Here is a 115,343-nt window from a genome sequence, read left to right on the forward strand (position 1 = left end):
CCCTAAAGCTTTGTAATGGCTATCTGTTGTCTTGTCTACCGGAGCAACATTTTTAAAAAAATCATTTACAGCAGTTTCAAAATGCTGCGTCAAAACCCCGAAAGTATCATACGCCCGCAACGGATCGATGTGCCAGTGATGCTCAGGTTTATATTTCCTCAGGAAAGCCTTGATGCGTTTTGAAACCACCATACCACCAAATGTAATCAGCAAATCAGGTTTGAAGGTCTCAAAATCATCGGTTGTAAATGGCGTAATGATGGTGTCGATGTTGTTGATAAAAGACGGATGGTGCAGGTTTGACGTCGTTTCGGTCATGACCACCACAGAAGGGTCTTCGGCAAAAAACCGAATTGCGTTTTCATTGATAATTCCGGGGTCGTTTACCCCAACAAGCACCAGTTTTTTCGAAGCATTGTTCCATATTTCAGCAAATTGACCTGAGATACCAATTACAGGAGTTGTTGCTTCTATTTCAGAAACAATCGGGTTTACGGAAATTCCTGAAACGGTTTCATACAAAGGTTCTTCAAACGGCGCATTGATATGCACAGGTCCTCTCTTAACGATGCTGATATCAATCGCTGTATTGATAGCCGCATCATTTTCTGCGGAAGCGTCTGCTACAAGATTGGCATTGTAAAGCGAATGGTTCGCATATACATTTTGCTGCCGGATCGTTTGCCCATCGCCAATGTCAATTTTATCGAGCGGCCTGTCGGCAGAAATCACAACAAGCGGGATCTGGCTGTAAAATGCCTCCGCAAACGCCGGGTAATAATTGAGCAAAGCCGACCCCGAAGTACACACTAAAGCTGCCGGCTGGTGCAATTGCTGCGCCATTCCCAACGCAAAAAAAGCCGCGCAGCGCTCATCGGCGATACTATAACATTTGAATCGTGGCTGGCTTGCGAAACCGATCGTAAGCGGCGCGTTCCTCGATCCTGGTGAAATAACGATGTGGCGGATTCCTTTCAATGCGCAAATTTCGATTATGCTTTGCGCCAAAGGGATTTTAGGGAAGGTCATCTGGGAATTTTTGTATCGCAAATTTACGAATTATTTAGCGTTAAAGCACTCATGGCAGCCATCATTCTGCAAACTTTTTGATTAAATTTGTTTTCCTAAAAATGCAATATGAATCATTTTTTTAAGTGCCTTTTGGTTTTATTTTTTATGAATAGCTCTGTCGCGCAAAACGGGGTGCAGTTTGAGGAAATCCCTTATAAAGAGGCCATCGCTAAAGCAAAAGCCACGCACAAACCTTTGTTTTACATGATTTATGCCACATGGTGCCCGCATTGTGAGAAAATGAGGCATGAGGTTTTTACTGACGATAAAATTGGAGATTATTTCAACTCAACTTTCATTAATGTAATGATTGACGGTGAAAAAGGCGAAGGCCCCGAATTGCGGAAAAAATTTGGCTTAAAGGCCTTTCCCGGATTGCTTTTCATCGACGGGAATGAGACGCTGCTTTACAGCCTTACTGGTGAATTTAAAGCAGATGATTTATTGGCTGAAGCCAAAAACGCGCTGATTCCTGAAAAGCAGCTTCCTTATTTAAAAGATGCTTTTTATGCCGACCCAACGAATGCTGATAAATGCCTTGCTTACCTTATTACACTCAGAAAAGGCAGCGACAGGAAGGCACTTTCCCCCGCAGCTCATGTTTATCTGGCGACGCAGACTGAGGAAAAACTTCCGAGCGCCATAAACTGGCGTATCATTGCAAACGCTGTCACAGATGTTGATTCGCGCGAGTTTCGATACGTATTAAAACATCAGGATCAGTTTGCAGCAGTAGCATCGCCCTTGCGTGTACAGCGGAAAATCGAAAATATCGTAACGGAAATGCTGGATCCATTTGTGGCAAATATGGACAGCATAGGCTATAAATCCCAGCGCATAAAGGTAAAATCAATCCAGTTGCGTAAAGTCGATTCGCTGGTCTTCTCCTATGATATGATGCTGGCTGAGCGTACCGGTGACTGGAAAAATTATAAGAAAGCCACTATTGACGGTGTGGAAAAGTACGTTTGGACAAACCAGAAAATCCTTAAGGAGATTGCGAATGTTTACCTGCAGCACCTGGCCGATCCGGAAAGCCTGACTGATGCCATAAAATGGACAAAACATGCCTTGGAACTCATGGATTCTTATGATGGAAATATCATTTTGGCAAAATTATACCTCAAAGCCAACGACAGGAAACAAGCGGCCATCTATGCCCGGAAAGCCAAAGAGCTCACCAAAAATCTCGGCTGGAATTCGCAGGAAGCAGATGCCCTTTTTAAAGAATTAAACATCAACTGATATGGCTGTTACCATCCGAAATGCCGCTACAGAAGATATTCCTGCGATATTGGAAATCGTAAACCATTCCATCTTATTTTCTACTGCCATATATGATTATGAGGCGCGCACGCTGCAGCAACAGCAGGATTGGTTTGCCGAGAAAAAAGCCGATGGCTATCCTGTAATCGTAGCGGAAATCGATGGTGAAATTGCAGGGTTTGGCACGTATGGAAGTTTCCGCGTGAAGGTGGCTTATCAGCACACCATCGAACATTCAGTGTATGTTTCAGAGGAATTCAAGGGCCGTGGTGTGGGAAAATTATTGCTGGCCGAATTGATCCAGCTCGCAAAACTAGGCAATTACCATGTTATGATTGGCTGCATCGATGCTGAAAATGCAGACAGTATCGGGTTTCATGAAAAATTTGGTTTTGAAATCACGGGAACCCTGAGTGAAGTCGGATTTAAATTCGGGCGCTGGCTCGATCTGGTACTGATGCAACTGATCATAAAATAAAAAGAGCCCGAAGGCTCCTAATTTATTCTTTCTTTGGCGCTGAATCTGCAGGCGGGTCAATCCATGAAGTGATTGCGGGATCGAGCGGACTTACTTTGGATTCAAGCACCTTTATCAGATTGCCATTTTCATCAATCAGGAATTTCTGGAAGTTCCATTTTACTTCGAAATTCCGCAGGCCGTTGAGCTTTTCTTCCGTAAGGAATTGATATACCTTGTTTTTATTATTGCCAGTTACAGATACTTTTGCCATCATAGGAAAAGTTACACCGTAGTTCTTTTTACAGAAAGCGGCAATATCCTTGTTGGTCCCGGGTTCCTGTTCGCCGAAATCATTCGACGGAAATCCGATAATCACGAAATTCTTGTCCTTATAGCGTTGGTACAGCTCTTCCAGTTCCTTATATTGTGGTGTAAAACCGCATTCAGATGCCGTGTTGACGATCATGACTTTCTTGCCTTTCAGCGTGGAGAAATTGAATTGCTTGTCTTCAATATCCCTGGCGTTAAAATCATGGAGTTTTTTGGGCTGGGCTTTCGGGGTATCATCCATAGGTTGGGAACTTATATTTGTCTGCTGCGCAAAATTAAAATGTGTACTGAAGCATAACAGGCATGTGGCTAAAAAAGTGATTTTTTTCATCTTAAAAATTTTAGCTAAAAGTAATTAAAAGTTGTGGAATATAAAATTTCAAATTCCATTCTTTCATTTTTGTTTAGCCAAATTCCGATTTGTTAAGACAATGCTTCCTTTTTTACTTAAGAATTTATATGTTTGTATGGAACATAAATCCATACGAAATGACCCAGGAAGAATTATTGCCGCTTGTTTTGAAGAAAGATGACCGTGCATTTACGCTATTGTATGACATGTATTCCAAGAATCTATATGGTGTGATTTACAATCTCGTACGCGATCGTGAAGAAGCTGAAGACGTGCTTCAGGAAGTATTTGTAAAGATTTGGAAGAACATCGAAACGTACAATGAAAGCAAAGGAAGATTTTTCACGTGGATACTGAATATTGCACGGAATACCACCATTGATAAACTGCGTTCGAAAGGATTTAACAACAGCCGTAAAAACCTGAGTGCAGATAATTTCGTACATCTGCTTGATGACAGCAATAAACTGACCAACCGTATCGACACGATCGGGATCAGGGAATTTGTCAAGAAATTAAAGCCAAAGTGCATCCAGATTATTGATTTGTTGTTTTTTAAAGGCTACACGCAACAGGAAGCATCGGAAGAACTTGAAATCCCTCTGGGCACGGTAAAAACGCAGAACAGGAATTGTATGAATGATTTGAGAAACTTTTTACAGGTATAAATGGAAATTACAACATATATAGAATCAGGGATTTTAGAACTTTACGTTTTCGGGAATCTGACCGATGATGAAATGAAGGAAGTCGGTGAAATGGCCCAAAACCACCAGGAAATAAGGGATGAGATTTTATCTATTGAAAAAGCTGTCATCAGCCTCTCTTTCAGTATGTCGCCTTACTTGTCTGCAGCTAATTTTGACCGCATCCGCAGACAGCTCATCGAAAAGCATCAGGGTGTTGTTGACATCAAAAAACGAAGCAATGCCGGATCTTACATCGGTTGGGCGGCGGCAATATTGTTGCTTGCCGGCACTTATTATTTCTATGACCAAAATGAATCGGCCAAAAACCAGGTCGTAACCGTAGAAGCTGAAAAAACTAAAATGAAGGGCGATATGGATGCCATGCAGGCCAAAAGCAAAAACACGGAAAACATGCTTGCCTTCATACGTGATGAAAATAATGTAATCATACCGCTCGGAGGGCAAACCGTAGCGCCCGAAGCCAAAGCCAGGATCTATTGGAATAAATCCACACAGGCGGTTTATGTCGATGCCAGCGGATTGCCGGAGCCACCGGAAGGAAAAGTGTACCAGATATGGTCATTGCAGCTGAGTCCGCAACTGGTACCTACAAGCATTGGTTTGTTAGCCGACTTTAAAACCAATGACCACAAGATGTTTGCCGTTGACAGCACCGCTTCGCCACAGGGATTCGGGATTACGCTCGAGCCTGCCGGCGGAAGTGCCACGCCAACGATGGAGCAGCTGTATACTTTAGGCGTGGTGAAAGTTTAAATTACCAACTACTATAAATAAAAAAGGTTCCATTATTGGAGCCTTTTTTATTTCTCAAACTGTTAGCGTAAAATTTCTGAAACTTTTTAAATCCTAATGCCATGCCAAACTTTAACAAATGCTGTGGATTTTGCGCAATGCAAAAAGATTTTAATTTCTTAGGGATTGTATCTTCCCTTCCCCTAAGGTAAAAATACTCATTTTTCAGAACATGTTATTACGTAAAATCCACAACAATTCTTAAAATCAATACCAATTGCATTTACAGTGGAATTACTTTTAACAACGTGGGGAATTTTTACAGCATTTATTTTTATTTGCTGCTCAAACATCCTGCCACTTTGGTATAAAGTTGCTGATAACATTTTACTTTTTATAAAACTTCCGTTGCTTGCTGTAAGTAATCAATCCCAAAACAGCAATAAAAATCATGCTGTACCACATCCAATCAAGTGATTTGGCTTCACCACTTGCATAGGAATGCAGGCCGGTAAGGTGGAAATTCACACCATAATAAGTAAACAAAATCGAAAGAAACCCGAACATACTCATCAGGTTGAAGATCCATTTACCGCGAAGTGCGGGTACGAACCTGGCATGAATGACAAACGCATACACCATAATACTGATCAATGCCCAGGTTTCCTTCGGGTCCCAGCCCCAATACCTGCCCCAGCTTTCATTGGCCCATTGCCCGCCGAGGAAATTCCCAATCGTCAGCATCACCAAACCAATCGTAAGCGACATTTCATTGATGTATGTGATCTCCTGAATGTTGAGTTTCATCTTCTCCTTGTTCTTCTCGGTGGTGAATAGAATCAGCAACAATGAAACGAAGCCCAATACCATCCCGAGCGCAAACGGGCCATAACTCGCCACAATTACCGCCACGTGGATCATCAGCCAATACGAATTCAGTACAGGCTGCAGGTTGGCAATTTCAGGATCGACCCAATTCGCATAAGCTGCCATTAAAATGATAGAGGTTACAAATGCAGATGCGGCCACGGTCAGTTTCGATTTCCTGTCGAATGCCAGTCCGAAGAACATCGTGGCCCAGGCTACATAAACAATGGCTTCGTATGCGTTGCTCCACGGTGCGTGCCCGGAAATATACCAACGCGCAATCAATCCAACGGTGTGTGTTACGAAAAGCAGGCCGACAATAACATGCATCATATTGACCAGGATTCGCATAAACTTATTTTCCTTGAAAATCCGGATAATTACGAAAATCATCATCAGGATTCCCGCGGTCATGTACATGAAAAACAGGTTCCGGAAGATGTTGATTTTGTTATATAATATTTCGGATGAGATTTTATCCTCGCTTGGCATCACTCTCGCGCCGTATTTCTTCTGGTATTTCGAAATGCCGTCAAGGTAAAAATCCGGTTCCTTATATTTTTTATTGATTGCGGCCGTTGCCAATGAATTCAGGTAAATCGGTACAATTTGTTTTGTAAAAACAGAATCCATCCCGGTGATGTGTGCCATCCCCAATTCTGCGGAAGCGATCCATTTGTTGTTCTTATCGCCGGGAACAGGGAAAATCCTGAGAATGGTCCCAGACAAAGCCGAATTCATCAGGTTCATTTTTTTGTCCGTTTCTACAAAATCCTTTTCAAACTGCGTCGGATTCACCGCACCATAAGCTTTGTCAAGGTATGGCGAGAGTTTGTAATTCAGGTTTTTGTCAAAAAAGTTGATGAAACGCGCAAACTTCTGTTCCGCCGGAATGCCGATGATTTTACGGATGCTGTCGTTTCCGGGTTTGATGTAAATGATCGGTACCTCATACCAAAGTTTAGGGAACTGTGTCATCGACAGGAACACCTGATCTGCATTCATGCAATTATAAGTATCGGAATGGCTCACTTTACGCAGCAATTCGGAAGAAAAAGTATTCACAGGTTTCATCCTTCCGCCTACATCCTGCACGACGATACGCCCGAATTTCGAAGCATGCGCTTCACTTACCTTGTATTTGGTCAGGATCGCATTCACTTCATCCTGCGTTGGCGGACGCTGCTCGTGCTGTGCATTGACGGTTAATCCAAAAAATAAAACCAATAGCATCAATAGCCTGGCTTTCTTGTCCTTGACTTTTTCGAGTTTGCGCTTCAGGTCCGCAAAGCGTGAATGTTTCGTAAACATAATCGCCATCAGCCCGAAAAAAAGCATAAAGTATCCAATGTAAGTAATCGTCGTACCCCAAAAATCGTGGTTTACCGACAATCTGGTGCCCATTTCATCGGGATCATAAGAAGCCTGAAAGAAACGGAATCCTTTATAATCCAATACATTATTCATGAAAATACGTGCGTCGAATTTCTCTTTACTGCCATCCAAAGTGTCTAAAACCGTCACCTTGCTTTCAAATGAAGAATAACTTTTTTCCGTTCCCGGGTACTTTTCAGCAATGAAATCGTTGAGTTTTACAAAAAACGGCGTGTTGTAAATTTTATTCCCGAAAGACAAAGTGAATTCCAGATTCCCGGAATTGAAGGTTTTAGTCTTCCCGGGATCGGTAATGCCGCTCATTAAGGCGACTTCTTTTTCTTTCCCTTCAGCGATGACTTTTACGACCAGGACATCATCGGTTTCCTTATCCTTATAATCGTTATTTGAAACATAATCCTCGATGCCTTTAATCGCAGGCTCAGGAAAAACGAACTGGCCGCCACCCACATTGTAGAGTGAGCGCAGCATCAGGTTTTGTGCAGAATCCCTGACTACTTTACCCTGCATCTTATCCGCCATGCGCATAAAATTCCCCTCAAAAGGCGTGCGTATGGTGAGATCGGAAGCATCACCGGTAATGTTGATTGCGCCCTGTGTGGGCTTGTTGAATGCAAAAAGCAGGTTGTGAATTTCCTCCACCTGCCCTTCCTTCAGGAAATGTTCATGGCGCGTGCCGCCACCGGCTTCAACCATCTTCAGGTATAAAACGCCATTTTTATCGGCCTTGATTTCAGGCTTGGCGTTCATGATGTATTTTACATATTTTACTTCATATGGTATATCTGCAAATTTGTCGCTGATGGAAAAATCGTTGTTCGTTACCGGCGACATCAGCAATTCCTTTTCCTTGATTTTGCGTTTCAATCCGCCTTTATATTGGCCGTCGATGCTTACGGTAAGGTAATTTTTCTCGGAATAAAACTCGTTCGTTTTTGCACCTTCACGTATCAGCATCATGCCTTCATAACTGATGTACCGGGTTATTCCGGCGCCAATTAAGATAAAAATAAACGCCAGGTGCAAGATCAGCGTGGCCCATTTTTCCTTTTTGTAAAGCTGGTACCGTTTGATATTTCCAAGAAAATTTACCAGAAACAGCAAATGGATCAACTCAAACCACCAGGTGTTGTAAATCCAGATTCGCGCTGTCGCGGTATTATAGTCATTTTCGATGAATGTCCCGGCTCCCATGGCTATGGCATAAGACAGGAAAAGTACCGCCATTAAACGTGTCGAAAAGAAAAAAGAAGCCAGGCGGGAGAGTATTTTATGATCCATTTATTTGGAAAATTTATTGCGTAAAAAAGTCGGACAAAAGTACGCAAAAATCTTACGTAAGTAATTTTGATTACTGTATTATTCTGTTAAAATCGGGATTGAAAATCTTCTTTTCTCCGAATCCGTTTATTAAAGCTTTTATTGTATTTTTATTAAAATCAACACAAACAATTATGGTCAGGATTTCAGCCAGGATCGGCACAACGAATTATACTACCCACATTAAGGGTTCCCATCAAATCATCGCCGACGAACCAGCGGAAAAAGGAGGCTCGAACCAAGGCCTTAATCCTGGCGAACTGCTCGCAGCTTCCCTTGCTTCCTGCAGCCTTATTACCATCCGGATGTATGCGCAGCGGAAGGAGTGGGATTTAACAAGCGCTTACGTTGAGATTTCCTATGACCATGATATTAAGGAAAATACCGCTAATATGATCAAGCATATTACACTGTCAGGAAACCTGGATGAAGAACAGCGCCAACGCCTCAAATATATTGCCGGGAAATGCCCTGTGCATCGCATCCTTGAAAAGTCGGTCACAATCGAAAGTTTCCTTACTGATGCGGTGTAATCACGAACTTTTCAATAATTTTGCGGCATGATAAAAGTCAGTATTATTGGCTCCGGAAATGTCGCCGGGCATTTGGTTCAGGCTTTCGCCAAAAGCGACTCGGTAGAATTGATACAACTTTTTTCAAGAAAGAAAGACGCTGGTATTACATTACCTGAAAATATTTCATTGGTTCATGATTTTGCTGCACTGGAAGAAGCGGATTTGTACATCATTGCCGTCACCGATGGCGTTATAGCTGAAATTTCAGGTGAACTGCCTTTTAAAAACCGTTTGATAGCGCATACATCAGGTACCATGCCACTGGAAACGATAGGCGATGATAACCGCAAAGCCGTTTTTTATCCGCTGCAGACCTTCAGTAAAAACAAGGCAGTTGATTTCCGGGAAATCCCGATTTGTATAGAAGCGCAGTTTGCAGCTGATTTTCAGCTTTTGGAAAGAACTGCAAGGGCCATTTCGGATAAAACTTATGCGATCAATTCAGACCAAAGGAAAGCACTGCATGTTGCAGCTGTTTTTGCAAACAATTTCACCAATCATTTGTACCAGATTGCAGATGAAATCTGCCGCGAAAACCAAATGCCGTTTGATATCCTTAAACCGCTGATTGTCGAAACGGCTTCAAAAATACTGCAACTCTCCCCTTCCGAAGCGCAAACAGGGCCTGCAAAACGCAACGACAGTAAGACCATTGCCGCCCACGAAGCCTTTTTATCAGATTATAAAAAAGACATTTACCATATTTTAACCGAATCGATCCAACAACATGGCAAAAAGTTATAAAGAAATCATGAACGGCATCACGACATTCATTTTTGATGTCGATGGCGTATTGACCGACAGTACCGTACACGTGACACAAAGCGGCGAAATGCTGCGTACGATGAACATCCGCGACGGATTTGCAATGAAGGCTGCCGTGGAATCCGGTTATCACGTAGGCATTATTTCCGGCGGCAGCAGCGAAGGCGTTCGCATCAGGCTGCGCAATCTGGGGATCACCGATATTTACCTGGCCTGTCCCAGCAAGACCGATACCTTTAAGGAATATACCGAATTATACGCCATCAAGCCTGAGCAGGTACTGTATATGGGTGATGACATCCCGGACTACCATGTAATGAAATTAGTCGGGTTACCGACCTGCCCGAAGGATTCCAGTCCGGAAATCAGGGAGATCTCCAAATACATTTCGCATAAGGATGGCGGGAAAGGTGCCGTCCGAGACGTGATTGAACAAGTGATGAAAGTGCAGGGAAAATGGCATGTGTATTATGACGGAAAGCATGATTAGCAGGCAATCGCAGCGAACAGTTTGCAGATTACTGTCGACTGAGACCGCCAACTGAGACTAAAAGATTACCTTTGCACCCTTTTAAATACAACAATGAGATTACACAGAAACTTAGTTTATACCACGATTGATTCACTGAACGCTATTTTCAATGAGGGGGAATATGCAGATAAAGTCGTTGCAAGGGCTTTGAAGAAAGACAAGCGCTGGGGAAGCCATGACCGAAAGTTTGTGGCCGAAACGATTTATGAAATCGTGCGCTGGAAACGGTTATATGCTGAAATCGCAGGCGTAAAAGAACCTTTCGACCGTGATGATATATGGAGGGTATTCGCGGTTTGGGCCGTGTTGAGGGGTTACCCGATCCCGGATTGGAGGCAATTGGAAGGCACGCCGGAGCGTAAAATCAAGGGGCGTTTCGATGAATTGTCGAAAATCCGCACTTTCCGTGAATCCATTCCCGATTGGATGGATGAAATTGGTGTAAAAGAATTGGGCGAAAAGAAATGGACACAGGAAATTGCCGCTCAAAACCAGCCTGCAAAAGTGATTTTGCGTGTCAATACCTTAAAAACCACAAAAGAAAAGCTGCACGCCATCCTGATGGATCTGAATATTGAAACCGAATTCCTTAAAGACCAGCCTGATGCTTTGGTATTAAAGGAGCGTGCTAATGTTTTCCTGACAGATGCTTTTAAAGAAGGATTGTTTGAAGTCCAGGATGCCAGTTCGCAACTTGTAGCGGCATACCTCGATGTAAAACCGGGAATGCGCGTTGTGGATACCTGCGCTGGTGCTGGCGGAAAAACGCTGCACCTTGCCTCGCTCATGGAAAATAAGGGGCAGCTGATTGCGATGGACTTATACGAAAGCAAACTGAAACAATTGAAGCTGCGTGCCAAAAGAAACGGTGCCTTCAACATCGAATATAAAATTATCGATTCGACTAAAGTCATCAAGAAATTACAGGAAAAAGCTGACCGTGTCCTGATTGACGCGCCCTGCAGCGGATTGGGTGTTTTGAAAAGGAACCCTGATGCCAAGTGGAAATTACAGCCGGAATTTATCGATAACATCCGTAAGGTACAAGCGGAGGTTTTGGAAAGCTACAGCCGTATCGTGAAGCCCGGAGGGAAATTGGTTTACGCTACCTGTTCGGTCTTACCTTCTGAAAATCAGGAACAAATCAAGCATTTCCTTACGACAGAAAACGGTAAAAACTTTACCTTTGTAAAAGATGAAAAAATCCTCGCCAGTGAATCCGGTTTTGACGGTTTCTACATGGCATTGCTCGAAAGAAAAGCTTAATCCTGAAATTATGAAAAGAATATATACCTTAATCCTTATTTTTTGTATTACTGTCGGATTTTCCCAACCACCGGCAGGATATTACAATTCGGCTACCGGAACCGGACTTACACTAAAGACCCAGCTTTACAATATCATCAAGAATCATAACGATCAGGGGTATAATGCCATCGATAATTTTTTCACGTCACATGATATCGATATTTATTATGAGGATGATAACACTATTTTAGATCCGTATTCGGAAAAGCCTGCTGGAGCTGATGCCTACAATTACCAGCCGGATCAGGCTAATGACATTTGCGGGAATTATAATAGTGAAGGGGATTGCTATAACCCGGAGCACGTCATTCCGCAATCTGTTTTCAGCCAGTCAGCACCCATGCGCGGTGATGCCCATCATTTGCTACCGACGGACGGAAGGGTGAATAATTTCCGCAGCAATTATCCATTTGGTGTAGCAAATACATTGGTCTCACAAAGCGGGATCACCAATCCTACTACTAATGGATCAAAACTTGGAAGCAATTTAAACAGTGGTTATTCAGCAGGATATAGCGGAACGGTATTTGAGCCGATTGATGAATTTAAGGGCGACATCGCGAGAATCTATTTTTATTTTACAACCCGATACCAGAACATCATTGCAAACTGGAACAGCTATGCGATGTTTACACCGAATAATTCCGGAACGGTCATTGCACAGCCTTTCCTGAACATCCTCCTGACATGGAATATCATGGATCCTGTCAGCCAGAAGGAAATTGACAGGAACAATGATGTTTACCAATACCAGGGGAACAGGAATCCGTTTGTGGACAATAACAATTACGTCAGCATGATCTGGGGAGCGCCGCTGGATATGGAAGACCTTGATCTGGAAAGTGTATCGGTTTATCCGAATCCTGCAGAAAACCATCAGGTAAATATCAGTTCAGGGTTCCATTTAACCCAGCTTCAGCTGATGAACATCAACGGGCAGATTATCCGACGCATCGAAAATCCTGTATCAAAAAGCAGCGTATACACCCTGGATAATTTGCCTCAGGGATTTTATCTTCTTAAAATCACATCTGACAATAAATCGACGGTTAAGAAAATTATCGTAAATTAATTTGTAAGCAACCGAGAGGCTATGTTGGTATATTCCGCAACATTTTTACAATCAGCCGTTAAAATTTTAAATAATTCAAATAAAGCATATACATTTGCGGGCTGAAATTTTTAAATATGAAAAAAATACTATCGCTTACCGCCTTGCTTATCACGGCTTTAAGCATCGCTCAGGCGGGTGCTCCTGCAACTTATTATAACGGTTTTAACTGGACGCTTACGGGAACGGCTATGAAAAATGCCCTGGCGACAAAAATCATCACGACACACACAGAGCAATTGTCCTATACACCAGGGATTTGGAACGCTTTGAAAATAACTGACAAAGATCCTAATAATTCTTCAAACGTACTTTTGGTTTATGGCTGGGAAAACGGCAGCGACGGGGATGTGACCAATGATCTCTCCAGGGATAAAAATTCGAACGGCGGTGCTGTTGGCGAATGGAACCGCGAACATACTTACGCACAATCTATAGGAACTCCTGACCTTGGCACTTCAGGCCCGGGCTCTGATGCACACCATTTAAGGGCAGCCGATGTACAACGCAACGGAAGCCGTGCCAGTAAAAAATTTGCTGCCGGCAGCGGAAATTCAGGTGCCGTAACAGGAGGCTGGTATCCCGGAGACAACTGGAAAGGAGACATTGCAAGGATGATGATGTACATGTACCTGCGTTACGATGACCGGTGCCTGCCAAAAAATGTAGGTGTGGGAACCGTATTGACTAATGATTCCAACATGATTCAACTGTTCCTGCAATGGAATGCTGAAGATCCGGTTTCGGCGGTTGAAGACCAAAGAAATACTTATCTTGGAAATGCAAATAATACGTATGGGCAGGGAAACCGTAACCCATTTATTGATAATCCATACCTTGCCACTGTAATCTGGGGCGGCCCTGCTGCGGAAAACCGTTGGCCTGCCGTTTTCCTTGGCATGGAAAACTATACGCTGGATCAGGCTGCAGTGTATCCAAATCCGTCAAAAGACCATAAGATCAACATCCAGGCTAAGGTCGCTTTGGATGAAATCGAACTGATCAACCTGAATGGCCAACTGGTGCAGAAAATCGTAAAACCAGTTATGGACAACAACAATTACACACTCAGTAATCTTCCTACCGGGTTTTATTTATTGAAAATGACTTCGGACAACCAATCAACGACGAAGAAAGTAATTGTGAACTAGTTACTGAGTTACTGAATGCAAAAATAAAAAAACCTGATAGCGCTTATGCTGTCAGGTTTTTTATTTTATATTTTTTAAATCTGTCGGAAAAGCTCAGCAGCTCAGTAGCTTCTAATCATTCATAGAAATCAAAAATTCCTCGTTATTTCTCGTTTTCTTAAAACGATCGTTGATGAAATCCATGGCTTCCACAGGATTCATATCAGAAAGGTATTTGCGCATGATCCACATACGCTGCAATGTTTTTTCGTCCAACAGCAAATCGTCACGACGCGTACTTGAAGACGTAAGATCGATGGCCGGAAAGATACGCTTGTTTGCAATTTTTCGGTCGAGCTGCAATTCCATGTTGCCGGTTCCTTTGAATTCCTCAAAAATCACTTCATCCATTTTGGAACCCGTTTCGGTCAATGCTGTAGCAATGATGCTTAAGGAACCTCCATTTTCTACATTACGGGCTGCACCGAAGAAACGTTTCGGTTTTTGCAGGGCATTCGCATCAACACCTCCCGAAAGTACTTTCCCTGAAGCAGGCTGAACAGTGTTATAAGCCCTTGCGAGACGCGTAATCGAATCCAAAAGGATCACCACATCGTGCCCACATTCCACCAGTCTTTTTGCTTTTTCCAAAACGATGTTTGCAATTTTCACGTGTTCCTGCGGCTCACGGTCAAAAGTCGAGGCGATCACCTCTCCCCTGACGTTGCGCTGCATGTCTGTAACCTCCTCGGGGCGTTCGTCAATCAACAGCACCAATAAATACGCTTCGGGATGGTTGGATGCAATGGCATTGGCAATATCCTTGAGCAGCATTGTCTTACCGGTTTTTGGCTGTGCTACAATCATGCCTCGCTGTCCTTTACCGATTGGCGAAAACAAATCGATGATACGCGTTGAAATGGAGCTTCCTTTTTCGGCCAGCCTGAATTTTTCCTGTGGAAATATTGGGGTAAGGTGCTCAAAAGACACACGGTCACGGACTACCTGAGGATCATGCCCGTTGATTTTCAACACTTTTACCAATGGAAAAAACTTCTCCCCTTCTTTTGGCGGACGCACTACGCCTTTTACGGTGTCTCCGGTTTTTAAACCAAACAGGCGGACTTGTGAAGTCGACAGATAAATATCATCCGGTGAAGCCAGGTAATTATAATCAGACGAACGCAGGAAACCGTAGCCATCTGGCATCATTTCCAGTACGCCTTCGCTTTCAATGATTCCGTCGAACTCATAATCTGAATCCCGGAAATTGTTTTTCTTGCCCTTAAAATTCGGGTTGGTTTCGTTCCTTTCGGTTCCGCCACGGGACTGGTTGCCATTCGGAGCATTATTTCCGTTCTGGTTTCCATTAGCATTTTGGGCGGAATTGTTGTTGTTTTGTTGATTCGGGTTTTGCTGATGCTGTTGCTTCTGATTTGGCTGCGCACGGCTCGGCTGCGAATCGGGTTGGTTCGGATGCTGACTTTTACCAACAATCTTCGGCTTGTTCCCCTGAACCGGTTCTGTTTCCGGCTGTGGCTCAGAAACTACAGATTCATTTTCTGTAACGGGAGCCGGCTGGTCATTGGTGCGGTTCTTTTTTTCGAACTTGTTTTTCTCGAATTTATTTTTACGGTCTTTCTGCTGTGGTATGGCAGGAACGGTTTCGTTTGCCATTACTGGATTTTCGTCAAATAACGTAGCATTTTCCTGTGCCTTGTGCTGTATTTCCGGAGTTGGCCCGTCGACAGCTTCTTTATCGTTCTTTGTAATCCTGATTCGTTTAGACTTTGTCTCTTCGGCTGCAGGTGCCGTATTGGGCTGAGACGTTTCTGCGGAAGCGGACTGACTTGCGAGGATTTTCTCGATCAATGCTTCTTTTTTTACGCCTGCAGTTTTGATGTTTTTAACCAATTTGGCAATTTCCTGAAGCTCAGTAAGCTTCATTTCTTTTAATGCAGAAATATCAAACATGAATGTTATTTGAATTAATTAAGTAGAGTAATTCGGAATGGATGGTGGTGAATTTTTTTTGAAAATGAATATACCGAAGAATGAAGTACTTACGGTTCTATACTGCAATAATACGAATAATATTTCAGCATACAATAGTAATTATTAAAAAGAAAATATATTTTTGTGCCTGAAATTACAACAGCATGCTGCAAAGAATCCAAACTGTTTATATGGCTATCGCACTGATCGTGACGGGCGCGTTGCCATTTGTTTTTCCTTTATGGAAAGTCGACGGGAAGGACGTATTCTTTATGTCAGAGGGAATTTATGTGCCCCTTTTCGGGTTAAGCACGGCACTTTCCGTCATGGCAATTATTTCTTATGCAAAAAGACAAAACCAGTTTGTGATGAACAGGCTGAATATCATATTGAATTTAATTTTATTAGGATTATTTGTTTACCGCTCGCTAACTGTATCCGGAGTAACCCAAAAGGTTCCTGAGAAGGGTATTGGGATGTTCCTCCCTATTGTTGCTATCGTTTTTTTGGTCTTAGCCAATAAAGCCATCAAGAAGGATGAAGATCTCGTAAAATCTGCCGACCGGTTGAGGTAAACCTATAAACTTAGTTTATTAGTGCGAAGGAAAGCCTGGATGAAAGTCCGGGCTTTTTTTGTAGTTGGCAGCTACTGAAAACTGTGACTGCGACTGTAAACTATCTCTTCCCTAATTCAATCACCTCCAGATCGCTAATCTTTTCCCCATCAATCACAAACCTTAACATCGTCCTGACCTGATGGAAACCGCTGATTCCGCAGGCTCCGGGGTTCATATGCAAAAGACTGAGTTTCTTATCAAACATCACTTTAAGGATATGCGAATGCCCGCAAATGAAAAGTTTCGGAGGATACAATGTGATTTCATTGCGGATTTCCTGGTTGTATTTCCCCGGATAACCACCGATATGCGTGATCCACACATCAACACCTTCACAGAAAAAACGGTTGTGCAGCGGAAATTCCATGCGCGCCTTGTCGCCATCAATGTTGCCATAAACTGCACGAAGCGGCTTGATTTTCTTTAAAGTATCCGTGACAATCAAATCACCGATATCGCCGGCATGCCATATTTCATCAGCCTGCGCGGCATATTTCAGTATCTTTTCATCGATATGGCTGTGGGTGTCGGATAAAAGCAGTATTTTTTTCATGAGTGCCAAAGTTACAAATTCCCACAGCACACTACTTTGACTTTCTGCACTAAATTCCTAATCCATAATTCATAATTCTTAATTACCTTTGTCTTTCGGTCCGATATGGCGAACTAACTGCCTGCTGAGGCTGCGACTGCAAACTTAACATGCGCTACTTTATTGAATTTTCCTATAACGGCACTCATTACCACGGCTGGCAATCCCAACCCAATGCTATGTCCGTACAGGAGGTTTTAGAAAAAGCCATGTCAGTCATTTTTAGCCAAAAGATCTATTTGGTTGCTGCCGGACGTACTGATACCGGAGTTCATGCTAAAAAAATGTACGCGCATTTCGACATGGGGCCTTTGGAATCGATTCCGGTTTTGGTGCAAAAGCTCAATTCCTATCTTCCGAAAGATATTGCCATTGCTGATATTACCAAAGTTCACGATGATGCCCATGCGCGTTTTGATGCGATAAAGCGCACTTATGAGTATCATATTTTCACCAAAAAAAATGTTTTCGGGAATGAAACGGGCTGGCACTACGAGCTTCCGCTGGATGTCGAAGCGATGAACATGGCAGCGGCGATGCTTCTGGATTACACCGATTTCCAGTGTTTTTCAAAAGTGAATACAGACGTAAATACATTCAATTGCAAAATCACAGAAGCCTATTGGCACACTGAAAATAATGCTTTAATCTTCAGGATTTCAGCAGATCGGTTTTTGCGCAATATGGTACGTGCGATTGTAGGCACTTTAGTCAATATCGGCAGGAATAAGATTTCGGTGGACAGCCTCAAAAGCATTATTGAAAGCAAAGACCGGAGCAAAGCAGGGTTTTCAGTCCCCGCACAAGGGTTGTTTTTAACTGAAATAGATTATCCGTATATCGCAGATAATAATAGTCAAATCCCAAATTCCATCATCTAAAAATGAGCGGCGCAAAAGCATTCGATTCCCGCGTATTCAAACGCATCATGGTGTATACAAAACCATATCGCGGCAGGTTTAACGGTGTCATTGTATGGGCCGTCTTACTGGCGGTATTTGCAGCGCTGAGGCCGGCATTGCTTAAGGGAACCATCGACGATTACATCAGCAAGAAGGACGAACTCGGATTATTGTATTACATCCTTGCCATGGGCGGCGCGCTGATTATGGAGGTGCTTTCGCAATTTTATTTCGTGTATTGGGCGAATTGGCTCGGACAGGATATTATTCGTGACATCCGGAACAAATTGTTCCGCCACATGTTTACATTCCGCATGAAATATTTCGACATGGCTCCCGTGGGGCAGCTTGTGACAAGGACCGTTTCGGACATCGAAGCCATTGCCAAAATCTTCAGCCAGGGACTTTTCATGATCCTGAGTGATTTGGCTAAAATGGTGGCGCTCTTATTCCTCATGTTTTACCTGAACTGGAAACTGAGCTGGATTGTCATTATCGCGATGCCTATCCTGGTATACATCACCCGGATATTCCAAAAGAAGATGCAGCTTGCGTTCGAGCAGGTCCGCAACGAGTTATCAAACCTGAACACCTTTGTACAGGAGCGCGTTACGGGTATGAAGATCGTGCAGCTTTTCCACCGAGAGGAAATTGAATATGAGAAATTCCGCTACATCAACAACCGCCACCGCAAAGCGTGGATCAAGACCGTGTGGTATAACTCGATCTTTTTTCCTATAGCCGATATGATTTCGGCATTGACACTGGGTTGTGTGGTATGGTATGGCGGTTTGCGGATTTTGGGTGGTGATACGACCACCACATTCGGGGATTTGTTTTCCTATACGATGTTCATTACGATGCTTTTCAATCCGTTGCGGCAGATTGCTGACAAATTCAACGAAATGCAAATGGGGATGATTGCTGCCAACCGCGTCTTCGACATCCTTGACAGCGAAGACCAGGTGCAGGATGATGGTGTGACGGAAGCCCCATCATTTACCGGAAATATTGAATTTAAAGACGTACACTTTGGATATATTGAAAACGAGGAAGTCATTAAAGGCATTAATCTTAAAGTAAAAGCTGGTGAAACCATCGCTATTGTCGGTTCTACGGGTGCCGGAAAATCGACCATCATCAACCTGATGAACCGGTTTTATGAAATCAACAGCGGGGAAATCTGTATTGATGGAAGCAACATTCGTGACTATCGACTGGAATCGCTTCGAAACCAAATTGGTGTGGTATTGCAGGACGTTTTCCTTTTTGCGGATACTATTCTGAACAACATTACGCTGAACAACCCAGCCATCAGCCGGGAACAGGTCATTGAAGCGGCGAGGAAGATCGGTGTGCATGGTTTTATCATGAGCCTTCCCGGAAACTATGATTACAACGTTAAGGAACGCGGCGCGATGCTCTCATCAGGGCAAAGGCAATTGATTGCGTTCTTACGCGCATACGTCAGTAATCCCGCCATCCTGGTGCTTGACGAAGCGACATCTTCCATCGATACCTATTCGGAGGAACTGATACAGCGCGCCACGGAAACCATCACCAAAGGCCGTACATCGATCGTGATTGCGCACCGTCTCGCCACCATTGTCAATGCTGATAAGATCGTCGTGATGGACAAAGGACTGATCGTTGAGCACGGTACACACCAGCAATTGCTTGCGATTGAAGGCGGCCACTACCGGAATTTGTATGATTCCCAATTTTTAACCGAAGTAAAAAACTAAATTATGCCATTTACCATTGCCATTTCCCGGGAAAGAAAAATGCTGAAACAAAACCGATGGCTACAGGCGTTCATTGTCGTATTTGTCATTTGTTGGATAAATTCTTATATAGGAAATACGGACACTTCGAACTGGTTGCTGGAAAACACGCTCGTATTCCTATTCCTCGGCTTCCTTATTTTTACGTACAAAAAATACCAGTTCAGCGACCTGAGTTATTTATTGATTTGCATTTACCTGTGCCTTCATGTCTATGGTTCGAAATACACTTACGCAGAAAATCCTTTCGGATATTGGCTGAAAGATGCGCTTGATTTACCCCGAAACCATTATGACCGTATCGTGCATTTCAGCTTCGGGTTCCTGCTCGCCTACCCCATGCGTGAAATGTTCCTCAAATGGCTGAAATTCCCTGCATGGGTCGCCTGGACATTGCCCATCGAGATCACTTTATCCATCAGCGCATTTTATGAATTGATTGAGTGGGCCGTTGCCGACATATTGTTTAAGGAACAAGGCGCTGCCTATCTCGGCACGCAAGGCGACATCTGGGATGCGCAGAAGGATATTTTCCTGGCATTTTCCGGGGCGATTATTGCTACGACAATTGTATCTGTCATTAAGAAAGTGGGTAATATTAATGAAGCACAGTGATTTTCCACTATACGGTCCAACGGTCTTTTATCTTTCCTCTTTAAAAATAAATCCTTATTTTCGCTAACTCAAATTCATTAGAAAAACACTTAAAAATGAAATACGATATTATAGTTTTAGGAAGTGGCCCGGGCGGATATGTAACTGCCATCAGGGCATCGCAACTTGGTTTCAAGGTTGCTGTAATCGAAAAGGAAAACCTCGGCGGTATCTGCCTGAACTGGGGTTGTATCCCTACAAAAGCATTGCTGAAGTCGGCACAGGTTTTTGATTACTTAAAACACGCTTCCGACTATGGACTCACGATCAAAGAATATGACAAAGATTTCAACGCAGTGATTTCACGTTCGCGCGGTGTGGCAGATGGCATGAGCAAAGGCGTGCAGTTCCTGATGAAAAAAAATAAAATCGATGTGATTGAAGGTGCCGGAAAAATCAAGCCGGGCAAGAAAGTCGACGTAGATAACAATGGTACCGTTACCGAATTTACCGCAGATCACATCATTATCGCTACAGGCGCACGCTCACGAGAATTGCCGAACCTGCCACAGGACGGTAAGAAAGTCATCGGGTACCGCCAGGCCATGTCATTGCCTGACCAGCCGAAATCGATGATTGTTGTGGGTTCAGGTGCTATCGGTGTCGAATTTGCACATTTCTACAATTCCATGGGAACTGATGTTACCATCGTAGAATTCCTTCCCAATATTGTGCCTCTTGAGGATGAAGAAGTTTCCAAGCAAATGGAACGCTCCATGAAAAAAGCCGGTGTAAAGATCATGACCAATGCATCAGTAGAGAAAGTCGACACTTCCGGCAACGGCGTAAAAGCTACCGTAAAAACTGCCAAAGGTGAAGAAATCCTTGAAGCCGACATCCTGCTTTCCGCTGTCGGAATCAAATCGAATATTGAAAATATCGGTTTGGAAGAAGTGGGTATCGCCACCGACCGCGATAAGATTTTGGTAAACGATTTCTACCAGACGAACATTCCGGGTTACTATGCCATCGGTGATGTTGTTCCTGGTCCTGCGCTTGCTCATGTCGCTTCCGCAGAAGGGATTACCTGTGTCGAAAAAATCGCAGGCCTGCATGTCGATAAGATCGATTACGGAAATATCCCGGGATGTACTTATGCTACGCCGGAAATCGCCTCTGTAGGCTTAACCGAAAAACAGGCCAAAGAAAAAGGGTACGAACTGAAAATCGGGAAATTCCCATTCTCCGCTTCCGGAAAAGCAAAAGCTTCCGGTGCCGCTGATGGTTTTGTAAAAGTGATTTTTGATGCCAAATATGGCGAATGGCTGGGCTGCCACATGATCGGCGCAGGCGTTACCGACATGATTGCTGAAGCTGTTGTCGCCAGGAAACTGGAAACTACGGGCCACGAAATCATCAAATCTATCCACCCCCACCCAACCATGAGCGAGGCAATTATGGAAGCGGCGGCTGCAGCGTATGATGAAGTGATTCATTTGTAGTTGCTTAGTGCCTTAGTGCCTTAGTGCCTTAGTGCCTTAGTGCCTTAGTGCCTTAGTGCCTTAGTGCAAACTTCGATTTTGAAATATTGAACCGTCCTTTTGGGCGGTTTTTTTTTGTTATTATTACAGTGCCTTCAAAACTCAGGCACTCAGGCACTTTTTGACAAAACCACCACATTTGAAGCAAAAGTCCTCAGTTTCTGAAGGGTTTCCCATCAAAATCAACATAAACTAACGATGTTGCGTTAATCCCTGAAATCTTCTAAACAATTTCTTAAATCCTTAGTAATTTTACACTACAAAAATTCAACCAAAAATGACAACAATTCTTGCTTCTTACTGGTGGGTGCTCCTCGTCCTGCTGGGTATTCTTATGTACAAATTCGTACTTCGTGTGTTCTTCGGTATGGTGATCGTACCTGAAGATAAGATTGGTCTCGTGACCAAAAAATTCGTGCTTTTCGGCACTGAAAAATCATTGCCCGATGGTCGTATCATCGCCACTAAAGGCGAAGCGGGTTTTCAGGCAAAAACATTGGCTCCGGGTTTATACTGGGGCATGTGGATTTGGCAATACAGCGTCGATATGACTGCATTTACGATCATTCCTGAAGGCAAAATCGGTCTGATATTGAGTAAGGACGGCAGGGAAATCCCAACAGGTCGTATCCTCGCGCGTAAAGTGGACTGTGACAATTATCAGGATGCCACGGCATTCCTTAACAATGGAGGGCAAAAGGGAAGGCAGACAGCGTTTATCACTACCGGTTCTTATCGTATAAACACTTTCTTATTTGAAATCGTGATTGCAGACCAGATCAAGATTTTCGAAAATATGATCGGTGTGGTTACGGCACTTGACGGCGACCCGATTCCGCAGGGACAAATTGCAGGTAAGAACGTAGAAGGCCATAATAATTTCCAGGATGTCGATTTCTTCCTGAATAATGGCGGAAACCGCGGACTGCAGCCACAGGTAATGTTGGCAGGTTCTTATTACATCAATACCTGGGCCATCCAAATCGAGCAAAACCCTATGACCGATGTACCGATCGGGTATGTAGGCGTCGTAATATCGTATATCGGTGAAGATGGGCTGGACGTTACCGGTGAGCATTTCAAACACGGAAATATCGTATCCAAAGGCCAGCGCGGCGTATGGATGGAGCCACTGGGTCCCGGAAAATATGCCCTTAATAAATATACGACCAAACTTGAACCTGTACCTACGACCAATTTAGTACTGAACTGGGCGGATGCACGCAGCGAAGCGCATAACCTCGACCACAACCTTTCTACCATTACGGTGCGTTCCAAAGACGGTTTCCCGTTCAACCTTGATGTTTCGCAGATCATCCATGTACCGGCGAATGAAGCCCCGAAAGTCATAGCCCGTTTTGGAAGTATGACCAATCTGGTCTCACAGGTTTTAGAGCCTACAATCGGGAATTACTTCAGGAACTCGGCTCAGGAAAGCGACGTAATTTCTTTCTTAAGCACACGTAAAGAACGTCAGGAGTCTGCTAAAAACCACATCAAGGTGGTGCTCGACGAATACAATGTGAATGCAGTCGATACGTTGATCGGCGACATCGTTCCGCCGGATTCATTGATGAAAACCCTCACAGACAGGAAACTCGCCGAAGAAGAACAGAAAACATACCAAACCCAGAAAATGGCCCAGGAGCAACGCCAGGGAATGGAAAAGGAAACCGCCATTGCCGACATGCAGAAGGAAATCGTACGTGCATCCCAAAGCGTCGAAATCGCACAAAGGACTGCCGATGCTACGGTAAAAAAAGCGGAAGGTGATGCCACAAGTTTGAAATTAAACGTCAATGCGGAAGCGGAAGCCACTAAAATGCGCGCCAATGCAGAGGCAGAAGCCACGAAAGCCCGTGCCGGTGCACAAGCGGAAGCGACCAAACTCAACGCCAGTGCCGAAGCTGAAAAGATTTCAAAAACCGGTCTTGCCGAAGCCGAAAAAATCATGGCCATCGGTAAATCGACTGCGGAAGCCTACCAATTACAGGTTTCTGCTATGGGCGGTGACAATTTCACCAAGTATAAAATTACCGAGGAAATCGGCAAAGGTAAAATCAAGGTCATTCCGGACGTATTGATTTCAGGGAACAATGGCACAGATGGCTCTATCAGTGGCTTATTGGGCATGAAACTGATGGAAATGATGGATGCTAAAGACGAGGCTAAAAAGCCTGCAACGAAATCAAACCCACCGAAAGAAGCATAATCATTCATATCATACGGAAGCAATAAAGACCGTTCCTTCACAGGAGCGGTTTTTTTTTTGCGTGCAATCCTGAAAAACAATCTTGTAAAGCTGTAAAAAACTACTTTTCAGTCTCGTTTAATTTTACATGCAAATTGCCTTTAAAATGAAAAGACGGATCAAGCGTTCCAGGAAAAACAGCAAACGGAAAAACCGGCTCGGTGTGAAAAATTCACTTGTAAATAATATCAACGCACGGCGCAGAAAAGGTGTTGCAAGGAGCAAACGGAAATCGCATATTTCCAAAAAAGCTTACAAAGCCATGAGGGAAAATTGGAAAAAATAAGAAAAAATGACCGCTGCACAATACTGTCGGCGGATTTTTATATCTTTAAATACCTTAACCCCAAAGACATGAAACAGCTATTCGCTTTTATGATCCCTGCTGCCCTGCTGCTTGTTTCAGGCTGCAATTCATCAACCAAAGACGGAGCTACAAATTCAAACGACCGTTATAAACCAAAAGAATATGTCGAAATAAAGCATCCCGATTGGACCAAAAATGCGACGATTTATGAAGTGAATATCCGCCAGTATACCCGTGAAGGAACATTTAAGGCCTTCGAATCACACCTGCCAAGGCTGAAAGCTATGGGAATCGATATTATCTGGCTGATGCCAATCCATCCTATTGGTGTTGAAAAAAGGAAGGGTACTTTGGGAAGCGAATATTCTGTCAGGGATTATTTTGGGGTGAATCCTGAATTCGGTACCGAAGCCGATTTTAAGCATCTTGTTGATAAAATTCATGCCATGGGGATGCACATTATTATTGACTGGGTCGCAAATCATTCTGCGTGGGACAATCCGCTGGCCAAAGAACATCCTGATTGGTATTCGAAAACCCCGGAAGGACATTTTCAGCCGACACCTTGGTATGACTGGGATGATGTGATCGATTTTGATTACGAAAAGCCGGAACTCCGCAAATACATGACTGGTGCTTTGGTATATTGGGTTAAGAATTTCAATATTGATGGGTACCGCTGCGACACGGCAGGTTTTGTCCCGACCGACTTCTGGGACAATGCCCGCGCTGAACTTGATGCAGTCAAGCCTGTTTTTATGCTTGCCGAATGGGAATCGCGCGACCTCCATAAAAAAGCATTTGACATGACTTATTCGTGGACCTTATTTGAAAAAATGACTGCCGTAACCAAAGACAAAAAAAGTATGGCCGGTCTTGTAGAATATATGGCGCATGATGTGAGCACTTTCCCGCGCAACGGCTACCGCATGCTGTTCACAGACAACCATGACATGAATTCGTGGAATGGGAATATGGTTGCCAACTTTGGTGCGGGACTTAAAGCATCAATGGTATTGTGTACCCTCATTAACGGCATGCCGCTGGTATATGGAGGGCAGGAAGCGGGACTGGCACGTTCCCTGAAATTCTTTGACAAAGATGAGATTGACTGGTCGGAATTTCCGTATGCTCCACTATATACCACACTTTTTGGCCTCAAACACCAGAACCATGCGTTATGGAACGGAAACAGCGGCGGCGTAATGGTACGCATCTTTAATGACAAACCGGATCAGGTCATTTCATTTTCAAGGGCAAACGATGGGGACCAGGTTATCGCAATAGTCAATTACAGCGATAAACCGGCAACGGTAACACTGGATTCGAAATACCAGAAAGGGAATTATACCGAGCTTTTTACAAACAAGGAAACATCGATTCAGGGCGACGATATATTTGAGCTGGACCCTTGGACTTATCAGGTGTTGGTAAAAAGGAAATAAAAAAAGTCCCGTTGCATACGGGACTCTTTTTTTGTTATTTGAACTGTTACTTCAGTAGGAAATTCAATCCGATATTAAAGGCACCCCTGTCGTTGCTGATACCATTACCAAAATCATCTTGAAGGATTTCACTGAAACCTGCCTGTTCGTCATATTCTATAAAAAACTTCAGTTTGTCTGATACCGGAATTTTCACCCCAATGCCCAAGGCCAAACCAAAATCATTACTCTTGTAATAATCTTTCACATCCAAATCATAATTCGTTGCTTCCGCCTTAAGCAGGAATCCGGCATACGGCCCAAAATTCAGGTACCAGTTCCTTTTTTTACCAAAATGCCAGTTGGCCATGACAGGTACGGTCAGGTAATTCAACCTGAAATCAGTGATTAAATAATTGCTCCCATCAGTAATATAGCCGTTGTTCCATCCTTTTTGGTCATAATATAATTTTGCCTTAATACTCCATCGGTCGGAAAAATAAAAATCGGCTCCTGCACTGACATTAAATCCTGTTTTGGTGTCCGCCTGGTTTTCAGAAGTGCGCGCAGTAGAGAAGTTTACTCCCGTTCCGAAAGCAAGCTCGATATCACCTTTAGCCTGAGCCAATACGCCAAGTGTACATCCGCAAAATACGATTGCGGTAATCAATAGTTTTTTCATATGTGTTTTAATTTGTTTGTGGCAAACATAATGCTTTTTTACTGATATCGATTTATCAAATCATCATCAGCGCCTTCACCAATTCATCGATGTCGTCCTGTGAATTATAATGGCTGAAGGATATCCGCAGGCTGGGTTTCTCAAGATCACTACCACCCAGCATTTCCGCTAGCACATGCGACGGTTTTGGGCTTCCGGACTGGCAGGCGCTGCCGCGTGATACTGCGATACCTTTCATATCGAGGTTAAACAGGATCATGGATGTTTTTTCAGGTGAAAAGGGCAACAGCACATTCAATATGTTGTATAAAGTAAAGTCTGCATTTCCATTCACTTTCATTTCTGGAAACCGGCCTGACAATTGATCAAAGGCATATTGCTTAACCGACCTGATGTGGCTTTCATCAGATTCAAGTTGCGCATAAGAAAGTTCGAGCGCTTTTGCCATCCCCGCAATATTATGCACTGATTCCGTACCAGGTCGCAATCCTTTTTCCTGCTCACCTCCGAAAAAAACAGGATTTATGGCGAGCCCTTTCCTGATGTAGGCAAATCCGATACCCTTAGGGCCGTGGAATTTATGCGCACTCGCCACCAGGAAATCTATTGGAAATTGCTGGACATCAATCCTGAGTTTCCCGACAGACTGCACCGTATCGGAATGGAAATAGGCTCCATAAAGTTTGGCCATTTTAGCAACAGCTTCAATATCTGTAATGACTCCGGTTTCATTGTTGACATGCATCAATGATACTAAAGTAGGTTTATCCTGCGAAAGCAAAGACTCCAAATGCGCCATATCAATGCCGCCATCAGGAAGTATTTTTACATAATCTACAATCACCCCGTACTCTTGCCCCATCCTTTCCACAGCATGAAGCACCGCATGATGCTCGATTTTTGAAGTGATGATGCGCTCAACTTTAAGGTTTACAACTGCATTACGTATAATCCAGTTGTTTGCCTCAGTCGCGCCTGACGTGAATATGATCTCACCGGCATGGGCATGAAGCTGGGCGGCAATCGCTTTGCGGGACAATTCTATGGTATTACGGGAAATCCTCCCAAAACTGTGTGACGACGACGGGTTTCCAAAATCATCTGCCAGTATCCTCATCATTTCTGCTATGACTTCAGCGCGGACCTGGGTTGTGGCAGCGTTATCTAAATATATTTTTTTCATCGGTGCAAAGCTAAGGAATTTGTGATTTCATTGTGAAGTGCGGCCCGCGAATTCCTTTTTTTTTACTTATTTTTGCTCAAAATAGAAAAAGGACATGAAGAAATTTCTGGTTTTATTATGTTGCAGTATCCTGCTTAACAGCTGTAATGACGGGGATATTAAAGTAGAATCATTCGATTTTGAATCAGCACAGACGCGAACCTGCGGAGAAGACACCAACGACTTTTTCTTATACAAATACAATGGAAATGAAGCGCTCATTATCCAGGTCCCGCAAACAAGGTTCATCAATAAGGAAACGCCGGCGGATACGCCTATCCAGATTCCGATTACAGGTACTGTACAAGTAATTTACAGGGTATATGACGGACCAATAACAGCTTCTACGCTTTGCAGCAACATTCCGCCATCGACTCCAAAAGTAATCGACGAATGGAATGCAGAAGGCGGTACCATTGAAATCACAACAAGAGCTGTCAATACTGAAGTGGCAGCAACCGGTGAGAGCCTCATTACGTCGTTCAGCCACAACATCATCTTTAAAAATATCACTTTTAACCGCGGGAACGACGAACATCAGACGACAGAGCAAATTAATTTTGGCACCTATACCACGCTGAACCGCAACAAGCCGGTAGATTTTACGAATATCGAAAATGTACAGACCTGTACTACAAACAACCTGCTTTATAAATTATCAGGAAACCAGATACTCGCTTTAAATCTGGATCAGGCCACTTTAGATACACTCTTTGCCAATGAGGCTACTACTATAGGAAACCCGAGACAGTTTTACATCAATGGCGAAGGACAGCTTTTATTTGTGGTGTATAGCAATGTCATCACCCAGGATATTCTTTGCAGCGGCAATGTAGGTGCCATTTCAGAAATATGGAATGCCCAAAACGGAGTGGATGGCATCAGTGGGCTCGTTGAGGTGGAAACTACTACCAGTGGCAGCAATTTCATCCATACCATCCATTTTAGGAATGTAAAATTCAAAAATACTGACGGATTGGAATTCACATTTGGCACGAATTATCTTTTCGGGGAATACGTTACGAATTAAGATATGGGGTTTTAAGACCGCTGCGCTTTAGATAATCAGATTTTCTGGTTACGGACAATCATTCTTATAATCTTACAGTCTTAAAATCCTACAATCCTAATTCCTCTTGGCATTCTGCCTGAAATAAATCTCCGTAGCGCCGGCGCCGTACTTTTGGAAATTGGCATCATGGAAATCAAGGTTGTCATACCGGCCTAAAAGGAAATCCAGTTCCGCTTTGAGCACTCCCTCTCCCACCCCATGTATGAATACGATTTTAGGGATGCGGTTGCTGATCGCAAAATCAATATGGCGTCTGGCCGTTTCAACCTGCAGGTTCAGGATGTCAAAATTATTCATTCCGCGATGGTTCTTCACTAATTTTTCAATGTGCAGGTCAAATTCGGGTACCGGAAGTTCTTTTGTCTTTTTCTCTTTGACAAAACTCCGTGGTTTCGGAATTTCTTTTTCCTTCAGGATTTGGTTCATATTCCCGGGCGAAAAATTAATTTCGGACCCACTTACCTTCAGCAATTCCTTTTGACGGAACGTAAGTTCAAAGCCATCCGTAGTTTCCACCTTCACCTGGTCGCCCTGCATGCCGATTACGATGCCCTCGATATCATCATCCAGTACCATTATTTTATCGCCTTTACTGAACATCATCATCATCTTTATCCTGGTTTTTACTTGGGATCTTAGCGCTTAGCCGCATCATGCAAAACATAAAAACGGCAACCGCCCCAATCATCACGTACACATTCGGCTGCGCTTTGCTCTGTTCATAAAGTGCCAGAAATATTGAAACGAATATCAGTGGAATCAGTATTTTTTTCATGTGGTGCATTTTGGCCTAAAAGTACGGACTTTCCAAACAAAGAAAAAATCCGTTCCGGTAGCCGAAACGGATATAAAAATATTCGTGGAGCATTAAGCACCGGCTCCCGAGATAAACGCCACAATCATCAGTAAAAAGGCCAATACATAAATGGATAGGAAGATAATCGTAAATATCCCTACGAATTTATAATGTGATTTCAGGTATTCTAACGAATTTGTGAGGTACTCCGAGCTGTTCTCGCGAAACGCTTTCTTCAGGTTTACGGCAAACTTGTTCAGGTAAAAAATCGGGAAAAACATGATTGCGATGGCAATGATCATTATAACCGATAAAATTCCGACACTGATTTCCTGCACACCTTCATTGGCACCGGCGGGATTGATCAGCGATGAATTTCCGGTGATTATAATGGCCAGCGTCAAAAGCACCATAAGTCCCAGGTATACAAAACCGATGATACTTAAAAAATTGGCCCATTTTCCTACTTCCCTAAGGAACTCCTTACCGGAATCGGTTAATTGCATTTCAAATTTTTCAAACGAAGAATTGCCTTCCATAATGTTCAGTTTTAAAAGTTAATTCTCAAATTTAACAAAATAGCGTCGATAACGCTTTTCAGGCCTAAAAAGTTTTAAACAAAAGCAAATCCTTGAATCAACTAAAAATTTTAATAAAGTAAAATATGTAACTTTAACAATTGCTGTGGATTTTGCACACCTAAAGAAGAATTTAATTTTGTAGGGATGACATTATCCCCTTCCCTGAAGGTAAAATACAATTTTCCCGCGACATTGTTTTACGTAAAACACACACCTATTGTTAAACTTCCAGCTGAATTAATCTATACCTTAATGCAGCACTCAAACAAAAAACCCGCTTTAAAAGCGGGTTTCTATTATTTTTCAAATTCTTTCAGCGTTTTAATGATAATGCTGATGCAATCTTCCAATTGCTCTTCAGTCATGACCAACGGCGGAGCAAAGCGGATGATATTGCCATGCGTCGGTTTGGCCAAAAGTCCGTAATGCGCCAAACGCAGGCAGATATTCCATGCCGTATCGCTTTCTTCTGTGTCATTAATCAGGATCGCGTTAAGCAGTCCTTTGCCACGCACCAGCGTTGCTATACCCGATTCCCTAATATAGTCGCCTATTTTTTCCCTGAAGATATTCCCCAGATATGCCGCATTTTCAGCAAGGTTTTCATGCTCCACGACTTCCAATGCCGCTACGGCTACCGCTGCTGCCAGTGGATTTCCGCCAAAAGTCGATCCGTGTTGCCCTGGCTTGATCACATGCATCACATTGTCATTGGCCAAAACAGCTGAAACCGGATAAACGCCGCCTGAAATCGCTTTCCCTAAAATCAGGATGTCCGGCTGTACATTTTCATGGTGTACCGCAAGCAATTTACCGGTACGGGCAATACCCGTCTGCACCTCATCGGCAATAAATAAGGCATTGTGCTTTTCGCAAAGCGCTTTGGCTTTGGCAAGATAACCGTCAGCTGGTACATAAACGCCCGCTTCACCCTGTATCGGCTCCACAAGGAAACCGGCAATATTGTTGGTTGATGACAAAGCCTGCTCCAGAGCCTCAATATCATCATAAGGAATTTTAATAAATCCTTCGGTATATGGCCCGAAATTCTTACGTGCATTCTCATCATTTGAAAACGAGATGATCGTAGTAGTCCTTCCGTGGAAATTGCCTTCGCAAACGATGATCTGCGCCTGATGTTCAGCAATGCCTTTGACTTCATAAGCCCATTTACGGCAAAGTTTCAGGGCGGTTTCAACTGCTTCAGCGCCGGTATTCATTGGCAAAACTTTATCAAATCCGAAATATTCACAGAGGAATTTTTCATAAATACCCAACCTGTCATTGTGGAAAGCTCTTGAAGTCAGCGTCAATGTCTGCGCCTGGTTGATCAGTGCTTCCACGATATCCGGATGGCAATGGCCCTGGTTTACTGCGGAATATGCGGACAGGAAATCGTAATACCTTTTCCCTTCTACATCCCACACATACACGCCTTTCCCACGGCTTAACACTACAGGCAACGGATGGTAATTGTGCGCGCCATACTTGTTTTCAATCTCGATAAATGCTGCTGAACTGATTTTTTCTAAAACTGACATTAATACTGATTTTTAGAATAAGTTTTTACAATTCCTTCTTATGGAGAGAAATCATCCGTTTGTCGCGTAAAAGTAATATAAAATTGAGAACCTTATATTTTTTGCAAATATATTCAAATATGCCTGAAAACGCCCCATTCCCTTTTGGAAATGAGGCGCACTCAGAATGAAATTTATCTTTAAAGCAAGGTCGCTGTAGAAGAGATTGCTGTGTTAAGCAATTTGGAGATCGGGCAATTCTTTTCGGCTTTCTCCACAAGTTCCTGGAATTTATCTGCAGTAATACCGTTCACTTTTCCATTCACGGTCAACACCGAACTGACGATGGAGCCGTTCTGAAAATCGATATCGCATTTGGTTTCAATACTTTCGATCTCATAGCCTTCCTCGCTGATATATGCCGAAAGCTGCATCGTAAAACAGCCGGAATGCGCTGCTGCTATAAGCTCTTCAGGATTTGTCCCGATGCCGTCCTCAAAGCGGGTCTTGAAGGAATACTGTGAATTGTCGAGTACTTTACTTTGTGTAGTGAGCCTTCCGTTTCCTTCTTTCAGGGAACCTTTCCAGACTGCTGTTGCATTGCGTTTCATATGAAAATTTTTAGTTGCCTAAATTTACGTGTTAATCTGCAAAAATACAATCCGGCTAGCGAAAAATTAACACAAACAAAATATTACTTTCTCCTGTATAATTTCAGGTCAATGAAGAAAGTCGCGCCCTGTTGGTCGCCGCCGCTTTCTGCATAAAACATGCCTTCGGCCTTCTTAATGATCTGGCTCGAAAGGTACAGGCTCATCCCGTTCGGCTTGCCTTCTTTATCAGAACGCGTCATATTGGTGAGCCTGAACAGGTCCTTAGTGCTACCCGCATCAAATCCGGCACCGTTATCGGCCACTGAAATTTTGATGTGGGAATGGTGCCTGTAGACGCTGAGTTTAATGGTTTCCCCGGCAGGAGAATATTTAATGGCATTATCGATCAGGTTTGTAAGCACCGTCAGCAGGGATTCACTGTCAATGCGAAGGTGTGTCTCGATGATCTTGACATCGGTAACCAGGCTGATGTCCTTCTCCTGGAGCTTCTCCGCAAATTTTTTCTTGATCAGGCCCACGATTTCATCAAATTTGATGCCCCTGACCTTAAACATTTTTTTCGAAAGTGCTTCTTCTTCTTGCAATATGGCAACATAAGTCTCAAGGAAATCCTTTTGCTTTCCAGCAGAAGTGATAATCGCATTGGCTTCAGAAATGATGGCTTGTGACGGCTGTAAACCGATGATTTTCTGAGCAGCCGCCAATGGGATTTCAGCAAAAGCCTTCATATCATTTGAAAGCAGTCCCGCAAGATCCTGCTTCTGCTGAATCAGGCTTTCGTTGATTTTTACCGCCGACTGTATATTGGCCATCAACAATCCGGCAGCATCGGTATGCTCTGTCGGGAGATTGGGCATGGTGCGTGTTGTGCGGTAACTTTCCAGTGCTTTTGATGCGGCTTCTATGGGACTAATGAGTTTTTTCAATAATATCAGCGTAACTGCTGTTGCCAACAAGGTCATGGCCAACGCCATTAATAGGATGGATGTAGGTGAAATATTGGTTTCATAAAAAGAAATGAAAAAAATCAGGCCTATGAGCGGAATATGGATTCCTACAAAAGCGACAAATAAAAATTTTCCGGCATAGTGGTTTTTTAAAAACCCTACGTTGGATAAGGAAGCGTATAATTTCATGCCAATGGTGTTTCAATATTGATTTCGATAACTACGAAATCGTTACCGTGTTGGTTTTTCAAATATAGCATTATTCATACATCAACAAAAAATTATTGCGACGGAACTTAAAAATATTGAGGGTTTTAATTTTAAGCTTACTTTTGCGGCATGGCAGCAAAAAAGACAGACAAAATCGTTTTTGAAAATATCGAAGTCCTCGATGCAGGTGCAAAAGGCGTTTCAGTTGCGAAAGCTCCTGATGGCAAAGTAATTTTCATTCCAAATGTGGTTCCGGGCGATACCGTAGATGTTCAGACTTTCAAAAAAAGGAAAGCATATTATGAAGGGAAAGCCCTTCGTTTCCATTCGTTTTCAGAACATCGCACTGAACCGAAATGCCAGCATTTCGGCGTTTGCGGCGGCTGCAAATGGCAAAACATGAAATACAGCCAGCAATTGCATTACAAGCACAATGAAGTCAGAAACCACCTGCAGCGCATCGGGAAAATCGAATTGCCGGAGTTTGAGCAGATCCTTGGTTCGGAAAAGCAATTTTTTTACCGCAACAAAATGGAATTCGGGTTTTCAAATTCCCGTTGGCTGACCGAAAAAGAGATCGGGACATCTGATGAAATCGACAGCCGCAACGCTTTGGGTTTCCATATTCCCAGGATGTGGGACAAAATCCTTGACATTACCGAATGCCATCTGCAGGCAGATCCTTCCAATCAGATCCGAAATGAAATACGCAAATTTGCCATCGAAAATAACCTTGAATTTTTCGACCCCAGGAACCATGAAGGGCTGTTGCGCACGTTGATGATCCGTACGGCATCAACAGGTGAAATCATGGTATTGATCCAATTCTTTAAGGAAAATAAGCCGCAACGTGAATTGCTTCTGGATTTCCTTTCTGAAAAATTCCCACAAATCACTTCGCTGCAATACGTCATCAACGGCAAACCAAACGATACGATCTACGACCAGAAGGTCATATTATATAAAGGACGCGATTTCATTTATGAAGAAATGGAAGGTTTGAAATTCAGCATCAATGCCAAGTCGTTTTACCAGACAAATTCGGCACAGGCATATGAGTTATACAAAATCACCCGCGACTTTGCCAGTCTTACCGGGAATGAAACCGTATATGACCTGTACACCGGCACCGGCACCATAGCACAGTTTGTTTCCAAAATGGCCAAAAAAGTGGTTGGGGTGGAAGCCGTTCCTGAAGCCATTGCAGATGCGAAGGAAAATGCAAGGCGCAATGGGATTACGAATTGTGATTTCTTTGTAGGAGACATGAAAGTGGTTTTCAATGAAGCCTTTATCGCCGCAAATGGCCATCCTGATGTGATTATCACCGATCCACCAAGAGACGGCATGCACAAGGACGTAGTGGAGCAAATCCTGAAGATTGCACCCGATAAAGTGGTTTACGTAAGCTGTAATTCGGCTACACAGGCAAGAGACCTGGCGCTGATGGATGAAAAATATAAAGTGACCCGCGTGCGTCCCGTAGATATGTTCCCGCAAACGCACCACGTTGAAAATGTCGTACTTTTAGAAAAAAGATAATTCCGGAAACCAGGTTACAATATGAAAAAGATATATTTATTGTTTTTGCTTGCCTTAGCGCTTTGCGGTTGCGAGAAAGACGACATCTGTGATTCATCTACATCCACCACACCAAGGCTTGTCATCGAATTTTATGACTACACCAATCCGGCAGTGCTTAAAAACGTTACAGACCTGAAAGTCATGGGAACCGGTGCTGATGAAGCCATTGTGTTCAACAGCACGCTACCGGAAGAGGATCAAAACCGTTACCTCGCCAATACTAACAAAATCATGCTTCCGCTAAAAATCAATGACGATACGGTAGAATATACGCTGACACTGAATTCAGGCAACGCGGTTTTAAACGTAACCGATATCATCAGGCTGAATTATACCCGCACGAGTGAATATGTGTCGCGTGCCTGTGGATACAAGACCCTTTTTAAACTGAATCCCGACTTTAACGACAATACTTCGCCGTTAATCATCAACAATATTCCGACGGCCAATTCCGGAAACTGGATCAGGAATGTAGAAATCATTAAATCAAACCTGGAAACTGAAAATGAAACACACGTCAAGATATTTTTTTAGTGCGGTTTTTCTTTGCCTTGGTTTGATGCTTCAGGCGCAGGAAACCAAAAAAGATTCGGTCAAGCCGAAAAAGGAACGCTATGGTCTTCGCATCGGTGCCGATCTTTTTAAATTGTCGCGCTCGGTTTATGACAAAGATTATAAAGGATTGGAATTTACCGGCGACTACCGCCTGACCAGGAAATATTACCTGGCCGCTGAAATCGGGAATGAAAGCAAAACCACTGATGAGGACCAGTTGAATTTTACGACCAAAGGGACTTTCCTGCGCTTCGGTTTCGATTATAATATGCATGAAAACTGGCTTGACCTCGAGAATATGATTTATGTCGGGCTTCGTTACGGCATCAGCACTTTCAGCCAGGAACTCAACAGTTATAAGGTGTACAATCCGAATCCTTATTTTAATGAAAGCTCAACTATTACCGTAGGTGAAAAATACAGCGGCCTTTCCGCCCAATGGCTCGAGGCTGTGGCCGGAATGAGGACGCAGGTTTTTAAGAATACCTTTGTGGGTTTCAGCATCAGGTTAAGTACTTTGGTGACCAATAAAAAACCATCCGGATTCGACAATTTATACATTCCCGGATTCAACCGTACTTATAATGGCGATTTCGGTTTCGGGTTTAATTATACCGTTTCTTACTTCCTGCCTTTGTATAAGAAACAGGTGAAGATGGAAGAAAAGTCGGCAAAGTCGGCAAAGTCCGGAAGTCAGTAAGACCAATCATTTCCCATCTTTCGGACTTTACTAACTTTCGGACTCTCCGACTAGAGTTGCTTCACCCCCTTCAAAAAAATCCATTTCATAAATACCTTTTCCCCTGCCCCGGTTTTCACGGCCTGGAATTTCGGTGCCAGTAAACTTGCGGCGACAGCAGCGGTAACGGGTTTCAGCCAGCCATTCAGGTTGGTAAATCCGGCTGCAAGGAAATACATTACAAGGTATAATGCTGCAAAACAGGCAAAGTTATAAAGCAGTGCTTTTGTAGTTGGTTTCATTTTATTTTGGATTATTGTCAGACATCCCCGGGTTGAATTTCGCGCGTTTGCTGCCCTCATACATTTCGTATTTGACCAGGCGCGCTTCGAGGCTTCCGTTGAACAATTTAATTTTACGGGACGGTTTCAACCCTACGAATTTCAACGCTTCCATATTGGCGGTAATAAACCAGGCATTAGTATTCGGATAGCTTTGTTTCAGCGTGTCCCCTATTTCCGCATAAAACCGTTCCATATTGATATCGAGGCGTTCGCCGTACGGCGGATTAAAAACCATATGCAACGGTCCCGCAGATTCTTTTTCAGTATCAAAGAAATTGCGTTCATGAACAGTGATATAATCATCCAGGTTGGCATTGCGGATATTGTCTTTGGCTTTCAAAACCGCAGAGGGTGCCTTGTCATAGCCTTTAATCGTATAGTGGAATTCCCGTACTTTCTTAAGGCACGATTCGGAAATCATATCAAATAACTCATTATCCCAATCTGACCACTTTTCAAATGCAAATTCCCTGCGGTTGATGTTTGCCGGAATATTGCACGCGATCATTGCGGCTTCCGCCAAAAGTGTTCCGCTACCGCACATCGGGTCCAGGAAATCGCCCTGCCCATCCCAACCGGAAAGCAACAGCATCCCCGCTGCAAGTACTTCATTTATTGGCGCAATGTTCGTTGCCGTACGGTAACCGCGATGGTGCAATGATGCACCCGAAGTATCCAGCGCGACCGAAACCTGGTCGTTATGGATGTGGATATTGATCCGAAGATCAGGATGTGTTTTATCCACGCTCGGACGCTGCCCCGATTTTTGCCGGAACTGGTCCACGATGGCATCCTTGCATTTCTGCGAAACGAACTCGGAATGTTTAAACCGTTCCGAATTTACCGTCGAATCAATCACAAATGTCTGGTCAGGATTCATATACTGGGACCAGTTCATACTGTAAATCCCTTTGTAAAGGCTGTCTTCATTAAACGCACGGAAATGGTATACCGGCTTCAGGATTTTGAGTGCGGTGCGCAGCGACAGGTTCGCTTTATACATAAAGCCCTTATCGCCTTTAAAACTCACCATACGCACTCCGGCCTCAACTTCCTGTGCACCCAAGGCCCTGAGCTCTTTTTCCAGTATGTCTTCAAAACCGAAAAAGGTCTTGGCAATCATCTTAAAATTTTGTTCCATAAATTTTAGTATTGAGATATGAGTATGGAGAACTGAGATATGAGAATATCATTTATTAACGGTTCCATTCTCAATACTCATATCTGACATCTCCTATCTGAATCTGGCAAAAATAGTCTAAATTTGCGTTTCAATCCGAAAAAAGAATATGTCCGAAAAAGAGAATCAGAAATCAAATTGGTATGCTTCATGGTTTGACACGCCTTACTACCATATTCTGTACAAAGACCGTGATAATACCGAGGCACGGCTTTTTATGGACAACATCACCCAATACCTGAATTTACCGGAACAGGCCAAAATCCTCGATTTAGCCTGCGGTAAAGGCCGCCATTCCATTTACCTGAATGAATTGGGCTATGACGTTACCGGTGCCGACCTTTCCGAAAACAGCATTGCAGAAGCCAGGAAACATGAAAATGAAAGCCTGCATTTTGTCGTGCATGACATGAGGCAGCCATGCGCCGAGCAGTTCGATGCGGTTTTGAACCTGTTTACAAGCTTCGGATATTTTGAAGATGATGCGGACAATACCAGGACCCTCGTGGCCATTAAGGAAAGCCTGAACGAGACCGGATTTGCCGTAATCGACTTCATGAACGCCACGCATGTCATCAATAACCTGGTGCCTGAAGAAACCAAAACCATTGATGGCATCACCTTCAACATCAAAAGGTACTATGCCGATGGCCATATTTTCAAGGAAATTGACTTTGAGGACCAGGGCAACGCTTATCATTTTACAGAAAGGGTTCAGGCCTTAACACTGTCGGATTTTGAAAACATGATGGAAGAAGCCGGGATATTCCTGCTCGATATCTTCGGGGATTACAAACTCCGGAAATACCACAAAACAGAAAGCGAAAGACTGGTCATGATATTTAAATAATGAATTATTTACTCCCTTTGTTATCGGTGTTGGCAGGTTATGCATTCGCCATATTTGTCCAACCGAAAAAGAAAAAAAACCTCAAACTGCTGCTGTCCTTCAGCGGGGCATTCCTGCTGTCCTTAACCGTGATGCACCTGCTCCCGGAAGTGTATGAAAGCGACCATGCCGCAAACGTTGAAGGACATTCGCATGCCGTCGGGATATTCATCATGGTCGGGATTTTATTCCAGATCCTGCTCGAATTCTTTTCAAAAGGCGCGGAACACGGCCACGTACACGGCCATGAAGAAATGCAAACGATGCCATGGACATTGTTCTTCAGCCTCTGCCTCCATGCCTTTCTCGAAGGGTTTCCGGTTAGCCGCCACAGCGACCTGGCCATGGGGATTGCCATCCACCACTTGCCGATTGCCGTCATCCTGACGCTTTTCTTCATCAATGGCAAATTGAAAAAAACCACGATTTTTATATTCATGGCAGCGTTTTCGATCATGACGCCGTTGGGAACCTTTGCCTCGGAATCGCTGTCTGTCTTAAACGACTATTACACTCAGATTACGGCCATAGTCATCGGGATCCTATTCCACATTTCCTCGACCATTATTTTTGAAGCCAGCGAAAACCACAAATTCAACGTTGCCAAATTATCGATGATCGCACTTGGGATATTGTTAGCGTTCCTGCTATAAGGCGCTGCATCTACCCAATGTTGGCAGGCGCATTGAGTCGTGCCTTCTGCATTTTAACTGCTTTTCTGATTGCGCCAATTTGTTGCTATTGCAATCAAAAATCCCGCGCGATTTTAATTGTAAAATCGTAACTTTGGTTCAGAACCAAAAAACCATATATTTTGTCTTTTACCAAAACGACCGAACAATCCTCAAAATACAACAGCCTCGAATCCATGCCGGTCAGCGAATTGCTGGCCAACATCAATAATGAGGATAAAACAGTGCCTTACGCTGTTGAGAAAGCGCTTCCGCAGATAGAAAAACTCGTCAATGAAATCGTGTCGCGCATGCAAAATGGCGGCCGCCTGTTCTATATCGGTGCCGGAACTTCCGGAAGGCTGGGCATTGTCGATGCGTCTGAATGTCCGCCAACTTTTGGAGTGCCGTTCGACCTTGTCAACGGGATTATTGCCGGCGGTGACAAAGCCATCAGGCGCGCCGTGGAAAATGCCGAAGATGATGCGAATCAGGCCTGGAAAGACCTCACAGACATGAATATCGGCGCAAACGACACTGTCATCGGGATTGCCGCTTCAGGCACAACGCCTTATGTCATCGGCGGATTGGAGCAATGCAACAGGAATAATATATTAACGGGAAGCATTTGCTGCAACGCTGACAGCCCGCTTTCACAAACGGCAATGCATCCCATAGATGTGGTCGTAGGCCCGGAGTTTGTAACAGGAAGTTCCCGGATGAAAGCAGGTACCGCGCAAAAACTCGTACTCAACATGATTTCCACAGCCGTGATGATCCGTTTGGGCCGCGTAAAAGGCAATAAGATGGTCGACATGCAGCTCAGCAACAACAAGCTCGTAGACCGCGGCGCGAAAATGATCGTAGAGGAAACCGGCGTCAGTTATGACCAGGCCATTGAAATGCTGGTTCAATATGGCAGTGTCAGAAGCGCTGTCGATAATTTCCAAAATAAATTATAATGCCTACAAATAAAGACGTTTTAAACAAAGGATTAAAGCTGCTGACATTCGCATTGCCCTGCGCGTTCGTCGGTCCTGCAGTCATTCATTTTGCCTTTATCAACAAGCAGCAGCCTTTGTTCCCATTGGTATTCGGCATTGGGATCGTACTGGCATTTACCGCCATTTTCCTGATGTTCAAAGGCATCATCACCATCATAAACAGCATGACCGATTGATGGAAAACCTCATAAATATCGATGTTGTTTTTGAAAAGCTATCCCTTTTCAACCAGACCCTGAGGAACAGGGAATTTGACGGATGCATCTTCCGCAACTGTGATTTTTCGGGCAGTGATTTGTCGAACAATACTTTTACGGATTGTGAATTCCACAATTGCAATTTAGGAATGGCCAAACTGCGGGAAACGGGCTTAAAGACGGTTTCATTCACCAGCTGCAAACTGATTGGCGTACGCTTTGATGAAACGGAGGAATTCCTTTTCAGCGTCAGTTTTGACAATTCAATACTCGATTATGCGTGTTTTGAAAATAAGAAAATGCCTAAAACCACCTTCAGTTACTGCTCTTTGCGCGAAACGATTTTTATCGGAGCCAATCTTACCGATTCTGATTTTGACCACTGCAATCTCGAAGGTGCCATTTTCAATGAAACCGAATTGAAGGAATGTGATTTCACGACGGCTTACAATTTCGCCATCGATCCGGAATTCAACCCCATGAAAAAAGCTAAATTTTCAACTGAAGCACTGCCCAGCCTGCTTACCAAATACGACATTAAAATCATCTGATTATGGATATCAATTCCGCTTACCTCGAAAGCGCCCGCAAGCAATTCCTGTATTATAAAACCATCGCGGAAAAAGCCATGGCGCAGCTGCATGACGGCCAATTGTTTGCCTCAGACAATGAAGACACGAACAGCATTGCCGTTATCGTAAAGCATTTGTCCGGAAACATGCTCTCCCGCTGGACCGACTTCCTGACCTCCGACGGCGAAAAGGAATGGCGTGACCGCGACAATGAATTTAACGATACCTATGAATCAAAAACAGAAATGCTGGATGCCTGGAACAAAGGCTGGGACTGCCTTTTCAATGCCCTTGACAACCTGAAACCGGAACAGCTTTCGGACATTATATATATCAGGAACGAAGGACACACCGTAGTGGAAGCCATAAACCGGCAGCTGGCACATTATCCGTACCATGTGGGACAGATCATCTTTTATGCGAAGATGCTCAAGCAAGGCGAATGGGACACACTTTCCATCGCGCGAAACAAGTCCGGAAGTTACAATGCGGATAAGTTCTCGAAAGAAAAAGCAATCCGTAATTTCACTGACGATGAATTGGACAAATTAAACAAATAGAACTACGTACCCTAGCCCCGATTGCAGCGTAAATCCTTTTTTATGGCATAGCGCAGCGGAGCCGCAAAAAAGATTGCAGCGAAAAGCGGGATAAAGCTCCTTAAAAATGAAAAAAATACTTTTAGCAACAATTTCGTTACTGATGATGTCGTGTTATGAACCGCCGGAACGCAAATGCGCCGATTTCAAAACCGGGAAATTCCGCACGGAACAAACCGTCAACGGAAAGAAAACCGTCATGGAGTTTGAACGCAACGACAGCCTCGAGACCGGGATTTTAAACGGAAAGCAGGAAATCGCAACGATCCGCTGGGTGAATGACTGCGAATACATCATGCGCAAGAAAGACCCGAAAAATTACCGTGAAGCCGTGGCAATAGGCGTGAAAATATTGACCACCTCGAAAAATTCCTATACCTTTGAATATGGGGAAGTCGGGAAATCTAAAAAGTTTACCGCCACCGCCACAAAGATTTCCGACTAACTAAAACCTAAAATTACAAATACCGCCACATGGAAGTTTTACTGAATCCCAATTCCTGGATTGCCTTACTGACACTCACATTTCTCGAAATCGTATTGGGGATTGACAATATCATCTTCATCTCGATTGCCACAGGAAAACTGCCTCCTGCAAAACGAAAAAGGGCTACTAAAATCGGGATGTTCCTTGCCATGTTTATGCGTATCGGGTTGCTTTTCGGAATTACATTGCTCATTGCGATGAAAGAACCGTGGTATTCGATCAATACGGGCTGGCTGACGCTCAACATCACTGGGCAAAGCATTATATTACTGCTTGGCGGCCTGTTCCTGCTGTATAAAAGTACCAGTGAAATCCGCGAGAAAGTAGACGAGAAAGGCGAAGAGGAAAAAGAGCTCAAACGCGGTGCCGCTTCGACTTTTGGCAGCGTGATTGTACAGATCATCCTGATTGATATGGTATTTTCGTTTGACAGTATCCTGACGGCCGTCGGGATGACGAACGGGGTTGTGGGCGCGATTTACATCATGATTGCGGCAGTGATTATTTCGGTATTCATCATGATGCAGTTTGCAGTTCCGATTGGTACGTTCGTGAACAAGAATCCATCCATACAGATCCTGGCATTGTCATTCCTGGTGCTGATTGGCTTTATGCTGATTGTGGAAGCGGCGCACCTGGCAAACGCTTCCTTCTTCGGGAATCATGTGGAAACCGTTCCGAAAGGCTACTTATATTTCGCCATCGCATTCTCTTTGCTGGTAGAACTGCTGAATATGAAAATGTCGAAAAAGAATAAGAAAAGCCGTGATGAGGAAGCCTAAATAAATTAGGAATTACAAATTATGAATTACGCATTGGTAGTTCGTAATTCATAATTTGTAACCCATAATTAAAATAGTGTGATCTGTCCCTCATCGTCAATCTGCATATTTTCATCGGATATTATTTCGCCTGCTTCGGTAACTTCCGGTTCTTCCGGGATGATTTCCTCAGGAATTTCATAAGGTAATGGATCCAGCATACTGACCTGCTTCAGTTTATCAGTAGTTAATTGATTTCCTAGTGCTTTAAGCCCTTTTACTGCAATAAATGCTTCCACATCTACAACGAGGTTTTCTTTTTGTACGCCTTTCACTTTGGCAAAAACCAGTTCCGCCACAGGACGGTAATCCGTCGATACGATTTCGAGTTGGGAATTCGGGTGCTCGCTGATGAATGTCTCCTCTTTACCTTCTGTTTCTACAAGGAAACGCTTTAAATAATAGCGCTCTTTTTCACCATCGTAATAAATTGCGGAAATCGGTTTCTTCGGAATCCATTTTTCCAAAACGACCATATCCGGATCGAAATGCGTGGTAAGTTCAGGGATAATGACCTTAAGTTTACCCGCTTGTGATATCACAAGGATCTTATCGCTTGGCCTGAATTCGCCCAGCAGTTCCCCACGCGCATCCACGTTAAGTCGCTGCACGGTATCATCAAACCAGATTTTGCGTGGCAACAATGTCGAAATCCCTTTTTCCTTAAGCTCGATTTTCTTGATAGGGTATTTGGTGACAAGATTGCCTTTTGATGAACGCCCTTTGATGGCCATATTGGCAAAATCGATATCGAACTTCAGTTTTTTGATGCTACCGATTTGGCGCAGTAGAATGGTAATGACTTCCGCTTCCCCATTCGGGTTGTTAGAGAAATACAATACCTGTGAACCCGCATTGCCATTGGTCAGGTCGTAAGCTTTGTCACGCGTGACGCCGGAAACATTGAAACGCTTGATAAACGATGGCCCGGATTTCCCATCGCGGTATACCATATTATAAATCGTGCGTTTGTCGTTTTTGTCAAAAATATCGACATGGATGATGTCTTTGCCTATGAATTTCTTGTCATCGACCTTTGTAATCATCACCGAACCGTTGCGCAGGAATACGATCACATCATCAATGTCTGAACAATCCGTCACATACTCGTCCTTCTTCAATCCGGTACCGACAAAGCCTTCTTCGCGGTTCACGTAAAGTTTGGTATTGCGCAATACCACTTTTGTAGCTTCAATATCGTCGAAAATGCGGAGTTCCGTCTGGCGTTCGCGTCCTTTGCCGTATTTCTCTTTCAGTTTGGTAAAAAAGGCTATTGCAAAATCAATCAGGTGGTCAAGGTCGTGTTTCACCTGTTCGATTTCCCCTTCGAGCGCTTCAATTTTTTCCTGTGCTTTGTCGATATCGAATTTGGAAATCCTCTTAATCCGGATTTCAGTCAATCGGTTGATATCCTCTACAGTGACTTCGCGCTTTAAATGCTTGATGTGTGGTTTCAAACCTTCATCGATGGCATTGATGACACCTTCCCAGGTTTCTTCCTCCTCAATCAGGCGGTAAATCCTGTTTTCGATGAAAATCCTTTCCAGCGATGCAAAATGCCAGTGTTCTTCAAGTTCGTCGAGCTGGATTTCGAGTTCCTGTTTCAGCAACTGCACCGTTCTTTTGGTTGATATCCGCAGCATTTCCGACACGCCGATGAACATCGGTTTATGATCCCCAATGACGCAGCCCAATGGCGCGACCGACGTTTCGCAACCAGTAAATGCATATAATGCGTCAATGGTCTTATCGGGAGAAACGCCTGGAAAAAGATGGATCAGTATCTCTACCTCGGCAGCGGTATTGTCCTCAATTTTTTTGATTTTTATTTTCCCTTTCTCATTGGCTTTCAATATACTGTCGATCAGGGTTGAAGTGTTGGTTGAAAATGGAATCTGCGTAATAACGAGCGTATTCTTGTCCCATTGACCAATCTTTGCGCGTACCCGCACACGCCCGCCGCGCATCCCGTCGTTATAATTTGATACGTCAGCGATACCTGCAGTCTGGAAATCAGGAAAAAGCTGGAATGGCTTATTTTTCAGGATTTTTACCGAAGCATCAATCAGTTCGTTGAAATTGTGTGGCAAAACTTTTGTCGAAAGCCCAACGGCGATTCCCTCTGCGCCCTGCGCCAACAGCAACGGAAATTTTACCGGAAGATTATTCGGCTCATTACGGCGGCCGTCATAAGAGGCAACCCATTCCGTAATTTTCGGACTGTACAACACTTCCAAAGCGAATTTGGAAAGCCTCGCTTCAATATAACGTGACGCTGCTGCACCGTCACCGGTCAGGATATTCCCCCAGTTTCCCTGGGTGTCAATGAGCAGTTCCTTCTGCCCTATCTGCACCATCGCATCACCAATACTCGCGTCACCGTGCGGATGGTATTGCATCGTATGCCCAACGACATTGGCCACTTTGTTGTAACGGCCGTCATCGAGTTCCTTCAACGAATGCATGATGCGGCGCTGCACGGGCTTAAAGCCGTCCTCGATAGCCGGTACGGCACGCTCGAGAATTACATACGAAGCATAATCGAGGAACCAATCCTTGTACATTCCGGTAACCTTCGTGATGGTATCATTCGGGTCTTCCTCATCCTGTTCGTAGAAATGGCTGCCTTCGGAAATACGGATTTCCTCATCAAAACCTTCAGTACTGTCGTTCAACGCACCTTGAGATTCGTCGTCATTGGGGATAATATCGTCTTCTTCGTCTTTCATTTATTGGAGTCAAAAGCAATCGCTTTTCTTCACTTAAAAATTATATTTCTCTCTGCAAATGTGCTTTTCATTTAGCACTTTATTGCCATCCTTGTCAATTGTTTCTTCTTTTACGAAATCGCATTCGTTATGACTCTGTGATCATATCCAATTCCACTTTCAGGTTATTGATGATGAATTCCTGCCTGTCCGGTGTATTTTTCCCCATATAAAACGAAAGCAATTGCTCAATCGATGTACCTTTATCCAGCATGATCGGGTCCAACCTGATGTCATCACCGATGAAATGTTTAAACTCATCCGGCGAAATTTCCCCCAATCCCTTGAATCGGGTAATCTCAGGTTTCGGCTTCAGTTTTTCAATTGCGGCGACACGTTCCTCTTCAGAATAACAATAAATCGTTTCTTTCCTGTTCCGCACACGGAAAAGTGGTGTCTGCAAAATATACAAATGGCTTTCCTTTATCAATTCAGGGAAAAACTGCAGAAAAAAAGTGATCAGCAGCAAACGGATGTGCATGCCGTCAACATCGGCATCAGTGGCGATTACAATGTTGTTGTACCGCAGGTCGCTCATATCCTCTTCGATATTCAAAGCAGCCTGCAGCAGGTTGAATTCCTCATTCTCATACACGATTTTCTTGCTCATGCCGTAAGAATTCAACGGCTTGCCGCGAAGGCTGAAAACCGCCTGTGTATTGACATCGCGCGATTTTGTGATCGAACCAGAAGCCGAATCCCCCTCCGTAATGAAAAGCGTGCTTTCGAGGTAGCGCGGGTTCTTGATATCGGGTAAATGTACGCGGCAGTCACGCAGTTTCTTGTTGTGCAGGCTCGCTTTCTTGGCGCGGTCTTTGGCAAGTTTGCGGATTCCGGAAAGCTCTTTACGCTCCCTTTCAGCCTGGAGGATCTTACGCAATAATAAATCGGCGGTTTCCGGGTTTTTATGCAGGAAATTGTCGAGTTTGTTTTTGACAAAATCATTGATGAAGGTACGCACTGAAGCCATATCGGGGCCCATTTCCGTAGAGCCCAGCTTTGTTTTTGTCTGGGATTCGAAAACAGGTTCCATCACTTTTACACTCACCGCGCTCACGATGGATTTTCGTATATCGGAAGGCTCAAAGCCTTTATTGTAGAACTCACGGATGGTTTTCACCAATGCCTCACGGAAAGCCACCAAATGCGTTCCGCCCTGCGTCGTATTCTGCCCGTTGACAAAAGAATGGTATTCTTCGCTGTATTGGGATTTGCTGTGCGTCATGGCAATCTCAATGTCATCACCCAGGAGATGTATGATCGGGTACACCATGTCTTCTTCTGAAATATTTTCATCAAGCAAATCCTTCAGTCCGTTATCCGAATAGAATTTTTCACCGTTGTAAATAATCGTCAGGCCGGTATTCAGGTAGCAGTAATTCTTAAGCATTTTTATTACATATTCATTCCTGAATTTGTAATTTTTAAAAATGGCTTCATCGGGTACAAAGACGACTTTTGTACCCTTCCTCTTCGTAGTATCGATCACCTCTTCTTCTGACACCAGGTTTCCGGCTGAAAATTCTGCGGCTTTCTGCTTGTCATCACGTACGGATTCCACGCGGAAATAATTCGACAAAGCGTTTACTGCCTTGGTACCGACACCATTTAAACCCACGGATTTCTTAAACGCCAGCGAATCGTATTTACCGCCGGTATTCATTTTCGAGACGACATCCACCACTTTTCCCAACGGAATGCCGCGGCCGTAATCGCGTACGGTAACCGTCTTATCGCGAATGGTGACTTCAATCGTTTTTCCGGCACCCATAACGAATTCATCGATACAGTTGTCGATGACTTCCTTGAGCAGGATATAGATGCCGTCATCTACAGAAGAACCGTCGCCAAGCTTCCCGATGTACATGCCGGGGCGCATGCGGATGTGTTCTTTCCAGTCTAACGAACGGATATTATCTTCGGTATATTGATTTTCGCCTGACATGTAGAATAACGGTTTTGACTTACAGTGAATTTGGCTCATTGCTCAGCGCACGGCCTCTTTTTTGCTAATATAGTTGAAATAACAGGGATTTGAAAGACGGGAAAATCAAAGTTATTAAGAATGATATTGACAAATAAGCCAGGGAAATCCGGAAGATAGAGGAACAAAAGGTTTTACGTTTGCTGTTTCTTTCGAACTTTTCTAACTCTCGTACTAATAATGGCAGAAAATCCCGCCATCAGTCAATGTCCATAATGCGGCTTTCTGACGGCCTGATTTAAGTGCATTGTTGGTCCAGGAATTGCAGGTGTAAAACAGGTTGTATTTGCCTTTGGCTTCATAGAAAATGTCATTCAGGCCGTAGCCAGAACCTTTTATAGGCAGTGTATTTCCTTTTGCATCAGATTGGAATGATCCTTTGACAAAATCAACCATATCAATATATTCCTTGCGGCTAATAAAAATTTTCCTGCAGTTTTCATTTTCTTTAGGTACATCAAGAAAAACCACATGCATGACACTTGTCCCGAGGTAAAATGCAGCATTAAATGCGGTACCCGCTTTTAGGTCAGACCATTCAGGGGTATTCAGGTAAAAATCCCGGTCACCCCAGCCAAATGCGGCATATTGCAGTGTGGTATCTTTCGCTGTCGTATGATCTGCACTGATAACTTTATTCCAGTCATAAATGCTATTTTTTAAAGGGAAAACCACATCGGTATGCACGCCATTTGTCCGGATGTAGATGGCGATATCGTGCGAATTATCGGTGTCATTCGTGTTTACTGGAATTCTGGAAATAATGAAAGCCAGGGCGATGTACAGAATAATAAACCCCAGCAGATACAATAATATTCTGTTTAAAAACCGCCAGTCTTTCTTTATAATGCCTTTCAAATTACCTCCCGATTTTATAAGCTGCGACAGAGCGGTTGTTTACAAAAAGTGTCAGGAACCCTCTATCGGTTGCCGCGATCGGGATTACGAACTCTGAAAGGTTGCCATTGCGTTTCAATTCAGGCTCCTGCAATTGGTTTTGGTTACTGAAGACATAGCTGACATTGTCACCTTCATCCAAATCTGAAATGCGGAACGGAATCGATTTCTGTGTAGCAGACAACACGCCATTTTCAGGATACAGGATCTCATAATCGGAATCGACATAACTGCCATAATACAATGGAAGGTTCGCAAAATCTTCGGGAGTCCTCTGCAGCATCGACATCCTGGCATCTTCAGGAAAATGATTCAGGAAGAAAACTTCCGGTGTTGGGCAAAAATAACCATCACTGAATGAAGGCACGAATTTTCCGCTATTCGTATCGACACTTCCCGCGCCCCACGTTACATCGACAAGGTTCCAGGAATTACCAATCTTCACGGCATTCCAGATGTGGTCGCTCGGTTGCGGCAGTTTCCCGATCTGCATCAGGTTTGTTTTTGCACTTCCGGGAATATCAATGCATTTCAGCGCGGTGAGGTCGCACAGATGATGGAATAATGCTGCATAATTCTGGCAGATGCCTTTACCCTGCTTCAGCGTTTTCTTTGCAAGATCAACACGGAATTTCTTTTCTTTTTCGATGCGGTCGGCTTCGTCCTTATAATAAAATGCGATACCATTCCCGGAATGCGCAGCAGGCAAATCATAACGGATATTGGTAGCAATCCAGGTGTAAATGGCGCGTGCCCTGTCAGATTCGGTATCGAAATCACTGTTGATTTTCTCTGCAAGTTTTTCGGTTGAAGAAAACGAATCCGGATAATTCCTTACGATGCTGTCGACGGAGGCATAATCCTGCGCGAAGGTACTATGAAAAAAAATCAGGGAAAATGTAATGGCCAGGGGCAGACAGGGAAATCTCTTTTTCATCGTCATTTCACTTTGCAATAAGTATACCACAAAACGTCCCTACGGTTAAAAAAATTTCAATACAACAGATAATTAACAGTTTGAGGTAATCGGAGATTAGCTTTTCAATCGGAGTTTTATTCCGGAAAGATTTTTGAAGATATTCCTTAATCCGGTTATTTCATCTGGCATCATGTCTTTTTTCGGAATCAGGTTTGCGACCAGCTTACTTTGGTAAACCAGAAACCAGTCACGCGTTTCTTCTACACGATACAGGCCATCCAAAGCAGATTCGGAAATAAAACCCGCTCCTTTTGAGATCATTTTCTCCTTTGTAAATTCATATTCTACAGGCTGTTGGATCCTTTTATTTGAAGCGAAATTCCTTGCTGCCTTAAAATACAGCATTGCTGGAATAAAGAGGATGTAAAATGCGAACAACCCTGTAAACATCGCGTCAAGGCCAAAATAAAAACGTCCCGTAAGCTGTAATATTCCCATCACGATGAGTACAAAACTCAATGTGGTGAAAATAATCGTGAATGGCTTCCTGTAAGTCAGGTAGAAGCACAATCTCAGGTAGTCTTTGCTGTTGATTTTAGTTTTGAAAACCATGACAATACTTTTAAATTGCAAATCCGCTGACGATATCCCGAAGGTTTGCATCCAGCTCCTGATTGGTAACGCGAATGGCATCCGTATCAAAATTCTCGTAAAACGACGGCAATGAAAAGACGGCTTTGATATTTCCGCCATACCGCGGCAGGTTGCTTTCCGCAATCTCAAGTACGCTTTTCCCACCACGCTGTCCCGGTGACGTTGCAAGTAAAAGCATGGGTTTGTTTTGGAAAACTTCTTTCTGGATCCGGGAGCACCAATCGAAGAGGTTTTTGAACGCTGCTGAGTAATTGCCGTTATTTTCTGCCAAAGACAAAACAATCGCATCTGCGGAAGCAATTTTATCTAAAAATGCCTGCGCTAACGGATGCTTGCCGATTTCGTTTTCACGGTCCTGGCTAAACAATGGCATTTCATAATCGTTGATGTCAAGCAATTCTACATCTGCGTTTTCAAAAAGACTTGAAGCATACGCAGATAATTTCCTGTTGATGGATTTAGAGCTGTTGGAGCCTGCGAAGGATAGAATTTTCATTGGAGTACTTTGTAAAGTTGGAAGTTAAAAGGACTATAAGATCGCTTCGTTGTAAGATAATAAGATTTTTGTTTGTCCTGAAGCGAAGCGGTCTTAAAATCTTACAGTCAAAAGTTGCGTCCTATACATTAAACCTAAAATGCATCACATCGCCATCCTTCACAATATATTCTTTCCCTTCCACGCGGAATTTTCCTGCTTCCTTCACTTTAGCCTCTGAACCGAACTGAACGTAATCTTCATAAGCAATTACTTCGGCGCGGATGAAACCTTTTTCAAAATCCGTATGGATTACGCCCGCAGCCTGAGGCGCTGTTGCTCCGATATTCACGGTCCAGGCACGCACTTCCTTAACACCTGCTGTAAAATAGGTTTGCTGTTGCAGCAATTTATAAGCTGCGCGGATCAGCACAGAAGCGCCCGGTTCCTCAAGGCCCAGGTCTTCAAGGAACATTTTGCGTTCTTCGTATGTTTCCAATTCTGTAATATCGGCTTCGGTGCCCACGGCGAGCACGATGACTTCGGCATTTTCGTCTTTTACGAGTTCGCGGACCTGCTCTACATAGGCATTCCCAGTGGCTGCTGATCCTTCATCAACATTGCAAACGTATAATACAGGCTTAGAAGTGATGAGTTGGAAATCATCCATCAGTAATTCTTCGTCGTTGTTATTTGGTTTTACTGTACGCGCGGATTTGGCTTGTAATAAAGCCTCCCGGATACGGTTCAGGAACGCCTCTTCTGTCTGTGCTTCCTTATTGCCGGTTTTGGCTGCACGCTTTACTTTTTCCAGCCTTTTATCTACTGTTTCAAGGTCTTTGAGTTGTAATTCTATATCGATGGTTTCCTTGTCGCGGATCGGGTTTACGTTGCCGTCAACGTGAACAATGTTGTCATTGTCAAAGCACCTTAAAACATGGATGATCGCATTGCACTCGCGGATGTTTCCAAGGAATTGGTTCCCCAGCCCTTCGCCTTTACTGGCACCTTTTACCAACCCCGCAATATCTACAATATCAACCGTTGCCATTACGACGCGTTCCGGTTTTACAAGTTCTTCGAGTTTGTTGATACGTGGATCAGGTACATTCACCACACCAATATTAGGCTCGATGGTGCAAAACGGAAAGTTCGCGCTTTGGGCCTTGGCATTTGATAAACAATTGAATAAAGTTGATTTTCCTACGTTCGGTAACCCGACAATTCCTGCTTTCATTACATGGTGTTTTAAAAAGTGCGCAAATATAGCGATTTAGAATTGATTATGCAGTGCTTCATTGTCGCGTGGCATACTTCTAATGATAAATTAGCGGTCATTCTGATAAATTTCATTGAAATTCCGTAACACATTTCGCACAAACGGTTTCTAATTTTGTGTTGATATAAATCAAAAACTAAACATCATGAAAAAAATATTTTTAAGTGCCGTTTTGCTTATCGGAATGAATGCAATCGCACAGAACAAGAACATCACCAATGTTACCAAGACAACAGTTACTACCGTAAAGGATTCTGACGGTGAGAAAAAACAGGTCAAAAAAGAAAATGTCCAGGAAGTGCAAAACATTGAACTTCAGAATGCCGAGTCCAATGCATTGAACAAAGACCTTAAACAAACGCCTGTACAGGTAACTTCTACAACACAGATCACAAATCCTGACGGGACAACCCGTACCGTCGATGTGGACCGCTCATCTTATTATGAGGCGAATGGCGTAAAGTATGATGTGAAACTGGATGCGCAGGGTTACACCGTAAATTCACCTTCATTCAAAAAACCTGCTTTGTTGAGAAAAACATCGACCAATAGTTATATTTATCGTGGTAAAGACCAGACCTCCATCGGGTATTTTGACACCAATGGAAACCTCGTTCTCGAAACTTATGACGACAGCTCAGATAAAGTTACCGTGCAAACCTTTGCAAGGGTAAAATAAAAAAGTTTGCGCCTAAAACTAAAAATCCTGAGTATAACACTCAGGATTTTTTTATTCGTTATGCAGAAACGCCTGCCGGTTGAGCAGCGTTTCCTCACTTTCCACATAATCATCGTCAGGAACACAGCAGTCGACCGGGCATACCGCAGCACATTGCGGCTCTTCATGAAAACCTTTACATTCTGTACATTTGCCGGGAACGATGTAATAAATATCGTCAGAAATCGGGGTTTGCGGATCTTCTGCATCGACAGTTTCACCGGAAGGCAAAACTACTTTTCCGCGTAGTGAAGTCCCATCTTTGTAGCGCCAATCGTCAGCACCTTCATAGATTGCCGTATTCGGGCATTCCGGTTCACACGCACCGCAATTGATACATTCGTCTGTTATGATAATTGCCATTTTTCAGGTTTAAGGGTTCAGGCTGCAAGGTGCAGGAAACGGTTGCCGGCAAAACCCTGCACCCTGTACCTTGCACCCTGTACCAAAAAGAACTAATTTTGCGCAAAATTACGTCCAAAACAATTCATAAGCAAATCAATATGGTTTTAGCAGATAAAAAAACGGCTTTCGTGACACTCGGAAAATTTCTCAGGCAGTTTTCTGAACACGGAAATACTAAAAACCCGGTAGTGCCGCATAACGATTTGTTTTTTGACGCTTTCGCAGATTTGATCCTGCTGTCGCAATCGCACAATGGCTGGTATACGCCGGAGCAGGTTTACTTTTCGGTGCAATCATGGGCAGAAGCTTTGACGGTTGAAAACCTTGAGAAATGGCTTTCTGCGTATGATATTAAGGACGTGGCACCGAAAATTGTTGGGTTGATATTGGCCGGAAATATTCCGCTTGTGGGTTTCCACGATTTCCTCAGTGTATTGATGAGTGGTCATAAAGCTTTGGTGAAATTATCCTCAAATGACCAGAAGTTATTGCCATTTATCGCAAAATACCTGATTGCGGCCGACGGAAGGTTTTCAAATTTAATCGAATTTACGGAAGGCAAACTGGAAAATTTTGATGCGGTAATCGCCACGGGAAGCAACAATACGGCACGTTATTTTGAATATTATTTTAAGGACAAGCCTTCAATTATCCGGAAGAACAGGAATTCGGTGGCGGTTTTGGATGGCAGCGAATCAAAGGAACAGATGGTGGCGCTGGGTGAAGATGTATTCCGGTATTTCGGGTTGGGATGCAGGAATGTTTCCAAGATTTTTATCCCGAAAGGTTACAATTTCGACCCATTCTTCAATGGCATGTTCCCGTACCAGGATGTGATAAAATATGAGAAATACGCCAACAATTACGACTATAATAAAGCGGTGTTCCTGATGAGCAACTTCAAATTGCTTGACAATGAATTCCTGACGATTAAGGAAGATACGGGCTATGCATCCCCTATTTCGAGCGTGTTTTATGAATATTATGAAAATCTTTCAGACATAAAAACACGATTGCAACACGATAAGGACCAAATCCAATGCATCGTTTCGAACAACCTGATTGACAATAGCATTCCTTTCGGGAAAACACAGCAGCCGGAATTGTGGGATTATGCGGATGATGTGGATACGGTGGCGTTCTTATTGCAGTTAGGAAAGTCCGAAAAGTCCGAAAGTCCGAAAGATTAAAACTGCTGCATTGACTTCCGGACTTTCAGACTTTTCCAGCTTCCGGACTCGTCAACTACAACGTTTTTGTTAATAACCTTATGAAATTATTATCAAATCGTAATCAGCGGATTAATTGATTTTAAGAAATTTGCCGTTGAATTTTTATTACGCAAAAATGAAAAAACACAATTACAGCGCCGGTCCGTGCATCCTTCCCCAGGAAGTATTTGAGAAATCGGCGGCCGCCATACTCGACTTTAACCATTCTGGTTTATCCATCCTTGAAATCTCGCACCGTAGCAAGGATTTTGTCGCCGTAATGGACGAAGCGCGGGCTTTGGTACTCGAATTACTCGGGCTAGAAGGCAAAGGTTACCAGGCCTTATTCATGCACGGTGGTGCCAGCCTTGAATTCCTGATGGTGCCGTGTAACCTGATGAAACAGGATGGAAAAGCGGCGTATCTTGATACGGGAACCTGGGCAAATAATGCCATTAAGGAAGCTAAATTCTTCGGGGAAACGGTGGTTGCCGCCTCTTCCAAAGAAGCGAATTACAGTTTTATCCCAAAGGATTTTTCCATTCCGGCTGATGCAGATTATTTCCATTGCACGAGCAACAACACCATTTTTGGAACACAGATGAAATCTTTTCCTGAAACCAATGTGCCTTTGGTGTGTGATATGAGTTCGGATATATTTTCGAGGACGATCGATTTTTCGAAATTCGATTTGATTTATGCAGGGGCACAGAAAAACATGGGGCCTGCCGGAGCGACATTGGCGGTTGTAAAAGAAGCCATTCTGGGCAAAACCGGTCGTTCGATTCCGAGCATGCTCGATTATCAAAAACATATCGCTGCGGAAAGCATGTACAATACACCAGCTGTTTTTCCAGTTTATGCGTCATTGCTGACATTACAATGGCTTAAGAGTTTGGGCGGCATTTCTGCCATTGAAAAAATAAATGAACAGAAAGCCGCACTTTTGTATACTGAAATCGATCGTAACCCTTTGTTTAAGGGCACGGCAAATATTGAAGACAGGAGCAATATGAATGCGACGTTCCTTTTAAATGATGAAGCGCATGCCCCACTATTCGATGAATTGTGGAAGAAAGCCGGAATCTCGGGAATTCCCGGACACCGTTCTGTCGGAGGATACAGGGCGTCGATGTACAATGCCCTGCCGCTGGAAAGTGTTCAGGTGCTGGTAGATGTGATGAAAGAACTTGAAACTAAAATATAACACGGAGCGCCTAGCCCCGATAGCAGTGGAAATCCTTTTTATTTGCTGCCAAAAATAAAAAGATTGCAACGGATAGCGGGAAATAGCTCCAAAAAAAATGAATTAGAAAATTAAGCAATCAGATAATTATTCAGTTTTTTGCATGATCTGATTTTCTAATTTTCACATTATCTAATTAAAAATAATGAAAGTATTAGCCAACGACGGAATATCAAAAAGCGGCATCAAGGCGCTTGAAAAAGGCGGTTTTGATGTCATTACAACTAAAGTCGCGCAGGAGCAGGTTGCGAATTTTATCAACGACAATGGCGTTTCGGTGCTGTTGGTGCGCAGTGCGACTAAAGTCAGGAAGGACATTATCGATGCCTGCCCGGGCCTCAAAGTGATTGGTCGCGGCGGTGTCGGGATGGACAATATCGATGTCGATTATGCGCGCGCAAATGGCAGGCACGTGATCAATACACCGGCATCTTCGTCGGAGTCGGTGGCCGAATTGGTTTTTGCGCATCTGTTTACCGGTGTCCGATTTTTACAGGATTCGAACAGGAATATGCCGCTGGAGGGCGATACGAATTTTGAAGGCCTGAAAAAGGCTTATGCGAATGGTATCGAGCTTCGTGGCAAGACTTTGGGAATCATCGGTTTCGGGAGGATTGGGCAGGCCGTGGCAAAAATGGCGTTGGGATTGGGGATGAAAGTAATCGCCGCCGATAAATTCTTAGGCAAAGCCGAAATTAAAGTTGATTTCTACAATGGGCAATTCATCATTGTTGAAATCCCTACAGAACCACAGGAAGATTTATTTAAGCATTCTCATTTTATCACGCTTCATGTTCCGGCACAGGACGGCTATGTGATTGGCGCTGAGGAATTGAAGCAGATGCGTGACGGCGTAGGGATTATCAATTGCGCAAGAGGCGGCGTGATTGACGAAGTGGCGCTGATTGAAGCGCTCGATGAAGGAAAAGTTTCCTTTGCAGGACTAGATGTTTTTGAAAGCGAGCCGACTCCGGAAATCCAAATTTTGATGCATCCGAAAATTTCACTGACACCGCATATCGGGGCGGCTACGGAAGAGGCACAGGACCGTATCGGAACGGAATTGGCAGAACAGATTATCAGCATTTTGAAGACTGAAAACACTTAATGTTAATACGTTAAAGTTATACAAAGCACCTCCACAAGGTGCTTTTTTTATTATATTTAGGATAAAAATCTCATGAAAAAGACTGCCTTTATTATGTTGCTGCTTTCGTCTCTCATGATTGCCTGCATGGCTTCTAAAAATGGTGTTCCGGGCGCGCCTGGGAAAGATGCCACCATGGCCGTAAACGACACCATCCGGATTGCAAATGACAAACTGGAATATGAAATTATCATCATTGATCCCGGTTTCAGTTCGTGGTTCAATTCCTATGCAAAGCCACGGAATTATTATTCACAGCCTTATCTCGAAGCACGCAACAGTACCTGGGTCAGTGCTTGGAATATACGGGCTTCGTCACCGCTTCAATACGGTAATCTTTATGGCATGCGGATCGATTACGACAGCAATATCGATTATGGATATGAGGTGAACTATATGTTGTACAATTATCTGACGTATTTCCAGATTGTGAATAAGGTGCAGCTCGGCGGTTTTGCCCCAAGGATATAAAATCGTATTTTTGGCACAAATTAAACCGATGGGCAAACTTAAACAACGCTGGGGCATTACTTCCAACCTGCAGATGGCGGTGATTTTTGTGGTGTTTGCAATCAATGGAACGCTTTCGGCGGAGATTTCTAAATTTTTAATGGGCCTGATGCACATCAGCAAAGAGAATACGGCATTGTATTTTTACTATCCGCTGTTGCTTATTTTGGTGCTTCCCCTCTACCCTTTCTTACTGATGGTCTTTGGGTATCTTTTTGGGCAATCGGCGTTCTTCTTTCCTTTTGCTAAAAAAATGCTGCGCAGTATCGGCCTTGGATTTATATTCGGGCAAAAAAAAACTCCCTGAGCGGGAGTCTGTCATTTATTCCTTTTTCAATTTATCCTTAAAATGCTTACGCACTTTTTCAACTTTCGGAGTGATTACATAATGGCAGTATGACTGGCCTTTATTTTGATTGTAATAATTCTGGTGGTAGTTTTCTGCGGCATAAAAGGTTACGGCCGGCGACACTTTGGTTACAATCGGATCAGGGTAGGTTTTGGCAGCAGTCAATTGTTTAATGTAGTCTTCAGCGGTTTGCTTCTGGGCGTCGCTGTGGTAAAAAATTTCGCTCCTGTACTGTGTCCCGATGTCATTTCCCTGGCGGTTTAACGTCGTTGGATCATGCGTTGCAAAAAACACTTCGAGCAATTCTCCGAACGAAATTTTCTTCGGGTCGAAAGTGATTTGCGTGGCTTCTGCATGGCCCGTCGCTCCGGAAGAAACCTGCTCATAAGTAGGATTCGGCCTCGCGCCGCCCGTATATCCTGACACGACCGATTTTACGCCATCCAATTCTAAAAAAATTGCTTCCGTACACCAAAAGCATCCGCCCGCAAACGTGGCGACTTCCATTCCATCCTGTATATCCATCTTTATAGGTTCATTAGTTGCTGCCATAGCATCGTTGTTTTCTTTTGTCTTCGATTGGCACGCCATTCCGAGCAGTGCCAATATCAAAAAGGTTACTTTTTTCATATTTTAAGTGTTTCACAAATATACGTAATGGGTAAAGTTTGGTTTTGGGTTTAACTTTATTTTGGGAATGGATCAATGATCGTTTGGACAAACACTGAAAAGAAATATTCATCAACTTGAAACTTAAAAAAAAAAAAATCAACCCTTTACAAATCTTCAAAAAAAAAAAAAATTGTTTTTAATTATTTATCGTAATATTGCAATATAATTATATTAAATATGGGGGCTACCAAAACAGACCATTTCAATGAAAAGCAAAATCAAATCGCCACACTTGCAAAAGCGCTTGGGCATCCTGCCCGTGTTGCGATCATAGAATATCTCATGAGTGTTGACACTTGTATTTGTGGCGACATCGTAAATGTCTTACCACTCGCCCAGCCTACAGTCTCACAACATTTAAAAGAACTTAAGACTGCGGGCTTAATAAAAGGGAATATCGAAGGGAATTCGATCTTTTACTGCATCAACGAAAAAGCATTGGAGATACTGCAATCCTATTTTGCAAATGTTTCCTTGCACCTTGAAAAGAAAAAAAATAATTGCTGCTAAAAAATATCTTGATGAAATTATCTGAAATCAGACAAATCCTTGAAACTGCCGAAACTGTAAACTTTGTATTGGAAAACGGAAAATCTGTTCCTGATCATTTCCACGTCACTGAAGTAGGCATTATAACGAAACATTTTATCGATTGTGGGGGAACTATCCGAAATGAAAAAGTAACCAACTTCCAACTGTGGGACGCAAACGATTTTGAGCACCGCTTGAAACCAGGAAAATTGCAAAAGATCATTGCACTTTCAGAAAAGGTGCTGCAAATGGATGATCTTGAAATCGAAGTCGAATATCAGTCTGATACCATTGGAAAATACGATTTGGGATTCGACGGGAAGAATTTCATACTGCTTTCCAAAAAAACGGCGTGCCTCGCAAAAGATGATTGTGGAAACCAAAATCATCATGAGCAAAAAAACACTTCAAAATTGGAAACTTCATGCTGCTCCCCAAATGGAAATTGCTGTTAACTTTTTTCACAAATACAGAAAGCCAATCGTAATCACCACTTCGGTCATTATGCTCCAGATCATTTTCGGTTGGGATGCTAAATTTTGTATCATCAATTTAATCTGGCTTTTAGTTTAGTGATGAAAAATATTTTAGTCCTCTGTACGGGTAATAGTTGCCGAAGCCAGATTGCCGAAGGTTATCTCCGCCATTTCTCTGGCAATAAAGCAACAGTGTTTAGCGCCGGGATTGAAACGCACGGCGTAAATCCAAAAGCAATTGCCATTATGAAGGAAGTCGGGATTGATATTTCAAATCATACTTCAAATAACATCGATGAATACCATGGTATCGAATTCGATTTTGTGCTCACGGTTTGTGATAATGCCAAAGAAAACTGCCCGTTTTTTCCAACAAAAGCGAAAAAATTTCATCATGATTTTCCTGATCCGGGGAAAGCAACAGGAACTGAAGATGAAATTCTTGACGCGTTTCGAGAAGTCAGGACAATGATAAAAGATTATTGTGAGCATTTCGTTTCGGAGCAAATCAGGAGCTACAGCTAACAGCGTAAGTCACCGGATGGTTCTTTCTTCTTTCAGCATAGCGGTCTTTTCTCTATCTTTGCCAAAATCCCATCCATGATCCAGGCGAAAAATATCCACAAACATTACGGCGAACTTCATGTTCTGAAAGGCGTGAATCTGCACATTCAGAAAGGCGAAATCGTATCCATTGTGGGCGCATCTGGAGCGGGGAAAACCACGTTGCTGCATATTTTAGGCACTCTGGATAAAGCCGATGCCGAAAACACCACGCAATTGCTGATCAATGGCGAAGATGTATTGAAGATGAATGATAAAAGCCTGTCGCGTTTCCGTAATGTGAATCTGGGGTTTATCTTCCAGTTCCACCAGCTTTTGCCGGAATTTACGGCTCTGGAGAATGTTTGCATCCCGGCATACATCGCCGGAAAAGGAAAATCTGAGACGGAAGCTGAGGCAAAAAGGCTTTTGGAATACCTCGGACTTTCGCACCGCATTTCCCACAAACCCGGGGAACTCTCCGGCGGGGAACAGCAAAGGGTGGCCGTGGCGCGCGCATTGATCAACAAGCCTGCAGTGATTTTTGCCGATGAACCGTCGGGAAATCTGGATACCGCTTCCGCAGAAAACCTGCACCAATTATTTTTTAAGCTCCGCGACGAATTCAACCAAACCTTTGTGATTGTTACACATAATGAGGAATTTGCCAATATGGCCGACCGCAAACTGATCATGTCTGATGGCAATATCGTGGGTTAATTTTTAACATTTGATGTGGTAAATCCGCATTAACGTCCTCGCTGCTTTTCCTAGTTTTACGATATCGATCACATCGGTATTATAAGCCATGAAAATTTTCATCACTGCCATTTCCTTGATCCTAGTATTTTCATACAGCTGCTCCGGAACCGCTTCTGGTGACGGTTATGATGGGGACTGCCAGGCATCTGAAATTCCGGAAATGAGGTTTGATAAGCTACCGGCCGACACTGTTGGCGATGTTGTCACAATACAATTGTACCGTGCCAAAACCTTCCGCAAGGCGCTTCCGTGTGATTTATCGGAATGGGCTGCAATCAACCCGAATGTATATTCCGTCATATTGAATGAGTTCTTGGATGACTACACACCGGAACATAAATTTGTTGCACTTCGCATGATGTGGTCAATGTCATACAATGACAATTATTCCGGTGATGGTTTTTACGCCGATGCAGATGATGGAACTGCTGATTTCAGTGGTGATTTAGAATTAATCCCACGTTATTTTACAGTCGATGGTTTGCCTGTTGAAATTGATTTCGGGAATACCTTCAGCGACGGCGATAATGCCCGAAAACCGGTATCGCCTTTATTGGTGGAAGTTTTGAGAAATGTTATAAGGGATGCCAACCGCGTTCTACCGCCAAATCAAAAAATCCATTCCATAGAGGTGATCTCAACTACAAATGGAAGCCATATTGCCGGGAGCAACCATGCTAAAAAATCAGCATTGGACATCAGCAAAATTAACGGTTCAGCAGTTTTTGAACCTTCATTACATGACATCGTTGCCGCTATGCAATGGGCATTTGATAGTGAATTGCATATCAGGGAAAATTTCGGCCCGCTGTTTAAACACAAAACATTTGCAGACGGATCGAGGGATAACAATTTTAAGGTTCCCGGTCATTTTGACCACATTCATATTTCAGTGCAATGAGTTTATAACAAGATGTTTTTTTCAAAAGCGCCGATTCCAAAGAGCGCATAATCATATTTCACCGGATCGATTGGATCAAAGGCACGAAGGTTAGCATCCAGTTCTACCAGCGCTTTGCCATCGTTTTGCCTCCTGGTGATCAAGCCCAGGCTGCGTGCGATATTTCCGGAATGGACATCGAGCGGACATGATAAGATAGATGGTGAAACGGAATGCCAAATACCAAGATCGACACCGCTGTTGTCCTTTCTTGCCATCCAGCGTAAAAACAAATGAATGCGCTTTGCTGCAGAATTTGTAGCCGGGTCAGCAATATGCTTTTGAGTGCGTTGCTGGTGATTTACTTCAAAAAAGCGCTTTTTAAATTCGGTGATGCTGTTGTGCAGGTACCCTTCAGACTGGTTTGTGGCAAACAGCTGTTCCATGCCACCGTATTTTTTGTAAATATGCTGCAATCCGACGATAAAAGTACGGAAGTCAGTGGCATTGAACGTGCGGTGTACGAAACCTTCCATACGATTTAGGTCTTTTGCAGTGTGCGACATGACAAAATCATAAGGGGAATTTCCCATAAGTTCCATCATCCTCATGGCGCTTCTGATTACAGATTTGCGGTTCCCCCAGGCAACGGTTGCAGCGAGGAAGGCTGATATCTCAATGTCTTCCTTTAGTACATAGAGATGCGGAATCTGTACGGGATCAGATTCTATGAAAATGGGATTGTTGTATTGCGAGGCTTTTTCATCGAGAAATTCCTTTAATTCGGACTGGTTCAATCCTGAAATCATGTGCTTTTCCATTGGCAATTTTTACGGGCACAAAGGTAACGCAAATTCGTAGCCCGCATTGTGCATAAAATCAATACCTTTGCCGAAAATTACGCAATGGCTACATTCGAACAATTCAACCTCCCGAAATCATTACAGAAAGCAGTTGACGAGCTTGGTTTCGTTACGCCTACCCCTATCCAGGAAAAATCATTTTCGGTAATTATGTCGGGACGCGATATGATGGGGATTGCCCAGACGGGAACAGGAAAGACATTTGCTTACCTTTTGCCATTGCTGAAATTGTATAAATTTTCACCAACGCGTACTCCAAAAATTGTTATCCTTGTCCCTACCCGTGAACTTGTGGTCCAGGTTGCCGAGGAAGTCAAAAAACTGACCACTTATATGTCCGTGCGCACGCTTGGCATTTATGGCGGTGTGAATATCAACACCCAAAAAACGGCTGTTTACCACGGCATAGACATCCTTGTGGGCACTCCGGGGCGTGTGATGGATTTGGCATTAGACAACGTACTTCGGTTTGATGAAACCAATAAGTTGGTGATTGACGAGTTTGATGAAATGCTGAATTTAGGTTTTCGCCCGCAGATCACTTCTATCCTTGCGATGATGAAACCGAAAAGGCAAAATATCCTTTTTTCAGCAACAATGACCGATGAAGTGGATGCGGTGCTGAATGACTTTTTTGATTTCCCTGAGGAAGTCAGCCTGGCTACTTCGGGAACACCTTTGGAAAATATCACACAACTTGCTTATCAGGTGGTGAACTTCAATACTAAAATCAATTTGTTGAAGGATTTGCTGCAAAAGGATGAAAATATGAGCCGCCTGCTGATTTTTGTGAACAACAAAAAAATTGCAGACATGCTTTTTGACAATATCGATGAAGAATTTCCGGGGCAATTTGGTGTCATCCATTCGAATAAATCACAGAATTACCGTTTGAATACGATGGCGGAATTCCAGGAAGGTAATTTACGTGGTATCATCACTACCGATATCATGGCACGTGGATTGGATATTTCAGATATTACGCATGTGGTCAACTTCGAGATGCCTGAAATGCCGGAGTTATACATGCACCGTATCGGGCGTACAGGCCGTGCTGATGCTACCGGTACTGCGATCAGTTTTTATACGGCGCGTGAAGAAGAAATGAAACTGGAAGCGGAAGTGTTGATGAATAAGGAAATCGAAATCATCCCTTTCCCCGAACATGTGCCCATTTCAGACAAACTCATCGGACCTGAAAAGGACAAACAGCCAATTAAGTTCCTGATGAAAAAAGTAAAACTCGAAGGAGATGGCGCTTTTCATGAAAAATCGGAGAAAAATAAGAAAGTGAATCTTGGCGGGCCTTCAAAAACCAAGAAGAAAACCCATGGTTCTGTAAACCGGAACATGCTAAGGACACAGACAGCAAAGCGAAATAAAAAGAAATAACCCTTTTATTTTAAATAAAAAAACCCGCCAGCAATGACGGGTTTTATTTTATAGCTGTTTTTCTTAAATATGCAATGACCTGTTTTCCGTGGCACCTAAGGCCGCCTCTTTTACTGCCTCCGCATACGTTGGATGCGCGTGCGACATCCTTGCGATATCTTCTGCGGAAGCCTTGAATTCCATTGCCGTTACGGCTTCGGCGATTAAATCGGCAGTTCTTGCGCCAATCATGTGGATTCCCAATACTTCGTCCGTCTTGGCATCGGCCAATATCTTTACGAAACCATCAGTATCACCGCTGGCACGCGATCTTCCCAGGGCTTTAAATGGGAAACTGCCTGTTTTATAGGTGACACCGGCTTCTTTCAATTGCTCTTCGGTTTTTCCGACAGCAGCAACCTCAGGCCAGGTATATACCACACCCGGAATCAGGTTGTAATCAATATGAGGTTTTTGCCCGGCAAGCGTTTCGGCTACAAATACGCCCTCTTCTTCTGCTTTGTGCGCCAGCATCGCACCTTTAATGACATCACCGATTGCGTATATGTTTGAAACCGTTGTCTGCAAATAGTCGTTGACTTCAATCTGTCCCCTTTCGGTGACCTTTACTCCGGCTTTTTCAGCGGCAAGTCCGTCCGTATATGGCCTTCTGCCTACAGCGACCAAAGCGTAATCCCCATCAAGCGTAACAGTTTCGCCTTTGGCATTATCCGCCTGAACCTGTACGTTATCGCCATTGCGGGTTACTGATTTTACTTTGTGTGAGGTGTAGAATTTCATGCCTTGTTTCTTCAGGACTTTGGTCAGTTCTTTTGAAAGGCCGCCATCCATACCCGGGATAATCCTGTCGAGGTATTCAACTACCGAAACCTGTGCGCCCAGTCTTAAATATACCTGACCAAGCTCCAATCCGATGACACCGCCACCAATGATGATCAGGTGTTTCGGCACTTCTTTCAACTTTAAAGCTTCCGTGGAAGTGATGATGCGTTCCTTATCAATGCTGATGAAAGGCAGGCTTGAAGGTTTGGAACCTGTCGCAATGATCGTATATTTGGCTTCAAGTATTTCAGAAGCGCCGTCGTTCTTAGCCACTTTGATGTGAGTGGCATCTTCAAATGAGCCTACACCTTCAAAAACCGTAATCTTGTTTTTATCCATCAGGTATTTGATTCCTGAAGTGTTTTGGTCGACGACTGTACCTTTACGGGCAATCATCTGGTCGATATTGAACTTGATTTCTCCTGAAATTTCGATACCATGTTCTGCGAAATGCGAGGTAGCGTCGTGGTAATGGTGAGACGAATCCAAAAGTGCCTTTGAAGGAATACAGCCTACGTTGAGGCAGGTCCCGCCTAAAGTACTGTACTTTTCAATTATGGCTGTGCTAAATCCCAATTGTGCGCAACGGATTGCAGCCACATATCCGCCCGGTCCTGAACCAATAACGACAACATCAAATGAACTCATGGTATATCTTTTTAGGTTTTTAAATTTTGAAGCACAAATTTAGGGATAAATAGTGAAGTAATTCGAAAATTAGGCAATGAGATAAATAGAAAATGTTGTGTAGAAAGAGCTGTTTTAAAATACGCCCATCGCTATTATTTTTCTAATTCCCCTATTTCTGATTATCCGATTGTTTGCCCCAGTTTACTATTCCTCCTGCTGTATCCGAAGTAAATGGCCAATCCGATGAGCAGCCATATGGTGAAATATATCCAGTTCCATACGCTAAGCTCGGCCATCATGTAAAGGCAGCTTATCAACCCCAGCAATGGTATCAGTGATAAATTCTGACGGTATGACCAGACGAGTAATCCCATCAAAACGAATATGAAGATCCACATTGGGATTTTGTGTTTGAATAGTGAAAAGCCGGATTCATACTTTAATGCATCAGGAATCGGCAGTGAGGCTACCACTTTTTCATAATCTCCGTTTTCCTGATGGCTTGCGAGCGCATTTTCCAAATCTGCATTGCCTTGTTCCTGAGGAATCAGGACGTTGTGGACTGCCATCGCCTGCTCTTTATCAAGTGAAGTAACAATATCTGCAGGCTCAAAAACCTGCCGTTCATTGGTTACAAAATCCATAGTAGCTTTTTTATTGACTGTAAAAGCGATCGTGATGCCTGTAATTAATAAGACAGGGTAGATAAATTTTGCATTGATGTATGGCGTGCGGAATTTACCACGCGGGATGTCTTTTTTATTCTGCAATACCAAAACCCCGGCACAAACAAGTACAAAGGCGAATAATGTTCCGATGCTACAAAGGTCCGTAACCATCGTCAGGTTCAGGAACAATGCAGGAATGGCGACTACAAATCCAGTGACGATTGTGGCATACGACGGTGTTTTAAACCGTGGATGCACGCGGGAGAATTTCTTAGGCAGCAACCCATCACGGCTCATGCTCATCCAGATGCGCGGCTGTCCCATCTGGAATACGAGCAATACACTTGCCATGGCTATCACGGCACTCACGGCGATGATCCCGGACATCCATTTGAGGTTAAGTTTTTCGAATACAAAAGCCAAAGGATCACCCACATTCAGGTCGTTGTAACTGACCATACCAGTGAGGACAAGGGCTATGATAACGTATAATATCGTACAAATGATAATCGCCCACATCATGCCGCGTGGTAAGTCGCGTTGCGGGTTTTTGCACTCCTCGGCGGTGGTGGAAATCGCATCGAAGCCAATATACGCAAAGAAAACTGCCGAAACGCCTTTGAGAACGCCTGCTACCCCATTCGGGGCAAACGGATCCCAATTGTCTACATCTACATAAAAAACACCGACCGCAATCACAAGCAGGATGATGCATAACTTTACGACCACCATCATATTGCTGGCGTTACGCGATTCCTTCATGCCCCTGTACACAAGATAGGTAATAAGCACAATAATGAACAAGGCCGGTAGATCGGCAACGAAGTGGAAAGAGCCTAAAACCGGTGCGCTGTTCCATGCGACATAGGCATTCTGCAGGCTTTCACTTAAACTTTCAAAAGGCTTTCCGGTAGCCATCAATGCCGTCGCTTCGTTAAAACCATTGGAAGCGGTGAGGTAATCCATCTGTATCCATTGGGGCAGGTGGATGCCACCGCTGTTGAGAAGGCCTGTAAAATAATCGCTCCACGAAATGGCTACGGTGATGTTTCCAATGGCATATTCCATAATGAGCGCCCAGCCAATGATCCAGGCAATGATTTCCCCGAATGCCACATAGGAATACGTGTAAGCACTTCCGGAAACGGGAACCATCGAAGCAAATTCTGCGTAAGCGAAAGCCGCAAACCCACAGGCTAAGGCGGTGAAAAGGAACAGGAAAATTACAGCAGGGCCGCCATCGGCACTGGCTTTCCCGATGGTGCTGAAAATTCCTGCCCCAACGATGGCAGCGATTCCGAAGGCGGTCAGGTCGCGGGTTGTTAAGTGTTTGCCAAGGCTGCTGTGGCCTTCCGATTCATTTTTTTCAACCTGCTTTAAAATATCCTGTACCGTCTTTTTGCGGAATAAGTCTGCGAATGCCATATTGTTTTGGTTTGAATAGGAAACAAATATATTAAAAAATAGTGCGGGTGTGCCTGAGTGCCTGAAAACCTGAGCAACTTTAAAGTTTAACATGCTTGCTAGTTATTGTTTGTATAATTTAAAACTATTAAAGAATAAAAATATATCATAATAAACTATAGCTTAATTAATTCTATGTCAATAAATTTGCCTCAGAAAAATAATAAACCTTAAATATATTACATATGTCATTAGTCGGTAAAAAATTTCCAAACATCAGTGTTGATGCCATTTCAGAAATGGGCGATAACCTTAAAATCAACATCTTCGAGGAAGCGGTAAATAACAAGAAAAAAGTGCTTTTATTCTGGTACCCAAAGGATTTTACTTTTGTATGCCCAACCGAATTGCATGCTTTTCAGGCTGCGCTACCTGAATTTCAAAAAAGGAATACGATGGTAATCGGTGCTTCATGCGACACGAACGAAGTGCACTTTGCATGGTTGAATACGCCAAAGAACAATGGTGGGATTGAAGGTGTTACCTACCCGATCCTTGCCGATACGAACAGGAATCTTTCGAATATCCTTGGCATCCTTGATATCGAGTCGACGAGCTACAGCGAAGAAACCGATTCAGTAATTATTGAAGGTTCGAACGTAACCTACAGGGCGACTTACCTGATTGACGAAACCGGAAAAATTTTCCACGAAAGTGTCAATGACATGCCATTGGGCCGTAACGTAAACGAATACCTGAGACTGCTTGATGCTTACATTCACGTGCAGGAGAAAGGCGAAGTTTGCCCTGCAAACTGGGAAGAAGGCAAGGAAGCTATGGCAGCTACCCGTGAAGGTGTAGCTTCTTACTTAAGTAATTAAATTGGTACAAGGTAGAGGGCAAAAGTATACCTGAACCCTGTACCCTGAACCCTAAACCAAATAATATGCTGATCGAATTAAATGAAGATACGCTGCAAAACATTGTAGCGAAAAATCCTAAAGTAGTTGTGCAATTTTCTGCGTCATGGTGCGGCAATTGCAGGATTATGAAACCGAAGTTTAAGAAAATGGCTTCGGAAAACGAGTCGATGACGTTTGTGATTGTAGACGCGGAGCAATCGCCGGAATCGAGGAAACTTGCCAATGTGTCGAATTTACCAACATTTGCCACTTTCATCAATGGAAAGCTTGTAAATGAAACGCAAACCAACAAAGCCGAGGTTTTGACAGAATTGGTGGACGAAATCGCTGCTGCCTTATGAAGCTGCCGGTAATCAAACATTTAACACAATTCATTGAGGACAACGACCAGGATTACCTTATCGAAACGATTGAAGTTCTCGAAGCATTGACCGAAGTACCTTCTTTAAAGGATGAAGAACTTGATGTAATAGGCGAACTGATCTCGAACATGTACGGCGCACTCGAAGTCAATAAGATGGTGCGCGGCGGCATGGATAAGAAAGAGGCTTTGAACGCGTTCATGCAGCGGGTTTTGGGGTCGATTGACAAATAAGTTTTAAATCGTAAGATTAAGAAAGAAACCCGGTTAAAGCCGGGTTTTTGCTTATTAACTTTATTATGCACACAAGTTAGAGTCTATCGACATCATTTTGCTCAAAACCCGGAAGTGTTTTCGCGGCGTTGTATAACGGTCAACTGAGGCTGCCAATGCCACTGCTAATATCCTACCCCAGCCAGCCATCCCGGTCCAAACTCCTGTATTGTATTGCCTCTGCTATATGTGACGATGCTACCTGCTCCTGTTTGTCCAGATCAGCAATCGTACGCGAAACCTTTAAAATACGGTCATAAGCCCTTGCGGAAAGGTTCAGGCGTTCCATCGCGGTTTTTAGCAATTGTAAAGAAGCCTCGTCGAGCTTACAATATTCGCGGATCAGCTTGGTGCTCATCTGTGCGTTGTAATGCACTTTTTCCAATGCTGCAAAACGCTGTGTCTGTATTTCACGTGCTTTGATGACGCGTTGCCTAATCTCGGCGCTGTTTTCAGATTTGCAGTCATCGGACAGCTTTTCAAAAGGAACCGGGGTGACTTCAATATGGATGTCGATCCTATCCAATAAAGGCCCTGAAATTTTCCCAAGATAGCGCTGCATTTCATGCTGGGATGCATTTGAAGGGGAATCCGGATCATTAAAGAACCCACCCGGACTCGGATTCATACTCGCCACCAACATAAATGATGACGGATAGGTAATCGTAAACTTCGCCCGTGAAATGGTGACTTCCCTGTCTTCCAAAGGCTGCCGCATCACTTCCAGTACATCGCGCTTAAACTCCGGCAATTCATCGAGGAATAATACGCCATTGTGCGCCATCGAAATCTCACCGGGTTGCGGGTAACTGCCGCCTCCTACAAGCGCTACATTTGAAATCGTATGATGCGGACTTCGGAATGGGCGTTGGTTCATCAATCCGGCTTCCTTCAGTTTTCCGGCGACGCTGTGGATTTTTGTCGTTTCCAGTGCTTCCCGAAGCGTCATCGGCGGAAGGATGCTCGGCAATCGTTTCGCAAGCATCGTCTTGCCTGCTCCCGGCGGCCCGATCAATATAATATTGTGTCCGCCGGCCGCCGCAATTTCCATACATCTTTTAATGCTCTCCTGCCCTTTTACATCCGAAAAATCAAATTCAGGGAAGTCCAGGGTTTTGAAGAATTCCGAACGGGTGTCAATAACAGTAGGTTCGACAGTGCCATTTCCTTCAAAGAAATCAATCACTTCTGAAACGTTGGAAACGCCATACACATCGATCCCGTCCACAATCGCTGCTTCATCAGCATTTTGTATCGGCAGGAAAAAACCCTTAAATCCTTCTTCGCGCGCTTTAATGGCTATGGGCAATGCGCCTTTGATCGGCTGTAAACTGCCGTCAAGCGAAAGTTCGCCCATGATGATGTATTTTTCAACCTCGTCAGATTTGATCTGGCCTGAAGCGGTGAGTATCCCGATAGCTAAAGTGAGGTCGTAGGCAGAACCTTCCTTTCGCAGATCGGCCGGGGCCATATTGATGATGATTTTCTTTCCGGGCATGTTGTACCCGTTGTTCTTAAGCGCCGCCGAAATGCGGAAACTGCTTTCTTTGATAGCATTATCAGGGAGTCCCACAAGATGGTAACCAATCCCTTTGTCCATATTGACTTCCACCGTAATGGTTGTGGCTTCCACGCCAAAGACGGCGCTTCCGAAGATTTTAATGAGCATGGCGTATAAATGTTTAATGGCGTTTAGTGGGATAAAAATACCCAATTCTGCAAAACAAACTATAAAAAATCAATAAAGTTTTTCCATCAAAAACCATTTCATTAAATTTAGGTAAACCAAACCCATGGACCTTAAATCTGGCTTGCCTTTCTGGCTGATTAAAAACGGACTTGCGAAAGATTACGACACTTTAGATGAAAATACCGAGACCGAAGTACTTATCATCGGTTCCGGGATTACAGGTGCCTTGGTAGCACATTTCCTTTGTGAGGCCGGGGTAAAATGCGTTATCGCTGACAAACGGATGGCATCAACCGGAAGCACCACTGCCAGTACGGCACAATTGCAGTACGAGATCGATGTTTATCTTCATGAACTCATTGAAATTATTGGGGAGGAAAAAGCAGCCAAAGCTTACAAAATGTGCCTCGAATCCATTTTTACTTTGCAGAAAATCATAGGGCAGATGGGCATCGACGGTGAATTTGAAATGAAATCGTGCCTGAATCTGGCTTCTGATAAAACCGGTGCGAATACACTTCGAAGAGAATATAAAGCACGCAAAAAACATGGCCTTCCCTGTGAGCTTTTGGATAAAAAACAACTCAAAGAGAAGTTTAATATCGACCGTGAACTGGCATTATATAACGATTGTTCCGCGATAATCGATACTTTCAAATTGTGTACCCAAATCCTCGAATACCACAAGAAAAAATCAGGACTGAAGGTCTACAGCCACACTGAAATCGTCAGTATCGAACATAAAAGAAACGGCATTGTCGCGCTTACGCAGAAAGGAAATTCCATCAAGGCCAAAAAAGTTGTAGCCGCACCCGGCTATGAATCTGAAAATCTCCTGGATGAAAAAGTGATGCGGCTGCATTCGACCTATGTATTGGTCAGCAAACCTATTAAAGAGGCAACGTTCTGGAACGAAAAATGCTTGATCTGGGAAACGGCAAGGCCTTATATCTACATCCGTTCCACGGCTGACAACCGCGTAATGGTTGGCGGTTTTGACGAACCATTTTATGATCCGAAACGCAGGGATAAACTAATGGCGCGCAAAAATTCCTACATCCTGAAACGTTTCCATAAATTATTCCCGGATATCCAGATTGAAACGGATTTTTACTGGTGTGGTACTTTTGGGGAAACCAAAGACGGATTGCCGTTCATTGGTGAGCATGAAAACCACCCGAACATGTATTTCGCATTGGGATACGGCGGAAACGGAATCACTTTCAGCGTAATTGCTGCGGAAATTATCAGGGATCTATACCTCGGAAAAAAAACGGAAACGGAATTATTTGCATTTGGAAGGTAAATTATTGGATTTTAGGACTACTGACTTCTTATATAAATAGTTCCTATTTTAAAATCTTACAGTCTTAAAATCTTACAGCCCTAAAGTCCTGAATCCTCTCTGCAATCTATTTCTTAAACCTCGAAACGCCATCCTTCAGCCATTTATAATAGGTATCAATATCAGGCGTGTAGGCAATCGGCTCATTTAGGTTTTGTTCGTCAAGCCCCATCAGTACGTAATACGGACGCGCATTACTCTGGTATCTTTCCCTTTCAAAATCAGACCATTTTTTACCTACAGTGGTAATTTCTGAACCGGTAGCTTTGGAGACATATTTTTCACTTTCAGGCAATTCCACGGCAGAATCCCCGTAAAGTGAAATCAGTACCACATCGTTTTTGAGCATGGCAAGGACTTTGGGATCAGACCACACATTATTTTCCGTCAGCCTGCAGTTCTGGCAGGTTTTTCCGGTAAAATCGAGCATCACCGGCTTGTTGACTTTTTTAGCATAAGCCAAACCTTCGCCATAATCTTCAAAAGACACGATGTGATGCGGTCCGTAAACAGCCCCTTCGGGCAAAACCGGCAAAGCGCCAGCGGTGTTGCTCCCGAAACCATCAGGACTTTCGCTGTATGTCTGCGGAGGCGGGAACGCACTGATCATTTTCAGCGGCGCGCCCCATAATCCTGGTATCATATAGACCGTAAATGCTAACGTGAGCAACCCGAAAAGCATGCGTCCCACAGAAATATGCGACAATTGATCGTCATGTGGCAAAGTGATTTTCCCAAAAAGATATAGCGTCAATGCACCAAAAATCGCTATCCAGAACGCCAGGAACAATTCCCTGTCCAGGATGTGCGTTTCGAGTACCAGGTCGGCGCTGGAAAGGAATTTGAATGCCAGTGCGAGCTCGATAAACCCGAAAACTACTTTTACGGTATTGAGCCAGCCTCCTGATTTCGGCATGTTTTTTAATAAACTTGGAAATAAGGCCAGCGAAATAAATGGCAGCGCTAATCCAAGGCCAAAACCGAGCATCGCAAATGTGAGGATCGTAGCACCACCATCGGTGGAAAGGACGCTGCCCAATACGAAACCGAGCGCAGGCCCTGTACATGAAAACGATACAATGATCAATGTCATCGCCATGAAGAAAATCCCTAAAAGTCCGCCGGAATTTGAAGCATTATCGGCTTTATTGGCGAGCCAGTTTGGCATCGTGATTTCAAAAGCGCCAAAAAACGAAATGGCAAAAATGATAAAAATAACGAAGAAAAACAGGTTCAGGTACACATTGGTAGAGATTTCAGTAAACATGTTCGGGTCCAGTTTTTCAAATAAATGGAATGGTACTGAAATCAGTACGTAAATCGCTATAATGCAAAATCCGTAAAAGAATGCGTTGAATTTCCCTTTCGATTTTGAACCTGACTGCTTGATGAAAAAGCTTACCGTCATTGGGATCATAGGGAACACACAAGGCGTGATAGTCGCCAGCATTCCGGCTAAGATCGCCCCGATGAAAATCAGCCACAAGCTTTGCGGCGCTCCTTTTTTAGGTGTGCCTGCTGTATCGCCGGATTTAACCGTAGTGGATTTTTTCACAGTGTCGTTCACTATTTCTTCGGCCTTGGCAGTATCTGCAGGAACAGCCGTTTCGGGAATTTCGGTTGCAGGGGCTATCGCTGCGGCAGGGACTTTCGGAATGTCAAAAGTGAACGCTTTTTCGTCATTAATGCAGCGGTCCTTGCAAACCTGGTATTCGACAGTTGCCTTGATTTTTGTCAATGCAGCATTGGTGATTTTTACTTTTTGCTTAAATAAAGCCTTGTGCGTAAAAAAGGTTTCCTCTACTTCAAAAGCCTCACTGAATTCCTTTTCGGTCTTGCCTTCCGACGTTTTTCCACTTAAAATATAATTTCCTTTTGCATCGGCAAACTTTACCACTGCGGGCATTGAGCCATCGGGATGGGAAAATTGCGAATATACATGCCAACCATCGTCAATAGTTCCTTCCATTATAAGGCTGAACTCGTTGGCGCTTATTTTTTCAACCCGGGAAGTCCATTTTACAGGAGTGAAAATCTGGGCATTGATTTGGGTAAAAACCAATAAAAAGAATACAGATACTAAATGTTTAAGGGGAAATTGAAGTCTCATTATGAAGCGTAATTTGTAGTATGTTTTGAGTTTTGTGTTGAATTTTAAAACGTTCGTCCTGTCGTAAACCAACAATCCAGACGATATCGTCTCCGGAACATAAAAGCCACGCCTGCTCTTTTTCAAACGCGGAAAGCTTTTCGTCCTTGAAGAATTTACTGACTTTTTTCGATTGCCCTTTCATTCCAAATGGCTGAAAATCATCACCTTCATGCCATTTCCTCAGGATCAATGGAAAATGCAGCAAATCTTCGTCCGCAAAGATAACCGTATTTGGCGCATCGGAAATGCCGTTTACTTTGCGAAAGGATAATTTTAAGGGAAAATTAACTTCCCCTACTCCTTTTTCAATGTACAATTCTGTTGGATTTTCAGTTGCAACAGCTGCCAATAAAAGAAAGTCACGGTCCTTAAGCAAACGGAAATGGGTTGAAAAAACCTGTTTTCCCGATTGGGCATGGACCAGATGGTAAATATCTTCCCAGGCAGTAAAGCCAAGCGGCGCGAGCCAACTGTGCAGGTAGGCTTTGTAATTAGGCAACACCAGCAATTCGCCGATATTTATCTTTTTTTGATGTGATTCCTCCGTGACCACTTTGCGGTACACGATCCTTGAAGCATCATCTGCCATCGACATCGCCTGCTGCAGATAAGAGGATGTATTGCTGAAAGATTCCAACAAAGAAGGATTAATTTCTTTCAGCAAAGGAACAACGTGATGGCGTATTTTATTGCGTAAATATTTATCTGAGGCATTGCTGCTGTCTTCGCGCCATTGGATGGCATTTTCATTTGCATAAGTTTCAATTTCATCACGCGAAAAAGGCAATAACGGACGAATGATATTCCCGATTTTTCCAGGAATGCCGGTCAATCCTTCCGGGCCGGTGCCGCGGCTGAAGTTGATCAGGAAGGTTTCAAGATTGTCGTCGGCATGGTGTGCGGTAACAAGGTAATCCAGCTCCTTTTGCTGCAATAATTCCGCAAACCAATTGTACCGCAATTCCCTCGCTGCGAGTTGTATTGACAATTTATAATCCTTTGCAAAAGATTGCGTATCGAACCTGGTATGGAAAAACGGAATTTCGTGCTTTTCAGCAAAGGATTTTACAAAAGCCTGGTCTGCATCACTTTCTTCACCGCGAAGCCCGAAATTGCAATGCGCAATGGCAATCTTAAACGGCAACTGCGAAAACAAATGTGCCATCACCATACTGTCCAGACCGCCGGAAACAGCCAGCAACAGCTTTTTATGTGTCAGGAAGGGAAAATGTTCCGTGAGGTGTATCCGCAGCTTTGTAATCATTTTCAAATATACTAAAAATCCCGGAGCGGGGCGTTCAGTACGGCGAACATCGCTTTGGCTTTGAGCAGGCATTCCTCATATTCTTTTTCAGGATCTGACAGCGATGTAATGGCACTTCCCACTGAAAAAGACAGGTATTTATCAGTTGCATTGTACAAAATACTCCTGATGACAACATTGAAATCGAAGTCATTTTCAGGTGTGAAATATCCGACGGCCCCACTGTACAGGCCCCGTTTGGTTTCTTCCAGTTCTTCAATGATTTTCATTGCCGAAATTTTAGGCGCACCCGTCATACTCCCCATTGGAAATGTGGTTTTAATAACATCTGTTGCTGAAAATTGCGAACCGACTTCTGAAGTGATTGTTGAAATCATCTGGTGCACCTGCGGAAACGAATAAATGCCGCATAATTCCGCAACATGTACGCTACCTTTTTGTGCGGTTTTTGAAAGGTCATTGCGCACCAAATCTACAATCATGATGTTTTCAGACCGTTCTTTCGGGTCCAGCCTCAGGTTTTCTGCGGCAGCGTTATCAGCATCAATTTCATCGTGCCGTTTAGCAGTGCCTTTTATAGGTTGGGAAATAATCTGCGATGCCGATTTTTTCAGATACCTTTCCGGAGAAGCGCACAACAGGTAATGGTTTTTGTTTCTGAAGAAAGCTGCAAAAGGCGGTCTTGACAAGGCATTTAATGATTGAAAAGTCTGAATCGGGTTGATGGATGCGTTTTCCGCATAAAATTCCATACAGAAATTGGCTTCGTAAATATCTCCCCGATGGATGTGATTGAGCATTTTACCAATCTTTTTTATATAGCTTTCTTTTGTAATGCGCCCGAAGATGTCAACCGCTATTTCTGAAGCCTCAGAATCAGTTTTAGTTTGAAGGATATTTTCAAGATCAACATGCAACTCCTCACTGCAAAGATTCAGGTACTGGATCTCTATCGTGTTCCCTTTAAGGAGAAAAAGTTTTTTAGGCTGGAAAAAAAACAAATCCGGAAAACCGAGTCCGTCATGATTCTCTGAAACCAGTTCTTCAGTGGCATTTTTTAAATCATAAGTGAGGTAACCGAATATCCAGTCTTTTGCATTTCTCTGGTAATTCTGAAGTTCTTCGAAGGCGTTTGAAAAATCGGTTTTCAATGACGTAAAAGCATCTACCGCAAGGATACCATCGTAGCTGCCGTACTGTTGATTGTTTTCATTGCTGTCCAGAAAAACCACTTCTGCGAATTGTTCAGACCAAAGCAGCAATTGCTTTTTGAATTCGGGGGCCGAATTTGAAGTAATGTAAGAAGTTCTCAAGCACAAAAATTTGCGCTAATTTACTTAGAAAATTCGGAATCAAAGCGTAGAAAGATTTCGCAATGCCCATCCTGATTCTGCATGAAAAATATAGATATCGATCCTTTTTTCGGGATCTTTTAAATACTGGCTCTTTGCGTCAGTTTTAGTGGTTTCAAAATCAGCATGTGGTTTGAAAAAACTTTTCCAGATGACAAATAAGTCATCGTATGATGCCGTAATTTCATTGAGTTTATAGGTCACATACTCCGGTCTTGGCGCATTGACATCCTCACCTCCATTATAGAACGAAAAATCCACGGTAATAAATGCCTGGCGTTGCGCTTCTGTAAAATTCCCGTTTTTCAGGTCTTCATCTGTAAGTTCATTCTGAACGAAACGAAAGCGTAATATTCCTGCGTTATAGGATTCTTTTGTAGTATAAAGCCTGAACTTTCCATTACTTGTTGCAACAAATTGCTGGGCAATTTCGGTAGCACGTGTTTTATTCTGCACATGTTTTGATTCTTCGATAAGCTTGTAATCCTGGGAAAAAGATTTTGTGAAAAACAGTACCGCGAAAAGTAAAAAAGGAAATTTCATTTTTTAAGTATTGAGGACAAACGAAAAAACTAAAACTTTATTGCATTAACCCAATTGCAATCCTAAAGGATAATCTGGAAGTAACATTAACAATGACAAATCCAGGAAGTCCAGTTCTGCTTTGAGGTATTTATCAGCATCAGGACTTACAGCTACTATCACTTTCGAAAACTCTTCATTGCAGGTGATGTAAAATATCCATTTACCGGATTCGATTCCGATAATAGCTTCTTTTTGAGATATTTGCCATGTCGTACCATCTGGATTCACGCCACCTATAAAAGCAATTCTCTGGTCGATTCTTTGCAGTCCTGATTTCTTAATGAAACGGATTTGATGATTAGTACACATAATCTTTTATTTATTAGGGGTTAATAATTAAACTATGTAGTATGTTGTTATGGTGTGTGGACATAGTAAATTTATTAAAAAAAAATAAGGATTCATTAAGGGTAAACCCTATATTTTCATTTTTTTTTCATCTTTTTTTAAGGGAAAACCCTTAATCTTGAGAAGTCAATATAAATTTTAGAATAAATAACAGTTGTTTAACTTATAAGCCAAAGTCGTCCATGGATAAATAATTGTTCCTGAATGCGTAAATAATGGCTCCAATGAAGTTTTTAGTATTGGTCTTATCGAGAATGCGTTTTTTATGCCCTTCAACAGTTTTTGCAGAAATGCAAAGTTCTTTGGCGATGTCCGCATTACTGAATTCCTGGCAAGTCATCTTGATAATCTCAATTTCCCTTTCGCTTAGCCCGTTTTTATCGGCCTTATCAGCTTCCTGCCCCCCTTGCTCTACTTCGGTTTCCTCTACATTAATATTAGAGCGGTTTTGCCACAGCAGCGCTTCCCTGATCACGCTTCCCAATTCCATACCGAAATAGTAACCTGTTTTTTCGAGGCTTTTGATGGCCTGCTGCAATTGGCCGGGATCGGAATTTTTTGTGAAATATCCATGGGCTCCCAATTCCAGTATCTTGTGGATGCTTTCTTTGGTGGTAAGCTGTGATACTATAAGTACTTTGATCTCAGGAAAATTGCGTCGCAGGATGATGCAGGTTTCATATCCATCCATTTCAGGCATCTCAATATCAAGCAATACGATATCTGGTTTTATTTCCGTTTTTTCCAGCTTTTCGATAAAGACTTTTCCATTTTCGGAATCCGAGACAACCTGTACGCCTTTAAACGAATTGACCAGCAGGACAAGGCTTTTCCTGAACAGTTGATGATCATCGACGATGGCAACTTTTATCATGCTGATGTTTTTATGACGATTGAAAAATGGTTGCCTGAAGTGGTTTGCTTTTGTTCAAAAGCGGCTTCCAGTATTTTTAAACGTGACCGAATGTTGCCCATACCGGCTCCTTTTGAAATTTTGAACAAGGCGTCAAAATTGTACGGATTCCCGTCTTCTATTATTTCTATAATGACGCTATCCTGACGTTCATAAAACATGACGGTGCATTTTGAAATCTGTCCGTATTTAATCATATTCGTTGAAAACTCCTGTACAATCCTGAATACCTCATAAGCTTTTTCCGGCGCAAGGCTGACCTTATTTGGGGCTTCTATATTGAACTCAATGCCCTTATAGGCAGCTGTAAGCCTCTCAAAATAATCTTCGAGCGCAATGACTAATCCAGCCGATTCCAGTAACTGCGGCATCAGCTTATATGAAATGGAGCGCGTGTTCTGCAATGCGGCTTCAATGCCGGAATGGATGCCTTTTAATATTGACATTTTATCCTCGTCTGCTTCCTGCTTTTGGAGGATCGTGATAAAATTACGCACAGCATTCAGGTCGCCAGAGATGCCATCATGGATATCAGCAGCGATGCGCGTGCGTTCGTTTTTCTCACTTTGTAGTGCTGCCTTAAGCAATAATTCAGCTTCGATCCTCTTGATTTTTGCCAAATGGTTTTGGTAAAAAAGTACCAGAAAAATCAGCCCGCCGCCAAAAAAAAGCGAGACTGAAGTGCCAATCCATAAAACGGTATTCACTTCCTGATTTTCCATATTCCGAACATTAGAAAAAGCCTTAAAATGATGTTAATGACAATATTGATAAGCCAGTAATCCTTAAATCCTTCATTATCAGCGTTAATGAGCTGACTGCTCAGCAAAAATAAAAATATAGGCCCAAATAAGTACATGATTATCCCTGAAACAAAATAAAAATCAGGGAGTTTCAAAAGGGAAGTTTCAGGAAGGTCTTTAAAAACACCTGTAAACCAATGAATTGAGAAAATATAAATGGCTATTGTGGCAAATGCGGAAAGGTAGGAATCTGTGAGCATGCTTTCGCTGAAATCCCATCCGAATCCAATGCACACATAGATAAACAGCAGGAAAAATAATATTCCGGACAGGATGTATAGCCCTTTTATCCGACATCGGTTCAACTGAAAAAAATACCATAATAATACATAAAATTCAGTGAAGGTATAGACTTTGTAATGTACCGCGGACGGAATGCTGTACGTCATCGCGAAAATCTCGTATATATCTGATAATAAAATTATTAACAGGAAGTTGAAAATTAAAGGTGTCCCAAATCCGATTTTCTTTTTTCTGCTCAGGTAATAGCCAAATAGGATAAAAGTAGAAAGAAAATAAATGCTGAAAATAGCGATCTGGAACAACTTCATTTCAAAATATTATTTGCAAAGTGCGCTTGATGCATCACAAAAAGATGGACATGGGGCAGCCTTATCCATAATCACTCCTGAGCAAATATCGTTGTTACTCGCATTAGTACCCACTATAACGGGCGTAATTTGTCCCGTAACTTCATCATAACCATTATAAATCCTGATGCCTGTACAGCCGGCCTGATCCAATATCATTTTTATATTCTCAGCAGATACGAGGTATCCTTTGATGGCATTGGGATATTTTAACCGAAAGTTACCGGTAAGCGTTGTCGCTGTAGCTAGTGTAATTTGTTGTCCGGGGATGAGATTTTGTTCCATAATAAATAAGGGGTTTAAAATTGTTTCAAAACAAAAATAATTTAAAAAAAAATATTTTCATCAAGGGTTTTCCCTGAATGTATTAAGGGTTTTTACTAACGAAATTAGGGAAAACCCTCGCTAATTACATTTCAATATAGGGAAAACCCTTAACGCTTGGTTCCGGAATTACTTATTCCCTCAATCAAAATTCAGGGTTTTCGGGTATTGCCAGTTGGAAATGGTAATGATAACTTTACGTCACAAACGACAGACATGAAAATGCAGCATTTATCCAGGAAACATATCGTAAGTAAAGGACGGGACCATGATCCACAACTGGGCCTGGTAAGGTTTTTATTGTTCATCACGCTTTTTATTTTATTCATGGCGGTGTATGCCATTTTCCGTTAATTACCTCTTCAGGTTATTTTCGTATATTGAAATCCAATCCTGAACAGAAATTTTACGGCTCAGTTCCGCAATCAGTTCAAAAGGTATCGCTTCAGGTTTCTTAAACCGTATACAGCCCTTTCCCATGTCAAGTTTCCATTTAGAATGTTTTGGATATTCCCCGACAAACCAATCCAGCAATTTTTGGTTCGCATATATCCCGATGTGATGCAGCGCAATGAAGTTCTTTTGAGATGCGATGCTCATAAAAGGCAAGGGTAATTTCGGGTTGCAATGGTAGCCATCCGGGTAAATGCTGTGTGGCACACAATAGGTAATCATGCCGTATGCGATCCCTTCTGAAAAACCATCGGGGAGATTTTCCCTAACGGTCGCCCGCAATTTTCCAATGGCACTTTTGCGTTCCTCAGGAAGCTCCTCAAGATATTGTTCTACTGTGGTGGCTTTTGATTGCATTTGATTTTGTTTTGCCCAAAGTTATCAAAACCACGTTAATTTTTTCAACCAAAAAACTTTTCAAAATTTAGATTCCCGATATTTGTTACAACATCAGAAAAATTCGCTTATGAAAACGCTTCTTTACTTATGCATCGCAATGATCGGTGGCCATTTATCAGCTCAGCTGAAACCCGTAGCTTATTATGACGGCAGCCAAAAACTCAATGGTTTGTCCGTAACGCCTTCCAAAGCACAAAAAGATAAAAAAGGGATTCTCGTGCTCCCCGCCTGGAAAGGCATAGATGCACATGCGAAGGAAAGTGCGCAAAAGCTGGCCGATCTGGGTTATTATACTTTTATCGCCGATATTTACGGGGAAGGGAATTACCCGAAAGATGGTGCCGAAGCCGGAAAACAGGCAGGATTTTACAAGCAGGATTACAAAGCTTACCAAAAACGCATCAGACTCGCTTTGGAACAACTGGTAAAAGCCGGTGCTGATCCGAATAAAATCGTAGTCATCGGATACTGTTTCGGCGGGACCGGCGCACTTGAAGCTGCTCGTGCCGCAATGCCTGTAAAAGGCGTGGTGTCGTTTCACGGCGGATTGAAAAAAGATGCTTCCCGCCCAAATGACCCGCTTGCTGCGAAAGTGCTGGTACTTCACGGAGCGGACGATCCCAACGTGCCTGCTGACGAGGTGGCTGCTTTCCAGAACGAAATGCGGGATTCTAAAGCCGACTGGCAAATGGTGTTCTATGCCAATGCCGTGCATGCATTCACCGATCCTTATGCAGGCAGCGACAACTCGAAAGGTGCCGCTTACAATGAAAAAGCCGACAAACGCTCCTGGGAAAGCATGCTGGATTTCGTTAAAGAAGTCCTGAGGTAACCATTAGTGCGAAACAAAGGGTGTAAATTCTGATTTTTTTAGTAGTTTTAACTCCTTTAACCAATCCGCCTTATAACGTTTTTATGTCCAAAAGCCAAATCAGAAAAGACAAAACCTGCCTGAATTGCAACCATGTGGTCGACCAGCGTTTTTGCCCCAATTGTGGGCAGGAAAACACTGATTCGCGCAAGACTTTCCACCATCTTTTCATTCACTTTTTCGAAGACCTGACGCATTATGAGAACGCGTTCTGGAAAACGATCCGTAACCTGCTTTTCAAGCCGGCCTCGCTCACCAAAGAATATCTCTCGGGCAAGCGCCTCTCCTATCTGGCGCCGGTAAGGCTGTATATTTTTATCAGTTTCATTACTTTTCTTATGCTTTCGATGCTTTCCTCGGGAGAAGAGGAACAGGAACACCGTTCGCTGGCAGAACTCAGGCCGAAGCCAGGTGTCGAGTTGAGCCAGTCTGAAGCCAAAGCGGTCAGGGAAATCGATTTGGTATTGTCGCGGCAAAAAAGGATTGATTCGCTGCAGGCAGCGGGGCAGTTTTCCAGAGAGGAAGCCAAAACGATGAAAAAATCCCTGGAACAGCAATACCAATCGATAAGCTTTGGCAAGGAATTCGGTTACAAATCAATGAAAGAACTGGACTCGGTACAGCGCTCCCTGCCTGAAGATAAGAAACTCGGACCGTTCGGTTATTGGTTTTACAGCAAGATGACTATGGTCAATCAGGACAATATGACCGGTGATGAGCTTGTTACGAAATTCAAGGAGTCATTCCTGCACAATTTCCCGAAGGTATTGTTCATTTACATGCCGATTTTTGCTTTCTTTCTGTGGCTTTTCCATGGCAAGAAGCGCTGGTACTATTTCGACCACGGCATATTCACGCTGCATTATTTTTCATTTGTGCTGCTCGTGACGCTGATTGCGCAGTCAATCGATTATTTGCTTGGGCTGATGCATTCGGATATTGCCGACATTATCTCCAGTTTCCTTGTTTTCGGGTTCGCCTGCTGGATGCTGTACTATTTTTTTCCGGCGCACCACAGGTTTTACGGCGAAACACGCACCGTTTCGTTTCTGAAAAGCGTAACGCTGTTCATTATCAACTTTTTTATCATATCGGCCATACTATTCGTATTTTCGGTATATACATTAATCAATCTGCACTGATTATGAGACGCATATCATTACTGTTCCTGATTGCCCTGAACATGTCGTGTTCGAGTAATAAACCCAGCGGCTATGTCCAAAAATACATAAACACCATTTCTGCCGATGAGCTTAAAAAACACCTGACCATTGTAGCTTCTGATGAGATGGAAGGCCGGGAAACAGGCTCAGAAGGACAGAAAAAGGCAGGCGCATACCTGATCAACCAATATAAATCTGAAGGAATTCCATTTCCTAAAGGTGCTGACAGTTTCTACCAAAAAGTCCCTGCAGCATTCATGAATGCGAAATACGGTGAAAGTCTTCCCGATTCTGAAAACATCTGGGCTTTTATTGAAGGTACTGAGAAACCTGACGAAATCATTGTGGTGTCGGCACATTATGATCATGTGGGAATAAAGGACGGCAAAGTATATAACGGTGCCGACGATGATGGCTCAGGAACGGTAGCGTTGCTGGAAATTGCGCAGGCTTTTGAAAAGGCAAGAAAAGACGGGCACGGACCAAAGCGTTCCATATTGATTTTACATGTTACCGGCGAAGAACATGGTTTGCATGGCTCAAGGTATTATTCCGAAAACCCGTTGTTTCCTATCGAAAAAACTGTCGCCGATGTCAATATTGATATGATCGGGCGTAGGGATGACCTGCATAAAAACAGCAATTATATTTACGTAATCGGCTCTGATTACCTTTCGACCGATCTGTATAATATCTGTGAGAAATCGAATAAGAAATCTGTTAACCTGGAACTGGATTACAAATACAACAGCCGTAAAGATCCCAATCGTTTTTATTATCGGTCAGATCATTACAACTTTGCAAAAAAGGGCATACCATCCGTATTCCTTTTCAATGGTACCCATGCCGATTACCATAAGGATACCGATGAAGTCGATAAGATCGAATTTGATGCTTTGGCAAAAAGGGCACAACTGGCATTTACCATCGCCTGGGAAATTGCGAACCGTGAGGAAAGGATAAAAGTAGATAAAGACGGAAAATAAATATTCATTATGAAAAAAATAATCTCAATATTATTTTTAATTGTTGCTCAAGTCGTTTCGGCACAACAATTGTACACCAAGACTTTCGGTTCCGAAAAGGCAAAGCCAATATTGTTCCTGCATGGCGGCCCGGGCTACAACAGCGCCAATTTTGAAGCTTCGACAGCACAAAAACTTGCTGATGAAGGTTATTTTGTCATCGTTTATGACCGACGTGGTGAAGGGCGCTCGACCGATGAGCATGCCAAATTTACGTTTGAGGAAACGTTTAAAGATATTGACGGCTTACTGGAACAATTCAAAATTCAGAAAGTGACGCTGATGGGGCATAGTTTCGGCGGTGTTGTGGCCACGCTTTACGCAGAAAAGCATCCTGAAAAAATAAATGCCGTAATATTGGTTGGCGCCCCGATCGCACTTCAGGAATCTTTTGCAAATATTATCGAACGTTGCCGGAAAATATACACTGATAAAGAGGACAAATCAAGCCTTGGCTATATGGACATGTTGGAAAAAATGGATAAAAGCAGCCTGGAATTCAGCAGTTATTGTTTTATGTATGCAATGCAGAATGGCTTTTATAAACCGAAAAACATCAGCTCTGAAGCTCAAAAGATTTATGACGACCTGAAAAAAACACCCGAATACAAATATGCCACGCAAATGACACCGCAAGGACCGAAAGGCTTCTGGAAAAATGAAAATTATACCTCGCTTGATTTGTCGGCAAACATTTCAGCCTTATCCAAAAAGATGAAAGTCATTGGATTGTACGGTAAAGATGATAGTCTTTATTCTGAAAGCCAGATTGAAAAATTAAAAGCAATCATTGGGAAAAGCAATGTCTTTTATATCGATAACAGTTCACACAACGTATTTATCGACCGCCAGGATGAATTCCTTAAAATAGTAAAAAGCCAGATCTAAAGATATGGCTTTTCATTTTTTACAATCTGTACCTTCCCTATTGGCACAGTATCTGTGGAATCATTTAAAATATTCACCCCTAAAAGATTAAAGGGAATATCTGGAATCGTTTCTCCCGAAGATTTCATTTCATGTACCAGTTCCTGGAAATCCTGTGGACTGACGACAAGTGAATCCCCTGCATTCAGTTGATGTGTGATGATGTAATCCCGAAGCGATGGCACGGTAATCCTGTGCCCGATTGAAATGTATTCTGACATAGCATTTGTTTTTATACTAATTTAAGAATTTACGCTGCCGCAGAAAAGGGATTTAAGTTTTAATTGGGAAATACTTTAGTCATATTTTGGCCTCAGCATATCCAATAAAAAAAGCCCTGAGTTTCCTCAAGGCTTCCAAATGGGGTGGATGACCGGGTTCGAACCGGCGACCCTCGGCACCACAAACCGATGCTCTAACCAGCTGAGCTACAACCACCGTGTGTTTTGTGAGCGCAAATATATCGCAAAAAGGTTGATCCGGCAAAGAAAATTTTAAAAAAATTACAGTAAATTTATATCAGGTCACCTAAACTATTGACGGCCAAATATCTTTCTGTGGTAAAACCTTCCGCATAATCCGTCCCGATAAGCCTTCCGAGGTCCTGAGCGCGGTAATGGATGCTCTCGAGAAAGTTCTTCGTAGCAATTGGCGTTTCCGGTTCGTCGCTGCCTGGTTTGTAAAATTGGGAACTATATGCCATTATCGCTGCTGTTTTCTTTTCGATAAAACCGGAAATATCTACGACAAAATCAGGCTCAATGTTTTTCCATTGGATGTAATGATATACTATTTTCGGCCGCCAGGCTTGCTGTATTTGCCCCTCATAATCGGTTTCAATCTTAATCAATCCTGAAAGGAAACAGGCATCCGAAACCAGTTTACTGCCTTTACCGTGATCAATATGCCTATCGTCAACCGCATTGCAAATGACGATTTCCGGCCGGTATTTCCTGATCATCTTAATCACTTCGAGCTGGTGCTTTTCATCATTGACAAAAAAACCATCGCGCATATTCAGGTTTTCGCGCACATCGATCCCCAGGGCGTCAGCACCGGCTTTGGCTTCACCATCCCGGATCTCAGCGGTGCCGCGTGTACCCAATTCACCTCTTGTCAAATCAATAATCCCGACCTTTTTCCCCAGCGCTGCTTCTTTTGCCAATGTACCGCCACAACCCAGTTCCACATCATCAGGGTGCGCCCCGAAAGCCAATATATCCAGTTTCATAAATTTATTGTTTATAATAATACTTTTTTCATGGTTTGTGATTTATTCACCGTTTCAAGCCATTCCGCCTCAGGGTTACTGTCTTTGGTAATGCCGCCGCCAATGTAAAGGTTTGCCGTATTCCCTGAAGCTTCCACATGCATGCAGCGCAGGTTTACGAAAAAATCAGTCTGCTCATTTCCATTTAGGAAATCCTTATTCAGTTCGCCATGGAATCCGGAATAAAAACCCCGGTCATAGCCTTCATTTTCAAGGATAAAATCCAATGCAGGTTGCTTTGGCAGGCCACAAACCGCAGGGGTTGGATGCAATGCCTCAACAATATTCTTTAAATGCGCTCCAGGTTTCAATTCCGCCGTAATATCAGTTTTAACATGCGCCAATGTCCCTGCCTTAAGCGTATAAGGCGTGCTGGCATTTACTGCCGTTGAAAATGGCTTGAGTTCGTCAGTAATAAAATCGGTGACAAATCGCTGTTCCTGTTTTTCCTTTTCCATCCAAATAAGCCCCTCATGCCATTTTTGTGTCCCGGCAACCGACATCGTGTGCAATTTCCCATTACCGGTTTTCAGGAGCTGTTCTGCAAAAGCGCCAAACCAAAATCCCGTTTTTGGATGAAACCAGCAATAAACATAGGCCTCGGGATAATTTTTGGATAATGATATAAAAATCTGTCCAAAGTCGAAATGTGGCAATTCAACCATTTCCTTCCTGGATAAAACCACTTTATCGAACTTTTGCTGTGATATGGCCCGAATGGCATCGTTGACAAGCTTTAAATGAAATTCCCTGTTTGTTTCTGCTTTTTTTGATGATGAAATCACTTCTTTATCCCGAACCTGATTTTCAAAAACTGCAAATTGGAAATCCGAATCCCTTTCAGGGATGAGCAGCATTTCATTTCCGGAAAATGATACGAATGCATAGCCGGTTTCTGTGAAATCCTGAATCGAATGTGTTTCATCTGATTCTTGGAACAATCCGCGGATCACTTTTGCATGCGGCTTTTTGTACAATACAAACGGGAACTCTTTGTCAAAATGTTTCTGTGCCATCACAAAAAGTGATGCTAATGGAATCTCCGGTTTCATTTTGACGCTTCTTTGGGAAGGATTATATTGGTGAGTTTACACAGGCAAACCAATTTATTGTCCTCATCCGTAATTCGTATTTCCCAAAGATGCAACGTCCTGCCTTTATGAATGATACGTGCCGTTCCCCAAACCATTCCTTCACGTTTGCTGCGCAGGTGGTTCGCCGAAATTTCTATGCCCCTCACCTCCTCTTTTTCAGGATCTGAAAACAACATCGATGCCGCGCTGCCGACACTTTCTGCCAGTGCGACACTTGCACCGCCATGCAGCAATCCCATAGGTTGGTGGACATTTGGGTTTACAGGCATCGTCGCGGTCAGGAAATCTTCGCCGGCATCAATATATTGGATGTCCAGCGTTCGCATTAGTGTATTTTCAGAAAATTTGTTGCAGAGCGCGAGCAGTTTTTCTTTATCAAAAGCCATTCAAAAAAATTTGCCGTAAAAATACGACTTTTAAGGCTTTGTGCCCAAAGAATAATATTTGCTTTTTGGCGTTTGCATACCAACTTGTGCTTAACAAATTTTACTATTTTTACCGAAATTCAATCCCACCATGCGTAAGACCGTTTTTGCTGCTTTTATCATTGCCTTGATTTCCCTGACTTCATGCCGCACCGATTTTGATTTCCAGCCCAGTACCGGCCATCTTGCATTTTCAAAAGATACGGTATACCTCGATACGGTTTTTACAGACATCGGATCCAGCACTTACACTTTAAAAGTGTATAATAAGTCCAATGATAATATTTCCATTCCTACCATCCAGCTTGGCAAAGGACTTGCTTCGAAGTACCGCATCACTGTTGACGGAATGACAGGCAACAACGGGAAAATCTTCAATAACGTAGAGCTTTTAGCCAAGGATAGCCTTTTCATTTTTGTGGAAACCACAGCGAACATTGCCGATGCCAATCCTGATGACTTCCTTTATACGGACCAAATCCAGTTTGGCAATGCTACTGATTTTCAGAAAGTAGAGCTCGTTACATTAATCCAGGATGCGGTGTTTCTTTACCCACAAAAATTTGAAGATGGCACTACGGAAACATTGACGTTGGGCTCGGGTGAAAATGCGCAGCAGATATATGGTTTTTTCCTCGATGAAAATGATCCCGCACACGGCAATGAATATGAATTGACCAACGACAAACCCTACGTCATTTACGGCTATGCAGGTGTTGCCAGTGGAAAGACGCTTAATATTGAAGCCGGTGCCCGACTCCATTTCCATGCTGAATCCGGGATCATTGTAGCCAGTGGCGCCACATTAAACGTAAATGGAAGTGTTTCAACAACCGACGCTCTGGAAAACGAAGTTGTTTTTGAAGGCGACCGCCTCGAACCCGGATTTTCAGATGTTCCAGGGCAATGGGGACTGGTCTGGCTTACATCAGGGAGTATGGCGAACGTGAATCATCTGACATTAAAAAACTCGATTGTTGGTTTTTTGGTGGAGAATAATGCAGGCGAAATGTCAGTAACCAATACGCAAATTTATAACAACTCCGTTGCTGGGATTTTGGCGCGAAACGGCAATATTAAAGGCGAAAATGTTGTCATCAACAACTGCGGGCAGGCATGTTTTGCAGGGACTTATGGCGGGAAATACAACATGACCCACTGCACGTTCAACAACGACTGGCCGAGTTCGGGGCAATCTTCTGTTGTGCTTAACAACTTTATCGAGGGCGCCGATCCCGAGTCCAATCCGTTATCGGAGGCCAATTTCAACAATTGTATTATTTACGGTTCAAATCAAAGAGAATTGAATCTGCTGAAATATGACGACACGCAGACTTTCAATTACAAATTCGACCATTGCCTGATCCGTTTTAACAATATCGACAATGAATTTACGAACAATCCGCTTTACAATTTCGCGGATCCGGCTTTGTACGACGGTTGCCTGATTGCCAAAACCAGCCAGCAGTTTGACCCGGTATTTTTCAATGCCGACAATAATAAACTGAATATCAGCCCGGAATCGGCTGCATTTCAAACCGGAAATTCAGCATTTGCTGTTCCTGTTGATGTAAATGGCACAATCCGAACTTCTTCCCCACCAGATATGGGCGCTTACCAAAGTGCTGCATTTCCGGAGGAAAATTAGACGTGATTTTAGGATTTCAACAATCGTTTTGATATTTTTTTATTAATTTTAATAAACTAACATCAAAACAATCGACTTATGAAAAAAACCTATGTTTATTTAACGGCCTTATTGATTTCAATAACTGCCTGTAAGAAAGAAGAAGTAAAAACAGAAACCTCAACTACGGATACCACAACTGTAGCTAAAGAGGAGATGCCGGCAGAAGCTGAAAAACCCATGGACTCCATTGCCATGCAGAAAGCCTGGGAGGCCTACGCTACGCCAGGGGAAATGCACAAAAGGCTCGCGGCCGATAACGGGACCTGGAATGAGGAAATGACCTTTTGGATGGGTCCCGATGCCAAACCTCAAAAAAGTACTGCTGTAGCGCAAAACAAAATGATCTTTAACGGACTTTACCAGGAATCAACTCATAAAGGTATGGTCATGGGTATGCCTTTTGAAGGAAAAAGCACTGTGGGTTTCGATAATGCTGCGCAGGAATATGTATCAACCTGGATTGACAACATGGGATCCGGAATCATGATGATGAAAGGGAAATACGATGCTGCTTCAAAAACCGTAAACATGTCCGGCGAATGTGTGGATCCGATGACCAAAGCACCTAAAAAAATCCGTGAAGTCTGGACAGTGGTTGATGAAAACACCCAAAAAATGGAAATGTTCGATACTGCAAATGGTAAAGAATATAAAAGTATGGAAATCGTCATGACAAGAAAAAAATAGCATTCTTATCGTACAAATCAAGCCGGCAATTGTCGGCTTTTTTTTTTTGCTTATAAAAGTTATTAGGCTTAAATTTGCGCCACACAACACCACTAAAATACTTACAATGATTCATTTCTTCGGAAACGAAAGCGATACCGTTTTTGCTGTACAGACGCAAGGCCCGCTTTCAGCAGAGAACATTTCAAAACTAAACTGGCTTTTTGGCGACGCTCATAAACTAGAAAAATCCGTACTCACGGATTTTTTTGTTGGCCCACGTGCCGCCATGATTACGCCCTGGAGCACCAACGCGGTTGAAATCACCCAGAATATGGGTATCGATGGCCTTATCCGTATTGAGGAATTCCATAAAGTAAGTTCAGATTTTACTGATTTCGACCCGATGCTTTCGCAAAAATTCGACGCATTGCACCAGGATATTTTTACCATCAACATCCAACCCGAGCCGATTATTGAAATCGAGGATATTGCTGCTTATAATACATCCGAAGGTCTGGCTTTGAGCGAGGATGAAGTCGATTACCTGAACAAGCTTTCATTGCGGATCGACAGGAAACTGACTGACTCTGAAGTATTTGGTTTCTCACAGGTGAATTCAGAGCATTGCCGCCATAAGATCTTTAACGGGACTTTTGTAATTGACGGTAAAGAACAGCCGTCATCATTGTTTAAGCTGATCAAAAAAACATCAGCAGAAAATCCAAATGACATTGTTTCCGCTTATAAAGACAATGTGGCTTTCATCAAAGGGCCTACGGTGGAACAGTTTGCACCAAAATCAGCTGACAAACCCGATTTTTACGAAACCAAACCTTATGAATCCGTAATTTCACTCAAAGCGGAAACCCATAATTTCCCGACAACTGTCGAACCGTTCAACGGCGCTGCAACAGGTTCAGGAGGAGAAATACGCGACAGGCTCGCCGGTGGCCAGGGTTCGCTGCCATTGGCGGGAACCGCTGTGTATATGACCGCCTATTCCAGGCTTGAAGCCACACGCGAATGGGAAAATGCTATGAATGAAAGGAAATGGCTGTACCAAACCCCTATCAACATCCTGATAAAAGCCTCAAACGGTGCTTCAGATTTCGGGAATAAATTCGGGCAGCCACTCATTACAGGTTCTGTATTGACGTTTGAGCATGAAGAAGGCGGCCGCAGGCTCGGTTACGATAAGGTGATTATGCAGGCCGGCGGCATCGGTTATGGAAAAGTAGCACAATCCATAAAGAAGAAACCTGCGAAAGGAGATAAAATCGTAATCCTTGGTGGTGAAAATTACCGCATCGGAATGGGCGGGGCTGCCGTGTCATCAGCAGATACCGGTGCATTCAATTCCGGAATTGAATTGAATGCCATCCAGCGTTCCAATCCTGAAATGCAAAAACGTGCCGCAAATGCCATCCGCGCTTTTGTGGAAAGCGATAACAATCCGATTATTTCGATACACGATCACGGCGCAGGCGGGCATTTGAATTGCCTTTCCGAACTGGTGGAAGAAACCGGCGGACTTATCGATCTTGATAAACTACCCGTTGGCGATCCCACACTTTCCGCAAAAGAAATCATCGGCAACGAATCCCAGGAAAGAATGGGACTTGTGATCGGTGAAGCCGATATTGAAATGCTCGAAAAGGTAGCCCAGCGCGAGCGCTCCCCAATGTATACTGTGGGTGATGTGACCGGCTCGCATCGTTTTACTTTTGAATCTGAAAAAACCGGTGCCAAACCGATGGACCTGGCACTCAGCGACATGTTTGGCAGTTCCCCGAAAGTCGTGATGAATGATACTAAAATCGATCGCCATTACGAAGATTTGCATTATGACATCAGCCATATCCACAGCTATCTTGACAATGTATTGCAATTGGAAGCCGTGGCCTGTAAAGACTGGCTCACGAATAAGGTAGACCGTTGCGTGGGCGGGAAGGTCGCAAAACAGCAATGTGCAGGCCCTTTACAATTGCCATTGAACAATGTAGGCGTGATGGCTTTGGACTATCTGGGCAAAGAAGGCATCGCCACTTCTATAGGCCACTCCCCTGTTTCGGCGCTGATCAGCCCGACGGCCGGAAGCCGGAATGCCATTGCAGAATCCTTATCGAATATCATCTGGGCACCTTTGAAAGACGGACTGAAAAGCGTTTCTCTTTCGGCAAACTGGATGTGGCCCTGTAAAAATGAAGGCGAAGATGCGCGTTTGTATGAGGCAGTCCAAGCCTGTTCGGATTTCGCTATCGAATTGGGGATCAATATTCCGACAGGAAAGGATTCACTTTCAATGAAGCAGAAATATCCCGATGGCGATGTGATTGCTCCGGGAACGGTCATCATTTCTGCGGCAGCAAATTGCAACGACATTTCGGCTGTAGTTGAACCTGTGCTGAAGAAAAACGGCGGGGATATTTATTACCTGAACCTTTCGAATGACGCCCATAAATTAGGCGGATCTTCATTTGCACAGACATTGAATAAAATCGGGACTGAAGCGCCTACAATCAATGATTCAAAATCATTCAAGGCAGCTTTCGGACTTGTGCAGCAATTGATCCGCGAAGGGAAAATCAAAGCTGGACACGATATCGGCAGCGGCGGTTTGATTACGACATTGCTGGAAATGTGTTTTGCTGATGTGAACCTCGGCGCTGAACTGGACCTGAGTTCTATTTGCGAAAGCGACACCGTAAAACTGTTATTTGCTGAAAATATCGGCATTGTATTCCAGGCTGATTTGGGTGTGGAAGCAATTTTTAAGCAAAATAATATCACACTATTCCATATCGGAAAAGCGACTGCCAGCAATACTTTAAGCATCACCAACAATAACGACGTATTGTCTTTTGACATTCATAAAACAAGGGACACCTGGTATAAGACTTCTTATCTGTTAGATCAGAAACAATCAGGTACGAAAAAAGCGAAAGAGCGTTTCGACAATTATAAAAACCAACCATTACAGTTTGTTTTCCCAACCCTTTTTGACGGAAAGAAACCCGTAATCGACCCATTTAAACCGCGTCCGAAAGCAGCCATCATCCGTGAAAAAGGCAGCAACTCCGAGCGCGAAATGGCCAATGCAATGTACCTTGCCGGTTTTGATGTTAAGGACGTGCACATGACCGATTTGATTTCAGGCCGTGAGACGCTCGAAGACATTCAGTTCATTGGAGCGGTCGGTGGGTTTTCGAATTCCGATGTTTTGGGATCTGCAAAAGGTTGGGCTGGCGCGTTTTTGTACAATGAAAAAGCGAAAGCGGCGCTGGAGAATTTCTTCAAAAGGGACGACACTTTATCAGTCGGAATCTGCAATGGTTGCCAGCTATTCATCGAATTAGGGCTCATTAATCCTGACCATTCCGAGAAACCGAAAATGAAGCACAATGATTCACGCAAACATGAAAGCGGATTCACTTCGGTAACAATCCAGGAAAACAATTCGGTGATGCTGTCCTCACTGGCAGGAAGTACGCTGGGAGTGTGGATCTCGCACGGTGAAGGTAAATTTGATTTGCCTTATGGAGAAGACCGTTATGATGTCGTAGCCAAATATGCGTATGAAGGCTATCCGGCCAACCCGAACGGTTCTCACTATGATATCGCTATGATGGCGAGCAGTGACGGACGCCATTTAGTGATGATGCCGCATATTGAACGTTCCACTTTCCAATGGAACTGGGCAAATTATCCGGACGGCCGTAATGATGAAGTGTCGCCGTGGCACCAGGCATTTGTGAATGCGAGGCTTTGGCTGGAGAAATAAGTTTAAACGGTACTAAATGGATTTTAAGACCGCTGCGCTTTAGGATTACAGGATCCTCAGCATAGTCTTAAAATCTTCAAGTCTTACTGTCTTACAATCCTGCAAGATCATAAGATTCCTAAAATCTCACATAAAGGCTTTCAGGAATGGAAGCCTTTTTTTATTTTTAGCCGATACAAATCCAACCATGAACCATAACTCCTGCCTGAACTGCGGTAAACTTGTACACAGCCGATTCTGTCCTGATTGCGGGCAAAGAACCGATACCCACCGCATTGTCCTGAAACATTTCCTGTTGCATGATCTGCTGCATGGCGTGTGGCACCTCGAACGCGGCATATTATTTACGATTAGAGAAGCATTCGTAAGGCCGGGACAGGCTGCATTGGATTATGTCTCAGGCAAACGCATCAGGTATTACAATGTGTTTTATCTTTGCTTACTTATCATCGGATTGAACATTGTGCTAAATCACTTTTACGATAGTTTTCTGCCAGAGGAGCACATCCAAAGGAAACTTCCCGACGGCTCCTACGATGCCTCCGGTTTTTTCAAGGACAATATTAAATTTATCCTGCTGGGTATCGTACCGATGTTAGGATTGTCCGCATATACCGTATTCGGCAGGCTAAAGCTGAACCTTGCAGAGCACTTTATATTAGGCGGGATATGTTTATTGGGGGAACTCGTTATCGGATTGGGCTTTTTCACTGTTGCCTTCCTGGTGCAGTTGCCAGGCATGCCGGATGCTGCCGATTATGCCGTCCTTTTGATACTATTGACCATGTTCTTTTATCCGGCATGGGTTTATGGAAACGCGACAAAAGGAATTTACAAATGGTGGGGTAAACTTTGGCGGATGATCTTGTTTTACATCCTTTCTATTATTTTAATGCTGTTTACGCTGGGTCTTGTATTGTCTATTCTTAGCGGATTTAAGGGAACAGTAAGTTTTTAATGTTTCATCATCTCATCGTACTCCCACTCAATCGCTTATCAATAACCCGTTCCATATAATCCTGTAAGAAAGCCTTACAGCGCAATTCCAATAAGTTCATCTCTACGTTTCGCTTTGAAATCAGGTTGTGCTCCATGCCTTTGTCTTCTTTGGCATAAAAACCGACCGCTTTCTTTCCGTCAAAAGTGCAGATGTAATTCCCGCACATCATCTGGTACAGGTTTGCCGAATACTTTATTACGAATGGCGGAACCTTAGTGTCACTAATCAAACTCCTCCCCCAGCTCCTGAACGGCTTCTGGTACCCGATCATATCCAAAACCGTAGGATACAAATCGATCTGTTGGGCAAAATCATCGTTTACGCCGGCATATTTTCCGTCCGGCCTGTAAATCATCATCGCCACGGCATTGCGGTTGAATTCTTTCTTATATTCATCATAAAATACCGTGTTGCCATGGTCGCCGACCAAAATAAAGATGGTGTTGTTAAACCATGGCTGGGATTTCGCTTTCGCAAAAAATCGCTTCAGGGCGTAGTCCGTATACCCGATGCACTGGTGGATGTTTACATCGCCCTTAGGGAATTTGCCTTCATATTTCGCAGGCACTTTATAAGGTTCGTGCGAGGATACTGAAAATAAGGTTGCTAAAAAAGGCTGCTTTTGCTTATTAAGCTCGCGGTCAAAAAACTGGAAGAACGGTTCATCCCAGATCCCCCATACGCCATCAAAATCCGCATCATTATTGTATTCCGTCTTGCCAAAATACTGATCAGTGCCTAAGATATTCGAATAACCGAGGAATCCCATCGAGCCATTCGGCGCACCATGGAAAAAGGAAGTCGAATAACCCTCGCTTTCCAACGTCGAAACCAAAGATTCCGTAGGCTGTTTAGGATAAGGCGAAGAAGTAAAAGCATCCTTAAACGACGGAATACCTGCCAATATCGACGACACGGCATGGATCGATTTATGCCCGTTCGAATACGCATTCGTAAAAATCAGGCTATGCTGCGCCAGTGAATCCACAAAAGGTGTGTAACCGCGGTAGTTTGGGATGTTCGCGTTTTTATTCAGGCAGCCATAATATTCCCGGGCATTGCTTTCCAGGATAAAGATCACGACATTCGGTTTTGAAGGCGGATTGTTGTGATATGCTTTCACAGGCATGACAAGCGAATCGATATCGGCTTTTGAAACCAGGCTGACCTTCTGGAAGCTGTTGCTGAACATCGTACGGATAATCGCAAACGGCGTGTTCATCACAATATCGGCCTGACTTGCCACGCGCACATAACGGCTGGCATCGATCAGATTGATGGGACGCGTACTTTTTTGGAAATCGCCGCGGATGCCGCCTATCGTCAGCGTAGCAATAATCAGGAAAGCCATCACTGAAGCGATGAAATAACGTCCGTAAAATAATATCCGGTCCGGTTTCACCCTGACTTTCTTATACAAATAAATCCAAAGTCCGAACATCACAAAAAACAATAAGAACACATGCCAATACCCGGTAAGGAAGTTCCAGAAAAGCAGTGCCTTATTCGATTCATGCGCCACCGAATCCGTTATGGCAACAGTTGACCGCCCAAAGTTGAAGCGGTAATAAATGAAATCGATAAAGTTCGTTGCATAAGCGATTCCATTCGTAATGAAATACAGGTAAAACAGGAATTTCTGGTATTGCGGGCGCGTATTGGTCGTAAACGGCAAAATCGAAAATACTATGAACAATGCATTCACATAAAGGATGGCCGTAGTGTCAAATGCCAAACCGTGGTAATACAGCGTGAGGAATTCCCATGGCCCATCCACAGGAATCAGTCCGGAATTGTACCAGTAAAACAACAGCCGCGCTACAAAATAAAACACATAAGCCAGCAGGATTCGGTAAAATAAGGCTTTATATTCCTGCAGTCTTGGAAATCTGGACATGGGCAAATAATTTGATTACGGAATGCAAAAATAGGGAATTTACACTTTCAAATAGGTACATCCCGAAAGTGTCATTACAAATGGTCGATTATTTATAAATAATCGTCCGCGGTTTTCCCAACTCAAAATCCTGCAGCCCAAAATCCTCTGTCTCAAAAGTATTAGTCTTGGTAATATTGCTCCCCTCGCCCGGAATCGTCGGATAATAGGCCAATGACAGCTGGAACGAACTGAACACCAGGTAATCATTGCTGATGATAAGCCCAATCCCGATGGTGGAATATATTTTACTTTTGGTCAGTCCCACCCGGTCATCGCCAATCATCGCCGCAGTATAGTTGAAATACGGATTCAGGCGGAAACCCCAGAGATTCCATGGAGAGTACGCCTGTGTCTGCAACCCGAGCACCAGTTTTTTCGTACCATACACCGCACTGTTAAACCCACGTATGCCAGCACTGTTATTGCCCTGTGAACCGGCGCCGTAATTGCCCTGGAAACCACTGCTTTCATTAATCGTAAGCCTGTCCCCGATCGAGTTCAGCCGGTTGGTACCCAGGATAAGCTGCGGTTTGATAAATTGCCTGAACTTCCACTTTCCGCTTTCAAGAAGGTTTGTGAAATAGGTGGCCTGGAATGAAAAGGCCGTCTGTTCCGCTTTTCCATCATTAAAAAAAGTACCATATTCAAAATTCGTACTAAGGTACCCGAACTTGAAGTAATTGCCGTAGGATGCCCTACCGCCGATATAAGGCCTCTTAATCCCGTTTTTAAATTGGTAACCGCCGGTAATGCCATATATTTTCCCGACAGGTACATCTTCAACAATCCCATAATTAAAAAGGAATTTGTCCTCAACGAACTGCCTTGATGAAATCCCGATGCCACCCAGGTAGAACTTTTCACCACTAAAGAAATTAATCGAATCGTAAGCGATATGAGGGCTTTCGCGGAATTGCACATGCAACGCCCGCGCGGCAAGGATCAGGTTCGTCGTGCGTTCATCTTCAGTATTTCCATTAAAAATCCTGATGGCATGCCCAACCCAGTAATCCTGTGAATTGTATTTGAGGTTCTGGCTGGCATAATTCATGTTTTTATCCGGCAGCGAATCTTTGCGGAACTGCTGGTCAACATACACTCCGCCGGCCCACTTTGCGTAGGGCGAATAAAAAGGCCGCTCTACATTAAGGCTTTTGCCGTAATAACCATCAAGGTCAATCTGGTAAATGGCGGTGGTTTTTACAAAAGAATTCAGGATGTTTGGGACGGTGTATTTCATCCGGTACGCATTCTTCCCATCTTCTATCCTATTGGTAAACTTGTTTTCAAACTGATGACCTGACCCAAGGAAATTACGTTCCTCGAGTTCGATGGAAGTTCGTGTACTCGACAAAGAACCACGTGGAATAAGGCTCCATGAATCCAGGACACGCACATATACATCCACCGAATCCGGACTCCCAGGAATGGCTTCGGCGTCAATCAGTACACTGCTCACAAACCTTTGGGAACGCACCAGACGCTCAGATTCCCGAACGAGTAAAGTGTCGAGCGGACGGTTCCTTTTAATCAACAGGATATTTTTTATCGCGAGCTGGCTGGACTTGATGTGAAAACGATTTCCCGCTTTCTCAGCCCAGTTTTTCGGGCGTTTGGTAGTGTCAGCAACTGAATAACCGAAAGGATCATAGGTCGTAACCTCAATGGTTCGGATGATTTTCCCTTCAAAAGCTTTGTATCTTCGCTTCCGCGGCTTGCGGATGGGATTTGACTTTTTAACTTCCGTAGGTTCGAAAATCAGTTTGTGGAGGTTCTTCATAAACTTGCTCCGCTTTGAATACTTTTCAATTTTCTTATACATTGCAGCCGAATCCTTGACTACAGGCTTCACCTGCGCATTCGCGCTTACGCAAAAAAGAAAGAAAAAAATGGGAGCAAATAAATATTTTAAGGGCATCGGCGGTATTTGGATGAACAATGTAAGAAAAGTTCCCTTACGAAAAAAGCCTCTGCCAATAGTGTAATTTTTTGTCAATCCATCAGGGAATTAGCATGAGATTTCGGCTTGGCTGACAACGGGGTTTTAATGATCATTTTCGACACCGCCGCCTGGGCTACATTGCCCAGCATCGTTTTGAAAAAATTGTGTGATTTCCCTACGATGACTTTTCGGGCGATAAATCCACCCAACAGTCCGACGCCAAGTTTAATCAGTTTGTTCTTCAGGGTTGGGCCACCAGTGATGTCCTGGATTTTTTCCCTGATGATATTCTTCGGATTCAGACTTTCTACGGTGTAGTGGAAATGATCTGTAAGGTCCTGCATTTCAGCTTCCCTTTGCATTTCCATCGCTTTGATGGCCTGCCCGAGCGAGAAATCGTCATTAATGAGTTGCATCGCGTTGTTTTTCTTTAAAGATTTCCTTGATTACATAATTGTTGAATCGAAGTTCAATGTATTTCTTCCTGACGAAAACCAGGATAGCCGTCACAATGACATAAAAACCTGCCATCACAAAGAAACCGTAATAGGCTTTGCCCAGCAAATCACCGATGTACAGTGACAGGCCGATTGTCAGCAAGAAGAAAAATAAAGCAATACTGACCGCAATAATGATCCTCGACGCAACGGATGCAAATACATCGGTGACTTTGTCAATGGCTTTGAGCCGGTAGAGCTGAATGGTCGTTTTTCCATATTGCTCAGCCTTGTCAAAAAGTTCGCTGACGAGTACTGCTTTATCTTTCATAATTCCTGACATTTAGTGGTTATTTTACTGCGTTGGCAGCACTGGTCGCACTTGATTTTGCTTCAGATGCCAATTCTTTTCCTTCTTCATAAAAATCAGAAGCACGGTCTTTTACTGATTCAAAACGAGAGGAAATCTGATCTACTACATCCGTATATTTCTGCTTTAAGCCATCAACGGAATCCTTCCCTTTTTTTGCGATTTTTCCGCGTGTGGCAGAACCTTTGTCCGGTGCGAACAAAATTCCCAAAACTGCTCCTGCTGCCAATCCGGCCAGCGCTCCTAAAACTACTTTACCTGTACTCATCTTAGTTGTATTTAAATTAATGAATTGATTATTTTCTTTTTCTAGCAAAATTTCCCGTTAAAACATGTAACCTACAGTCAGTTGCAAGACCTGGTTTTTATAATTGACATCGGATGAATCGCCATCGCTGTCTGTCTTACTGATATCCCACGCACCACGGGCTGAGATGACGAGGTTACTGATGGTGAAGTCGGCACCGACCGTAAATCCGAAGATGTTCTTCTTGTAATTCTGCCCGTTGATGTCCTCTTCCTGCTCGTTGGTGAAATCACCGTCGTTGAAGTTGTTCTTAGTCTGGATCAGGTAAGAGAATTGCGGACCGGCAAGTATTGAAAACACAGGGCTCGCTTTAAATTGCAATTGCAAAGGGATATCAATGTAAGTGTTGGTCCTTTTGTATTCATAATCATTGCCCAAAAACGATCCTGAAACTTTGAAACCTTTTTCAGAATACATGACCTCAGGCTGGAAACCGATTACTTTCCCAATCGGGATAGCGACAAAGGCTCCTGCAGCAAACCCGACTTTATTATCGGCTACAAAATCGTTGTTCTGTTCATCATAAACGTTTGAAAGGTTGATACCTGCTTTGACCCCAAAGCGTACGGATTCGCGGTTGTCATCAACTGTGGTCGTCGTTTGCTGCGCTGCTACCTTGAATAAGGCAAGATTGGCAAATAAAAATAAAAGGGCTGTTTTCTTTTTCATGGTGGTTTTTATTTGGATTTGTATTTATGGGTTTTATTTTCGGTTTATGGCTTCAAAGTCCTTTTCTAACGCTGCTGTACGGGCATCGATATCTTTTTTAAATGCGTCCCAGGTATCAGCATTGTAAGTTCCGTAAGCGTCTAAAGTCTGCTTCAGCTCCATGTTTTTGATTTCCAGTTTTTCAACCTGTGCATTGAATTTTTGCTTTTGACTCATGGTCCCATCGATGGCTTTAATTTTCAAATCGGCAATGGCAAGTTCATTATCGGTGATTTTCTTGCTGATCTTCATCCTGAAATTATCATATTCCCGCATAGACTCGCTTTCGGCCTTAATCAATTTTTTTTGCGCCTGGATCATATCTTTCTGTGCATCCTTGAGTTTTTCTTCGTTGTTTTTACAAGAGGAAAATGAAAGCGAAAAACATAACGCAACAGCTGAAAGTAAGATTGATTTTTTCATATTGTTTCCGGTTTGGTTTCTACATTACAAAGATGCCAATCGCCTGAAAGAATTGTGTTACACAACTTTTTTTATAGTTTATAATATTTGCTTGATGGGATAATTACCACGTAAGTAAGTGCCTCTATTTTTTCTTGGCAGCAGCTTCCTTCTTCTTCTCAGCTTCTTTTTTAGCTTTCTCTTCCGCTTCTTTCTTAGCCTTTTCTTTCTTCTTGAAATAACCGCGCAACAGGAAATTGTGTTTGGCAGCTTCCATGTTTTCTTCCAGTCCTTTGCTGCTTCGTTTAAGGTTCCCTAAAGTAGCATCAATATTTTCCGCCATTTTCTTATCCTGTATCAATCGGCCTAGCGTGCCCTCACCTTTATTGATTTTAATAAGGATATCTGCAATTTCTTCAGAAGCCACAGCGGCATTGTCTGCAGTGACTGAAAGGCTTTTCATAATAGCATCGGTTTCAACCGGTTCAGCAGAGGCAATCAGTTGGCCGTCTTTTACAATCTTTGAATTAAAACTACCTTGTGAAAGCACGACAACCTTATCGCCGATGATACCTTCAGAACCGATTCCTGCTTCGGCATCCGTCTTGATAAAGCGCTGTACATCCTTCTTAATGAGCATATTGACCTTCACCGTCGAATCGTTTATGATACGGATGTTGTCTACAGTACCCACATTGATTCCGGAAAAACGCACAGTGTTACCCACCTGGAGCCCGCTTACGTTCCTGAAATTAGAAGTCAGCGTAAAGACAGGGTCAAACAGATTTTTCTGCTTTCCGATAATGAAGATTGCGGCGAAAAACAATACGATTCCGACGATAATGAAAATTCCGAGGCGTACCTTATAATTGTTGTTGGTTGCTTCCATTTTATGTTGTTTTTAGATTTTTGACGTTTTGACTTTGGAAATAGGAATTGATCAGCTCATCATCGGTTTGCTCAAACTCCTGCGGTTTCCCTTCTTTGTAAACCCTGCCTTCCTTTAGCATAATCATCCGGTTGGCGGTTGTCCTGGCACACTCGATATCGTGCGTAATGACGATCGAAGATGTTTTATATTTCTGCTGGATGTCATTGATCAGCAAACTGATTTCATGTGATGTTACCGGATCGAGACCCGTAGTAGGCTCATCATACAACATGATTTCCGGATCGACGATAATGGTCCTGGCCAGGCTGATCCTTTTGCGCATCCCGCCTGAAAGTTCCGACGGCATTTTATCAATAGCTTCAGGAAGCCCCACGTTTTCCAGTGCTTCTTTTACTTTGGCTTCGATTTCGGTTTCTGACAAATCCTTCTTAATCCTGCGTAAAGGAAACTCGAGATTCTGCCTTACCGTCATCGAGTCGTACAAGGCACCGCTTTGGAACAGGAAACCGATTTTCTGACGGATTTCATTCAGCTCTTTTTCTTTAAGCTGATTGACATCATGGCCTAAAACATTAATGCTGCCGGAATCAGCCGTGAGCAAACGCACAATGCATTTGATGGTGACTGATTTTCCGGTACCGGATTTCCCCAGGATGACAAGGTTTTCACCTCTGCGAAGCTCAAATGATAAATCGTCGAGTACCTGCATGTCACCGAAACCCTTGTACAGGTTCCTGACCTCAACTACGTTTTCAGTATGTGGATTTTCGTTTTTCATAACATATCAGTAATTTGTACTGCAATCAAATCGACAATAATCACCAGAAGCGATGCCATCACTACGGCAGAATTCGCGGCAATACCCACGCTCTCGGTTCCCCGTCCTGCGTTAAATCCTTTATAACATCCTGTAAATCCGATCACCGCACCAAAAAAGAAGGTCTTGATGAATGCGGGAATGAAATCCATGAACGCCACATCACCAAAAGCCTGGGTAATGAAAAGCACAAAGCTCACATCGCCTTTAATATTGGCTCCGGCCCAACTCCCGAAGATTCCGAGTGCATCGGCATATAAAACCAATAATGGCAACATGAATGTTGCGGCCAGTACACGCGGCACGATCAGGAAACGGATCGGATTTGTGGAGGAAACTTCCATGGCATCGATTTGCTCGGTGACACGCATAGACCCGATTTCGGCACCCATACCCGACCCTATTTTCCCTGCGCAGATCAGCGCGCAGATTACAGGGCCCATTTCACGGATGATCGAAATGGCGACCATGCCCGGGAGCATGGTCTCTGCCCCGAAGTCGACCAATACAGGACGCGACTGAATGGTTAGAACCAAACCGATAATGATTCCGGTTATCGAAATAAGCGGTAGGGATTTATTGCCGATTTCAAAACATTGCTTGATGAATTCACGGAATTCGAATCCGCGTGAAAAAGTATTCCTGATGACCCTGAGTATGAACAAAAAAGCATCAGCGGTATTTTCGGCTGCTTTCCTGAACTTGTTCGTGTTGCTGATGGTGCCATCGGTTACATCAATCGTTTTCTTCCTTGCATAATGGCTAATTTTCCTGATAGGTATAATTTTTGTCATGGCAATTCAGATTGGGTGTTGGGTTTATTTTCTTCTTCGGAAACGGGTTTGACGACAGTCGATGTTACGGTGAATAACGGCTTCTTGATTTCTTCGGCGACATGTACTGTAGCGTTGTTTTCGTAGGTGTATAATGGGAATTTCATTTTACGCCATTGGTAAGTTTTAGGCAGGTCATCGCCTACAAGATAGCCCCAGGGTTCGAGAAAATCAATGCGGTCGCAGATGACTTTCATGATGGCTATGAGCGGAATGGCAAGAAACATTCCCGGAATTCCGGCAATGGCACCGCCGATAATGATACCCAGTATGGAAATGAATGCATTGATTTCAACTTTGGAACTGACAATCATCGGCACCAGGATATTATTGTCGATGAACTGGACGATAAGATTTACCACAATAACCCCGACAATAACGGATAAGTCCGGCGAACCGGTAAGTGACGCTACAATACTGAGGAATCCCGCAAACAGAATCCCGATGTATGGGATCAGGTTCAATAAACCAGTAAGGAGGCCCAGGAGAATGGCATATTTTACGCCAATAATCATAAAGCCCACTGTTGTGAGTACAGAAACGATAATCATTTCGATAATCAACCCATTGATATAGCCTTTAACGGCCACTTTGATCTGGGTGATGATTTCCTCCAGTTTCGCATGATGTTCTGATTTAAAAAGCTTGCACAGGAATTTCATGAAATGCGTACGGTACAATAGCATGAGAAACATGTAGATAGGGACGAGAATCAGGCTCATCAGCGTATCGGTAAAACTCAGCAGGGTGTTGCCGAGCATGGCTTTCCCGGTCTTCATGGTGTCTTTTGTAGCACTGTCAATGTATTCCTGCTGTTCGCGCCGGCTGATTTCGAAGTGATCGCGCACATACTCCTGAAGGTGTGACAGGTGTATGGAAAAATTCTTCTTGATCATGCCCCAATCTTCTGTAAAATCACTGATCTGAACGGAAAGAAAAACGACAATTCCCAAAACGATAAGCACAAAAATCAATACCGTGAAAATGACCGCAAGCACATGAGGAAAATGGAGTTTCCTGAAAAATTGCATGACAGGACGCAATAAGATGGAAAATATAAACGCGAAAATTACCGGTACGATAATGTCCTTACTTACATAAAAAATATAAAACACAGAAATGAGGCACACTAAAATGAGCGCCATACGGGCATAAAAAGGGAATTTTATTGTTTCTGTCATTTGCTGTTCATATTATCGATGTGCTTTTGGTTTGCACAATTTTTCCTAATAATAATGAACAAATTTGACGCTTATTCCGTGAAAACGGATTACGGAAAATACTTTATAAGTTATAGAATTTAAAGATTATGAAAGTGCTGAAAGGTATTGGTACACTTTATCGACAGGAAGCCCCATGACGTTGGCATAAGAGCCTTCAATTTTCGAAACCCCGATAAAACCTATCCATTCCTGGATTCCGTATGAGCCGGCTTTATCAAAAGGTTTATAATGGTCGAGGTAATAACGGATGGCATCCTCGGTTAAGGTATTGAACGTCACTTGTGTGGTTTCGGTAATCGTATCGATTTTATTTTGAAAACGAAAACTTACTGATGTGATCACCATGTGCGTCTTGCCGGAAAGCGATTTCAGCATTTGGAAAGCATTATCGTAATTTCTTGGCTTGCCTAAAGCTTTCTTTTCAAACCACACAATAGTATCGCTGGTGATCAGGATGTCATTTGGTGTTAATTCGCCTTCGAAAGCATCGCTTTTCAATTTTGAAAGAAATTCCGTAATCTCATTTTCCTGAAGGTTTTCAGGATAAACCTCCTCGACGTCTTTAAGCCTGATTTCAAAATCAATATCCAGGTCACGCAGGAATTGCTGCCTCCTCGGCGAACCTGAAGCCAGGATAATATGGTAATTTTTGAGCTTCTGCCTAAGCATATCTGATGTTGATATTAAGTAACAGGATAGACAGTATCCCGAAAAACAAAACAAGCTTGAGCACATTGCTCAGCAGATGGAAGTCTTTGGCTGTTGCGGCTGGGAAAGCCTTAAGCATGAAATATACCAGCGGACCCGCAACCAATACCAGCATATAAGCGGAAATCGCATAGAGGCTGTTGGAAATATAGTAGATATTAATGTAATACAACAAACCCAAAACCATGATCAAAGTCATTGTGAACAGGATTTTTCTTGTCATTTTCAAGCCCAGCACAATGGGCAATGTATTCATACCCATCGCTGTGTCGCCTTCAATATCTTCTGCATCCTTAGTGATTTCACGGATAAGATTGATCAGGAAGCTGAAAAGGGCATAATCTAAGAATATCTCGAAATACATGGCAAAAGTACCTTGTTCTTCTGGCGTAATGGCATGAGCAGTCATCGGGTATAATTCAAAAATCCCTACAATGATAACACTCATAGAAGCAATGGCGGCAACAAGGATATTCCCAATTAAAAAACTTCTTTTAAAACTTGTTGCATACAGGTAAAGGGTTGCAGAAATCACAATAAAAATCGCCGAAAACCCAGGTTTTTGAATCAGGTTTGACAAGTAGAATCCAATTCCTACCCCTGCTATATTAAGTGCTGCGTAGATGTTGTAAGCAGTGCTTTCCGAAATTACTTTCCCCGCTATAACACTGCTGGGTCTGTTGATATGATCTGTATCCTGATCGACAATATTATTGATAATGTAGCCGCCAGCGGCAATCAGTACAGTTGCCAATACCAAAAGTGCAAATTGCCAGTGATTCAAAGCAGTAGGTACGTTACGCATGTCCAGGCAGCCATACTTAAAAATGAATTGCATCAGGGCAATCATTATAAGGTTTTGGATACGGATCAATTTCAGGAACGACTTCATTTTTATATGTTATGAGATGGAAAAAAATATTTTTTTTGTGAGCCATGCAAATGTAATCCAAACTGATTTATAAATAAAAAAAGCCTGAAAATGTTTTCAGGCTTTAATTGTTTATAGAAAATTTCTTTATCCTCTGCGATTGCTTCTCTGCCCGCCAGAGTTATTATTCTGTGACCTGGATGGCGTTACGGTCCTTGCAGGCTCGCTGGTTCTGACTTTCGTTTCTGTCCTTACCGGAGCAGTTTGCCGGGGCTCCGCCTGGATCGTCCTTGCAGGAGCTACCGTTCTTATGTTGGTTTCAGTCCTTGTCACTACATTCTGCCTGGTTTCCTGAACCGGAGTCCTCGAAGGAGCAACTGTCGCTTCTGAACGGGTATTCCTCACGGGAGTCTGGGCTGTTGAAGACTGTCCGCGAACCGGAGTATTTACCCTTACAGAAGTTTCTGATCTGCTTCCCGGTGTCACTGTTCTTACCGGAGTTGTTCCATTGCTTCGTACTGCGGTGTTGTTTCTTGTACCTGTGTTATTAGCCCTCGTGCCGGCTTTAATCCTGTCTGAAGCAGATGCTTCCCTTCGTTGGTCCAGCTCATATCGATTTGCAACATTATTGTTACGTTGTGAAAAAGAGCGGTTTGGGTGGGCAACTTCATAACCATTACTTCTTCTGCCGTTATACAAGGCAACAGCACGCTGGCTTCTTCTTACATTTACGTAATTGTAATGGTTGTGGGTATTGATGCAAACGTCAACGTGTCTTCTGTAACGGTAAATAGGATATGGGGCCCATGTATAATAGTAACCAGGATAATAATCCCAATACCATTGTGAATAATAAGGCCTGTAATAATCAGTCCAGAATACATTATAAATCACAGGCCTGGTAACATATACCGGCTCATAAATATAATTCGGGCCGTACATATAAGCATCACCCACAACCTGTACCTGCACTTCATTATTATGGTCTCTTTCGACTTCAAGCGTGGCAATGTCCTGGAAAACATCTTTTGCTAAAATGGATTGGATAACAATCAGGTGGGTTCCGGATTCTGTAGATTCAATCACCCGCAAATAATCTACTTTCCCATCGTTGTTGAGATCAAGATTGGAGATTTGAGCTTTCGGGTCATTGAGTCGCTTTTCAAAATCTTCAAGATTCGCAGATTCTCCAAAAATGGAAGCTACTGCACGCAAATCGAGGTTGTCACTGATGTCGCTGTTTTTAGCATTAACGGTAGTCACATCCTGTGCCCTTGTAAGGTTCACTGTAAGGGCAACAATCATTAGAAATAAGGCTTTTGTTTTCATAACCTGAGTTTGTTTAAATTGTTTAGTGAGTGTCTCTCTTTAACAGCTAGACGATAAAAGTCAATAAATGTTTATTGAAAAATGTACATTTAGTATTTATTTAACTAAACTACATTTCTTACACACACTTCCCTTATAACAAAAACTATTCCAGATTACTGATTTTGAACACGTTTCATGCAAATACTTTCCGGTGGATGAAGCACCATCGGGAATTTCTCGATTTTCACGGAACTGCTGTCCAGCCCAAAGGCTTTTTCTTCTGATAAACTCAGTTTCTTGAAAAAGAAATAGGTATTCATGATGATTTTCTCATCCCAACGCATTTCGCTGTCATTGGATAGGAATTTCTCGGACAATACAAATTTGAAATCACCGATGATATTGTTACGGCTCAATGAATCGTAACGGCTGGTGATGTCAACTTCGCCATTTTTCACCAAATCCTTCACGACTTCCTTGAACATGATGTTGATTTTTGTCGGTTCACGGAAACCAAGATTAAAATCAATCCTGATCAAATCATCCTTAATGATTTCAGTAACTTTATATTCTGTCTTATAAGGTTCGTTGAGGATATTCACATGTATAAACCAATATAAATCAGCACGTTTAGGCCGTTTCTGTAAAATTGAATATAGTACCTTTTCCTCAATTTCATCCGTCCTTGCAGAATTCGTCATGTATACCAGATGCGTGGCATATTTAGGAATCGTCAAATCTGAACTTAATTCATTGAGCACTTTCTTGTAATTCTCAATCTTGACCATCTTGGTATAATTCTTACTGATCTTCTTGGCGCGGTACCAGGTGGCCATGATGCCAATGAGTGCCAATGCGATAAATACCGTAACGTATCCTCCTTCACGGAATTTCTGGATGTTGGCAAAAAGAAAAGCAAACTCGATGGCAAGATATAAGGTAACTATGGCACCGATGAAATACCATTTCACCCTTTTCATAATCATAAAATAGTTCAGCAGGATGGTGGTCATGATCATGCAAAGGACAATGGAAAGTCCATATGCTGCCTCCATTTTGCTAGACTCCTGGAAATGCCAGACGACCATAATACATCCTGCCAAAAGCAACCAGTTGATTGACGGTATGTAAAGCTGGCCTTTATGGTCCGATGGATATTTGATACGCACTTTAGGCCAGAAACTAAGGCGCATCGCTTCATTGATTAATGTAAAAGAACCGCTGATTAGCGCCTGTGACGCAATTACCGCAGCCATCGTGGCTATGGTAATCCCAAAAGGCTGGAACCAATCCGGCATAATGAGGTAGAATGGATTGCCATTGTTACCACGACCGAGGTTTTCCAGTTTTTGCCCCTCATGTCCGATCAGGTAGGCACCCTGCCCAACATAATTGAGCACGAGTGTCGTTTTTACAAAAATCCAGCTCACCCTTATGTTTTTCCTGCCGCAATGCCCCATATCAGAATAAAGCGCTTCAGCCCCGGTAGTACAAAGGAATACGGCACCCAGTAAAAATATTCCGCTTGGATGCTCCACCAGTAACTCATAAGCATAATAAGGATTCAGCGCTTTGAAAATTTCAATATGCCCATATATCTGTGAAATACCCAATACAGCCAGCATTGAAAACCAAATGAGCATCAAAGGGGCAAAGAATTTCCCGACGAGATTGGTTCCAAACTGCTGGATTGAAAATAGGATGATCAGGATCGCAATGACATATGGAACGGTATCCAATTCAGGATAAAATGTCTTTAATCCTTCAACTGCCGAAGAAACTGAAATGGGCGGCGTAATAATGCCGTCGGCGAGTAAAGCACTTCCCCCGATCACAGCGGGCACGATAAGCCATTTCACTTTGGTCCGCCTTACCAGTGCATACAGCGCAAATATCCCACCTTCCCCATTATTATCTGCGTTCAGCGTGATGATTACATATTTAATCGTGGTCTGTAGCGTGAGTGTCCAAAAGATACATGAAATCCCGCCCAATACCACATCGGCAGCGATTGGATCATCACCGACTATGGCCTTCATTACGTAAAGTGGGGAAGTTCCAATATCACCATAGATGATTCCTAAAGTGATCAGTAATCCACCTAATGTGAGTTTATTAAGGTGGCTTTTATGTGAGCTCATAAATAGAATTTAAAGGTACAAAATTAACGAAATTTTATATATGCAGCCATTTTGCCTGCCTGTTTCTGATGCACACCTTCTTTAAAAACCTTAAATTTAATACGTCTAAATTTCAATGAGATGAAAAAATTCCTGATTATCACCTTAAGTGCTTCATTTTTAATTTGCTGTAAAAAAGACCCTGCCGAAAATCCGAAAGCCGATAATGCCATTGAAAGGATTTTCGCTTCCGCAGATGTTGACACGATTACTGCTGACAGCATGTCGATAAGGGCAATTCTTATTGATAAGGACAAACTATGGTATGCCGCCAATGATGGCAAATACGGATTTTACGACCTCTCCAGAGGGAAAATGTTCAACGGCCATATCGCCCTTGATTCTTTAAAACCGGAATTCCGAAGCATCTCCAAAACCGCTGAAAACATATTTATCCTCAATGTAGGAAGTCCTGCATTGTTATATAAAATCTCAAAAGACGGCAGGCAGGCAAAAATAGTGTATCGCGAAAATGACCCCAAAGCGTTTTATGACAGCATGCAGTTTTTTAACGATAAGGGAGGCATCGCGATGGGGGACCCGACTGGAAACTGTCTTTCCGTAATTACAACAACTGACGGCGGCGACAGCTGGAAGAAAATTCTGTGTGATAAATTACCTGCAATCACAGAAGGCGAAGCAGCATTTGCAGCAAGCAATACCAACCTGATTGTAAAAGGCAGTAACATCTGGATGGTTTCCGGCGGAAAAAAATCACGTTTGTTCCATTCGCCTGATAAAGGGAAAACCTGGAACGTCTACAACACGCCAATTGTACAGGGTAAAGTCATGACGGGCATCTTCACCGCCGATTTTTATGATGACAACAACGGATTCATTGCCGGTGGTGATTACGAAATCCCAGGCCAAAACCACGGTAATAAAGCCATTACCTCTGATGGTGGGAAAAACTGGAAACTGGTTGCCGAAAACAAAGGTTTTGGTTACGCATCCTGTGTACAATATGTACCGGGCAGCCATGCAAAACAACTCGTTTGCGTGGGCCCATCCGGATTGCAGTATTCTTCAGATTCAGGAAATAACTGGAAACAATTATTGAAAGACAAGGATTTATACACCATCCGGTTCCAGAATGATTCTGTAGCTTTTGCCGCTGGCAGGAATAAAATCGTCAGGGTGAGATTTAAATGAATAGGGATTTTAAGACGGTAAGACAGTAAGATTTTAAGATTACGCTAATAGTCTAATACTCTTATAGCGCAGCGGTCTTAAAATCCAAAGACTAAAATATTGAACCCTGCACCTCCTAATACCACCGCTTCTTATTCTGCTTCGAACCGGTAGATTTCCGGGAGTTCTTATGTCTACCGCCGCTACGGTTCGAGTTTGCCGCCGGTGCCGCTTCTGCTTCCGCTTCAGGCTCACCAGAATGCCACGGCCATGGATGGTCGGAAATCGTCTGCACATCAACCTTAATGAGTTTTTGTATGTCTTTCCAGTAACCGTGCTCATCTTTGCTGCAGAACGAAATCGCTTCGCCGGCATTTCCGGCACGTCCCGTCCTTCCGATCCGGTGCACATAAGTTTCTGGTATGTTCGGCAAATCAAAGTTGATCACATAAGGCAGCTGGTCGATGTCGATTCCCCTTGCGGCAATATCGGTAGCTACAAGTACGCCCACTTCCTTATTTTTGAAAGCATCAAGCACACGCTGACGCGCACTCTGGGATTTATCTCCGTGGATGGCTTCGGCGGCAACGCCTCTTTTACGCAGGGCTTTTACAACATTGTCTGCACCATGCTTTGTACGGGAAAAAACCAATACATCGTGCAGGTTTTCATTTCTTATAAGATGGTATAAAAGATTCCGCTTTTCAGTTTTTTCAACAAAATAGATTTTCTGGTTTACTTTCTCGGCCGTAGAAGAAACCGGTGTTACCGAAACCGTTGCAGGATCTTTTAGGAACATTTCGGCAAGTTCACGGATCGCAATCGGCATGGTGGCGGAAAAAAGCAATGTTTGCCTGTTATTTGGCGTTAGCTTTACGATCTTCTTTACATCATTGATAAAACCCATATCGAGCATCTGATCCGCTTCATCCAAAACCAAAGTGTGCAAGTGATCCAGGTTGATAAATCCCTGTTTGTGCAAATCAAGTAATCTTCCGGGCGTCGCAATCAATACGTCGATTCCTTTACGAAGCTGTTCGACCTGTGGTATTTGTGATACGCCTCCAAAAATAGTCAACTGGCGTATGCTGGTATATTTTCCGTAATCGTCGAAGTTCTGCCCGATCTGTACCGCCAATTCGCGGGTTGGCGTGACGACCAAGGCGCGGATATGCTTCAGTTTGCTGCCAGACCCCACAAGCCGGTGCAGGTGATGGATAATCGGTATGGCAAAAGCCGCCGTTTTCCCGGTTCCTGTTTGCGCACAACCAATAAGGTCGCGCCCGTCAAGGACAATAGGGATGGCCTGTTCCTGGATTGGCGTAGGATTGGTATAGCCCAAATCGGCTACGGCACGTTGTATATTGTTCGATAATGAAAGGTCTTCAAATTGCATAAGATAGCTGTCACAGCCTTATTGCTGTAAAACAGGGCGCAAAGATAGTCTTTTTAGCATTGCGAAAATATTTAACCGCAAAGGCGCAAAAGATCCGCAAAGCCAGGGTTCTAAACTTTTGGGGTTAAGATAAAGAAGATTTCGCCTGCTGCAGTGTTTTACCGTGGATGGCAATATCATCAATCAGGTTATTGCGTAAGGTTTCGATATCACCGTCAAAATGCCTTGCCCATGCTTCTGAAGCGAAGAGGCTGCGGATTTCACGGATCCTTTTGGTGACTTCTGGAGCGCTAAACAATGTTTTGACATCATCAAGCTTAAGATTATTCTTGTGCTGGTACACCACTGTCCGGGTTTGCGGATCGTAATCTATGAAATACAATTTCTCTGTTTCATTGTCAGGATGGAAGGTTGCCCAAAATGCAAAACCGAGTCTTAAACCATGTTTCTTATCAGCAGCTTCCAAACGCCATTTGCAATTCGCTGCCCGCCCCCAATGGTCTGACAAACGATACACGCCACTCTCCATAAAAAAGTAACTGCTGCCGGATTTGCTTTTATGGTTTGGGCGCATACCGGAAACTTCCGACAACGGTTTTTCTTCAAATACGCAGAAGGTATGTTTGTGGAAGTTGGTTTTATTATATTGTGACATGCTGTAAAATTAGTAAAAAAGGTTCACGGTACAAGGTTCAGGATAAAACCCTGGACTTTGTACCCTGTACCAATATGAAGTATGAAATTACTGCTTCACAAACTGTAGTTCAATAACCAATTTCACCTCCTCGCTTACCAAAACCCCGCCTGTTTCCAAAGCGGCATTCCATGAAAGCCCCCAATCCTTGCGGTTCAGTTTTCCGGTGATGGAGAATCCTGCTTTGGTGTTTCCCCATGGATCTTTCATCAGTCCGCCGAATTCTACCGCTAGGCGTACCGGTTTTGTTCCTCCGTGCAAAGTCAGGTTGCCGTTTAGTTCATAGTCGCCTTCGTTGATTTTGGTAAACGAATTGGCTTCAAATTTCAGTTCAGGGAATTGTGCCGCATCGAAAAAGTCGCCACTGCGCAGGTGGTTGTCGCGGTCGGCGTTTCCGGTGTTGATGGAATCGGTTTGCCCGGTAAAATGCACTTTGGCGTTTTCAAAACTGTCGCCTTCGGTTTCAATGGAAGCGTCGAACTTGTCAAACTTTCCTGAAACATTGGTAAACATCATGTGTTTTACTTTAAATCCGATTTCTGAGTGTGTCGGGTCGATGACCCATTTTGTTGTCGACATAATTTTATTGTTTATTTAAATTAATTATTTAATGATGAATTGAAATTAGCTTATGGTTGGAAGCTCCATGGGCACTTCCATCAAAAGGATTTCTGCGCCTTCCGACAATGATGTGATATTAATAGTGTTTGTATCACTGATGCCGAAGCCGTCACGGGTGCCAAGCGTTTGTCCATCAATTTCGAAGCTTCCTTTCAGGATGAATGCATAGATGCCATTTCCTTCTTTTTTAAGATTGTAGGAAGTAGTAATATGATTGTCAAATTCCCCTAAATGAAACCAGGCATCCTGGTGGATCCATACGCCTTCATCGTCAGCATTAGGAGATAGTATTTGCTGTAACCTGTTGTGCCTGTCGGCCACATCTAATGTGATTTGGTCATAACGCGGCACCACATTTCTTTTATTTGGTATTACCCAAATCTGCAGGAACTTTGCAGCCTCACCCTGGTTTTTATTGTATTCACTGTGGGTAACGCCGCTTCCGGCACTCATTACCTGTATGTCTCCTTTGCGGATCACGGCCGTATTACCCATACTGTCCTTGTGCTCCAAATCACCTTCAAGCGGGATCGAAATGATTTCCATATCGTGGTGCGGATGTGTGCCGAAACCCATTCCGCCATTTACGCGGTCGTCATTCAATACGCGGAGCACCCCGAAGTGTACCCGCTCCGGATTATTATATCCGGCGAAACTGAAAGTATGGTATGATTCGAGCCAGCCGTGATTGGCATAGCCTCTTGTAGCAGCTTTGTGCAGCGTAGTATTTTTATTATTTGTTTCCATGATTTTGTGTTTTAATTACAGGACAAAGTTCCAGTGTTTACACTTAAAAAACATTGAACTGGGACAAGAAATAGATTTGCAGGCAATTTGCAGTTTTTAATAGGATGCGAATTATACAACCATTACACGTAATTCCGTAAGGGGTTTCACGCAAAACAATCTGAAATTTACATTCATAAAAATGTTAAACCAAAACCTAGTAAAATGAAAAAATCAACCTTATATTTAGTAATGATGCTGCTTACCTTAACATTGGCCCCTGCCAATACATTTGCAGCGACGGCTCCGGTTACCCATACATTAAGTGCTGACCCAACAGGGGAAATGCCTGCCAGGGTGAAAGTGCTGCTTGACCGCCTTGAGGAAATTAAGGCTATGGACAAATCCGATATGTCCCGTGCGGAAAGAAAAGCACTCCGCAAAGAGGTACGCGCCATAAAATCAGAGTTGCGATCCACAGGCGGCGGTGTCTACCTTTCGGTTGGTGCCATCATCATTATCATTTTGCTGCTGATCTTACTATTGTAAGCATTTTTAACAACCTAAGTCAACGATTATGAAATTACTTAAAATAACAATAGCATTGATCTTCCTGAATGGTCTTTGGGCAAATGCACAAACTACGATCAATATAGGAACGACCGCTGAAACTCCAGTTGTAAGGTATTATTACCTTCCGGAAGCTGAAGCTTATTATGACGCTAATGACAAGACTTACATTTATCTGAAAAATGGCAAATGGGGTCATTGGAAGAATCTTCC

At 43.2% G+C, this 115,343-nt stretch carries 118 protein-coding genes and 1 tRNA gene (2 of these 119 only partly in view); 57 read left to right on the forward strand and 62 right to left on the reverse strand.

Going from position 1 to position 115,343, the window contains the following annotated elements:
* Positions 1-1,029 carry the 5' portion of a 2-succinyl-5-enolpyruvyl-6-hydroxy-3-cyclohexene-1-carboxylic-acid synthase gene (gene menD / locus HYN49_RS11945; protein ID WP_108904330.1) on the reverse strand. Its footprint begins 627 nt before the window's first position, so only the first 1,029 of its 1,656 coding nucleotides appear in the window; the start codon lies at positions 1,027-1,029; its stop codon lies beyond the left edge, outside the window.
* A gap of 108 nt (positions 1,030-1,137) precedes the next feature.
* Here menD and HYN49_RS11950 point away from each other — a divergent pair, with 108 nt between their 5' ends.
* Positions 1,138-2,316 (forward strand): thioredoxin family protein, encoded by a 1,179-nt coding sequence (locus HYN49_RS11950; protein WP_245892178.1) that lies wholly within the window; start codon positions 1,138-1,140, stop codon positions 2,314-2,316.
* Position 2,317: 1 nt separating this feature from the next.
* Positions 2,318-2,815: a GNAT family N-acetyltransferase gene (locus HYN49_RS11955; protein WP_108904331.1), complete on the forward strand. Its 498-nt coding sequence runs from the start codon at positions 2,318-2,320 to the stop codon at positions 2,813-2,815.
* Positions 2,816-2,837: 22 nt separating this feature from the next.
* On the opposite strand, the gene HYN49_RS11960 is transcribed toward HYN49_RS11955, so the two are convergent.
* Complete coding sequence (locus HYN49_RS11960) at positions 2,838-3,458, reverse strand: glutathione peroxidase (protein ID WP_108904332.1); 621 nt, start codon at positions 3,456-3,458, stop codon at positions 2,838-2,840.
* 158 nt (positions 3,459-3,616) lie between these two features.
* Here HYN49_RS11960 and HYN49_RS11965 point away from each other — a divergent pair, with 158 nt between their 5' ends.
* Positions 3,617-4,147, forward strand: coding sequence for an RNA polymerase sigma factor (locus tag HYN49_RS11965; RefSeq protein ID WP_108905059.1), 531 nt, complete (start codon positions 3,617-3,619; stop codon positions 4,145-4,147).
* A complete protein-coding gene (locus tag HYN49_RS11970; RefSeq protein WP_108904333.1) occupies positions 4,148-4,942 on the forward strand; it encodes an anti-sigma factor in 795 nt (264 codons plus the stop codon).
* A gap of 366 nt (positions 4,943-5,308) precedes the next feature.
* Here the strand turns inward: HYN49_RS11970 and ccsA are convergent, their stop codons facing one another.
* Entirely contained in the window at positions 5,309-8,464 is a 3,156-nt protein-coding gene (gene ccsA, locus HYN49_RS11975) for a cytochrome c biogenesis protein (protein ID WP_108904334.1), read from the reverse strand.
* Positions 8,465-8,637: 173 nt separating this feature from the next.
* On the opposite strand from ccsA, the gene HYN49_RS11980 reads away from it, so the two are divergent.
* From HYN49_RS11980 to HYN49_RS12005, 6 genes are all read left to right on the forward strand, one after another.
* Positions 8,638-9,036 carry an OsmC family protein gene (locus tag HYN49_RS11980; protein WP_108905060.1) on the forward strand — a complete coding sequence of 133 codons (399 nt, stop codon included), beginning with the start codon at positions 8,638-8,640 and terminating at the stop codon, positions 9,034-9,036.
* Positions 9,037-9,063: 27 nt separating this feature from the next.
* On the forward strand, positions 9,064-9,822 hold the full coding sequence (locus HYN49_RS11985; protein ID WP_108904335.1) for a Rossmann-like and DUF2520 domain-containing protein: 759 nt from the start codon (positions 9,064-9,066) through the stop codon (positions 9,820-9,822).
* A complete protein-coding gene (locus HYN49_RS11990) occupies positions 9,806-10,333 on the forward strand; it encodes a KdsC family phosphatase (protein WP_108904336.1) in 528 nt (175 codons plus the stop codon). Before HYN49_RS11985 ends, HYN49_RS11990 begins: the two co-directional genes overlap by 17 nt.
* 93 nt (positions 10,334-10,426) lie before the next feature.
* Positions 10,427-11,641, forward strand: coding sequence for an RsmB/NOP family class I SAM-dependent RNA methyltransferase (locus HYN49_RS11995; protein WP_108904337.1), 1,215 nt, complete (start codon positions 10,427-10,429; stop codon positions 11,639-11,641).
* A 10-nt stretch (positions 11,642-11,651) separates the two neighbouring features.
* Positions 11,652-12,755, forward strand: a complete 1,104-nt coding sequence (locus HYN49_RS12000) for an endonuclease (protein WP_108905061.1) — start codon at positions 11,652-11,654, stop codon at positions 12,753-12,755.
* A 116-nt stretch (positions 12,756-12,871) separates the two neighbouring features.
* Complete coding sequence (locus HYN49_RS12005; protein ID WP_108904338.1) at positions 12,872-13,945, forward strand: endonuclease; 1,074 nt, start codon at positions 12,872-12,874, stop codon at positions 13,943-13,945.
* Between the two features lie 111 nt (positions 13,946-14,056).
* Here HYN49_RS12005 and rho read toward each other — a convergent pair whose 3' ends face one another.
* Positions 14,057-15,898, reverse strand: a complete 1,842-nt coding sequence (gene rho / locus HYN49_RS12010) for a transcription termination factor Rho (protein WP_108904339.1) — start codon at positions 15,896-15,898, stop codon at positions 14,057-14,059.
* Between the two features lie 185 nt (positions 15,899-16,083).
* Between rho and HYN49_RS12015 the strand changes: the two genes are divergently transcribed.
* Entirely contained in the window at positions 16,084-16,494 is a 411-nt protein-coding gene (locus tag HYN49_RS12015) for a DUF4293 domain-containing protein (RefSeq protein ID WP_108904340.1), read from the forward strand.
* A gap of 100 nt (positions 16,495-16,594) precedes the next feature.
* Here HYN49_RS12015 and HYN49_RS12020 read toward each other — a convergent pair whose 3' ends face one another.
* Positions 16,595-17,089, reverse strand: a complete 495-nt coding sequence (locus HYN49_RS12020) for a metallophosphoesterase family protein (RefSeq protein WP_108904341.1) — start codon at positions 17,087-17,089, stop codon at positions 16,595-16,597.
* Between the two features lie 149 nt (positions 17,090-17,238).
* Here HYN49_RS12020 and truA point away from each other — a divergent pair, with 149 nt between their 5' ends.
* The 6 genes from truA to HYN49_RS12055 all read left to right on the forward strand — a co-directional run bounded on the left by truA (position 17,239) and on the right by HYN49_RS12055 (position 25,952).
* The gene (gene truA, locus HYN49_RS12025; RefSeq protein WP_108904342.1) at positions 17,239-18,009 is read left to right on the forward strand and encodes a tRNA pseudouridine(38-40) synthase TruA; all 771 of its coding nucleotides are present in this window, start codon (positions 17,239-17,241) and stop codon (positions 18,007-18,009) included.
* A 2-nt stretch (positions 18,010-18,011) separates the two neighbouring features.
* Positions 18,012-19,775, forward strand: coding sequence for an ABC transporter ATP-binding protein (locus HYN49_RS12030; RefSeq protein ID WP_108904343.1), 1,764 nt, complete (start codon positions 18,012-18,014; stop codon positions 19,773-19,775).
* Between the two features lie 3 nt (positions 19,776-19,778).
* On the forward strand, positions 19,779-20,429 hold the full coding sequence (locus HYN49_RS12035) for a DUF2238 domain-containing protein (RefSeq protein WP_245892179.1): 651 nt from the start codon (positions 19,779-19,781) through the stop codon (positions 20,427-20,429).
* A 95-nt stretch (positions 20,430-20,524) separates the two neighbouring features.
* Positions 20,525-21,910, forward strand: coding sequence for a dihydrolipoyl dehydrogenase (gene lpdA, locus HYN49_RS12040; protein WP_108904344.1), 1,386 nt, complete (start codon positions 20,525-20,527; stop codon positions 21,908-21,910).
* A gap of 316 nt (positions 21,911-22,226) precedes the next feature.
* A complete protein-coding gene (locus tag HYN49_RS12045; protein WP_108904345.1) occupies positions 22,227-24,161 on the forward strand; it encodes an SPFH domain-containing protein in 1,935 nt (644 codons plus the stop codon).
* A gap of 393 nt (positions 24,162-24,554) precedes the next feature.
* Entirely contained in the window at positions 24,555-25,952 is a 1,398-nt protein-coding gene (locus HYN49_RS12055; RefSeq protein ID WP_245892182.1) for an alpha-amylase family glycosyl hydrolase, read from the forward strand.
* 46 nt (positions 25,953-25,998) lie between these two features.
* On the opposite strand, the gene HYN49_RS12060 is transcribed toward HYN49_RS12055, so the two are convergent.
* Entirely contained in the window at positions 25,999-26,613 is a 615-nt protein-coding gene (locus HYN49_RS12060; RefSeq protein WP_108904346.1) for a porin family protein, read from the reverse strand.
* Between the two features lie 55 nt (positions 26,614-26,668).
* Complete coding sequence (locus HYN49_RS12065; protein WP_108904347.1) at positions 26,669-27,796, reverse strand: cysteine desulfurase family protein; 1,128 nt, start codon at positions 27,794-27,796, stop codon at positions 26,669-26,671.
* A 94-nt stretch (positions 27,797-27,890) separates the two neighbouring features.
* Between HYN49_RS12065 and HYN49_RS12070 the strand changes: the two genes are divergently transcribed.
* Entirely contained in the window at positions 27,891-28,865 is a 975-nt protein-coding gene (locus HYN49_RS12070; protein ID WP_108904348.1) for a hypothetical protein, read from the forward strand.
* A gap of 96 nt (positions 28,866-28,961) precedes the next feature.
* Here the strand turns inward: HYN49_RS12070 and HYN49_RS12075 are convergent, their stop codons facing one another.
* The 6 genes from HYN49_RS12075 to HYN49_RS12100 all read right to left on the reverse strand — a co-directional run bounded on the left by HYN49_RS12075 (position 28,962) and on the right by HYN49_RS12100 (position 33,554).
* On the reverse strand, positions 28,962-29,507 hold the full coding sequence (locus HYN49_RS12075) for a Smr/MutS family protein (RefSeq protein WP_108904349.1): 546 nt from the start codon (positions 29,505-29,507) through the stop codon (positions 28,962-28,964).
* The gene (locus tag HYN49_RS12080; protein ID WP_108904350.1) at positions 29,497-29,682 is read right to left on the reverse strand and encodes a hypothetical protein; all 186 of its coding nucleotides are present in this window, start codon (positions 29,680-29,682) and stop codon (positions 29,497-29,499) included. Before HYN49_RS12080 ends, HYN49_RS12075 begins: the two co-directional genes overlap by 11 nt.
* A gap of 92 nt (positions 29,683-29,774) precedes the next feature.
* A complete protein-coding gene (locus HYN49_RS12085; RefSeq protein WP_108904351.1) occupies positions 29,775-30,242 on the reverse strand; it encodes a DUF5362 family protein in 468 nt (155 codons plus the stop codon).
* A gap of 338 nt (positions 30,243-30,580) precedes the next feature.
* The gene (rocD, locus tag HYN49_RS12090; protein ID WP_108904352.1) at positions 30,581-31,825 is read right to left on the reverse strand and encodes an ornithine--oxo-acid transaminase; all 1,245 of its coding nucleotides are present in this window, start codon (positions 31,823-31,825) and stop codon (positions 30,581-30,583) included.
* Positions 31,826-32,004: 179 nt separating this feature from the next.
* Positions 32,005-32,415, reverse strand: coding sequence for an OsmC family protein (locus tag HYN49_RS12095; protein WP_108904353.1), 411 nt, complete (start codon positions 32,413-32,415; stop codon positions 32,005-32,007).
* Between the two features lie 83 nt (positions 32,416-32,498).
* Positions 32,499-33,554: a sensor histidine kinase gene (locus HYN49_RS12100; protein ID WP_108904354.1), complete on the reverse strand. Its 1,056-nt coding sequence runs from the start codon at positions 33,552-33,554 to the stop codon at positions 32,499-32,501.
* Between the two features lie 150 nt (positions 33,555-33,704).
* Between HYN49_RS12100 and rlmD the strand changes: the two genes are divergently transcribed.
* From rlmD to HYN49_RS12115, 3 genes are read left to right on the forward strand one after another with little or no spacing between them, the layout of a single operon-like run.
* Positions 33,705-35,117, forward strand: coding sequence for a 23S rRNA (uracil(1939)-C(5))-methyltransferase RlmD (gene rlmD, locus HYN49_RS12105; RefSeq protein WP_108904355.1), 1,413 nt, complete (start codon positions 33,705-33,707; stop codon positions 35,115-35,117).
* 21 nt (positions 35,118-35,138) lie between these two features.
* Positions 35,139-35,693, forward strand: coding sequence for a DUF6452 family protein (locus tag HYN49_RS12110; RefSeq protein WP_108904356.1), 555 nt, complete (start codon positions 35,139-35,141; stop codon positions 35,691-35,693).
* Positions 35,665-36,414 carry a DUF6048 family protein gene (locus HYN49_RS12115; protein WP_108904357.1) on the forward strand — a complete coding sequence of 250 codons (750 nt, stop codon included), beginning with the start codon at positions 35,665-35,667 and terminating at the stop codon, positions 36,412-36,414. Before HYN49_RS12110 ends, HYN49_RS12115 begins: the two co-directional genes overlap by 29 nt.
* Before the next feature lie 50 nt (positions 36,415-36,464).
* Here HYN49_RS12115 and HYN49_RS12120 read toward each other — a convergent pair whose 3' ends face one another.
* Together HYN49_RS12120 and HYN49_RS12125 are read right to left on the reverse strand one after the other, a co-directional pair.
* Positions 36,465-36,695 carry a hypothetical protein gene (locus tag HYN49_RS12120; protein WP_108904358.1) on the reverse strand — a complete coding sequence of 77 codons (231 nt, stop codon included), beginning with the start codon at positions 36,693-36,695 and terminating at the stop codon, positions 36,465-36,467.
* Position 36,696: 1 nt separating this feature from the next.
* Complete coding sequence (locus HYN49_RS12125; protein WP_108904359.1) at positions 36,697-37,878, reverse strand: THUMP domain-containing class I SAM-dependent RNA methyltransferase; 1,182 nt, start codon at positions 37,876-37,878, stop codon at positions 36,697-36,699.
* 148 nt (positions 37,879-38,026) lie between these two features.
* Here HYN49_RS12125 and HYN49_RS12130 point away from each other — a divergent pair, with 148 nt between their 5' ends.
* The 8 genes from HYN49_RS12130 (at position 38,027) to HYN49_RS12165 (ending at position 43,118) form a co-directional block, all read left to right on the forward strand.
* Positions 38,027-38,767, forward strand: coding sequence for a class I SAM-dependent methyltransferase (locus tag HYN49_RS12130; RefSeq protein WP_108904360.1), 741 nt, complete (start codon positions 38,027-38,029; stop codon positions 38,765-38,767).
* Positions 38,767-39,459 carry a ZIP family metal transporter gene (locus HYN49_RS12135; RefSeq protein WP_108904361.1) on the forward strand — a complete coding sequence of 231 codons (693 nt, stop codon included), beginning with the start codon at positions 38,767-38,769 and terminating at the stop codon, positions 39,457-39,459. The genes HYN49_RS12130 and HYN49_RS12135 overlap by 1 nt, the downstream gene beginning before the upstream one ends.
* A gap of 161 nt (positions 39,460-39,620) precedes the next feature.
* On the forward strand, positions 39,621-40,439 hold the full coding sequence (gene murQ / locus HYN49_RS12140; RefSeq protein WP_108904362.1) for an N-acetylmuramic acid 6-phosphate etherase: 819 nt from the start codon (positions 39,621-39,623) through the stop codon (positions 40,437-40,439).
* On the forward strand, positions 40,439-40,657 hold the full coding sequence (locus tag HYN49_RS12145; protein WP_108904363.1) for a DUF6095 family protein: 219 nt from the start codon (positions 40,439-40,441) through the stop codon (positions 40,655-40,657). The genes murQ and HYN49_RS12145 overlap by 1 nt, the downstream gene beginning before the upstream one ends.
* A complete protein-coding gene (locus tag HYN49_RS12150) occupies positions 40,657-41,229 on the forward strand; it encodes a pentapeptide repeat-containing protein (protein ID WP_108904364.1) in 573 nt (190 codons plus the stop codon). The genes HYN49_RS12145 and HYN49_RS12150 overlap by 1 nt, the downstream gene beginning before the upstream one ends.
* A 2-nt stretch (positions 41,230-41,231) precedes the next feature.
* Complete coding sequence (locus tag HYN49_RS12155) at positions 41,232-41,810, forward strand: DUF1572 family protein (protein WP_108904365.1); 579 nt, start codon at positions 41,232-41,234, stop codon at positions 41,808-41,810.
* Between the two features lie 106 nt (positions 41,811-41,916).
* The gene (locus HYN49_RS12160) at positions 41,917-42,294 is read left to right on the forward strand and encodes a DNA topoisomerase IV (protein WP_108904366.1); all 378 of its coding nucleotides are present in this window, start codon (positions 41,917-41,919) and stop codon (positions 42,292-42,294) included.
* Positions 42,295-42,323: 29 nt separating this feature from the next.
* Positions 42,324-43,118 carry a TerC family protein gene (locus tag HYN49_RS12165; RefSeq protein WP_108904367.1) on the forward strand — a complete coding sequence of 265 codons (795 nt, stop codon included), beginning with the start codon at positions 42,324-42,326 and terminating at the stop codon, positions 43,116-43,118.
* Positions 43,119-43,186: 68 nt separating this feature from the next.
* Here HYN49_RS12165 and HYN49_RS12170 read toward each other — a convergent pair whose 3' ends face one another.
* The 7 genes from HYN49_RS12170 to ychF all read right to left on the reverse strand — a co-directional run bounded on the left by HYN49_RS12170 (position 43,187) and on the right by ychF (position 52,091).
* Positions 43,187-45,886, reverse strand: coding sequence for a DNA gyrase/topoisomerase IV subunit A (locus HYN49_RS12170; RefSeq protein ID WP_108904368.1), 2,700 nt, complete (start codon positions 45,884-45,886; stop codon positions 43,187-43,189).
* Between the two features lie 127 nt (positions 45,887-46,013).
* On the reverse strand, positions 46,014-47,870 hold the full coding sequence (locus tag HYN49_RS12175; protein WP_108904369.1) for a DNA topoisomerase IV subunit B: 1,857 nt from the start codon (positions 47,868-47,870) through the stop codon (positions 46,014-46,016).
* 213 nt (positions 47,871-48,083) lie between these two features.
* Entirely contained in the window at positions 48,084-48,767 is a 684-nt protein-coding gene (locus tag HYN49_RS12180) for a TIGR02117 family protein (protein ID WP_108904370.1), read from the reverse strand.
* 1 nt (position 48,768) lies between these two features.
* Positions 48,769-49,743 carry a transglutaminase domain-containing protein gene (locus HYN49_RS12185; protein WP_181368956.1) on the reverse strand — a complete coding sequence of 325 codons (975 nt, stop codon included), beginning with the start codon at positions 49,741-49,743 and terminating at the stop codon, positions 48,769-48,771.
* Between the two features lie 96 nt (positions 49,744-49,839).
* Positions 49,840-50,337: a YcxB family protein gene (locus HYN49_RS12190; protein WP_108904372.1), complete on the reverse strand. Its 498-nt coding sequence runs from the start codon at positions 50,335-50,337 to the stop codon at positions 49,840-49,842.
* Positions 50,338-50,347: 10 nt separating this feature from the next.
* Entirely contained in the window at positions 50,348-50,875 is a 528-nt protein-coding gene (locus tag HYN49_RS12195) for an NADPH-dependent FMN reductase (RefSeq protein WP_108904373.1), read from the reverse strand.
* A 121-nt stretch (positions 50,876-50,996) separates the two neighbouring features.
* Positions 50,997-52,091, reverse strand: a complete 1,095-nt coding sequence (gene ychF / locus HYN49_RS12200) for a redox-regulated ATPase YchF (protein ID WP_108904374.1) — start codon at positions 52,089-52,091, stop codon at positions 50,997-50,999.
* Between the two features lie 187 nt (positions 52,092-52,278).
* On the opposite strand from ychF, the gene HYN49_RS12205 reads away from it, so the two are divergent.
* On the forward strand, positions 52,279-52,812 hold the full coding sequence (locus tag HYN49_RS12205; RefSeq protein ID WP_108904375.1) for a hypothetical protein: 534 nt from the start codon (positions 52,279-52,281) through the stop codon (positions 52,810-52,812).
* A 51-nt stretch (positions 52,813-52,863) separates the two neighbouring features.
* Here HYN49_RS12205 and HYN49_RS12210 read toward each other — a convergent pair whose 3' ends face one another.
* Complete coding sequence (locus HYN49_RS12210) at positions 52,864-53,214, reverse strand: 4Fe-4S dicluster domain-containing protein (protein ID WP_108904376.1); 351 nt, start codon at positions 53,212-53,214, stop codon at positions 52,864-52,866.
* Positions 53,215-53,354: 140 nt separating this feature from the next.
* Between HYN49_RS12210 and HYN49_RS12215 the strand changes: the two genes are divergently transcribed.
* The 5 genes from HYN49_RS12215 to HYN49_RS12235 all read left to right on the forward strand — a co-directional run bounded on the left by HYN49_RS12215 (position 53,355) and on the right by HYN49_RS12235 (position 57,677).
* A complete protein-coding gene (locus HYN49_RS12215; protein ID WP_108905065.1) occupies positions 53,355-54,446 on the forward strand; it encodes an acyl-CoA reductase in 1,092 nt (363 codons plus the stop codon).
* A gap of 157 nt (positions 54,447-54,603) precedes the next feature.
* Entirely contained in the window at positions 54,604-55,674 is a 1,071-nt protein-coding gene (gene serC / locus HYN49_RS12220) for a 3-phosphoserine/phosphohydroxythreonine transaminase (protein WP_108904377.1), read from the forward strand.
* A 184-nt stretch (positions 55,675-55,858) separates the two neighbouring features.
* A complete protein-coding gene (locus HYN49_RS12225) occupies positions 55,859-56,821 on the forward strand; it encodes a D-2-hydroxyacid dehydrogenase (protein ID WP_108904378.1) in 963 nt (320 codons plus the stop codon).
* A gap of 72 nt (positions 56,822-56,893) precedes the next feature.
* Positions 56,894-57,331, forward strand: a complete 438-nt coding sequence (locus HYN49_RS12230) for a DUF6146 family protein (RefSeq protein ID WP_108904379.1) — start codon at positions 56,894-56,896, stop codon at positions 57,329-57,331.
* Positions 57,332-57,341: 10 nt separating this feature from the next.
* Complete coding sequence (locus tag HYN49_RS12235) at positions 57,342-57,677, forward strand: DUF6787 family protein (protein WP_245892184.1); 336 nt, start codon at positions 57,342-57,344, stop codon at positions 57,675-57,677.
* 15 nt (positions 57,678-57,692) lie between these two features.
* On the opposite strand, the gene msrA is transcribed toward HYN49_RS12235, so the two are convergent.
* Positions 57,693-58,349, reverse strand: coding sequence for a peptide-methionine (S)-S-oxide reductase MsrA (gene msrA / locus HYN49_RS12240; protein WP_108904380.1), 657 nt, complete (start codon positions 58,347-58,349; stop codon positions 57,693-57,695).
* 219 nt (positions 58,350-58,568) lie between these two features.
* Between msrA and HYN49_RS12245 the strand changes: the two genes are divergently transcribed.
* The 5 genes from HYN49_RS12245 to HYN49_RS12265 all read left to right on the forward strand — a co-directional run bounded on the left by HYN49_RS12245 (position 58,569) and on the right by HYN49_RS12265 (position 61,604).
* Positions 58,569-58,901 carry an ArsR/SmtB family transcription factor gene (locus HYN49_RS12245; protein ID WP_108904381.1) on the forward strand — a complete coding sequence of 111 codons (333 nt, stop codon included), beginning with the start codon at positions 58,569-58,571 and terminating at the stop codon, positions 58,899-58,901.
* Between the two features lie 11 nt (positions 58,902-58,912).
* Entirely contained in the window at positions 58,913-59,377 is a 465-nt protein-coding gene (locus HYN49_RS12250) for a DUF6428 family protein (RefSeq protein WP_108904382.1), read from the forward strand.
* A 120-nt stretch (positions 59,378-59,497) separates the two neighbouring features.
* Positions 59,498-59,923: an arsenate reductase ArsC gene (locus tag HYN49_RS12255; RefSeq protein WP_108904383.1), complete on the forward strand. Its 426-nt coding sequence runs from the start codon at positions 59,498-59,500 to the stop codon at positions 59,921-59,923.
* Positions 59,924-59,998: 75 nt separating this feature from the next.
* Positions 59,999-60,661 carry an ABC transporter ATP-binding protein gene (locus tag HYN49_RS12260; RefSeq protein ID WP_108904384.1) on the forward strand — a complete coding sequence of 221 codons (663 nt, stop codon included), beginning with the start codon at positions 59,999-60,001 and terminating at the stop codon, positions 60,659-60,661.
* 88 nt (positions 60,662-60,749) lie between these two features.
* Complete coding sequence (locus tag HYN49_RS12265; protein WP_108904385.1) at positions 60,750-61,604, forward strand: hypothetical protein; 855 nt, start codon at positions 60,750-60,752, stop codon at positions 61,602-61,604.
* A gap of 2 nt (positions 61,605-61,606) precedes the next feature.
* On the opposite strand, the gene HYN49_RS12270 is transcribed toward HYN49_RS12265, so the two are convergent.
* Positions 61,607-62,380, reverse strand: coding sequence for a TIGR02757 family protein (locus tag HYN49_RS12270; protein WP_108905067.1), 774 nt, complete (start codon positions 62,378-62,380; stop codon positions 61,607-61,609).
* Positions 62,381-62,488: 108 nt separating this feature from the next.
* On the opposite strand from HYN49_RS12270, the gene HYN49_RS12275 reads away from it, so the two are divergent.
* Positions 62,489-63,838, forward strand: a complete 1,350-nt coding sequence (locus tag HYN49_RS12275) for a DEAD/DEAH box helicase (RefSeq protein ID WP_108905068.1) — start codon at positions 62,489-62,491, stop codon at positions 63,836-63,838.
* Positions 63,839-63,901: 63 nt separating this feature from the next.
* Here HYN49_RS12275 and lpdA (HYN49_RS12280) read toward each other — a convergent pair whose 3' ends face one another.
* Both lpdA (HYN49_RS12280) and HYN49_RS12285 read right to left on the reverse strand, forming a co-directional pair.
* A complete protein-coding gene (lpdA, locus tag HYN49_RS12280; RefSeq protein ID WP_108904386.1) occupies positions 63,902-65,308 on the reverse strand; it encodes a dihydrolipoyl dehydrogenase in 1,407 nt (468 codons plus the stop codon).
* A 161-nt stretch (positions 65,309-65,469) separates the two neighbouring features.
* Positions 65,470-67,383: an amino acid permease gene (locus HYN49_RS12285; protein WP_108904387.1), complete on the reverse strand. Its 1,914-nt coding sequence runs from the start codon at positions 67,381-67,383 to the stop codon at positions 65,470-65,472.
* Positions 67,384-67,607: 224 nt separating this feature from the next.
* On the opposite strand from HYN49_RS12285, the gene HYN49_RS12290 reads away from it, so the two are divergent.
* The 3 genes from HYN49_RS12290 to HYN49_RS12300 all read left to right on the forward strand — a co-directional run bounded on the left by HYN49_RS12290 (position 67,608) and on the right by HYN49_RS12300 (position 68,880).
* Positions 67,608-68,243: a peroxiredoxin gene (locus HYN49_RS12290; protein ID WP_108904388.1), complete on the forward strand. Its 636-nt coding sequence runs from the start codon at positions 67,608-67,610 to the stop codon at positions 68,241-68,243.
* A gap of 65 nt (positions 68,244-68,308) precedes the next feature.
* Positions 68,309-68,626 carry a thioredoxin family protein gene (locus tag HYN49_RS12295; protein WP_108904389.1) on the forward strand — a complete coding sequence of 106 codons (318 nt, stop codon included), beginning with the start codon at positions 68,309-68,311 and terminating at the stop codon, positions 68,624-68,626.
* Positions 68,623-68,880 (forward strand): DUF6952 family protein, encoded by a 258-nt coding sequence (locus HYN49_RS12300; protein ID WP_108904390.1) that lies wholly within the window; start codon positions 68,623-68,625, stop codon positions 68,878-68,880. Before HYN49_RS12295 ends, HYN49_RS12300 begins: the two co-directional genes overlap by 4 nt.
* A gap of 172 nt (positions 68,881-69,052) precedes the next feature.
* Here the strand turns inward: HYN49_RS12300 and HYN49_RS12305 are convergent, their stop codons facing one another.
* Positions 69,053-70,588, reverse strand: coding sequence for a YifB family Mg chelatase-like AAA ATPase (locus tag HYN49_RS12305; RefSeq protein ID WP_108904391.1), 1,536 nt, complete (start codon positions 70,586-70,588; stop codon positions 69,053-69,055).
* Positions 70,589-70,712: 124 nt separating this feature from the next.
* Between HYN49_RS12305 and HYN49_RS12310 the strand changes: the two genes are divergently transcribed.
* Positions 70,713-71,915: an NAD(P)/FAD-dependent oxidoreductase gene (locus HYN49_RS12310; protein WP_108904392.1), complete on the forward strand. Its 1,203-nt coding sequence runs from the start codon at positions 70,713-70,715 to the stop codon at positions 71,913-71,915.
* Between the two features lie 106 nt (positions 71,916-72,021).
* Here the strand turns inward: HYN49_RS12310 and HYN49_RS12315 are convergent, their stop codons facing one another.
* The 9 genes from HYN49_RS12315 to HYN49_RS12355 form a co-directional block, all read right to left on the reverse strand.
* Positions 72,022-74,064, reverse strand: coding sequence for a protein-disulfide reductase DsbD family protein (locus HYN49_RS12315; protein WP_108904393.1), 2,043 nt, complete (start codon positions 74,062-74,064; stop codon positions 72,022-72,024).
* Positions 74,042-75,370 (reverse strand): tRNA lysidine(34) synthetase TilS, encoded by a 1,329-nt coding sequence (gene tilS / locus HYN49_RS12320; protein ID WP_108904394.1) that lies wholly within the window; start codon positions 75,368-75,370, stop codon positions 74,042-74,044. Before tilS ends, HYN49_RS12315 begins: the two co-directional genes overlap by 23 nt.
* A gap of 11 nt (positions 75,371-75,381) precedes the next feature.
* Positions 75,382-76,683 (reverse strand): anthranilate synthase component I family protein, encoded by a 1,302-nt coding sequence (locus tag HYN49_RS12325; protein WP_108904395.1) that lies wholly within the window; start codon positions 76,681-76,683, stop codon positions 75,382-75,384.
* A gap of 39 nt (positions 76,684-76,722) precedes the next feature.
* A complete protein-coding gene (locus HYN49_RS12330; protein ID WP_108904396.1) occupies positions 76,723-77,265 on the reverse strand; it encodes a hypothetical protein in 543 nt (180 codons plus the stop codon).
* Between the two features lie 45 nt (positions 77,266-77,310).
* Positions 77,311-77,616 (reverse strand): DUF3892 domain-containing protein, encoded by a 306-nt coding sequence (locus HYN49_RS12335; RefSeq protein ID WP_108904397.1) that lies wholly within the window; start codon positions 77,614-77,616, stop codon positions 77,311-77,313.
* Positions 77,617-77,818: 202 nt separating this feature from the next.
* A complete protein-coding gene (locus HYN49_RS12340) occupies positions 77,819-78,529 on the reverse strand; it encodes a response regulator transcription factor (RefSeq protein ID WP_108904398.1) in 711 nt (236 codons plus the stop codon).
* A complete protein-coding gene (locus HYN49_RS12345) occupies positions 78,526-79,290 on the reverse strand; it encodes a sensor histidine kinase (RefSeq protein WP_108904399.1) in 765 nt (254 codons plus the stop codon). Before HYN49_RS12345 ends, HYN49_RS12340 begins: the two co-directional genes overlap by 4 nt.
* Positions 79,272-79,922 carry a hypothetical protein gene (locus HYN49_RS12350; RefSeq protein ID WP_108904400.1) on the reverse strand — a complete coding sequence of 217 codons (651 nt, stop codon included), beginning with the start codon at positions 79,920-79,922 and terminating at the stop codon, positions 79,272-79,274. Before HYN49_RS12350 ends, HYN49_RS12345 begins: the two co-directional genes overlap by 19 nt.
* A 9-nt stretch (positions 79,923-79,931) precedes the next feature.
* A complete protein-coding gene (locus tag HYN49_RS12355; protein ID WP_108904401.1) occupies positions 79,932-80,246 on the reverse strand; it encodes a hypothetical protein in 315 nt (104 codons plus the stop codon).
* Between the two features lie 255 nt (positions 80,247-80,501).
* On the opposite strand from HYN49_RS12355, the gene HYN49_RS15180 reads away from it, so the two are divergent.
* Positions 80,502-80,639, forward strand: a complete 138-nt coding sequence (locus tag HYN49_RS15180) for a hypothetical protein (protein ID WP_181368957.1) — start codon at positions 80,502-80,504, stop codon at positions 80,637-80,639.
* On the opposite strand, the gene HYN49_RS12360 is transcribed toward HYN49_RS15180, so the two are convergent.
* Positions 80,640-81,095, reverse strand: a complete 456-nt coding sequence (locus HYN49_RS12360; protein WP_108904402.1) for a DUF1801 domain-containing protein — start codon at positions 81,093-81,095, stop codon at positions 80,640-80,642. It abuts the gene before it with no gap.
* A 109-nt stretch (positions 81,096-81,204) separates the two neighbouring features.
* Here HYN49_RS12360 and HYN49_RS12365 point away from each other — a divergent pair, with 109 nt between their 5' ends.
* From HYN49_RS12365 to HYN49_RS12380, 4 genes are all read left to right on the forward strand, one after another.
* Positions 81,205-81,969, forward strand: a complete 765-nt coding sequence (locus HYN49_RS12365) for a dienelactone hydrolase family protein (protein ID WP_108904403.1) — start codon at positions 81,205-81,207, stop codon at positions 81,967-81,969.
* Between the two features lie 83 nt (positions 81,970-82,052).
* Positions 82,053-83,150: a DUF3667 domain-containing protein gene (locus HYN49_RS12370; RefSeq protein WP_108904404.1), complete on the forward strand. Its 1,098-nt coding sequence runs from the start codon at positions 82,053-82,055 to the stop codon at positions 83,148-83,150.
* Positions 83,151-83,152: 2 nt separating this feature from the next.
* Positions 83,153-84,157: a M28 family metallopeptidase gene (locus tag HYN49_RS12375; RefSeq protein ID WP_108904405.1), complete on the forward strand. Its 1,005-nt coding sequence runs from the start codon at positions 83,153-83,155 to the stop codon at positions 84,155-84,157.
* Between the two features lie 9 nt (positions 84,158-84,166).
* Positions 84,167-85,084 carry an alpha/beta hydrolase gene (locus HYN49_RS12380; protein WP_108904406.1) on the forward strand — a complete coding sequence of 306 codons (918 nt, stop codon included), beginning with the start codon at positions 84,167-84,169 and terminating at the stop codon, positions 85,082-85,084.
* On the opposite strand, the gene HYN49_RS12385 is transcribed toward HYN49_RS12380, so the two are convergent.
* The 5 genes from HYN49_RS12385 to HYN49_RS12405 all read right to left on the reverse strand — a co-directional run bounded on the left by HYN49_RS12385 (position 85,081) and on the right by HYN49_RS12405 (position 87,873).
* A complete protein-coding gene (locus tag HYN49_RS12385; RefSeq protein WP_108904407.1) occupies positions 85,081-85,344 on the reverse strand; it encodes a hypothetical protein in 264 nt (87 codons plus the stop codon). The genes HYN49_RS12380 and HYN49_RS12385 overlap by 4 nt on opposite strands.
* Before the next feature lie 140 nt (positions 85,345-85,484).
* Positions 85,485-85,561 (reverse strand) — tRNA-His (locus HYN49_RS12390).
* Positions 85,562-85,637: 76 nt separating this feature from the next.
* Complete coding sequence (gene bshB1, locus HYN49_RS12395) at positions 85,638-86,354, reverse strand: bacillithiol biosynthesis deacetylase BshB1 (RefSeq protein WP_108904408.1); 717 nt, start codon at positions 86,352-86,354, stop codon at positions 85,638-85,640.
* Positions 86,355-86,365: 11 nt separating this feature from the next.
* Entirely contained in the window at positions 86,366-87,445 is a 1,080-nt protein-coding gene (locus HYN49_RS12400; protein ID WP_245892186.1) for an isochorismate synthase, read from the reverse strand.
* Positions 87,442-87,873: a PaaI family thioesterase gene (locus HYN49_RS12405; protein WP_108904410.1), complete on the reverse strand. Its 432-nt coding sequence runs from the start codon at positions 87,871-87,873 to the stop codon at positions 87,442-87,444. Before HYN49_RS12405 ends, HYN49_RS12400 begins: the two co-directional genes overlap by 4 nt.
* Before the next feature lie 130 nt (positions 87,874-88,003).
* On the opposite strand from HYN49_RS12405, the gene HYN49_RS12410 reads away from it, so the two are divergent.
* From HYN49_RS12410 to HYN49_RS12425, 4 genes are all read left to right on the forward strand, one after another.
* The gene (locus HYN49_RS12410; protein WP_108904411.1) at positions 88,004-89,560 is read left to right on the forward strand and encodes a hypothetical protein; all 1,557 of its coding nucleotides are present in this window, start codon (positions 88,004-88,006) and stop codon (positions 89,558-89,560) included.
* A 78-nt stretch (positions 89,561-89,638) separates the two neighbouring features.
* Positions 89,639-90,289 (forward strand): DUF1579 domain-containing protein, encoded by a 651-nt coding sequence (locus HYN49_RS12415; RefSeq protein WP_108904412.1) that lies wholly within the window; start codon positions 89,639-89,641, stop codon positions 90,287-90,289.
* A 106-nt stretch (positions 90,290-90,395) separates the two neighbouring features.
* Complete coding sequence (gene purL / locus HYN49_RS12420) at positions 90,396-94,052, forward strand: phosphoribosylformylglycinamidine synthase (RefSeq protein WP_108904413.1); 3,657 nt, start codon at positions 90,396-90,398, stop codon at positions 94,050-94,052.
* A 187-nt stretch (positions 94,053-94,239) separates the two neighbouring features.
* Positions 94,240-95,010, forward strand: a complete 771-nt coding sequence (locus HYN49_RS12425) for a DUF3667 domain-containing protein (RefSeq protein WP_108904414.1) — start codon at positions 94,240-94,242, stop codon at positions 95,008-95,010.
* Positions 95,011-95,017: 7 nt separating this feature from the next.
* On the opposite strand, the gene HYN49_RS12430 is transcribed toward HYN49_RS12425, so the two are convergent.
* From HYN49_RS12430 to HYN49_RS12500, 15 genes are all read right to left on the reverse strand, one after another.
* Positions 95,018-96,949, reverse strand: coding sequence for an LTA synthase family protein (locus HYN49_RS12430; RefSeq protein WP_108904415.1), 1,932 nt, complete (start codon positions 96,947-96,949; stop codon positions 95,018-95,020).
* A gap of 88 nt (positions 96,950-97,037) precedes the next feature.
* Complete coding sequence (locus HYN49_RS12435; RefSeq protein ID WP_245892188.1) at positions 97,038-98,771, reverse strand: BamA/TamA family outer membrane protein; 1,734 nt, start codon at positions 98,769-98,771, stop codon at positions 97,038-97,040.
* 212 nt (positions 98,772-98,983) lie between these two features.
* Positions 98,984-99,349, reverse strand: a complete 366-nt coding sequence (locus HYN49_RS12440; protein ID WP_108904416.1) for a hypothetical protein — start codon at positions 99,347-99,349, stop codon at positions 98,984-98,986.
* Positions 99,336-99,701 carry a hypothetical protein gene (locus tag HYN49_RS12445; protein WP_146185098.1) on the reverse strand — a complete coding sequence of 122 codons (366 nt, stop codon included), beginning with the start codon at positions 99,699-99,701 and terminating at the stop codon, positions 99,336-99,338. The genes HYN49_RS12440 and HYN49_RS12445 overlap by 14 nt, the downstream gene beginning before the upstream one ends.
* A 19-nt stretch (positions 99,702-99,720) precedes the next feature.
* Positions 99,721-100,056, reverse strand: coding sequence for a YtxH domain-containing protein (locus HYN49_RS12450; protein ID WP_219928748.1), 336 nt, complete (start codon positions 100,054-100,056; stop codon positions 99,721-99,723).
* A 9-nt stretch (positions 100,057-100,065) separates the two neighbouring features.
* Complete coding sequence (locus HYN49_RS12455) at positions 100,066-100,716, reverse strand: porin family protein (protein ID WP_108904419.1); 651 nt, start codon at positions 100,714-100,716, stop codon at positions 100,066-100,068.
* Positions 100,717-100,749: 33 nt separating this feature from the next.
* On the reverse strand, positions 100,750-101,178 hold the full coding sequence (locus tag HYN49_RS12460) for a hypothetical protein (RefSeq protein ID WP_108904420.1): 429 nt from the start codon (positions 101,176-101,178) through the stop codon (positions 100,750-100,752).
* A 124-nt stretch (positions 101,179-101,302) separates the two neighbouring features.
* Positions 101,303-102,046, reverse strand: a complete 744-nt coding sequence (locus HYN49_RS12465; protein WP_108904421.1) for an MlaD family protein — start codon at positions 102,044-102,046, stop codon at positions 101,303-101,305.
* A gap of 1 nt (position 102,047) precedes the next feature.
* Positions 102,048-102,827: an ABC transporter ATP-binding protein gene (locus tag HYN49_RS12470; protein ID WP_108904422.1), complete on the reverse strand. Its 780-nt coding sequence runs from the start codon at positions 102,825-102,827 to the stop codon at positions 102,048-102,050.
* Positions 102,824-103,660: an MlaE family ABC transporter permease gene (locus HYN49_RS12475; RefSeq protein ID WP_108904423.1), complete on the reverse strand. Its 837-nt coding sequence runs from the start codon at positions 103,658-103,660 to the stop codon at positions 102,824-102,826. Before HYN49_RS12475 ends, HYN49_RS12470 begins: the two co-directional genes overlap by 4 nt.
* Positions 103,657-104,880, reverse strand: a complete 1,224-nt coding sequence (locus HYN49_RS12480; RefSeq protein ID WP_108904424.1) for an AI-2E family transporter — start codon at positions 104,878-104,880, stop codon at positions 103,657-103,659. Before HYN49_RS12480 ends, HYN49_RS12475 begins: the two co-directional genes overlap by 4 nt.
* 126 nt (positions 104,881-105,006) lie before the next feature.
* Positions 105,007-105,591, reverse strand: a complete 585-nt coding sequence (locus HYN49_RS12485) for a Maf-like protein (RefSeq protein ID WP_108904425.1) — start codon at positions 105,589-105,591, stop codon at positions 105,007-105,009.
* Entirely contained in the window at positions 105,584-106,522 is a 939-nt protein-coding gene (locus tag HYN49_RS12490) for a geranylgeranylglycerol-phosphate geranylgeranyltransferase (RefSeq protein ID WP_108904426.1), read from the reverse strand. The genes HYN49_RS12485 and HYN49_RS12490 overlap by 8 nt, the downstream gene beginning before the upstream one ends.
* Before the next feature lie 126 nt (positions 106,523-106,648).
* Positions 106,649-107,830 carry a hypothetical protein gene (locus HYN49_RS12495; protein WP_108904427.1) on the reverse strand — a complete coding sequence of 394 codons (1,182 nt, stop codon included), beginning with the start codon at positions 107,828-107,830 and terminating at the stop codon, positions 106,649-106,651.
* A 155-nt stretch (positions 107,831-107,985) separates the two neighbouring features.
* Positions 107,986-109,953, reverse strand: coding sequence for a KUP/HAK/KT family potassium transporter (locus tag HYN49_RS12500; protein ID WP_108904428.1), 1,968 nt, complete (start codon positions 109,951-109,953; stop codon positions 107,986-107,988).
* A gap of 120 nt (positions 109,954-110,073) precedes the next feature.
* Here HYN49_RS12500 and HYN49_RS12505 point away from each other — a divergent pair, with 120 nt between their 5' ends.
* On the forward strand, positions 110,074-111,144 hold the full coding sequence (locus HYN49_RS12505) for a sialidase family protein (RefSeq protein ID WP_108904429.1): 1,071 nt from the start codon (positions 110,074-110,076) through the stop codon (positions 111,142-111,144).
* Between the two features lie 115 nt (positions 111,145-111,259).
* On the opposite strand, the gene HYN49_RS12510 is transcribed toward HYN49_RS12505, so the two are convergent.
* From HYN49_RS12510 to HYN49_RS12525, 4 genes are all read right to left on the reverse strand, one after another.
* The gene (locus tag HYN49_RS12510) at positions 111,260-112,519 is read right to left on the reverse strand and encodes a DEAD/DEAH box helicase (protein ID WP_108904430.1); all 1,260 of its coding nucleotides are present in this window, start codon (positions 112,517-112,519) and stop codon (positions 111,260-111,262) included.
* A gap of 124 nt (positions 112,520-112,643) precedes the next feature.
* The gene (locus HYN49_RS12515) at positions 112,644-113,174 is read right to left on the reverse strand and encodes a hypothetical protein (protein WP_108904431.1); all 531 of its coding nucleotides are present in this window, start codon (positions 113,172-113,174) and stop codon (positions 112,644-112,646) included.
* 87 nt (positions 113,175-113,261) lie between these two features.
* Positions 113,262-113,792 carry a YceI family protein gene (locus HYN49_RS12520; protein WP_108904432.1) on the reverse strand — a complete coding sequence of 177 codons (531 nt, stop codon included), beginning with the start codon at positions 113,790-113,792 and terminating at the stop codon, positions 113,262-113,264.
* Positions 113,793-113,837: 45 nt separating this feature from the next.
* Positions 113,838-114,581 carry a pirin family protein gene (locus HYN49_RS12525; protein WP_108904433.1) on the reverse strand — a complete coding sequence of 248 codons (744 nt, stop codon included), beginning with the start codon at positions 114,579-114,581 and terminating at the stop codon, positions 113,838-113,840.
* A 204-nt stretch (positions 114,582-114,785) separates the two neighbouring features.
* On the opposite strand from HYN49_RS12525, the gene HYN49_RS15185 reads away from it, so the two are divergent.
* Together HYN49_RS15185 and HYN49_RS12535 are read left to right on the forward strand one after the other, a co-directional pair.
* Positions 114,786-115,109: a hypothetical protein gene (locus tag HYN49_RS15185; protein WP_181368958.1), complete on the forward strand. Its 324-nt coding sequence runs from the start codon at positions 114,786-114,788 to the stop codon at positions 115,107-115,109.
* Positions 115,110-115,137: 28 nt separating this feature from the next.
* Positions 115,138-115,343 carry the 5' portion of a hypothetical protein gene (locus HYN49_RS12535; RefSeq protein ID WP_108904434.1) on the forward strand. Its footprint extends 196 nt past the window's final position, so the window shows 206 of its 402 coding nt (coding positions 1-206); its start codon is at positions 115,138-115,140; its stop codon lies beyond the right edge, outside the window.

Source organism: Flavobacterium pallidum, assembly GCF_003097535.1.
Classification (GTDB): domain Bacteria; phylum Bacteroidota; class Bacteroidia; order Flavobacteriales; family Flavobacteriaceae; genus Flavobacterium; species Flavobacterium pallidum.

Excerpts from the sequence above, each read along its gene's own strand:
- HYN49_RS11950 (WP_245892178.1), top strand. The coding sequence starts at position 1,138 with ATGAATCATTTTTTTAAGTGCCTTTTGGTTTTATTTTTTATGAATAGC.
- HYN49_RS11955 (WP_108904331.1), top strand. The coding sequence starts at position 2,318 with ATGGCTGTTACCATCCGAAATGCCGCTACAGAAGATATTCCTGCGATA.
- HYN49_RS11960 (WP_108904332.1), bottom strand. The coding sequence starts at position 3,458 with ATGAAAAAAATCACTTTTTTAGCCACATGCCTGTTATGCTTCAGTACA.
- HYN49_RS11965 (WP_108905059.1), top strand. The coding sequence starts at position 3,617 with ATGACCCAGGAAGAATTATTGCCGCTTGTTTTGAAGAAAGATGACCGT.
- HYN49_RS11970 (WP_108904333.1), top strand. The coding sequence starts at position 4,148 with ATGGAAATTACAACATATATAGAATCAGGGATTTTAGAACTTTACGTT.
- ccsA (WP_108904334.1), bottom strand. The coding sequence starts at position 8,464 with ATGGATCATAAAATACTCTCCCGCCTGGCTTCTTTTTTCTTTTCGACA.
- HYN49_RS11980 (WP_108905060.1), top strand. The coding sequence starts at position 8,638 with ATGGTCAGGATTTCAGCCAGGATCGGCACAACGAATTATACTACCCAC.
- HYN49_RS11985 (WP_108904335.1), top strand. The coding sequence starts at position 9,064 with ATGATAAAAGTCAGTATTATTGGCTCCGGAAATGTCGCCGGGCATTTG.
- HYN49_RS11990 (WP_108904336.1), top strand. The coding sequence starts at position 9,806 with ATGGCAAAAAGTTATAAAGAAATCATGAACGGCATCACGACATTCATT.
- HYN49_RS11995 (WP_108904337.1), top strand. The coding sequence starts at position 10,427 with ATGAGATTACACAGAAACTTAGTTTATACCACGATTGATTCACTGAAC.
- HYN49_RS12000 (WP_108905061.1), top strand. The coding sequence starts at position 11,652 with ATGAAAAGAATATATACCTTAATCCTTATTTTTTGTATTACTGTCGGA.
- HYN49_RS12005 (WP_108904338.1), top strand. The coding sequence starts at position 12,872 with ATGAAAAAAATACTATCGCTTACCGCCTTGCTTATCACGGCTTTAAGC.
- rho (WP_108904339.1), bottom strand. The coding sequence starts at position 15,898 with ATGTTTGATATTTCTGCATTAAAAGAAATGAAGCTTACTGAGCTTCAG.
- HYN49_RS12015 (WP_108904340.1), top strand. The coding sequence starts at position 16,084 with ATGCTGCAAAGAATCCAAACTGTTTATATGGCTATCGCACTGATCGTG.
- HYN49_RS12020 (WP_108904341.1), bottom strand. The coding sequence starts at position 17,089 with ATGAAAAAAATACTGCTTTTATCCGACACCCACAGCCATATCGATGAA.
- truA (WP_108904342.1), top strand. The coding sequence starts at position 17,239 with ATGCGCTACTTTATTGAATTTTCCTATAACGGCACTCATTACCACGGC.
- HYN49_RS12030 (WP_108904343.1), top strand. The coding sequence starts at position 18,012 with ATGAGCGGCGCAAAAGCATTCGATTCCCGCGTATTCAAACGCATCATG.
- HYN49_RS12035 (WP_245892179.1), top strand. The coding sequence starts at position 19,779 with ATGCCATTTACCATTGCCATTTCCCGGGAAAGAAAAATGCTGAAACAA.
- lpdA (WP_108904344.1), top strand. The coding sequence starts at position 20,525 with ATGAAATACGATATTATAGTTTTAGGAAGTGGCCCGGGCGGATATGTA.
- HYN49_RS12045 (WP_108904345.1), top strand. The coding sequence starts at position 22,227 with ATGACAACAATTCTTGCTTCTTACTGGTGGGTGCTCCTCGTCCTGCTG.
- HYN49_RS12055 (WP_245892182.1), top strand. The coding sequence starts at position 24,555 with ATGAAACAGCTATTCGCTTTTATGATCCCTGCTGCCCTGCTGCTTGTT.
- HYN49_RS12060 (WP_108904346.1), bottom strand. The coding sequence starts at position 26,613 with ATGAAAAAACTATTGATTACCGCAATCGTATTTTGCGGATGTACACTT.
- HYN49_RS12065 (WP_108904347.1), bottom strand. The coding sequence starts at position 27,796 with ATGAAAAAAATATATTTAGATAACGCTGCCACAACCCAGGTCCGCGCT.
- HYN49_RS12070 (WP_108904348.1), top strand. The coding sequence starts at position 27,891 with ATGAAGAAATTTCTGGTTTTATTATGTTGCAGTATCCTGCTTAACAGC.
- HYN49_RS12075 (WP_108904349.1), bottom strand. The coding sequence starts at position 29,507 with ATGTTCAGTAAAGGCGATAAAATAATGGTACTGGATGATGATATCGAG.
- HYN49_RS12080 (WP_108904350.1), bottom strand. The coding sequence starts at position 29,682 with ATGAAAAAAATACTGATTCCACTGATATTCGTTTCAATATTTCTGGCA.
- HYN49_RS12085 (WP_108904351.1), bottom strand. The coding sequence starts at position 30,242 with ATGGAAGGCAATTCTTCGTTTGAAAAATTTGAAATGCAATTAACCGAT.
- rocD (WP_108904352.1), bottom strand. The coding sequence starts at position 31,825 with ATGTCAGTTTTAGAAAAAATCAGTTCAGCAGCATTTATCGAGATTGAA.
- HYN49_RS12095 (WP_108904353.1), bottom strand. The coding sequence starts at position 32,415 with ATGAAACGCAATGCAACAGCAGTCTGGAAAGGTTCCCTGAAAGAAGGA.
- HYN49_RS12100 (WP_108904354.1), bottom strand. The coding sequence starts at position 33,554 with ATGAAATTATACGCTTCCTTATCCAACGTAGGGTTTTTAAAAAACCAC.
- rlmD (WP_108904355.1), top strand. The coding sequence starts at position 33,705 with ATGGCAGCAAAAAAGACAGACAAAATCGTTTTTGAAAATATCGAAGTC.
- HYN49_RS12110 (WP_108904356.1), top strand. The coding sequence starts at position 35,139 with ATGAAAAAGATATATTTATTGTTTTTGCTTGCCTTAGCGCTTTGCGGT.
- HYN49_RS12115 (WP_108904357.1), top strand. The coding sequence starts at position 35,665 with ATGAAACACACGTCAAGATATTTTTTTAGTGCGGTTTTTCTTTGCCTT.
- HYN49_RS12120 (WP_108904358.1), bottom strand. The coding sequence starts at position 36,695 with ATGAAACCAACTACAAAAGCACTGCTTTATAACTTTGCCTGTTTTGCA.
- HYN49_RS12125 (WP_108904359.1), bottom strand. The coding sequence starts at position 37,878 with ATGGAACAAAATTTTAAGATGATTGCCAAGACCTTTTTCGGTTTTGAA.
- HYN49_RS12130 (WP_108904360.1), top strand. The coding sequence starts at position 38,027 with ATGTCCGAAAAAGAGAATCAGAAATCAAATTGGTATGCTTCATGGTTT.
- HYN49_RS12135 (WP_108904361.1), top strand. The coding sequence starts at position 38,767 with ATGAATTATTTACTCCCTTTGTTATCGGTGTTGGCAGGTTATGCATTC.
- HYN49_RS12145 (WP_108904363.1), top strand. The coding sequence starts at position 40,439 with ATGCCTACAAATAAAGACGTTTTAAACAAAGGATTAAAGCTGCTGACA.
- HYN49_RS12150 (WP_108904364.1), top strand. The coding sequence starts at position 40,657 with ATGGAAAACCTCATAAATATCGATGTTGTTTTTGAAAAGCTATCCCTT.
- HYN49_RS12155 (WP_108904365.1), top strand. The coding sequence starts at position 41,232 with ATGGATATCAATTCCGCTTACCTCGAAAGCGCCCGCAAGCAATTCCTG.
- HYN49_RS12160 (WP_108904366.1), top strand. The coding sequence starts at position 41,917 with ATGAAAAAAATACTTTTAGCAACAATTTCGTTACTGATGATGTCGTGT.
- HYN49_RS12165 (WP_108904367.1), top strand. The coding sequence starts at position 42,324 with ATGGAAGTTTTACTGAATCCCAATTCCTGGATTGCCTTACTGACACTC.
- HYN49_RS12170 (WP_108904368.1), bottom strand. The coding sequence starts at position 45,886 with ATGAAAGACGAAGAAGACGATATTATCCCCAATGACGACGAATCTCAA.
- HYN49_RS12175 (WP_108904369.1), bottom strand. The coding sequence starts at position 47,870 with ATGTCAGGCGAAAATCAATATACCGAAGATAATATCCGTTCGTTAGAC.
- HYN49_RS12185 (WP_181368956.1), bottom strand. The coding sequence starts at position 49,743 with ATGAAAAAGAGATTTCCCTGTCTGCCCCTGGCCATTACATTTTCCCTG.
- HYN49_RS12190 (WP_108904372.1), bottom strand. The coding sequence starts at position 50,337 with ATGGTTTTCAAAACTAAAATCAACAGCAAAGACTACCTGAGATTGTGC.
- HYN49_RS12195 (WP_108904373.1), bottom strand. The coding sequence starts at position 50,875 with ATGAAAATTCTATCCTTCGCAGGCTCCAACAGCTCTAAATCCATCAAC.
- ychF (WP_108904374.1), bottom strand. The coding sequence starts at position 52,091 with ATGAAAGCAGGAATTGTCGGGTTACCGAACGTAGGAAAATCAACTTTA.
- HYN49_RS12205 (WP_108904375.1), top strand. The coding sequence starts at position 52,279 with ATGAAAAAAATATTTTTAAGTGCCGTTTTGCTTATCGGAATGAATGCA.
- HYN49_RS12210 (WP_108904376.1), bottom strand. The coding sequence starts at position 53,214 with ATGGCAATTATCATAACAGACGAATGTATCAATTGCGGTGCGTGTGAA.
- HYN49_RS12215 (WP_108905065.1), top strand. The coding sequence starts at position 53,355 with ATGGTTTTAGCAGATAAAAAAACGGCTTTCGTGACACTCGGAAAATTT.
- serC (WP_108904377.1), top strand. The coding sequence starts at position 54,604 with ATGAAAAAACACAATTACAGCGCCGGTCCGTGCATCCTTCCCCAGGAA.
- HYN49_RS12225 (WP_108904378.1), top strand. The coding sequence starts at position 55,859 with ATGAAAGTATTAGCCAACGACGGAATATCAAAAAGCGGCATCAAGGCG.
- HYN49_RS12230 (WP_108904379.1), top strand. The coding sequence starts at position 56,894 with ATGAAAAAGACTGCCTTTATTATGTTGCTGCTTTCGTCTCTCATGATT.
- msrA (WP_108904380.1), bottom strand. The coding sequence starts at position 58,349 with ATGAAAAAAGTAACCTTTTTGATATTGGCACTGCTCGGAATGGCGTGC.
- HYN49_RS12245 (WP_108904381.1), top strand. The coding sequence starts at position 58,569 with ATGGGGGCTACCAAAACAGACCATTTCAATGAAAAGCAAAATCAAATC.
- HYN49_RS12250 (WP_108904382.1), top strand. The coding sequence starts at position 58,913 with ATGAAATTATCTGAAATCAGACAAATCCTTGAAACTGCCGAAACTGTA.
- HYN49_RS12255 (WP_108904383.1), top strand. The coding sequence starts at position 59,498 with ATGAAAAATATTTTAGTCCTCTGTACGGGTAATAGTTGCCGAAGCCAG.
- HYN49_RS12260 (WP_108904384.1), top strand. The coding sequence starts at position 59,999 with ATGATCCAGGCGAAAAATATCCACAAACATTACGGCGAACTTCATGTT.
- HYN49_RS12265 (WP_108904385.1), top strand. The coding sequence starts at position 60,750 with ATGAAAATTTTCATCACTGCCATTTCCTTGATCCTAGTATTTTCATAC.
- HYN49_RS12275 (WP_108905068.1), top strand. The coding sequence starts at position 62,489 with ATGGCTACATTCGAACAATTCAACCTCCCGAAATCATTACAGAAAGCA.
- lpdA (WP_108904386.1), bottom strand. The coding sequence starts at position 65,308 with ATGAGTTCATTTGATGTTGTCGTTATTGGTTCAGGACCGGGCGGATAT.
- HYN49_RS12285 (WP_108904387.1), bottom strand. The coding sequence starts at position 67,383 with ATGGCATTCGCAGACTTATTCCGCAAAAAGACGGTACAGGATATTTTA.
- HYN49_RS12290 (WP_108904388.1), top strand. The coding sequence starts at position 67,608 with ATGTCATTAGTCGGTAAAAAATTTCCAAACATCAGTGTTGATGCCATT.
- HYN49_RS12295 (WP_108904389.1), top strand. The coding sequence starts at position 68,309 with ATGCTGATCGAATTAAATGAAGATACGCTGCAAAACATTGTAGCGAAA.
- HYN49_RS12300 (WP_108904390.1), top strand. The coding sequence starts at position 68,623 with ATGAAGCTGCCGGTAATCAAACATTTAACACAATTCATTGAGGACAAC.
- HYN49_RS12305 (WP_108904391.1), bottom strand. The coding sequence starts at position 70,588 with ATGCTCATTAAAATCTTCGGAAGCGCCGTCTTTGGCGTGGAAGCCACA.
- HYN49_RS12310 (WP_108904392.1), top strand. The coding sequence starts at position 70,713 with ATGGACCTTAAATCTGGCTTGCCTTTCTGGCTGATTAAAAACGGACTT.
- HYN49_RS12315 (WP_108904393.1), bottom strand. The coding sequence starts at position 74,064 with ATGAGACTTCAATTTCCCCTTAAACATTTAGTATCTGTATTCTTTTTA.
- tilS (WP_108904394.1), bottom strand. The coding sequence starts at position 75,370 with ATGATTACAAAGCTGCGGATACACCTCACGGAACATTTTCCCTTCCTG.
- HYN49_RS12330 (WP_108904396.1), bottom strand. The coding sequence starts at position 77,265 with ATGAAATTTCCTTTTTTACTTTTCGCGGTACTGTTTTTCACAAAATCT.
- HYN49_RS12335 (WP_108904397.1), bottom strand. The coding sequence starts at position 77,616 with ATGTGTACTAATCATCAAATCCGTTTCATTAAGAAATCAGGACTGCAA.
- HYN49_RS12340 (WP_108904398.1), bottom strand. The coding sequence starts at position 78,529 with ATGATAAAAGTTGCCATCGTCGATGATCATCAACTGTTCAGGAAAAGC.
- HYN49_RS12345 (WP_108904399.1), bottom strand. The coding sequence starts at position 79,290 with ATGGAAAATCAGGAAGTGAATACCGTTTTATGGATTGGCACTTCAGTC.
- HYN49_RS12350 (WP_108904400.1), bottom strand. The coding sequence starts at position 79,922 with ATGAAGTTGTTCCAGATCGCTATTTTCAGCATTTATTTTCTTTCTACT.
- HYN49_RS12355 (WP_108904401.1), bottom strand. The coding sequence starts at position 80,246 with ATGGAACAAAATCTCATCCCCGGACAACAAATTACACTAGCTACAGCG.
- HYN49_RS15180 (WP_181368957.1), top strand. The coding sequence starts at position 80,502 with ATGAAAATGCAGCATTTATCCAGGAAACATATCGTAAGTAAAGGACGG.
- HYN49_RS12360 (WP_108904402.1), bottom strand. The coding sequence starts at position 81,095 with ATGCAATCAAAAGCCACCACAGTAGAACAATATCTTGAGGAGCTTCCT.
- HYN49_RS12365 (WP_108904403.1), top strand. The coding sequence starts at position 81,205 with ATGAAAACGCTTCTTTACTTATGCATCGCAATGATCGGTGGCCATTTA.
- HYN49_RS12370 (WP_108904404.1), top strand. The coding sequence starts at position 82,053 with ATGTCCAAAAGCCAAATCAGAAAAGACAAAACCTGCCTGAATTGCAAC.
- HYN49_RS12375 (WP_108904405.1), top strand. The coding sequence starts at position 83,153 with ATGAGACGCATATCATTACTGTTCCTGATTGCCCTGAACATGTCGTGT.
- HYN49_RS12380 (WP_108904406.1), top strand. The coding sequence starts at position 84,167 with ATGAAAAAAATAATCTCAATATTATTTTTAATTGTTGCTCAAGTCGTT.
- HYN49_RS12385 (WP_108904407.1), bottom strand. The coding sequence starts at position 85,344 with ATGTCAGAATACATTTCAATCGGGCACAGGATTACCGTGCCATCGCTT.
- bshB1 (WP_108904408.1), bottom strand. The coding sequence starts at position 86,354 with ATGAAACTGGATATATTGGCTTTCGGGGCGCACCCTGATGATGTGGAA.
- HYN49_RS12400 (WP_245892186.1), bottom strand. The coding sequence starts at position 87,445 with ATGAAACCGGAGATTCCATTAGCATCACTTTTTGTGATGGCACAGAAA.
- HYN49_RS12405 (WP_108904410.1), bottom strand. The coding sequence starts at position 87,873 with ATGGCTTTTGATAAAGAAAAACTGCTCGCGCTCTGCAACAAATTTTCT.
- HYN49_RS12410 (WP_108904411.1), top strand. The coding sequence starts at position 88,004 with ATGCGTAAGACCGTTTTTGCTGCTTTTATCATTGCCTTGATTTCCCTG.
- HYN49_RS12415 (WP_108904412.1), top strand. The coding sequence starts at position 89,639 with ATGAAAAAAACCTATGTTTATTTAACGGCCTTATTGATTTCAATAACT.
- purL (WP_108904413.1), top strand. The coding sequence starts at position 90,396 with ATGATTCATTTCTTCGGAAACGAAAGCGATACCGTTTTTGCTGTACAG.
- HYN49_RS12425 (WP_108904414.1), top strand. The coding sequence starts at position 94,240 with ATGAACCATAACTCCTGCCTGAACTGCGGTAAACTTGTACACAGCCGA.
- HYN49_RS12430 (WP_108904415.1), bottom strand. The coding sequence starts at position 96,949 with ATGTCCAGATTTCCAAGACTGCAGGAATATAAAGCCTTATTTTACCGA.
- HYN49_RS12435 (WP_245892188.1), bottom strand. The coding sequence starts at position 98,771 with ATGAAGAACCTCCACAAACTGATTTTCGAACCTACGGAAGTTAAAAAG.
- HYN49_RS12440 (WP_108904416.1), bottom strand. The coding sequence starts at position 99,349 with ATGCAACTCATTAATGACGATTTCTCGCTCGGGCAGGCCATCAAAGCG.
- HYN49_RS12445 (WP_146185098.1), bottom strand. The coding sequence starts at position 99,701 with ATGAAAGATAAAGCAGTACTCGTCAGCGAACTTTTTGACAAGGCTGAG.
- HYN49_RS12455 (WP_108904419.1), bottom strand. The coding sequence starts at position 100,716 with ATGAAAAAGAAAACAGCCCTTTTATTTTTATTTGCCAATCTTGCCTTA.
- HYN49_RS12460 (WP_108904420.1), bottom strand. The coding sequence starts at position 101,178 with ATGAAAAAATCAATCTTACTTTCAGCTGTTGCGTTATGTTTTTCGCTT.
- HYN49_RS12465 (WP_108904421.1), bottom strand. The coding sequence starts at position 102,046 with ATGGAAGCAACCAACAACAATTATAAGGTACGCCTCGGAATTTTCATT.
- HYN49_RS12470 (WP_108904422.1), bottom strand. The coding sequence starts at position 102,827 with ATGAAAAACGAAAATCCACATACTGAAAACGTAGTTGAGGTCAGGAAC.
- HYN49_RS12475 (WP_108904423.1), bottom strand. The coding sequence starts at position 103,660 with ATGACAAAAATTATACCTATCAGGAAAATTAGCCATTATGCAAGGAAG.
- HYN49_RS12480 (WP_108904424.1), bottom strand. The coding sequence starts at position 104,880 with ATGACAGAAACAATAAAATTCCCTTTTTATGCCCGTATGGCGCTCATT.
- HYN49_RS12485 (WP_108904425.1), bottom strand. The coding sequence starts at position 105,591 with ATGCTTAGGCAGAAGCTCAAAAATTACCATATTATCCTGGCTTCAGGT.
- HYN49_RS12490 (WP_108904426.1), bottom strand. The coding sequence starts at position 106,522 with ATGAAGTCGTTCCTGAAATTGATCCGTATCCAAAACCTTATAATGATT.
- HYN49_RS12495 (WP_108904427.1), bottom strand. The coding sequence starts at position 107,830 with ATGAAAACAAAAGCCTTATTTCTAATGATTGTTGCCCTTACAGTGAAC.
- HYN49_RS12500 (WP_108904428.1), bottom strand. The coding sequence starts at position 109,953 with ATGAGCTCACATAAAAGCCACCTTAATAAACTCACATTAGGTGGATTA.
- HYN49_RS12505 (WP_108904429.1), top strand. The coding sequence starts at position 110,074 with ATGAAAAAATTCCTGATTATCACCTTAAGTGCTTCATTTTTAATTTGC.
- HYN49_RS12510 (WP_108904430.1), bottom strand. The coding sequence starts at position 112,519 with ATGCAATTTGAAGACCTTTCATTATCGAACAATATACAACGTGCCGTA.
- HYN49_RS12515 (WP_108904431.1), bottom strand. The coding sequence starts at position 113,174 with ATGTCACAATATAATAAAACCAACTTCCACAAACATACCTTCTGCGTA.
- HYN49_RS12520 (WP_108904432.1), bottom strand. The coding sequence starts at position 113,792 with ATGTCGACAACAAAATGGGTCATCGACCCGACACACTCAGAAATCGGA.
- HYN49_RS12525 (WP_108904433.1), bottom strand. The coding sequence starts at position 114,581 with ATGGAAACAAATAATAAAAATACTACGCTGCACAAAGCTGCTACAAGA.
- HYN49_RS15185 (WP_181368958.1), top strand. The coding sequence starts at position 114,786 with ATGAAAAAATCAACCTTATATTTAGTAATGATGCTGCTTACCTTAACA.